116 protein-coding genes, 2 tRNA genes, 2 riboswitches and 1 other annotated feature (1 of these 121 running past the window's edge) are annotated in these 114822 nt (G+C 41.3%); of the genes, 78 read left to right on the top strand and 40 right to left on the bottom strand.

Annotation, left to right across the window (positions count from 1 at the left end; all coding sequences use genetic code 11):
* Positions 1–15: 15 nt before the first annotated feature.
* From ACNO7B_RS02925 to tsaD, 7 genes are all read left to right on the top strand, one after another.
* Positions 16–92, top strand: a tRNA-Met gene (locus tag ACNO7B_RS02925).
* Positions 93–141: 49 nt separating this feature from the next.
* Positions 142–218 (top strand) — tRNA-Asp (locus tag ACNO7B_RS02930).
* Positions 219–496: 278 nt separating this feature from the next.
* Complete coding sequence (gene thiL, locus ACNO7B_RS02935; RefSeq protein WP_148780503.1) at positions 497–1474, top strand: thiamine-phosphate kinase; 978 nt, start codon at positions 497–499, stop codon at positions 1472–1474.
* A 12-nt stretch (positions 1475–1486) separates the two neighbouring features.
* The gene (tsaE, locus tag ACNO7B_RS02940; RefSeq protein ID WP_007496038.1) at positions 1487–1963 is read left to right on the top strand and encodes a tRNA (adenosine(37)-N6)-threonylcarbamoyltransferase complex ATPase subunit type 1 TsaE; all 477 of its coding nucleotides are present in this window, start codon (positions 1487–1489) and stop codon (positions 1961–1963) included.
* A complete protein-coding gene (gene tsaB, locus ACNO7B_RS02945; protein WP_417901142.1) occupies positions 1944–2633 on the top strand; it encodes a tRNA (adenosine(37)-N6)-threonylcarbamoyltransferase complex dimerization subunit type 1 TsaB in 690 nt (229 codons plus the stop codon). The genes tsaE and tsaB overlap by 20 nt, the downstream gene beginning before the upstream one ends.
* A 25-nt stretch (positions 2634–2658) precedes the next feature.
* Positions 2659–3087 (top strand): ribosomal protein S18-alanine N-acetyltransferase, encoded by a 429-nt coding sequence (gene rimI / locus ACNO7B_RS02950; RefSeq protein WP_008344382.1) that lies wholly within the window; start codon positions 2659–2661, stop codon positions 3085–3087.
* Positions 3080–4108: a tRNA (adenosine(37)-N6)-threonylcarbamoyltransferase complex transferase subunit TsaD gene (gene tsaD / locus ACNO7B_RS02955; protein ID WP_417901143.1), complete on the top strand. Its 1029-nt coding sequence runs from the start codon at positions 3080–3082 to the stop codon at positions 4106–4108. The genes rimI and tsaD overlap by 8 nt, the downstream gene beginning before the upstream one ends.
* Before the next feature lie 268 nt (positions 4109–4376).
* On the opposite strand, the gene ACNO7B_RS02960 is transcribed toward tsaD, so the two are convergent.
* A complete protein-coding gene (locus ACNO7B_RS02960; RefSeq protein WP_417901144.1) occupies positions 4377–6299 on the bottom strand; it encodes an ABC-F family ATP-binding cassette domain-containing protein in 1923 nt (640 codons plus the stop codon).
* A 138-nt stretch (positions 6300–6437) separates the two neighbouring features.
* On the opposite strand from ACNO7B_RS02960, the gene moaC reads away from it, so the two are divergent.
* The 4 genes from moaC to tatC are packed head-to-tail and all read left to right on the top strand — an operon-like array spanning position 6438 to position 8576.
* Positions 6438–6929 carry a cyclic pyranopterin monophosphate synthase MoaC gene (gene moaC, locus ACNO7B_RS02965; RefSeq protein ID WP_026050052.1) on the top strand — a complete coding sequence of 164 codons (492 nt, stop codon included), beginning with the start codon at positions 6438–6440 and terminating at the stop codon, positions 6927–6929.
* A gap of 15 nt (positions 6930–6944) precedes the next feature.
* Complete coding sequence (locus ACNO7B_RS02970; RefSeq protein WP_008355687.1) at positions 6945–7598, top strand: redox-sensing transcriptional repressor Rex; 654 nt, start codon at positions 6945–6947, stop codon at positions 7596–7598.
* Between the two features lie 27 nt (positions 7599–7625).
* On the top strand, positions 7626–7805 hold the full coding sequence (locus ACNO7B_RS02975; protein ID WP_012009077.1) for a twin-arginine translocase TatA/TatE family subunit: 180 nt from the start codon (positions 7626–7628) through the stop codon (positions 7803–7805).
* Positions 7806–7811: 6 nt separating this feature from the next.
* Positions 7812–8576 carry a twin-arginine translocase subunit TatC gene (tatC, locus tag ACNO7B_RS02980; RefSeq protein WP_241511764.1) on the top strand — a complete coding sequence of 255 codons (765 nt, stop codon included), beginning with the start codon at positions 7812–7814 and terminating at the stop codon, positions 8574–8576.
* A gap of 39 nt (positions 8577–8615) precedes the next feature.
* On the opposite strand, the gene ACNO7B_RS02985 is transcribed toward tatC, so the two are convergent.
* Genes ACNO7B_RS02985 through ACNO7B_RS02995 form a run of 3 tightly spaced genes read right to left on the bottom strand, consistent with a single transcriptional unit; the run spans position 8616 to position 10225 of the window.
* Entirely contained in the window at positions 8616–9242 is a 627-nt protein-coding gene (locus ACNO7B_RS02985) for an NUDIX hydrolase (RefSeq protein ID WP_144626128.1), read from the bottom strand.
* A 57-nt stretch (positions 9243–9299) separates the two neighbouring features.
* The gene (locus ACNO7B_RS02990) at positions 9300–9494 is read right to left on the bottom strand and encodes a YdiK family protein (protein ID WP_017366710.1); all 195 of its coding nucleotides are present in this window, start codon (positions 9492–9494) and stop codon (positions 9300–9302) included.
* Positions 9491–10225 carry a CPBP family intramembrane glutamic endopeptidase gene (locus tag ACNO7B_RS02995; RefSeq protein ID WP_417901145.1) on the bottom strand — a complete coding sequence of 245 codons (735 nt, stop codon included), beginning with the start codon at positions 10223–10225 and terminating at the stop codon, positions 9491–9493. The genes ACNO7B_RS02990 and ACNO7B_RS02995 overlap by 4 nt, the downstream gene beginning before the upstream one ends.
* A gap of 230 nt (positions 10226–10455) precedes the next feature.
* Here ACNO7B_RS02995 and groES point away from each other — a divergent pair, with 230 nt between their 5' ends.
* The 4 genes from groES (at position 10456) to ACNO7B_RS03015 (ending at position 13901) form a co-directional block, all read left to right on the top strand.
* A complete protein-coding gene (gene groES, locus ACNO7B_RS03000) occupies positions 10456–10740 on the top strand; it encodes a co-chaperone GroES (RefSeq protein ID WP_003214120.1) in 285 nt (94 codons plus the stop codon).
* A gap of 56 nt (positions 10741–10796) precedes the next feature.
* Positions 10797–12440, top strand: a complete 1644-nt coding sequence (gene groL / locus ACNO7B_RS03005; protein ID WP_417901146.1) for a chaperonin GroEL — start codon at positions 10797–10799, stop codon at positions 12438–12440.
* Positions 12441–12814: 374 nt separating this feature from the next.
* Positions 12815–13267 (top strand): MarR family winged helix-turn-helix transcriptional regulator, encoded by a 453-nt coding sequence (locus ACNO7B_RS03010; RefSeq protein WP_417901147.1) that lies wholly within the window; start codon positions 12815–12817, stop codon positions 13265–13267.
* Between the two features lie 22 nt (positions 13268–13289).
* A complete protein-coding gene (locus ACNO7B_RS03015) occupies positions 13290–13901 on the top strand; it encodes an FMN-binding negative transcriptional regulator (RefSeq protein ID WP_417901148.1) in 612 nt (203 codons plus the stop codon).
* Positions 13902–13936: 35 nt separating this feature from the next.
* Here the strand turns inward: ACNO7B_RS03015 and ACNO7B_RS03020 are convergent, their stop codons facing one another.
* Complete coding sequence (locus tag ACNO7B_RS03020) at positions 13937–14815, bottom strand: D-alanyl-D-alanine carboxypeptidase family protein (RefSeq protein ID WP_417901149.1); 879 nt, start codon at positions 14813–14815, stop codon at positions 13937–13939.
* Positions 14816–15020: 205 nt separating this feature from the next.
* On the opposite strand from ACNO7B_RS03020, the gene ACNO7B_RS03025 reads away from it, so the two are divergent.
* Positions 15021–15446 (top strand): hypothetical protein, encoded by a 426-nt coding sequence (locus tag ACNO7B_RS03025; RefSeq protein WP_417901150.1) that lies wholly within the window; start codon positions 15021–15023, stop codon positions 15444–15446.
* A 46-nt stretch (positions 15447–15492) separates the two neighbouring features.
* On the opposite strand, the gene ACNO7B_RS03030 is transcribed toward ACNO7B_RS03025, so the two are convergent.
* The 3 genes from ACNO7B_RS03030 to ACNO7B_RS03040 form a co-directional block, all read right to left on the bottom strand.
* Positions 15493–15843, bottom strand: coding sequence for a DUF4064 domain-containing protein (locus ACNO7B_RS03030; protein ID WP_008344359.1), 351 nt, complete (start codon positions 15841–15843; stop codon positions 15493–15495).
* A 138-nt stretch (positions 15844–15981) separates the two neighbouring features.
* Positions 15982–16449, bottom strand: coding sequence for a hypothetical protein (locus tag ACNO7B_RS03035; RefSeq protein WP_417901151.1), 468 nt, complete (start codon positions 16447–16449; stop codon positions 15982–15984).
* 321 nt (positions 16450–16770) lie between these two features.
* The gene (locus ACNO7B_RS03040; RefSeq protein WP_417901152.1) at positions 16771–17445 is read right to left on the bottom strand and encodes a hypothetical protein; all 675 of its coding nucleotides are present in this window, start codon (positions 17443–17445) and stop codon (positions 16771–16773) included.
* 210 nt (positions 17446–17655) lie between these two features.
* On the opposite strand from ACNO7B_RS03040, the gene ACNO7B_RS03045 reads away from it, so the two are divergent.
* Both ACNO7B_RS03045 and ACNO7B_RS03050 read left to right on the top strand, forming a co-directional pair.
* On the top strand, positions 17656–18024 hold the full coding sequence (locus tag ACNO7B_RS03045) for an RlpA-like double-psi beta-barrel domain-containing protein (RefSeq protein WP_003213878.1): 369 nt from the start codon (positions 17656–17658) through the stop codon (positions 18022–18024).
* Positions 18025–18097: 73 nt separating this feature from the next.
* A complete protein-coding gene (locus ACNO7B_RS03050; protein WP_417901153.1) occupies positions 18098–19147 on the top strand; it encodes a hypothetical protein in 1050 nt (349 codons plus the stop codon).
* Positions 19148–19365: 218 nt separating this feature from the next.
* Here the strand turns inward: ACNO7B_RS03050 and ACNO7B_RS03055 are convergent, their stop codons facing one another.
* The 3 genes from ACNO7B_RS03055 to gabP form a co-directional block, all read right to left on the bottom strand.
* Positions 19366–19740: a carboxymuconolactone decarboxylase family protein gene (locus ACNO7B_RS03055; protein WP_045034410.1), complete on the bottom strand. Its 375-nt coding sequence runs from the start codon at positions 19738–19740 to the stop codon at positions 19366–19368.
* A 267-nt stretch (positions 19741–20007) separates the two neighbouring features.
* Complete coding sequence (locus ACNO7B_RS03060) at positions 20008–21537, bottom strand: multicopper oxidase family protein (RefSeq protein ID WP_417901154.1); 1530 nt, start codon at positions 21535–21537, stop codon at positions 20008–20010.
* A gap of 97 nt (positions 21538–21634) precedes the next feature.
* Positions 21635–23023 (bottom strand): GABA permease, encoded by a 1389-nt coding sequence (gene gabP / locus ACNO7B_RS03065; protein ID WP_366963975.1) that lies wholly within the window; start codon positions 23021–23023, stop codon positions 21635–21637.
* A 482-nt stretch (positions 23024–23505) separates the two neighbouring features.
* Between gabP and ACNO7B_RS03070 the strand changes: the two genes are divergently transcribed.
* The 5 genes from ACNO7B_RS03070 (at position 23506) to guaA (ending at position 30601) form a co-directional block, all read left to right on the top strand.
* Entirely contained in the window at positions 23506–24405 is a 900-nt protein-coding gene (locus ACNO7B_RS03070) for a cation diffusion facilitator family transporter (protein ID WP_008344349.1), read from the top strand.
* 102 nt (positions 24406–24507) lie between these two features.
* Entirely contained in the window at positions 24508–25470 is a 963-nt protein-coding gene (locus ACNO7B_RS03075; RefSeq protein ID WP_017359844.1) for an AAA family ATPase, read from the top strand.
* On the top strand, positions 25467–26657 hold the full coding sequence (locus tag ACNO7B_RS03080) for a DUF58 domain-containing protein (RefSeq protein WP_417901155.1): 1191 nt from the start codon (positions 25467–25469) through the stop codon (positions 26655–26657). The genes ACNO7B_RS03075 and ACNO7B_RS03080 overlap by 4 nt, the downstream gene beginning before the upstream one ends.
* A gap of 9 nt (positions 26658–26666) precedes the next feature.
* Positions 26667–28874, top strand: a complete 2208-nt coding sequence (locus tag ACNO7B_RS03085) for a transglutaminase TgpA family protein (RefSeq protein ID WP_417901156.1) — start codon at positions 26667–26669, stop codon at positions 28872–28874.
* Between the two features lie 185 nt (positions 28875–29059).
* Positions 29060–30601 carry a glutamine-hydrolyzing GMP synthase gene (gene guaA, locus ACNO7B_RS03090; protein WP_025206841.1) on the top strand — a complete coding sequence of 514 codons (1542 nt, stop codon included), beginning with the start codon at positions 29060–29062 and terminating at the stop codon, positions 30599–30601.
* Between the two features lie 79 nt (positions 30602–30680).
* Here the strand turns inward: guaA and ACNO7B_RS03095 are convergent, their stop codons facing one another.
* The 3 genes from ACNO7B_RS03095 to ACNO7B_RS03105 are packed head-to-tail and all read right to left on the bottom strand — an operon-like array spanning position 30681 to position 33926.
* Entirely contained in the window at positions 30681–31166 is a 486-nt protein-coding gene (locus ACNO7B_RS03095) for a YbaK/EbsC family protein (RefSeq protein ID WP_417901157.1), read from the bottom strand.
* A 15-nt stretch (positions 31167–31181) separates the two neighbouring features.
* Positions 31182–32264 carry a helix-turn-helix domain-containing protein gene (locus ACNO7B_RS03100; protein WP_417901158.1) on the bottom strand — a complete coding sequence of 361 codons (1083 nt, stop codon included), beginning with the start codon at positions 32262–32264 and terminating at the stop codon, positions 31182–31184.
* Positions 32265–33926: a 2-isopropylmalate synthase gene (locus ACNO7B_RS03105; RefSeq protein WP_417901159.1), complete on the bottom strand. Its 1662-nt coding sequence runs from the start codon at positions 33924–33926 to the stop codon at positions 32265–32267. It lies immediately after the preceding gene.
* 55 nt (positions 33927–33981) lie between these two features.
* Positions 33982–34246 (bottom strand) — a binding site (T-box leader).
* A 409-nt stretch (positions 34247–34655) separates the two neighbouring features.
* Between ACNO7B_RS03105 and ACNO7B_RS03110 the strand changes: the two genes are divergently transcribed.
* Together ACNO7B_RS03110 and ACNO7B_RS03115 are read left to right on the top strand one after the other, a co-directional pair.
* Positions 34656–35528 (top strand): AraC family transcriptional regulator, encoded by an 873-nt coding sequence (locus ACNO7B_RS03110; RefSeq protein WP_116307554.1) that lies wholly within the window; start codon positions 34656–34658, stop codon positions 35526–35528.
* Positions 35529–35541: 13 nt separating this feature from the next.
* On the top strand, positions 35542–36114 hold the full coding sequence (locus ACNO7B_RS03115) for a GNAT family N-acetyltransferase (protein ID WP_008344332.1): 573 nt from the start codon (positions 35542–35544) through the stop codon (positions 36112–36114).
* Positions 36115–36233: 119 nt separating this feature from the next.
* Here the strand turns inward: ACNO7B_RS03115 and ACNO7B_RS03120 are convergent, their stop codons facing one another.
* The 5 genes from ACNO7B_RS03120 to ACNO7B_RS03140 form a co-directional block, all read right to left on the bottom strand.
* The gene (locus ACNO7B_RS03120; RefSeq protein ID WP_079919684.1) at positions 36234–37061 is read right to left on the bottom strand and encodes a hypothetical protein; all 828 of its coding nucleotides are present in this window, start codon (positions 37059–37061) and stop codon (positions 36234–36236) included.
* 19 nt (positions 37062–37080) lie between these two features.
* On the bottom strand, positions 37081–37809 hold the full coding sequence (locus tag ACNO7B_RS03125) for a CPBP family intramembrane glutamic endopeptidase (protein ID WP_417901160.1): 729 nt from the start codon (positions 37807–37809) through the stop codon (positions 37081–37083).
* Positions 37810–37904: 95 nt separating this feature from the next.
* Positions 37905–38315 carry a hypothetical protein gene (locus ACNO7B_RS03130; RefSeq protein ID WP_008344327.1) on the bottom strand — a complete coding sequence of 137 codons (411 nt, stop codon included), beginning with the start codon at positions 38313–38315 and terminating at the stop codon, positions 37905–37907.
* A 5-nt stretch (positions 38316–38320) separates the two neighbouring features.
* The gene (locus tag ACNO7B_RS03135) at positions 38321–38773 is read right to left on the bottom strand and encodes a LytTR family DNA-binding domain-containing protein (protein ID WP_035391468.1); all 453 of its coding nucleotides are present in this window, start codon (positions 38771–38773) and stop codon (positions 38321–38323) included.
* A gap of 15 nt (positions 38774–38788) precedes the next feature.
* Positions 38789–39364 (bottom strand): GNAT family N-acetyltransferase, encoded by a 576-nt coding sequence (locus tag ACNO7B_RS03140; protein ID WP_417901161.1) that lies wholly within the window; start codon positions 39362–39364, stop codon positions 38789–38791.
* Positions 39365–39498: 134 nt separating this feature from the next.
* Here ACNO7B_RS03140 and ACNO7B_RS03145 point away from each other — a divergent pair, with 134 nt between their 5' ends.
* Entirely contained in the window at positions 39499–40068 is a 570-nt protein-coding gene (locus ACNO7B_RS03145) for a hypothetical protein (protein WP_035391464.1), read from the top strand.
* Positions 40069–40112: 44 nt separating this feature from the next.
* On the opposite strand, the gene ACNO7B_RS03150 is transcribed toward ACNO7B_RS03145, so the two are convergent.
* A complete protein-coding gene (locus ACNO7B_RS03150; RefSeq protein ID WP_017359831.1) occupies positions 40113–40286 on the bottom strand; it encodes a hypothetical protein in 174 nt (57 codons plus the stop codon).
* A gap of 179 nt (positions 40287–40465) precedes the next feature.
* Here ACNO7B_RS03150 and ACNO7B_RS03155 point away from each other — a divergent pair, with 179 nt between their 5' ends.
* Both ACNO7B_RS03155 and ACNO7B_RS03160 read left to right on the top strand, forming a co-directional pair.
* On the top strand, positions 40466–41011 hold the full coding sequence (locus ACNO7B_RS03155; protein WP_041093219.1) for a sigma-70 family RNA polymerase sigma factor: 546 nt from the start codon (positions 40466–40468) through the stop codon (positions 41009–41011).
* Positions 40980–42425, top strand: coding sequence for a DUF4179 domain-containing protein (locus tag ACNO7B_RS03160; RefSeq protein ID WP_417901162.1), 1446 nt, complete (start codon positions 40980–40982; stop codon positions 42423–42425). The genes ACNO7B_RS03155 and ACNO7B_RS03160 overlap by 32 nt, the downstream gene beginning before the upstream one ends.
* Before the next feature lie 18 nt (positions 42426–42443).
* On the opposite strand, the gene ACNO7B_RS03165 is transcribed toward ACNO7B_RS03160, so the two are convergent.
* Positions 42444–43631 (bottom strand): MFS transporter, encoded by a 1188-nt coding sequence (locus tag ACNO7B_RS03165; RefSeq protein ID WP_417901163.1) that lies wholly within the window; start codon positions 43629–43631, stop codon positions 42444–42446.
* Positions 43632–43731: 100 nt separating this feature from the next.
* On the opposite strand from ACNO7B_RS03165, the gene ACNO7B_RS03170 reads away from it, so the two are divergent.
* From ACNO7B_RS03170 to ablB, 22 genes are all read left to right on the top strand, one after another.
* The gene (locus ACNO7B_RS03170; protein WP_417901164.1) at positions 43732–44610 is read left to right on the top strand and encodes a LysR family transcriptional regulator; all 879 of its coding nucleotides are present in this window, start codon (positions 43732–43734) and stop codon (positions 44608–44610) included.
* Positions 44611–44736: 126 nt separating this feature from the next.
* Positions 44737–44838: riboswitch (purine riboswitch) on the top strand.
* Positions 44839–44983: 145 nt separating this feature from the next.
* Positions 44984–46309 carry an NCS2 family permease gene (locus tag ACNO7B_RS03175; protein WP_366963958.1) on the top strand — a complete coding sequence of 442 codons (1326 nt, stop codon included), beginning with the start codon at positions 44984–44986 and terminating at the stop codon, positions 46307–46309.
* Between the two features lie 206 nt (positions 46310–46515).
* Complete coding sequence (locus ACNO7B_RS03180) at positions 46516–46677, top strand: hypothetical protein (protein WP_008344307.1); 162 nt, start codon at positions 46516–46518, stop codon at positions 46675–46677.
* 20 nt (positions 46678–46697) lie between these two features.
* The gene (locus ACNO7B_RS03185; RefSeq protein WP_008344304.1) at positions 46698–46880 is read left to right on the top strand and encodes a YezD family protein; all 183 of its coding nucleotides are present in this window, start codon (positions 46698–46700) and stop codon (positions 46878–46880) included.
* 217 nt (positions 46881–47097) lie between these two features.
* On the top strand, positions 47098–47895 hold the full coding sequence (locus tag ACNO7B_RS03190) for a hypothetical protein (protein WP_417901165.1): 798 nt from the start codon (positions 47098–47100) through the stop codon (positions 47893–47895).
* Positions 47896–48199: 304 nt separating this feature from the next.
* Positions 48200–48754 carry a DUF2179 domain-containing protein gene (locus tag ACNO7B_RS03195; protein ID WP_008344300.1) on the top strand — a complete coding sequence of 185 codons (555 nt, stop codon included), beginning with the start codon at positions 48200–48202 and terminating at the stop codon, positions 48752–48754.
* The gene (locus tag ACNO7B_RS03200) at positions 48751–48951 is read left to right on the top strand and encodes an NETI motif-containing protein (RefSeq protein ID WP_251185431.1); all 201 of its coding nucleotides are present in this window, start codon (positions 48751–48753) and stop codon (positions 48949–48951) included. The genes ACNO7B_RS03195 and ACNO7B_RS03200 overlap by 4 nt, the downstream gene beginning before the upstream one ends.
* 79 nt (positions 48952–49030) lie before the next feature.
* Positions 49031–49132: riboswitch (purine riboswitch) on the top strand.
* A 169-nt stretch (positions 49133–49301) separates the two neighbouring features.
* Positions 49302–49790: a 5-(carboxyamino)imidazole ribonucleotide mutase gene (gene purE / locus ACNO7B_RS03205; RefSeq protein WP_017359824.1), complete on the top strand. Its 489-nt coding sequence runs from the start codon at positions 49302–49304 to the stop codon at positions 49788–49790.
* A complete protein-coding gene (purK, locus tag ACNO7B_RS03210) occupies positions 49783–50925 on the top strand; it encodes a 5-(carboxyamino)imidazole ribonucleotide synthase (RefSeq protein ID WP_417901166.1) in 1143 nt (380 codons plus the stop codon). The genes purE and purK overlap by 8 nt, the downstream gene beginning before the upstream one ends.
* On the top strand, positions 50922–52217 hold the full coding sequence (purB, locus tag ACNO7B_RS03215) for an adenylosuccinate lyase (protein ID WP_417901167.1): 1296 nt from the start codon (positions 50922–50924) through the stop codon (positions 52215–52217). Before purK ends, purB begins: the two co-directional genes overlap by 4 nt.
* Before the next feature lie 72 nt (positions 52218–52289).
* Positions 52290–53012, top strand: a complete 723-nt coding sequence (gene purC, locus ACNO7B_RS03220) for a phosphoribosylaminoimidazolesuccinocarboxamide synthase (RefSeq protein WP_007496901.1) — start codon at positions 52290–52292, stop codon at positions 53010–53012.
* Positions 53005–53259: a phosphoribosylformylglycinamidine synthase subunit PurS gene (purS, locus tag ACNO7B_RS03225; protein ID WP_003214349.1), complete on the top strand. Its 255-nt coding sequence runs from the start codon at positions 53005–53007 to the stop codon at positions 53257–53259. The genes purC and purS overlap by 8 nt, the downstream gene beginning before the upstream one ends.
* Positions 53256–53939: a phosphoribosylformylglycinamidine synthase subunit PurQ gene (gene purQ / locus ACNO7B_RS03230; protein WP_417901168.1), complete on the top strand. Its 684-nt coding sequence runs from the start codon at positions 53256–53258 to the stop codon at positions 53937–53939. The genes purS and purQ overlap by 4 nt, the downstream gene beginning before the upstream one ends.
* Positions 53923–56154 (top strand): phosphoribosylformylglycinamidine synthase subunit PurL, encoded by a 2232-nt coding sequence (gene purL, locus ACNO7B_RS03235; protein WP_008344291.1) that lies wholly within the window; start codon positions 53923–53925, stop codon positions 56152–56154. Before purQ ends, purL begins: the two co-directional genes overlap by 17 nt.
* The gene (gene purF / locus ACNO7B_RS03240; protein ID WP_017359819.1) at positions 56130–57560 is read left to right on the top strand and encodes an amidophosphoribosyltransferase; all 1431 of its coding nucleotides are present in this window, start codon (positions 56130–56132) and stop codon (positions 57558–57560) included. The genes purL and purF overlap by 25 nt, the downstream gene beginning before the upstream one ends.
* Positions 57561–57656: 96 nt before the next feature.
* Positions 57657–58697: a phosphoribosylformylglycinamidine cyclo-ligase gene (gene purM, locus ACNO7B_RS03245; protein ID WP_035391448.1), complete on the top strand. Its 1041-nt coding sequence runs from the start codon at positions 57657–57659 to the stop codon at positions 58695–58697.
* Positions 58694–59263: a phosphoribosylglycinamide formyltransferase gene (gene purN, locus ACNO7B_RS03250; protein ID WP_056705691.1), complete on the top strand. Its 570-nt coding sequence runs from the start codon at positions 58694–58696 to the stop codon at positions 59261–59263. Before purM ends, purN begins: the two co-directional genes overlap by 4 nt.
* Positions 59264–59278: 15 nt before the next feature.
* A complete protein-coding gene (purH, locus tag ACNO7B_RS03255) occupies positions 59279–60817 on the top strand; it encodes a bifunctional phosphoribosylaminoimidazolecarboxamide formyltransferase/IMP cyclohydrolase (RefSeq protein WP_008344287.1) in 1539 nt (512 codons plus the stop codon).
* Positions 60818–60829: 12 nt separating this feature from the next.
* Entirely contained in the window at positions 60830–62104 is a 1275-nt protein-coding gene (purD, locus tag ACNO7B_RS03260; protein WP_417901169.1) for a phosphoribosylamine--glycine ligase, read from the top strand.
* Between the two features lie 151 nt (positions 62105–62255).
* Complete coding sequence (locus tag ACNO7B_RS03265) at positions 62256–62897, top strand: hypothetical protein (protein WP_417901170.1); 642 nt, start codon at positions 62256–62258, stop codon at positions 62895–62897.
* 162 nt (positions 62898–63059) lie between these two features.
* Positions 63060–63254, top strand: a complete 195-nt coding sequence (locus ACNO7B_RS03270) for a hypothetical protein (RefSeq protein ID WP_008344285.1) — start codon at positions 63060–63062, stop codon at positions 63252–63254.
* 15 nt (positions 63255–63269) lie between these two features.
* A complete protein-coding gene (ablB, locus tag ACNO7B_RS03275) occupies positions 63270–64115 on the top strand; it encodes a putative beta-lysine N-acetyltransferase (protein WP_417901171.1) in 846 nt (281 codons plus the stop codon).
* Here the strand turns inward: ablB and ACNO7B_RS03280 are convergent.
* The gene (locus tag ACNO7B_RS03280) at positions 64110–65768 is read right to left on the bottom strand and encodes a PucR family transcriptional regulator (protein ID WP_327862170.1); all 1659 of its coding nucleotides are present in this window, start codon (positions 65766–65768) and stop codon (positions 64110–64112) included. The two genes, ablB and ACNO7B_RS03280, sit on opposite strands and share 6 nt — an antisense overlap.
* A gap of 191 nt (positions 65769–65959) precedes the next feature.
* Between ACNO7B_RS03280 and ACNO7B_RS03285 the strand changes: the two genes are divergently transcribed.
* Genes ACNO7B_RS03285 through ACNO7B_RS03300 form a run of 4 tightly spaced genes read left to right on the top strand, consistent with a single transcriptional unit; the run spans position 65960 to position 69944 of the window.
* On the top strand, positions 65960–67324 hold the full coding sequence (locus ACNO7B_RS03285) for an aspartate aminotransferase family protein (RefSeq protein WP_050827026.1): 1365 nt from the start codon (positions 65960–65962) through the stop codon (positions 67322–67324).
* A gap of 12 nt (positions 67325–67336) precedes the next feature.
* Positions 67337–68023: a CoA transferase subunit A gene (locus ACNO7B_RS03290; protein WP_060832134.1), complete on the top strand. Its 687-nt coding sequence runs from the start codon at positions 67337–67339 to the stop codon at positions 68021–68023.
* A complete protein-coding gene (locus ACNO7B_RS03295) occupies positions 67999–68664 on the top strand; it encodes a 3-oxoacid CoA-transferase subunit B (protein WP_048002160.1) in 666 nt (221 codons plus the stop codon). Before ACNO7B_RS03290 ends, ACNO7B_RS03295 begins: the two co-directional genes overlap by 25 nt.
* Before the next feature lie 14 nt (positions 68665–68678).
* The gene (locus tag ACNO7B_RS03300) at positions 68679–69944 is read left to right on the top strand and encodes a peptidase (protein WP_417901172.1); all 1266 of its coding nucleotides are present in this window, start codon (positions 68679–68681) and stop codon (positions 69942–69944) included.
* 227 nt (positions 69945–70171) lie between these two features.
* On the opposite strand, the gene ACNO7B_RS03305 is transcribed toward ACNO7B_RS03300, so the two are convergent.
* On the bottom strand, positions 70172–70393 hold the full coding sequence (locus ACNO7B_RS03305; protein ID WP_249670361.1) for a YgaP family membrane protein: 222 nt from the start codon (positions 70391–70393) through the stop codon (positions 70172–70174).
* Between the two features lie 125 nt (positions 70394–70518).
* Between ACNO7B_RS03305 and ACNO7B_RS03310 the strand changes: the two genes are divergently transcribed.
* Together ACNO7B_RS03310 and ACNO7B_RS03315 are read left to right on the top strand one after the other, a co-directional pair.
* Entirely contained in the window at positions 70519–72261 is a 1743-nt protein-coding gene (locus ACNO7B_RS03310) for an adenine deaminase C-terminal domain-containing protein (RefSeq protein WP_007496880.1), read from the top strand.
* Positions 72262–72792: 531 nt separating this feature from the next.
* The gene (locus ACNO7B_RS03315; RefSeq protein WP_007496879.1) at positions 72793–73107 is read left to right on the top strand and encodes a YerC/YecD family TrpR-related protein; all 315 of its coding nucleotides are present in this window, start codon (positions 72793–72795) and stop codon (positions 73105–73107) included.
* Positions 73108–73186: 79 nt separating this feature from the next.
* Here the strand turns inward: ACNO7B_RS03315 and ACNO7B_RS03320 are convergent, their stop codons facing one another.
* Positions 73187–73702, bottom strand: coding sequence for a DUF3916 domain-containing protein (locus ACNO7B_RS03320; protein WP_417901173.1), 516 nt, complete (start codon positions 73700–73702; stop codon positions 73187–73189).
* A 93-nt stretch (positions 73703–73795) separates the two neighbouring features.
* The gene (locus ACNO7B_RS03325) at positions 73796–75376 is read right to left on the bottom strand and encodes an FMN-binding glutamate synthase family protein (protein ID WP_098680487.1); all 1581 of its coding nucleotides are present in this window, start codon (positions 75374–75376) and stop codon (positions 73796–73798) included.
* 139 nt (positions 75377–75515) lie between these two features.
* Here ACNO7B_RS03325 and ACNO7B_RS03330 point away from each other — a divergent pair, with 139 nt between their 5' ends.
* Positions 75516–75746 carry a hypothetical protein gene (locus ACNO7B_RS03330; RefSeq protein WP_017366762.1) on the top strand — a complete coding sequence of 77 codons (231 nt, stop codon included), beginning with the start codon at positions 75516–75518 and terminating at the stop codon, positions 75744–75746.
* A gap of 1 nt (position 75747) precedes the next feature.
* Here the strand turns inward: ACNO7B_RS03330 and ACNO7B_RS03335 are convergent, their stop codons facing one another.
* Positions 75748–76146, bottom strand: coding sequence for a DUF2283 domain-containing protein (locus ACNO7B_RS03335; protein ID WP_417901174.1), 399 nt, complete (start codon positions 76144–76146; stop codon positions 75748–75750).
* A gap of 273 nt (positions 76147–76419) precedes the next feature.
* Here ACNO7B_RS03335 and ACNO7B_RS03340 point away from each other — a divergent pair, with 273 nt between their 5' ends.
* From ACNO7B_RS03340 to ACNO7B_RS03360, 5 genes are all read left to right on the top strand, one after another.
* A complete protein-coding gene (locus tag ACNO7B_RS03340; RefSeq protein WP_008344257.1) occupies positions 76420–77112 on the top strand; it encodes a heptaprenylglyceryl phosphate synthase in 693 nt (230 codons plus the stop codon).
* Between the two features lie 57 nt (positions 77113–77169).
* Complete coding sequence (gene pcrA, locus ACNO7B_RS03345) at positions 77170–79392, top strand: DNA helicase PcrA (protein ID WP_017366764.1); 2223 nt, start codon at positions 77170–77172, stop codon at positions 79390–79392.
* A 44-nt stretch (positions 79393–79436) separates the two neighbouring features.
* Positions 79437–81443: an NAD-dependent DNA ligase LigA gene (gene ligA / locus ACNO7B_RS03350; RefSeq protein WP_417901175.1), complete on the top strand. Its 2007-nt coding sequence runs from the start codon at positions 79437–79439 to the stop codon at positions 81441–81443.
* Positions 81444–81458: 15 nt separating this feature from the next.
* Positions 81459–82646 (top strand): CamS family sex pheromone protein, encoded by a 1188-nt coding sequence (locus ACNO7B_RS03355; protein ID WP_008344253.1) that lies wholly within the window; start codon positions 81459–81461, stop codon positions 82644–82646.
* Between the two features lie 360 nt (positions 82647–83006).
* A complete protein-coding gene (locus ACNO7B_RS03360; RefSeq protein ID WP_417901176.1) occupies positions 83007–84014 on the top strand; it encodes a phosphotransferase enzyme family protein in 1008 nt (335 codons plus the stop codon).
* Between the two features lie 44 nt (positions 84015–84058).
* Here the strand turns inward: ACNO7B_RS03360 and ACNO7B_RS03365 are convergent, their stop codons facing one another.
* Both ACNO7B_RS03365 and putP read right to left on the bottom strand, forming a co-directional pair.
* Positions 84059–84751 carry an MgtC/SapB family protein gene (locus tag ACNO7B_RS03365; protein ID WP_008344247.1) on the bottom strand — a complete coding sequence of 231 codons (693 nt, stop codon included), beginning with the start codon at positions 84749–84751 and terminating at the stop codon, positions 84059–84061.
* A gap of 168 nt (positions 84752–84919) precedes the next feature.
* Positions 84920–86401, bottom strand: a complete 1482-nt coding sequence (gene putP / locus ACNO7B_RS03370) for a sodium/proline symporter PutP (protein WP_035703561.1) — start codon at positions 86399–86401, stop codon at positions 84920–84922.
* A gap of 409 nt (positions 86402–86810) precedes the next feature.
* On the opposite strand from putP, the gene gatC reads away from it, so the two are divergent.
* From gatC to gatB, 3 genes are read left to right on the top strand one after another with little or no spacing between them, the layout of a single operon-like run.
* A complete protein-coding gene (gene gatC / locus ACNO7B_RS03375; RefSeq protein ID WP_003213898.1) occupies positions 86811–87101 on the top strand; it encodes an Asp-tRNA(Asn)/Glu-tRNA(Gln) amidotransferase subunit GatC in 291 nt (96 codons plus the stop codon).
* A 14-nt stretch (positions 87102–87115) separates the two neighbouring features.
* Positions 87116–88573 (top strand): Asp-tRNA(Asn)/Glu-tRNA(Gln) amidotransferase subunit GatA, encoded by a 1458-nt coding sequence (gene gatA, locus ACNO7B_RS03380; RefSeq protein WP_007496857.1) that lies wholly within the window; start codon positions 87116–87118, stop codon positions 88571–88573.
* A 13-nt stretch (positions 88574–88586) separates the two neighbouring features.
* Positions 88587–90017, top strand: coding sequence for an Asp-tRNA(Asn)/Glu-tRNA(Gln) amidotransferase subunit GatB (gene gatB, locus ACNO7B_RS03385; RefSeq protein WP_035703565.1), 1431 nt, complete (start codon positions 88587–88589; stop codon positions 90015–90017).
* A gap of 383 nt (positions 90018–90400) precedes the next feature.
* Here gatB and ACNO7B_RS03390 read toward each other — a convergent pair whose 3' ends face one another.
* The gene (locus ACNO7B_RS03390; RefSeq protein WP_417901177.1) at positions 90401–91246 is read right to left on the bottom strand and encodes a TetR/AcrR family transcriptional regulator; all 846 of its coding nucleotides are present in this window, start codon (positions 91244–91246) and stop codon (positions 90401–90403) included.
* Positions 91247–91377: 131 nt separating this feature from the next.
* On the opposite strand from ACNO7B_RS03390, the gene ACNO7B_RS03395 reads away from it, so the two are divergent.
* Entirely contained in the window at positions 91378–94584 is a 3207-nt protein-coding gene (locus ACNO7B_RS03395) for an efflux RND transporter permease subunit (protein WP_411238414.1), read from the top strand.
* Between the two features lie 30 nt (positions 94585–94614).
* Here ACNO7B_RS03395 and ACNO7B_RS03400 read toward each other — a convergent pair whose 3' ends face one another.
* On the bottom strand, positions 94615–95568 hold the full coding sequence (locus ACNO7B_RS03400) for a nucleoside hydrolase (RefSeq protein ID WP_417901178.1): 954 nt from the start codon (positions 95566–95568) through the stop codon (positions 94615–94617).
* 181 nt (positions 95569–95749) lie between these two features.
* Between ACNO7B_RS03400 and ACNO7B_RS03405 the strand changes: the two genes are divergently transcribed.
* From ACNO7B_RS03405 to ACNO7B_RS03415, 3 genes are all read left to right on the top strand, one after another.
* A complete protein-coding gene (locus ACNO7B_RS03405) occupies positions 95750–96658 on the top strand; it encodes a diacylglycerol kinase (protein ID WP_007496845.1) in 909 nt (302 codons plus the stop codon).
* Positions 96659–96719: 61 nt separating this feature from the next.
* On the top strand, positions 96720–98102 hold the full coding sequence (rlmD, locus tag ACNO7B_RS03410) for a 23S rRNA (uracil(1939)-C(5))-methyltransferase RlmD (protein WP_417901179.1): 1383 nt from the start codon (positions 96720–96722) through the stop codon (positions 98100–98102).
* A 458-nt stretch (positions 98103–98560) separates the two neighbouring features.
* On the top strand, positions 98561–99469 hold the full coding sequence (locus tag ACNO7B_RS03415; protein WP_417901180.1) for a putative RNA methyltransferase: 909 nt from the start codon (positions 98561–98563) through the stop codon (positions 99467–99469).
* 98 nt (positions 99470–99567) lie between these two features.
* On the opposite strand, the gene ACNO7B_RS03420 is transcribed toward ACNO7B_RS03415, so the two are convergent.
* A complete protein-coding gene (locus ACNO7B_RS03420) occupies positions 99568–100140 on the bottom strand; it encodes a hypothetical protein (protein WP_417901181.1) in 573 nt (190 codons plus the stop codon).
* Positions 100141–100209: 69 nt separating this feature from the next.
* Here ACNO7B_RS03420 and ACNO7B_RS03425 point away from each other — a divergent pair, with 69 nt between their 5' ends.
* From ACNO7B_RS03425 to ACNO7B_RS03435, 3 genes are all read left to right on the top strand, one after another.
* The gene (locus ACNO7B_RS03425; protein ID WP_417901182.1) at positions 100210–100449 is read left to right on the top strand and encodes a hypothetical protein; all 240 of its coding nucleotides are present in this window, start codon (positions 100210–100212) and stop codon (positions 100447–100449) included.
* A 453-nt stretch (positions 100450–100902) separates the two neighbouring features.
* On the top strand, positions 100903–101877 hold the full coding sequence (locus ACNO7B_RS03430; protein ID WP_017366774.1) for a tRNA dihydrouridine synthase: 975 nt from the start codon (positions 100903–100905) through the stop codon (positions 101875–101877).
* Between the two features lie 106 nt (positions 101878–101983).
* Complete coding sequence (locus ACNO7B_RS03435; protein ID WP_417901183.1) at positions 101984–102841, top strand: SMI1/KNR4 family protein; 858 nt, start codon at positions 101984–101986, stop codon at positions 102839–102841.
* An 89-nt stretch (positions 102842–102930) separates the two neighbouring features.
* Here the strand turns inward: ACNO7B_RS03435 and ACNO7B_RS03440 are convergent, their stop codons facing one another.
* Positions 102931–103302 (bottom strand): hypothetical protein, encoded by a 372-nt coding sequence (locus tag ACNO7B_RS03440; protein ID WP_007496834.1) that lies wholly within the window; start codon positions 103300–103302, stop codon positions 102931–102933.
* A gap of 180 nt (positions 103303–103482) precedes the next feature.
* On the opposite strand from ACNO7B_RS03440, the gene ACNO7B_RS03445 reads away from it, so the two are divergent.
* Together ACNO7B_RS03445 and ACNO7B_RS03450 are read left to right on the top strand one after the other, a co-directional pair.
* Entirely contained in the window at positions 103483–103920 is a 438-nt protein-coding gene (locus ACNO7B_RS03445; protein WP_017366776.1) for an Rrf2 family transcriptional regulator, read from the top strand.
* A gap of 65 nt (positions 103921–103985) precedes the next feature.
* Entirely contained in the window at positions 103986–104900 is a 915-nt protein-coding gene (locus ACNO7B_RS03450) for an NAD(P)/FAD-dependent oxidoreductase (protein ID WP_017366777.1), read from the top strand.
* 10 nt (positions 104901–104910) lie between these two features.
* On the opposite strand, the gene ACNO7B_RS03455 is transcribed toward ACNO7B_RS03450, so the two are convergent.
* Complete coding sequence (locus ACNO7B_RS03455; protein ID WP_217967459.1) at positions 104911–105111, bottom strand: hypothetical protein; 201 nt, start codon at positions 105109–105111, stop codon at positions 104911–104913.
* Between the two features lie 113 nt (positions 105112–105224).
* On the opposite strand from ACNO7B_RS03455, the gene ACNO7B_RS03460 reads away from it, so the two are divergent.
* Positions 105225–105872, top strand: coding sequence for a DUF3885 domain-containing protein (locus ACNO7B_RS03460; protein ID WP_417901184.1), 648 nt, complete (start codon positions 105225–105227; stop codon positions 105870–105872).
* 33 nt (positions 105873–105905) lie between these two features.
* Here ACNO7B_RS03460 and ACNO7B_RS03465 read toward each other — a convergent pair whose 3' ends face one another.
* Positions 105906–107234: a 6-phospho-beta-glucosidase gene (locus ACNO7B_RS03465; protein ID WP_181891127.1), complete on the bottom strand. Its 1329-nt coding sequence runs from the start codon at positions 107232–107234 to the stop codon at positions 105906–105908.
* 204 nt (positions 107235–107438) lie between these two features.
* Here ACNO7B_RS03465 and ACNO7B_RS03470 point away from each other — a divergent pair, with 204 nt between their 5' ends.
* Entirely contained in the window at positions 107439–108170 is a 732-nt protein-coding gene (locus ACNO7B_RS03470; RefSeq protein ID WP_008344210.1) for a MurR/RpiR family transcriptional regulator, read from the top strand.
* A gap of 13 nt (positions 108171–108183) precedes the next feature.
* On the opposite strand, the gene ACNO7B_RS03475 is transcribed toward ACNO7B_RS03470, so the two are convergent.
* Complete coding sequence (locus ACNO7B_RS03475) at positions 108184–109386, bottom strand: MFS transporter (RefSeq protein ID WP_138825327.1); 1203 nt, start codon at positions 109384–109386, stop codon at positions 108184–108186.
* A gap of 146 nt (positions 109387–109532) precedes the next feature.
* Between ACNO7B_RS03475 and ACNO7B_RS03480 the strand changes: the two genes are divergently transcribed.
* On the top strand, positions 109533–110012 hold the full coding sequence (locus ACNO7B_RS03480) for an aminoacyl-tRNA deacylase (protein WP_417901185.1): 480 nt from the start codon (positions 109533–109535) through the stop codon (positions 110010–110012).
* Positions 110013–110044: 32 nt separating this feature from the next.
* Here ACNO7B_RS03480 and ACNO7B_RS03485 read toward each other — a convergent pair whose 3' ends face one another.
* Positions 110045–110953 carry a LysR family transcriptional regulator gene (locus ACNO7B_RS03485; protein ID WP_035703596.1) on the bottom strand — a complete coding sequence of 303 codons (909 nt, stop codon included), beginning with the start codon at positions 110951–110953 and terminating at the stop codon, positions 110045–110047.
* A 104-nt stretch (positions 110954–111057) separates the two neighbouring features.
* On the opposite strand from ACNO7B_RS03485, the gene ACNO7B_RS03490 reads away from it, so the two are divergent.
* Positions 111058–112257, top strand: a complete 1200-nt coding sequence (locus tag ACNO7B_RS03490) for an MFS transporter (protein ID WP_417901186.1) — start codon at positions 111058–111060, stop codon at positions 112255–112257.
* A 63-nt stretch (positions 112258–112320) separates the two neighbouring features.
* On the opposite strand, the gene ACNO7B_RS03495 is transcribed toward ACNO7B_RS03490, so the two are convergent.
* The 4 genes from ACNO7B_RS03495 to ACNO7B_RS03510 form a co-directional block, all read right to left on the bottom strand.
* Entirely contained in the window at positions 112321–113400 is a 1080-nt protein-coding gene (locus ACNO7B_RS03495; protein ID WP_039168562.1) for a DUF3900 domain-containing protein, read from the bottom strand.
* A gap of 200 nt (positions 113401–113600) precedes the next feature.
* Positions 113601–113750, bottom strand: coding sequence for a DUF1540 domain-containing protein (locus tag ACNO7B_RS03500; protein ID WP_191219206.1), 150 nt, complete (start codon positions 113748–113750; stop codon positions 113601–113603).
* 206 nt (positions 113751–113956) lie between these two features.
* A complete protein-coding gene (locus tag ACNO7B_RS03505; protein WP_123766726.1) occupies positions 113957–114406 on the bottom strand; it encodes a hypothetical protein in 450 nt (149 codons plus the stop codon).
* A 68-nt stretch (positions 114407–114474) separates the two neighbouring features.
* On the bottom strand, positions 114475–114822 hold the 3' portion of the coding sequence (locus ACNO7B_RS03510) for a hypothetical protein (RefSeq protein ID WP_052320981.1). It continues 132 nt past the right edge of the window; only the last 348 of its 480 coding nucleotides appear in the window; its start codon lies off the right edge, out of view — the gene reads right to left on this strand; the stop codon is at positions 114475–114477.

Here is a 114822-nt window from a genome sequence, read left to right on the forward strand (position 1 = left end):
GTCATTTTATATCGTCGCGGGGTGGAGCAGTTCGGTAGCTCGTCGGGCTCATAACCCGAAGGTCGCAGGTTCAAATCCTGCCCCCGCAACCAAATTATTTTACCTATTAAATAGGGAGTACTCACTGAGTACAGCCAAAATGGTCCGGTAGTTCAGTTGGTTAGAATGCCTGCCTGTCACGCAGGAGGTCGCGGGTTCGAGTCCCGTCCGGACCGCCATTTTTATGACTTGTAAACGAAAACGTATAGTTTCGTTTTTTTTTATGTCTTTTTCTTTCAATAGGTATCCTAGATGCAATGAAACTCCTTGTGTTTGGCTACACTAAATGTGATAAGAAAAGATCATGACTTCAACAAACAACGCCTGGTTTTTTTATACCAGGCTTTCTTTATATCGTTTTTAGTTGGAACCGAGGCTCATATTCGCTACACTAATACTAACTGTGTCTGACATCATGTTTGCTCAATCAGTTGATTGTATGAAGGGGCTGTCTTTTATGGATGAATTTGATCTTATTCGCCGAATTACACCAAAAGAAACGCATCAGCGTTCTTTGGTCATGGGCATCGGTGATGATGCTAGTGTTTATCAACCTCATTCACATTGTGAAGAGGTCGTTTGTGTTGATACAATGGTAGAGCATGTCCATTTTCGATTTGATTTTTCCACACCCTTTGAGGTTGGATTTAAAGCGCTGGCAGTGAATATCAGTGATATTGCAGCCATGGGAGGAACCCCTAAGTATTATCTTGTATCAATCGCGATCCCGCCTCATGGGGATGAAGCAATTGTCGCAGCTTTTTACGAGGGAATGAAAGCATTGGCTGACAGATATCATATGGATTTAATCGGTGGAGATACAGTAGCCACCCGCAGTGACTTTGTCATCACAGTAACGGTCATTGGTGAGATTCCAAAGGGATCAGCCTGTTACCGTCATAGTGCTCAGACAGGAGACGTTGTCTTTGTCACAGGTGAACTAGGTTCATCAGCTGCTGGGCTATCCCTTTTAATGAATGAAGTAAATGCTGCACATTCGATTGATACTGCTTTTTTTCTAGAGCGACACAAAATGCCGCAGCCGCATATTGCTGCTGGCCTTATTTGTTCAAGCTTCCCCCGAGTGACCTTGAATGATGTGAGTGACGGATTAGCGAGTGAGTTAAACGAAATAGCGGAAGCCAGTCGTGTGACGATTGAAATTGAAGCTGATCAGCTCCCAAAACATCCACATCTACCGTTGTTACATAAAGAGTGGCTTGAATGGGTCTTGTTCGGTGGAGAGGATTTTGTCTTAACTGGTACGATCCCTGAAACGGATTGGAAGCGATTTGAGATGAAATGTAAAAAAGAACACATTCAGATCACGCGTATTGGACAAGTCAAAGATGATCGAGCGTCCAGCGTTATTTTAAAAGACCATGATCAACAAACAATTTTAATGAAAAAAGGATATAATCATTTTAAGAAATGAGGTGACTCCACCATGAAGTTAACGTGGACAACAAAAGGTGCGGATGAGACGAAACGAATTGCTGCTGCCTTGGCTACACTTGTGATGCCCGGCGATGTCTTAACATTAGAAGGAGACTTAGGCGCAGGTAAAACGACTTTTTCAAAAGGTTTTGCAGAAGGCTTAGGTATTACCCGTATCGTCAACAGCCCTACTTTTACAATTATTAAAGAATATACGGATGGCAGACTGCCACTTTATCATATGGATGTGTATCGTATGGAAGATGCGGAAGAAGATATTGGACTGGGCGAATATTTTGAGGGGGAAGGTGTATGTTTGGTTGAATGGGCACATCTCATTGAACCTCAATTGCCTTCATCGTATTTAAAAATTGAAATGCTGAGAACAGAACGTGAAGAAGAACGTCATCTCACGTTTTATGCAAAAGGGGAGCGCTATGAGGCCCTTTGTAAGGAGATGAAAGACATTGACCATACTGGCAATTGATACGTCAAACCATACACTCGGAATAGCTCTTGTCCGTGATGACACTGTGGTTGGGGAAAGTATTACGTACTTAAAGAAGAATCATTCAGTACGTGCAATGCCGACAGTTGAAGCACTGATGAAAGAATGCGGCGTAGCACCGAACGAATTAAGCAAAATTGTTGTAGCCAAAGGACCCGGTTCTTACACTGGCGTTAGAATCGGTGTGACCATTGCAAAAACACTTGCTTGGACGTTGTCTATCCCGATAGCTGCTGTTTCAAGTTTAGAAACGCTGGCGGCAAATGCTCGATATTTTGATGGAATGATTTCTCCTATATTTGATGCAAGAAGAGGACAAGTTTATACAGGGTTATATACATTTGAAGGTGGAGAGATAAAAGAAGCGAAACCTGATCAAAATATCCTGCTCACTGATTGGCTTCAAGAGCTGAAAAAGGAAGGGAACCCTGTTTTATTTCTTGGACATGATGTGCATCTTCATCAAGAGAATGTTCTCTCCATACTTGGAGAAACTGCTGTGATCGCAGACGAGGCATTTCACAACCCAAGACCTTCAGTGCTCGCATTTTTGGGGGCAGACCGCCCTGCTGAAGATGTCCATCAGCTTGTTCCTAATTATATTCGTTTGGCAGAAGCGGAAGTGAAATGGCTTGAAGGACAAAAATAATCTCAACACAGTAGAGATGCGAAGAATGACAGTAGAGGACATCCCAGAGGTATATACGATTGAAGTGCATTCGTTTACAGCGCCTTGGAAAAAAGAGTCGTTTGTCTATGAAATTCTCCATAACCAATACAGCCATTATTTCCTCATTGAAGAAGATGGTCAGCCTGTTGGGTATTGCGGTGTTTGGATTGTCATGGATGATGCACAAATTACGAATATTGCGATTCTCCCTGAGCACCGGGGAAAAGGATACGGGGAAGCGCTGCTTCGATATGTCATGGAATTTTGCAAAGAAAAAAAGACAGATCATCTTTCACTAGAAGTGCGGGTATCAAATACGCCAGCACAATCCCTTTATGAAAAGCTAGGTTTTAAACCAGCTTCTATTCGAAAGAATTATTATACGGATAACGGGGAAGATGCATTAGTCATGTGGGTGAAGATAAATGAGTGAAAAAAAAGATCGATTCATATTAGGTATAGAAACCAGCTGTGACGAAACAGCTGCGTCCATTGTGAAAAATGGGAAAGAGATCGTAGCGAATGTTGTCGCCTCACAAATAGAAAGCCATAAACGATTTGGCGGCGTGGTACCAGAAATCGCTTCAAGGCATCATGTGGAACAAATGACGATCGTATTAGAAGAAGTCATGACGCAGGCCAATATGACCTTTCAGGATGTAGACGCCATTGCTGTGACAGAAGGACCGGGCTTAGTTGGTGCACTTTTGATAGGTGTCAATGCAGCCAAAGCATTGAGTTTTGCACATCAAATTCCGCTTGTTGGTGTTCATCATATTGCTGGACACATTTATGCGAACCAGCTCGTTGGTGAACTGGTGTTTCCTTGTTTAGCTCTAGTCGTCTCTGGTGGGCATACTGAGCTTGTTTTGATGAAAGAGCATGGGTCTTTTGAGGTCATTGGTGAAACGTTGGATGATGCGGCTGGAGAAGCGTATGACAAAGTAGCTCGGACAATGGGTCTGCCATATCCAGGGGGACCTCACATTGATCGATTGGCACATGAAGGGGAGCCAACGATTAAGCTTCCTCGAGCATGGCTTGAAGAAGGGTCTTATCATTTTAGCTTCAGCGGTTTAAAATCAGCGGTCATCAACACACTACACAATGCGTCTCAAAAGGGTGAAACCATTGCGCCAGAGGATTTGGCTGCAAGTTTCCAAGAAAGCGTGATTGAGGTGCTGGTTGGAAAGACCTTAAAAGCGGCTGAAGCGTATGGTGTGAAACAAGTCGTTCTAGCTGGCGGGGTTGCTGCCAATAAAGGTCTTAGAGAAGCCCTTACTTCAGCATTTGCGAAGCTACCTGAAGTGAATGTCATGATTCCGCCATTGTCTCTTTGTACAGACAATGCAGCCATGATTGCTGCTGCGGGAACCATTGCATTTGAGAAGGGAATAAGAGGCGACATGGCAATGAACGGTCAACCTGGCCTGCCGCTTGTCTCCTATGAATAAGAACTCCTGTGGATATACAGGAGTTTTTTCTAATGAAATGAAAGCGATTTATTCACATGTAAACGTTATATATCCACAATTGTTAGAAAATTCGTTTTAAAATGAAGAGAATGTGTATAAATGTGATCTTTTATGTGGATATGTGATTAAAATGCTGTGGATAAAGTGGATAACTTTAAAATATTTAAGAATAATCAAGATGTTATTGTGGGTATCGTTGTGGATAAAGATTCTCTCCTTAAAAAAAGAGCACCCGTTAGGGCACTCTTTATGCATCTGATAGATCTTCCCATTCCGCAAAAAGTGATTCCATCTCTTGATTGAGCGCATCATTTTCTGTTTGAATGGCTTGTACTTTCTCGTGATCTTGGAAAATAGCAGGATCACATAGAAGCTCTTCGTTTTCACCGAGCTTGTCTTCTATGACAGCGATACGCTCTTCAATTTCTTCAATTCGGCGCTGCTTTTGTCTTTCTTTCTTTTTGAGTTCTTTCTCTTCTGCATAGGAAAGTTTTGCTGTTTCTACTGGTTTTTCTGCTTGTTTTTTATGCGACTCCTGAGTTTGGAGTGCTTCAAGCTCTAATTGTTCGTTTTTCTTTTCAAGATAGTAGTCGTAGTCACCGAGGTATTCTTTTGTTTCATCTGGCGAAAGCTCAAGTACTTTTGTTGCCAAGCGATTGATAAAGTAACGGTCATGCGAAACAAACAAGATGGTGCCTGGATAATCAATCAGTGCATTCTCTAAAATTTCCTTACTGTCTAAATCAAGATGGTTCGTCGGTTCATCGAGAATGAGGAAATTGGCTTTTTGGAGCATCAGCTTTGCCAGTGCAAGTCGTGCTTTTTCTCCACCGCTTAATGCATGTACAGGCTTTAAGACGTCATCACCTGAAAAAAGGAAGTTTCCTAAACAAGTCCGAATGTCTTTTTCAGTCATATGGGGATAATCATCCCAAAGTTCATTTAACACTTTTTTGGAGGATGTCAGCTTGGCTTGTTCCTGATCATAGTAGCCAATCGTCACATGAGAACCAAAGCTGATATCGCCTTTTACTGGTTTTAACGTATCCGTTAAGGTTTTTAAAAGAGTTGATTTCCCGATACCGTTAGGACCGATGAGTGCCACGCTATCCTCCCGTTTAATATGAAAAGAGAGGGAGGAGAGGAGCGGCGTTTTTTTATCGTAACTAATATCGAGATCATGCACCTTCAGCACGTCATTTCCGCTTTGCCTCATAATATCGAAATGGAAGTTGGCGGATTTTTCATCTCCTAACGGCTTATCTAAACGATCCATCCGTTCCAGCTGTTTCCGTCTACTTTGAGCACGCTTTGTGGTGGATGCTCTTGCTAAGTTGCGATCCACGAAATCTTGAAGCTTCGAAATTTCTTCTTGTTGTTTTTCATACAGCTTCATATCACGCTCTAGCTGCTCAGCTTTTTGGTCAAGATACTTACTATAGTTCCCTGCGAACTTTTTCATCGCTGTTCTTGACACTTCATATACATGGTTCACGACTTTGTCTAAGAAGTATCGGTCATGGGAAACGATGAGAATGGCTCCTGTATAATTTTGCAAATACTGCTCAAGCCATGATAAGGTATCAATATCTAGATGGTTGGTTGGCTCATCCAAAATCAAGAGTTCTGGTTTCATCAATAATAGCTTTCCAAGCGCTAGACGGGTTTTCTGACCGCCGCTTAAGGATTGGACGGTTGTATGGTCTTCAAAATGACTAAAGCCGAGTCCGTGTAAAATGGAGCGGACATCCGCTTCATATTGGTAGCCGCCTTGATCTTTAAATGCTTGCTGCAGCCTGTCATAGGTTTTCATTAGAGAATCTAATTCTGTTCCTGTGGAAGAAGCCATTTTCTCTTCTATGGTTCTCATCTCTTGTTCCATTTCTTTTAAATGATCGAAAACGGATAGTAGTTCGTCTTTTAGCGTACGTGTAGACGTCACATCTGTATGCTGTGCTAGATATCCAATGGATAGGTCTTTCGGTTTGATGATCTCACCTTGTTCGTAAGACATTTGACCGGCAATGATTTTTAAAAGCGTGGATTTTCCTGCACCGTTACGACCGACAATGGCAATACGATCCCTCGCTTTGACTTCTAATTTTATATTCGTTAAAACGGTATCAGCGCCAAACGATTTGGACAGCTGATTCACTTGTAGAATCATCATGTAACTTCACCTCTGCTATAATATGTTAAGTGTAGCTTATCAGCAGTAAACCGGCAAATCTTACATACGGCTGCCATGGTCAAATGAAAGACAGATAGGAAAAAATAGTGTATGATTTGAGTGAGGGAGCGTTGAAAGATGAGTCAATTTAGCCACTTTAACGAACAAGGAAGAGCAAAGATGGTCGACATTAGTGACAAATCGTCTACAGTGAGAACTGCCGTTGCTGTTTCAAGCGTTCGTATGATAAAAGAAGTATTTCATCAAATACAAAAGCATGACATTGGAAAAGGGGATGTGCTGTCTGTCGCACAGGTAGCTGGCATCATGGCAGCAAAGCAAACGTCCAGCATCATTCCAATGTGTCATCCGCTTGCATTAAAAGGTGTCGATATCTCCTTTGATTGGGAGGAAGACGGAAATGCGTACATTCTGAACATACAAGTACAGGTGAAAACAAAAGGAAGTACGGGTGTGGAGATGGAAGCGCTCACTTCTGCCTCAGTATGTGCACTGACCGTTTATGACATGTGCAAAGCAATAGACAAAGGGATGATCATCGGCCCGACCTATCTAGTAGAAAAAACAGGCGGGAAAAACGGTGATTTTCACAGAGCATCTGATATTTAAGTTGGAGGATCTTATATGAATATAGACCAGTCAAAAATTCCACAAGCGACAGCCAAACGTTTGCCGCTTTACTACCGTTTTTTAAAAAATCTGCATGCATCAGGAAAACAAAGGGTGTCATCGGCAGAGCTTAGTGATGCAGTTAAAGTGGATTCTGCCACCATTCGCCGAGATTTTTCTTACTTTGGTGCACTTGGGAAGAAAGGGTATGGCTATAATGTCGATTACCTCTTGACCTTCTTTAGAAAGACCCTTGACCAAGATGAAATGACGAATGTCATGCTTATCGGTGTCGGGAATTTAGGGACTGCTTTTTTACACTATAATTTCATTAAAAATAATAATACAAAAATTTCAATGGCTTTTGACGTCAATGAGAGTAAAATAGGAAGTGAGATAGGCGGCGTGCCTGTCTATGATTTGGATAAGCTTGAAGAGCATGTGCAAGAGGTAGGAGATATTCCTGTTGCGATTTTGACAGTGCCTGCCGTAGCAGCTCAATCCATTACAGATCGTTTGATTGCCCTTGGCATCAAAGGAATCCTTAACTTTACGCCGGCTCGATTGAATGTGCCGGAACACATTCGAATTCATCATATAGATTTGGCGGTTGAACTTCAGTCTCTTGTGTATTTCTTAAAGCATTACTCTGTTACACAGGAGGACTGACGAAAAGGGGTAAAGGGGGTGGAGCAAATGGGTCCGATTGGTCCTGGAAGTTTGGTTCTGATTGCGATTGTTGCGCTCATTATATTTGGGCCGAAAAAGCTTCCTCAATTAGGAAGAGCAGCAGGAGATACATTACGTGAATTTAAAAATGCCACAAAAGGTTTAGCTGATGATCAGGAAGAAAATAAGAAAAAAGAAGATCAGTAGAATAGGATGAGCTTCATGAATGTCAAAGATATGCCGCTTATGGAGCACATTGTGGAACTGCGAAAACGTTTAGTGATCATTGCGATGTTTTTTGTTGCCTTTATGGTGGCAGGTTTTTTTCTCGCTAAGCCGGTCATTGTGTATTTACAAAATACCGATGAAGCGGCCACACTGACATTGAATGCATTTAAGCTCACAGATCCACTGTACGTGTTTATGCAGTTCGCTTTTGTCATTGCTCTTGTTTTGACGTGTCCCGTAATTTTATATCAGCTTTGGGCGTTTGTGAGTCCTGGCTTATATGAAAAAGAAAGAAAGGTGACACTTGCTTATATTCCGATTGCACTGCTTTTATTTTTGAGCGGTGTGGCTTTCTCTTATTTTATTTTGTTTCCATTTGTCGTCGATTTTATGATACGGATGTCAAATGATTTACATGTGGAGCAAGTGATTGGGATTCATGAGTATTTTACATTTCTGATGCAGTTAACACTTCCATTTGGCTTTTTGTTTCAGATGCCTGTCGTGTTGATGTTTCTCACTAGACTGGGTATCATTACACCGATGTTTTTATCAAAAATACGGAAGTATGCCTATTTTGTCCTCCTTGTCATTGCCGCACTGATTACACCGCCAGAGCTCGTTTCTCACCTCATGGTTACCTTGCCAATGCTCGTTTTGTATGAAGTGAGTATTGTCATTTCAAGAGTGACCTATCGCAAAATGCAGCAAACAGAGACAGAGGAGAAAGAAAATGATGTTGTCTCATAAAAAAGCATCGTGATCCAAATAGGGGTCACGATGCTTTTTCTATTGTGAAAGAAATTGATTAATTGCTTGAAAGAGATGCTCGTAATAGGCAGGTTCATGCGGGACAAAATCATGTATACGGACCTCTCTCTTTTCCTCACGTCGCTTGCCATCTGCATCCACTTCAAAGCCCTCGATGTTCATTTTTTCGCATTCTCTATTTAAAAGCTGCTGTGCATCCATCAGCCTTGCTCTATAAAGTCCAGCAACTTCTTCTTTCTGTAGATGGACATCCATGTGCTCTTTTTGATCCATATAAAGATACACATGGCAAAACTCACGATCGGTAAACGATGGCATATGGATTTCATCTTTAATGACACCAGCAAAGGTAAGGTTCTCAAACGAGATGGAGAGACCAAGCTCTTCTTCGACTTCTCTGATGCCATCAGAAGGCTGTTCATCTGCGAGAAGGTGGCCTGCTGCTGTGATATCAAATAGAGATGGGAAATCCTTTTTGGCGGGACTCCTCAGCTGAAAATAGAGAAACACTGTGTCATCTTCCTTTTTTAAAAGCCAGAAATGAAAGGTTTCATGCCAAAGGCCCTCAGCATGGATATCAGATCGAGCGGCTGTACCAATCGTTTCATGCTGATTGTTCATGATGTTCAGTTTTTCGTGTTCCATGAAAACATGACCTCCATAAAAAAACCATTTTCCGCTGTTTGGAAAATGGTTTTTGGTTTATTTTTGCTGTTGTTTTTTCATTTTGACAGAAAAAGCAAACATTTTTAACGCGATATTAATATTATAGGCCGCAAACACCATCAGCAAAATGCTGTAAAATGACCACATGTCACCTGGATTTTGAATGGCCATATAGGTGAACGCCACACCTACGGCAAAATAAATAATGCCCCATACGACAGGGTTTCTCATGAGAAAAAGCCTCCAATAATCATTTGCATTGTTTGAGATTGTTCTTCAATTATTTTTCTTACTGGCTCAATCTGCACAAGAATGACGAGCGAGTTCATCAGCATGTGTGCGCCGATTGGCACAATGATTCGTTTTGTTTTCGCATATAAAAAGGCGAATGTAAAGCCCATTGCGGTATAGAGCAAGATATGTGGGAAATCATTGTGTACAGCAGCAAAAACCACTGAACTGACAAGTGCGCCAATGAAAAAATTCGTTTTTTCATAAACGACACCAAAAATGATTTTTCGGAAAATGATTTCTTCTAATATCGGTCCAATCAGAGCGATGACGATGACAAGCCATGGAACTGCATCCATAATGGCTAAAATGTTTTGAGTATTTTCGGATTCTCGGCTAATGCCAAATGCATATTGTTCAATCGCCCCCGCAATGGATTGTGCAAAGAGGGAAAGAAAGAAACCGCCAATGATCCAAGCGATTGCCACGCCGACTGAAGCCGGTGCTTCATTTCGAAGTGAAGCTTTTGGTACAGTCCGAAGGATGAGCAGAATAATGATTAGTCCAATACAGAAGCTGATGATTGTCCATGTTCCTGACAATTTGGAGAGCTCTGCTTGTGTCATCGGTGTCTGAATGTAACCTAACCATTTCATAATGAACACATAAGGAATCGCAGAAACCTGCACCAATATATACGTTAAGATGATGTACCAATATTGTTTTTTCAAGTAACGAAAACCCCTTTACTAAAAGAACTAGATTTATTGTAACACAAGTCTTCTTTTTCGTTGAAAAGGAAAGAATCGGTGATAAAAAAAGATCATGAAAGCGTAAAAATTTTTAAAGGTTTTTACTTGAAATTACAGAAGACATTCTTTATTATAATAAATGTGTTAGCACTCACTAGTGATGAGTGCTAAAAAAAGACTACATATAAAAATTGAGGAGGTTGTTTCTTATGTTAAAGCCATTAGGCGATCGCGTAATCATTGAACTCGTTGAATCTGAGGAAAAAACCGCTAGCGGTATTGTCTTACCGGATTCTGCAAAAGAAAAACCGCAAGAAGGTAAAATTGTTGCAGCAGGTTCAGGTCGTGTACTTGAAAGTGGTGAGCGCGTTGCGTTAGAAGTAAACACAGGCGACCGCATTATCTTCTCAAAATATGCAGGTACTGAAGTGAAATATGAAGGAAAAGAATATTTAATCCTTCGTGAAAGCGACATTTTAGCTGTTATTGGTTAATCACATAAACAAAGATTGAGATATATTCCTAAAAAGACTGAGGAGGTTTCGTTATTATGGCAAAAGATATTAAGTTCAGTGAAGAAGCACGTCGTGCGATGTTACGTGGTGTAGATGCACTTGCAGATGCTGTAAAAGTAACTTTAGGACCTAAAGGACGTAACGTGGTTCTTGAGAAAAAATTCGGTTCTCCACTTATCACAAATGATGGTGTAACGATTGCAAAAGAAATCGAATTAGAAGATGCATTTGAAAACATGGGTGCAAAACTTGTGGCTGAAGTTGCAAGCAAAACAAACGATGTAGCTGGTGACGGTACTACTACTGCAACGGTTCTAGCTCAAGCGATGATCCGTGAAGGTCTTAAAAACGTAACAGCTGGTGCAAACCCTGTTGGTGTTCGTAAAGGAATCGAAGAAGCAGTGAAAGTAGCACTTGAAGGCTTGCATGAGATTTCTAAACCAATCGAAGGTAAAGAATCAATTGCTCAAGTTGCGTCTATTTCTGCAGCAGATGAAGAAGTCGGTAGCCTAATTGCTGAAGCGATGGAGCGTGTAGGAAACGACGGCGTCATCACAATTGAAGAATCTAAAGGTTTCACAACTGAGCTTGAAGTGGTTGAAGGAATGCAGTTTGACCGTGGTTATGCTTCACCATACATGGTAACTGATTCTGATAAGATGGAAGCGGTTCTTGAAAATCCTTACATCTTAATCACTGATAAAAAGATCACAAACATTCAAGAAATCCTTCCTGTACTTGAGCAAGTCGTACAACAAGGAAAACCATTATTGATCATTGCTGAAGATGTAGAAGGCGAAGCACTTGCAACACTTGTTGTGAACAAACTTCGTGGAACATTCAACGCAGTGGCAGTAAAAGCACCTGGATTCGGTGACCGTCGTAAAGCAATGCTTGAAGACATCTCTGTTCTAACTGGCGGAGAATTAATCACAGAAGACCTAGGACTTGACCTGAAATCAACTGAAATTGGTCAGCTTGGCCGTGCGTCTAAAGTGGTTGTCACAAAAGAGAACACAACGATCGTAGAAGGCTCAGGAGATTCTGCTCAAATCGCAGCACGCGTGAACCAAATCCGTGCGCAAGTAGAAGAAACAACTTCTGAATTCGATAAAGAAAAATTACAAGAACGTCTTGCAAAACTAGCTGGCGGCGTTGCTGTCATCAAAGTTGGTGCTGCAACTGAAACAGAACTAAAAGAACGTAAACTACGCATCGAGGATGCACTGAACTCAACTCGTGCAGCAGTTGAAGAAGGTATCGTATCCGGTGGTGGTACAGCACTTGTGAATGTATACAACAAAGTCGCTTCCATCGAAGCTGATGGTGACGTTCAAACAGGTGTGAACATCGTTCTACGTTCTCTTGAAGAGCCAATTCGTCAAATCGCTCACAACGCAGGTCTTGAAGGATCAGTCATCGTTGAGCGCTTGAAAAACGAAGAAATTGGCGTAGGCTTTAACGCAGCAACAAACGAATGGGTAAACATGATCGAAAAAGGAATCGTTGACCCAACAAAAGTCACTCGCTCTGCACTTCAAAACGCAGCTTCTGTAGCAGCTATGCTTCTTACAACTGAAGCAGTCGTAGCTGACAAACCAGAAGAAGGCGGCTCAGGCGGCGGAATGCCGGATATGGGCGGAATGGGCGGAATGGGCGGAATGGGTGGCATGATGTAACACCCCCGAAAACCCCTTGAAATATAGGGGTTTTTGTTTTGTCTATTTTTTGGTTAAGAGTGTTAAATGAATTGAAACTTTCACCGTTTTACATCCGTTAACTAAAGAGACAGTGATTTTTTGGTTTTATCTAACATAAAGAGATGAGATGATTTTAAAAAGAAAAGCGGTGATCATATGGGCTTTACGACTTGGGTGGCGATTATTGTTGCACTGGCTGTCGTGTTTGGATTGTTTGGATCGAAGAGTCGTGATAAATAAGAGGTTGAACCCACTTCCAGAGAGGAAGTGGGTTTTTTATTGCATATACAATATTCATGAGCTATACTAATTTTTAAAATTTATGTAAATACAATAAAAAAGAGGCGTGATAAATGAGAGAAATTTTGCGGGAGATCGGCGTGATTGCTCGCGCGCTTGATTCCATTAGTAATATTGAATTTAAAGAGTATGATTTAACGAAGGGGCAGTATTTGTATCTTGTGCATATTTGTGAGGAGCCTGGCATCATTCAGGAAAAACTAGCGGAGATGATCAAGGTAGATCGAACAACGGCTGCCCGGGCTATTCAAAAATTAGAGCTGCATGGTTTTATTCAGAAGAAAGATGACTCAGTGAATAAAAAAATCAAGAAGCTGTTTCCAACTGAGAAAGGGAAAGTCGTCTATCCAATGATCAAACGAGAACATGATCATTCAAATCGGGTAGCGCTGGATGGGTTTTCTGAAGAGGAAGCGGAACAGATTTATCAGTATCTTTTGAGGGTGCGAAAGAATATCGAAAAAGATTGGGAAGATGTGAAAAAAGGCAAAAAGAGAAGCTACTAATTAAATAAGGGGGGAAGGGAACATGCATATACCATCATTTTTTCAAGTGAAAGATATGGAGAAAATCAAATCATTTATTCAATCACATTCATTTGCTACAGTTGTGACGACAACGAATGAAAAGCCCATTGCGACCCATATTCCAGTGAGTTTTCATCAAATTGGCGATTCGTATGTGGTCTCAGGGCATATGGCGATTGGGAATCCTCAGTGGAAAACGTTTGAAGAAAATGAGGAGGTGCTCGTCATTTTTCAAGGGCCGCATGCCTACATATCCTCTTCATGGTATGAGAAAGAAGCCGTACCGACGTGGAATTATCAAGCTGTACATGTATATGGAAAGGCTGCACTGCTCGAAAAATCAGAACTGGTCAAGGAATTAACAGCGATGCTGGAGACATATGAAAGTCATAGAGATCAGCCAGTGCTGTGGGATACGTTGTCTGAGGAACTGCTAGAGAAACAAATGAAAGGGATTGTGGGCTTCAAAATCATCATTGATGAAGTTCAAGCTGCTTTTAAGTTAAGCCAAAATCGCCATGAAAGAGATTATGCTCGTATTATTGAACAGCTTGAAGCAGAGGGTGAAGTGGAAATGGCGGCTGCGATGAAAAAGAGAGAAGAGAATATATGAAAAAAGCACTCTGAAGAAAAAGAGTGCTTTTGTTGTTATCCTTTTATGTTCAAATATTCTTCAAGGGTTTTGCCGCTCTTTTTCACTTTTTTCGCATTTTTTGATCCGAGGTATCTGAGGTGCCATGGTTCATATTGATAGCCTGTCACTTTTTCTTTACCTTTCGGATAGCGGATGATAAAGCCAAATTCATGGGCGTGTTTGGCCAGCCATTTCGCTTCTTTCGTATTGGCAAAAGAATCTTCAGCCCAATGTTTTGAATTGGCACCGCCGATATCAAAAGCAAGGCCGGTTTGATGTTCGGAATAGCCTGGTCTTGCGCTAAATCGATCTGCTTGTTTTTTGCCATGAGAGGCGACGTAATTGTTGTACAAGACACGCTGACGGTCGTATGAACGGAAGGTGCTAAAAGCGGTATGTCGAATGTTTGCTTTTTTGGCTTTTGCTGTCATAGCGTTGACAGCTTTTCTCGCTTGTTTGTTTTCTCCGGGATTGTATGAAGACGGGAGTCTATGTTTCTTATTCACAACCAATATCCCTTTTACATACGTACCTGGCGTTTTAGTGGAAGGAGCAGCATATGAAGCTGGTGAGCTTTTGCCTGCTTTTTTGATATATTGAGAGCTGACGTAACCCGTTTTTCCTTTATACTTTGTTTGAATCCATGAACCATTCTTTTTAAGATAAGGAATCCTTTTCCCTTTTGGAATGGTCAATATCACTGAATATTTTGTTCCAGGTCCCTTGCGAAGATGAACATTCGCTGTTGTCACGTATTTCGGTGTAGCTGCTTTTGCGACTGGTGTCGCATAAGTCATGTGTAAAAAGGGCAGCTGGACAGGAAAGATTCCAAGCCCAAGTACGAGAACCACACTGACAATAATTCCTTTGATCCACGGGTGTTTCATCTTCATTTCTCTCATCCCTTTCAATCTACTAACATACATATATTGAGATAGATTGAAATAAAGTGCAATGGTTTTTTTATGCCAATTGAGATTGAATCATATCATTAGGTTCTTTTTTTTGTTTAAAATTACATAAAAAATCCACTATTTCCATAAAAAATTAGCTGAATTCCTTATAATAAAAGTATCTGAGAACGGGGAGTGAGTCGAGATGGACCAAAACGTACTGCAAATGGATCAAGACAGATCAGAGAATGAATTCGCGGTTCTTAATATATCTTCTAAAGAGATTGGTGCTCTATCAAAGGGAGTAGCGGAGCAGATTTTACAAACGGGAGATACGGACCGTATTCATCAGCTGATGTACGTTCCGATTGAAAAGAAAGAAGATTTGAATTGGCTGATCCAATGTGTTGGGGAGGCGCTAAAGAATGAAGTTGGTGATGACGTTGCACTAGAAGTAGCTGATTTGCTCTATTTCTTTGTCATTCCGTATTATGGGAAGTATATGTTGAAAGATCGTCATTTGTATGAGGATATCGATCATTTGCTGGTACGATTAGCATCTAGAGCTCACTCGGATATTGACACGCTGATTGATATCATAAGAGAAGATTTTAATGAAAATATACAATAAAAGAAGCTTGTAGAGCGATCCTCTACAAGCTTCTTTTATGTGAACGTTATTCAGCAGGAACTGTTTTGACAGGCTCTTTTCTAAACACACCCATGCATCCTGCGATGAGGATTAATACAGCTGGAAGGATAAAGAACATAGAAATAGAAATAATACCACCAACAGCAGATACTAATAATAAAATCCCGCCAAGCTTTGCTTTTTTCTTCACGATAACAGATGCCACAATCGCAAGAATAGAGAAAAGCATCGCTGCCCAGCCTAATCCTGTGATTTGACTCGTACCTGATTCACTAAATGCGGCATCGAGTCCTCCAAAGGCAATGGCAAACATTGCACCGAAAAATCCAAAAATACCTCCAATTAAGCCTAAAACAAATTCCGTTGTTCTTTTCATGGTACTTTCCTCCGATATGTAAATAAGAATTATTGGTACTTAAGAACCAACACAATCTTACTCATCGGCATTCTTTTCACAATGTTAATAGTTTTGTTAAAAAAAACAAGAAAATCCATAAAGAATTTTCTTGTCCAATTACTGGGCTCTCTCCCAGGTAATCTTTGTTTCATTTGATGTTTTCTTCCCTTTTGCCAGTATTTTTCCATTTTCCTGTTTCACGGTAATGTTTAGGTCATAAAAGGAGTAGAGGGCGCCGAGGCTGTCATTTTCCGGTTTATGCAGGTTGTTTTTCTTTTCAGTGGATGCACCAATAGCTAGTGTTTTGGCATAGTTCAAACCAATGACTTCAGCGTAATCACTATTGGTCTCAGATGAAGCCGTCACGTTTAAGGAAATGACTTTTTTCTTTTGATCAACGGTGATCGCTGTGTCTTTTACGAGCTTAGACTGCTCCATGACCTCTTTCGTTTCATTTTGAATGCGTTCATTAATCGTTGGAAGTGCCGTAGATTCTGTTTTTTCTTCTTTTGCCGTATTTGAGCAAGCTGCTAGGATAGAGAAGGTTGCAACAAGACTCATGAAAACAAGTAGACTTTTTCTCACGTTCTTTCTCCTTTGTTCTTCAAAGTATGTATGCTTATGTTACCACGAATTGATGTTTTGATTAAAAGAGAAGTGTTGATAAGCTGTGAACAATCAAAAGCACCCAAAGTTGGGTGCTCCAGCGTGTAGACAAACCCTCGCATTCGGTGTCAGGCCTGCGCGCCGGTGCTCACGAATGTCAAATTCGCTCCGCGCCGGTGCTCGCCCTTCCTAGACTGCAAAGGTTTTCTTGCACGCTGAAAAGAAGACAAAGAGCTAAAATAAAATTATTTTAGCTCTTTGTCAGCAATTTTGAAGCACCCAAAGTTGGGTGCTCGTGCTTTATTGTGCTGAAAGGGTTGTACTAAGTGGGATAGACGAAATGACCGTGAATTTTGGAGTCGGAGCACCTGATTCTAGATTTTTGCGTAAAAGAGATGATTTGACGGTGCCGTCCCATTTTTTATAGACACTTCCAGCTGTATTTGCGCGAAGCTGTACATTAGAGAAACTTGCTTGCGAGTAGCTATTTTTTCCATTATCTTGTACGCCATGAACCATTTTGACGACATCGAGGTCTTTCAGACGACTAGGATTGAAAACAGGCTGTTTATAACGCAGTTTTCCGTTGACGTATAGTGACACTGTGCCATCACCGTTGTTGATGAGCTTTAAGTTGACACGTGCACCATCTTTAATACTTGAATCGTATTCGCTGTTCCAATATTGACTGCCGCCTTGGGAGCCGGTGCCCAGGAATACCTTATAGCCAGAAGATGTTTTTGAAATCCCGCTTTCAACAACGGCAGAACCGAGACCAAGATACCAGTCGGCATAGCCATTTTTAATAGTGGCTGTTTTTGGCAGCACAATATCAGCCGAGATACCTGACCATTTGGCTTCATCCGTTTGTGTCACGATGGCGCCGTGACGAGGACCAGCCGCAGAGGCAGGAATACTTGAAAGCATCAAAACGAAGATCAAACTTACACTCAAAACGATGAACCACTTTTTCATGAAAATTCCTCCTTATATTTGATTCATTTCTATTATATAAAACGAAAGGGAGGGATCTACTGACAATGTTCTGGCTGTTTTTGGTGAAATTTATGAACAAAATCGGTCATTAAGTGGTCAACTTGTATTCGAATTGTAATGTGACTGTAAAATAACTGGGTGCATCTTCATGTATAATAGGGTCAGAAACCAAATACGGAGGATTTTTTAATGAATAAAAAGCTTATCGCGACAATCGTAACAGTAGCTAGTTTATTTTTAGCGTTTAGTTTCTCACATGGAGCAAGTGCAAAAAAAGTAAGCGGCAATATTACATGGTATAATGGTGTCGGTAAAAAAGGCGCAGATGGAAAAAAACTCGGTCATTGGGATGCAGCAACGAAAATGGGATTTGACGTACCGAAAAAAGGTACAAAACTAAGAGTGACAACAAAAGCGAAACCACATAAAGTGATTACAGTATATAAATATGATGTAGGTAGAATGCCAAACGCAGTATTAGACGTAAGTCCGAAAGCATTCAAAGCACTTGGGTATAAAACAAGTAAAGGTGTCGTCAAAGGGCATTACACTTATTAATACATAGGCATGCAAAGAAGCGGGAAAAGTTCATTTTCTGGCTTCTTTTCTTGTGGAGAGGGTCTGAAAATCAATGAAAAAATCAACATGGTGGATCATCACAGTGATTGGAGTCGCAGTGATTGCGGCCGTCATCTTCTTCATGATGAAGCCGGGGCAAGAGGCAAAACATGCAGGAAAAGTGAAAACAAATCAAGATGCAAAAGACGAATTGCTTGTTTCATTTACGGATCAAAAGTTAAACAATACTTATTACTTGCATGACAAGGCGCTTCATACAGAGAAACTGACAGCATATCCTTCAATTGCTTATGATCAGGCGAAACAGCTTTTATACTACACGTATACAGATGAAGACACACAAAAAGTAAGTATACGGGAATTAAATGTGAAAACGGATAAAGAAAAAACGCTCTTTACGAGTAACGATTCAATCGACAGTATGAGACTTTCTGGTGACGGAAAACAGTTATATTTAAGGTATAACAAGGATTCAGGTGAGCAATTTTATGTAGCATCTTTTGATTTGAAAACACAGAAAGTGAAAGTGTTATATCCAGAAAAAAGTGATGATGATACGGTGAGTTCTTTTGCTTATGATCCAGCATCAAATCTGTTGGCCATTCAGCATTATTCGTTAAAAGAGGATTATAAAAAGACGGATGAGGCAAATGAAAAAGGAATGGATCCTGAACCAACGACCATGAAGATTACCCTACAAACAGGTGAGAAGGGAAAGCGAATTGCACGTATTTCTCAAACCATCAATGATATTTCTTTTTCACCAGATCATAAAAAACTCATTTATACAGAAGTGAAGGTTCGAAATGAAAAAGAAGTATCATCTATTAAGGTGATGGATGTAGATACAGGAAAAACAAAGACACTTGTTAAAAACAGCCAAGATGTGCGTATTTTAAGTGCTGCCCAGCCACAATTTTCTGCGGATGGTACATCTGTTTATTTCTTAGGTGTTGCAAAGAACGCAAAGGAATTAAAGGATGACACAGGACGAAAGGCGAAGGTCAGAACCATTTTTGAATATGATATTAAGAAGAAAACAGTAGAAACCGCTTGGGAGAAAGCAGGCGGGATTGTTAACAATTTCACTGTCAATCGGTAAAAGGTGCGCGTTCAGTTATTTCATATAACTGGACGTTTTTTTATTTGTTCATGGAATGTGTCGGTGAAAAATGCGGATTTGTGAAATGAACATCACTTTTTAAGCAAGGAAATGAGTGGTATTTTGATATTTTGCTACTGTGACAGAATCAGCGTAAGAGTGTAAAGTAAGTGGAAATAAAAAAACGAGAGGACAGAAGACTTCTCGTTTTCTCTTATTTATTTATTGTTTTCATCTAGTAAGTTTTGAAAAATAAACAAGGCATTAATGGAATGAGGGAATCCTGCAACCTTTGTACAGTGCTTAATGATCTCCATAATCTCTATAACAGAGAGCCCGATATGTAATGCTTGTACAAAATGAGCTTTTAACTCTTCATCACAATCACCTTTTGCAATGAGAGCCGATAATGTGCTGATGGTCTTCTGTTTTTCATCTAATATGAAGTGATTGAATTCTTTTTGTTCACCGAGTTCAATTGTTAGTTGTTCAATGTTTGATCGAATGCTCTCGTTTTCATGAATTGAAAGCTTCTCCCTGTTACCTGCCACTGTTTCTTGCTTGACCTGGCAAGTCTCTTTTTCTTCATTCAAATTGAACTCCTCCGTTTTTTATGACGATTTTCTATTTGTTCGTGCTTGGTTTCTTAAGTGCCTTTTGATAGAGGTAATGGGTATATAGTAGTATTATCGGTTTACTTCGTCAACTTTTTAAGTGTGGAATGTTCAAAAAAATGCCATTCATGCGATACATTGTTCGTTTTTTCTCATGGAGATTGAAAAGAAAATAGAGGGCTAATATATAAAAGCTGTTAGCCCTTTTCATATTACGCAATTAAGAGAGAGGAGGTTTCATATTTACTAAATGATATCCATCGGCCGCATCATGTCATAATCCTCGTGTTCTAAAATGTGACAATGCCACACATATCGTCCGCTATATGGGACAAACCGAGCGATGATGCGAATGACTTCACCGGCATGCGCCTGAATTGTATCCTTGTAGCCTTGTTCATGCAAAGGAGGCGCTTCATTTGGTCCTGTATACACGATTTCACCTGTTGATTGATAGATGTCTGTATCGAATGGTCTTCTATCAATCACTCTGAATTGAACAAGATGTAAATGAATAGGGTGTGTGCCCCTTGTTGGGTTTACGATGTTCCATACCTCTACACTGCCAAGTCGAGGATTTTCCGTGACAGGATCATTCCAAAACTGGTTATCTAGTAATAAAATCGGGCGCCCATATTTATCTTGTGTGCCAGTAAGGGTCAGCGTCCGCTCGTTATCAGCTCGGCTCGGCCGGAGCGGTGGCAGTGGTTTGAAGATCGGACGTAATGTTTTAGCTGCTCTTCCTTTGAGTGGACGAGTGACTTTAAATTGCATAATGTTCGCATCTGTTTCTGGATTGACATCCTGACCGCAGCCTGCCGTATTTTTTAAAACAATCGTTTTGTTTTCATAAGCTGAGAAGTCGATGATGACATCAAAACGTTCAGCGGGTGCAATGCTAAAAGATTGGTGATGAACAGGTCTTGGCAAAAAGCCGCCATCAGATCCAATTTGTAAGATTGTGGCGTCGTTATCTAGATGAAGCTCGTAAGTTCTTGTATTGGACGCGTTTAAGATACGAAAACGATATTTTCGCGGCTCTACTTCTAAATATGGCCATACTTTTCCATTGACTAAAATCGTTTCCCCGCAAAAAAATGGCACGATAGAGGGATCTGGAAGGTCACTATCTTCTGGTGTGTTATTTGGTCTACTTGGATAAAACAGTGCGCCATCCTCCTGGAATGTCCGATCCATGATCATTAAAGGGATATCATATTCATCTTTCGGTAATTCGAGTGATTTTTCAAACGCATCTGAGATCAAATAAAATCCAGCTAATCCGGCGTATACATTTAATCGTGTCAATGCCATGGCATGATCGTGATACCACAATGTGCATGCTTGCTGGTGATTAGGGTATTCGTAAACCTCTCGTTCAAAGAAGGGGCCGGTTGCTTCAAAGTCTCGCGAAAACCAAGCCTCGGGATAACCGTCACTGCTTGCAGGTGTCACGCCTCCATGCAGGTGAACGACTGTTTTGACTTCGGGTTCATCATGATGTCCAGCGTGAATGGTATGATCGACAGGCAGGAAGTGTTTCAGCGGCAATTTGTTCATCCATTTCACTTTGACCTTTTCATTTCGATTGGCTTTAATGGTTGGACCCGGCAAACTTCCATTATAGGCCCATAGCTTGGTTGGGGGCAGATCTCTATGAACTTTTAGGAACACCTCCTCCATAGCGATTTCATAATACGTTTGTCTTGGGTTTTTTTTGACGGGCTCTGCGACTTCTGGAATTGGCAGCTCGTCAACAAACTTTTCTAGGTTCATGTTGACTAATCCTCACTTAAAATCAATTTGATACATTATAAGTGCGGACATCAAAATAGGTGAATAAAATAAAAAAAACCGCTTTTCAGCGGGAGAATTAAGGGTGTTTATTTTCAAGCGCTGCACTTGCAGGCACTTTTTTGTTCGGTTTAAAGATGAAGTAGGCGGCTAGTACACTGATGGTAATGATGCTTGTCAGTATGAGCTGAGGTCTCATCGATTCGATAAACAGCATAGAGGCCAAGATGGCGCAGATGACCAAAATGGTAAAGTACGTAAGGTATGGGAACAGCCACATTTTGATTTTGAGTTGTTCTGGATTTTCTTTTTCAATTTTACGACGCATTCTTAATTGTGAAACGGCAATGACCAAGTAGACAAGAAGTGCAATGGCACCAGAGGCATTGACTAGAAATAGAAAGATGGTTTCAGGGTAAAAGTAGTTCATCATGACGGCAATATAGGAAAAGAAGGTACCTGCGACTGTCGCTGCTACAGGGACACCGCGTTTGCTGATTTTCATAAAACGTTTTGGTGCTTCGCCTCTTTCAGCTAATGAATAAAGCATTCTGGACGTTGTGTATAGGCCGGAGTTTAAACAAGAAAGAACGGCTGTTAAAACAATGACGTTCATGACTTGAGCGGCTGATGGGACACCGATGTATTCTAATACTGCAACGAACGGGCTTGTTAAAATATTCGCTGAATTCCATGGGAGTAACGTGACAACGACGGCGATCGACCCGACGTAGAACACAATAATACGCCATACAACTGAACGGGTAGCTGTTGTCACAGATTTGACAGGGTCTGCTGATTCACCTGCGGCAATTGCCACAATCTCGGTTCCCATGAAGGAAAAGATGACAACGACAATCCCGAGGAGTACAGAGCCGAATCCGTTTGGAAGGAAACCGCCATTCCCCGTTAAATTAGCAAGACCTGCAGTATGATGACCGCCAAAACCAAAGATAAATGCAAAACCAATGAGTAGGAAGAGAATAATGCTGACGACTTTAATCAATGAAAACCAATATTCAAATTCGCCAAAAGATTTAACAGAAAAGATATTTGTCAAGGTTAAGAGGATTGTGAGGATAAGACTTGTGAGCCAAACAGGTGCATCTCCATACCAATATTGAATAATGGCAGCACCGGCAATGGCTTCGATGGCAATGACGATGACCCAGAAAAACCAGTAAAGCCAGCCGATTGTAAATCCAGCCCACGGGCCGATGGCGTCGCTCGCATATTGTGAGAAAGAGCCGCTTGTCGGATAGGCACAGGCCATTTCTCCAAGCATTCTCATAATAAAGATGACCAGAAGTCCAGCAAATGAATAGGAAAGAATCGATCCAGGCCCTGCAGAATGAATGACAGCACCACTACCAACAAATAGCCCTGCCCCAATGACCCCGGCAATGGAGATCATTGAAATATGTCTTGTCTTAAGGTTTTTTTGAAGACCGTTTGTCACGTTGGACATTTCTTTACCTCCAAACATTTCTCTTTTATTCGAGAGTTTGTTTTTAGAATATTTTAAATTTTATCATACTGAATTGTCATTCAGCATTGGACAGGTTATCAAACTGACATTTCAAACCTCTTAACATGATGTTAAAAAGTATAAAGGATTTGAGAGATTATGTTCCCTCATTTTTCTCTGCCCATTCTTAAAAATAGCATAAGAAGGAAGAAAGAAAAGTTGTGTTTTGAAATAAAACTATTCTGACAATTAGATAGTAGAGTCATTTTGTTCTTTTTCATTTTTCGGGGTGGTTTTGAAAAACGTTGATGGGAGTAGGTCTTGAGGTCAATTGACCTTATAAAAATAAGTTTGCTTAGGTCAACACATTTCTATGTATCCTATTTTGCTGATTCAAGCGAATCATGTTGCTGTAGACCCACACGGGCTTGGCTTTGTAAGATAAATATAGAAAAGTAATGTGTGAGGAGGCGCTGTTCGGTATGGAGCGCTACAACGAATTAAGACAAGGTGAAACAGGTGCTTGGGTCAGCATTATAGCCTATGTGATCTTATCTGCTGTCAAACTGATCATTGGGTATGTGTTTCATTCAGAAGCCCTTTCCGCAGATGGCTTGAATAATACGACAGATATCATTGCTTCGCTTGCCGTATTAATTGGGCTGCGTATTTCTCAGAAGCCACCTGATGAGGATCATCCATACGGTCATTTTAGAGCTGAAAATATTGCGTCACTTGTGGCTTCCTTTATTATGATGCTTGTCGGGCTTCAGGTTTTGCTGAGTGCAGGCCAGTCGCTTTTCTCATCAGAGCATCAAACGCCTGATATGATTGCAGCTTGGACGGCAGCAGGAAGTGCTGTTGTAATGTATGGCGTGTATATGTATAACCGTAAACTGTCTAAACGAATTAATAGCCAGGCGCTATATGCCGCAGCGGCTGATAATAAATCAGATGCTTATGTGAGTATCGGGACGTTTGTCGGAATTATCGCCTCTCAATTTCAGCTGGCGTGGGTTGATACGCTTGCTGCGTTTGTGATTGGCTTAATTATCTGTAAAACGGCGTGGGAGATTTTCAGAGATGCGTCTCATTCGTTAACGGACGGTTTTCATATAAAAGATATGTCTAAATATAAAGAGACGATTGAAGCGACACCAGGAGTGGGCGATTTGAAAGACATTAAAGCTCGTTATCTTGGAAGCACCGTCCATGTGGATGTGGTCGTTGAAGTAGAACCGCATTTAAACATCGCAGAAAGCCATGATATTGCAGATGAAATTGAACGCAGAATGAAGCAGGAACATGATATTCTACACTCTCATGTTCATATGGAACCAGCAAGTGAGCCTAAAGAGGAGCAGAAGTCTTTTCCGTCGTGAGAAGGCTTCTTTTTTCTACGTGTTGATGTTTCATGCAAATGCGTGTTGTATGGTAAAGTTAGACTATATGAAAATTGACGGAAACGTGATAGGAGGATCAGGATGGCATTTGATGAACCGATGCATTCAGATTTACAAAAAATCGTAGATAACATCAATAAAGTGATGGTAGGGAAAAAAGATATTGCGATATTAAGCCTTGTTGCGATTTTGGCGAAGGGGCATGTGCTATTAGAGGATGTGCCTGGCGTTGGGAAGACCATGATGGTTCGTGCTCTGGCAAAATCCATTGGGTGTGAGTTTAAGCGAATCCAATTTACGCCTGACCTTTTGCCTTCAGATGTAACAGGTGTGTCGATTTATAATAAAAAGACAAATGAGTTTGAATTTAGACAAGGACCGATTATGGGGCAGATTATTTTGGCTGATGAAATCAACCGAACCTCTCCTAAAACACAATCAGCCCTTCTTGAAGCGATGGAAGAAGGCAGTGTCACAGTGGACGGAGAAACGATGCCGCTGGCAGATCCTTTCTTTGTGATGGCAACGCAAAATCCAGTGGAGTATGAGGGAACCTATCCACTTCCAGAAGCGCAAATGGACCGCTTCTTATTTAAGCTGCAGATGGGGTATCCAACCATGCTGGAGGAGCTTGAGGTGCTGAATTTGCAGGAGAAACAATCGCCAATTGACACGCTTCAGGCAGTCATGACAAAAGATCATATCCATGCTTTGCAGCAAGCGGTTCAGACCGTACATGTGGATGCATCGATTAAAGAATATATTGTCGAAATCGTCCAAGCGACGCGAAATCATCCGTCTGTCTATTTAGGCGTGAGCCCAAGGGGTTCAATTGCTTTGATGAAAGCGGCTCAGGCGTATGCGCTGTTGAACAGGCGGGATTATGTGATTCCTGATGATGTACAGTATTTGGCGCCTTACACATTGCCGCATCGTATGATTTTGACATCAGAAGCAACATATGAAGGGAAGAAGGCGGAGACACTGTTGCGACAGATGATTGAGCATATTGGCGTACCAGTTCAAAAGTCGATGACTCAATGAAGTCACGTGACCGTTTCGCTTTTTCACTATGGTTACGGGTGTTTATGCTCCTTCTCCTTACAGCAGCAGCCTTTTGCTATGCCATGTTTCAGGGCGGCTTTGTGAGCTGGTTCCTTTTTTATGCATTTTCACCATATGCTTTGTATGCTTTGCTGTTTGCCCTTGTTCCACTTCGTGCAACAGCCAAAAGGACATTACAGCATACCCGGTTAAAGGCAGGGGATGTGCTGTCTGTTGACCTTGAAATCAAGCGGACGAATTTATTTCCGTACGTGTACGTCATACTTGAGGATGATCCGCCGGATACTTTCCATTTACAGGAACAAATTGAAATGAAGCGAATGATCTTTCCGTGGTTTCGGAAAACGTGGCGATTTTCGTATCAATTCAATGACATCGTGCGGGGAGAGCATCAATTGACGGCGGTTAGAGTCAAAACGGGTGATATGTTTGGGTTTGTGGAAAAAGAAGTGATTCTTCCACTAGAGAAAACATTGCTTGTATATCCGAAAATGTTGGATATTCCGGTTGAATCTGCTGCATCGGTGAATGAAAATGGAGGCAAAGCGGTGCACTCTTGGTTAAATGAACCGACAAATGTGACGACAGGTGTGCGTGAATACCAGCAAGGAGACCGTTTCGCTTGGGTGGACTGGAAGACAACAGCTAGAAGAGGTCAGCTTATGACGAAGGAGTTTGAACAGAATCAGACAAAGGATCTGGTGGTGTTTGCTGATTTTACAGATGAAGCCGCTTTTGAAACGATTGTGTCTATGGCCGCATCGGTTCTGCAAACGGCTATGAAAAAAGGGGTGCCGGTAGGCCTTGTCCCGCTTGGGGATCAGCACTTATTTCGAGTGGATCAAGGAGAGTGGCATTTACAGGACATGCTCTACTATTTAACAAAGGTGCAGTATCAGCCTTCTCGTGCACCTGATTATCAATCATTAACAGCGAGTGAGCACCAGCAGACAGGAAAGTATGTGGTGACAGGTCATCTGCAAGAAGAGCTTGCTGCCATTTTACTTGGGAATCGAAACAGAAGGAACATCACCGTTCTTTTAGTGAAGAGAGCCGTTGATCGATTGACGGCAAAAGAAAAACAGCTTGTGGGCCGGCTTAAAGCTTCTGGGATACACACGACCCTTTTATTTGAGGACCGGCTGCACGAAAGAACTGTGAGGTGACAAACATTTATGCTGAATATGCATCAGCGGCAAAGCCGTTTTGAGTTGTTCATCTATTATGCTGTCGCATTTCTGCTGCTTTGGGAGTGGCTTCGTCCGCTTCAAGATTTTACAGAGACGAGTCATACGTCTTATTTCATCATTTTTATAGGGCTTACGTGTTTGTTTACGTTCTTTCGATTGAAGTGGTATGTGACGTTTCCTATTTGTGCTGGATTGATCTTGCTCGCATTATATTTGATTTTTTATCAATCAGAGCCAAGTTATCTACCTGCGCTGTTTGCTGATATTAAAGATAATATTTCTTTGATGAGCATGGGCATGTGGAGTGACATGTATCCGTCTTTCCGCACATTGTTGTTTTATATTTTGCTTTGGCTGCTTGTTTATTTGCTTCATTATTGGGTTGTGTATCAGCAGCGTATCTTCTTCTTTTTACTGATGACGATTGTATATGTCACGATTCTTGATACGTTTACGCCTTATGATGCGAATTTTGCGATCGTTCGAATTATGGTATTTGGCTTTTGTTTGCTTGGCCTGCTCTATTTCGACAGGCTTCGTTCCGCTGAAGGTGTGCGGGTGTCACAGAAAGCGCGTCTCAATTGGTTCTTACCCATGCTGGCGCTTGTTCTTGTATCAGCATCACTCGGTGCTTCTTTGCCAAAATCTGATCCGAAATGGCCTGACCCTGTCCCGTTTTTTAAAGCGGTCACGAATCAAGATGGTTCCACCGGGCAGAATAAGGTGGGATATAGTGCGGATGATTCGTCGCTTGGGGGACCGTTTAGTGAGGACCGTACACCGGTATTTAAATGGAGCGGAAAAGAGCCGTCTTATTTTCGTGTAGAAACAAAAAGTATTTACACGGGGAAAGGCTGGGAGGATGCTTCAAATGATACGAAACCTACTCGGTTAAAAGGGAATGAAGTGCCGAACCGGTGGTTTACTAATCGCGTGAAAACAGAGGAGCATGAAACGAGAGTCGATATGGAATCAAATTATCGATTTAATCATGCTGTTTATCCGATTGGTACGGTTATGCTGACGCCAATGGAAAACATTCCACTGCAAATGATGGGCAAAACGGAGAAAATTGTGCCTTCTACTCAAAACCCGCCCAAAAATTTAGGGAACTATCGAGTCAGCTTCTTATCACCTACATTTATCCTAGAGGATTTACAGCGGATCAAAGTACCGACCAAGCAGCAAGTGAACCAGCAGGTCGGACGTGAATACTTGCAGCTCCCATCCTCGTTGCCAGAGCGTGTGAAAACATTGGCGAACAGCTTAACGGAAACGAAGGATAATATGTATGATAAAGCAAAAGCGATTGAGGATTATTTAGGATCTGCGAAGTTTTCATATGAAACCCAAAATGTCGCTGTGCCTGGGCGTGACGAAGACTATGTGGATCAGTTCTTATTTGATACGATGATTGGCTATTGTGATAACTTTTCAACCTCGATGATTGTCATGCTTCGCTCAATTGGAATTCCGGCGAGATGGGTGAAAGGATATACGTCTGGTCAGTTATATGAAACACAGATGGATGGAAACAATGTGTATGAAGTGACCAATAACAATGCTCATTCATGGGTAGAGGTGTATTTTCCAAACCGTGGTTGGGTGACTTTTGAACCGACAAAAGGGTTCACGAACCCAGAGACATTTACGAATGAAACCACGGCTAACAACGACCAAACAGATGATCAACAGGATGAAAAAGATCAGCCCGCATCTGATCAAGAAGAAAACGAGCAGACACAACAGCCGCAGCAACAAGAACCAGAACAGGCGGCCAAACAAGAGGAACAAGCAGCTAAAGCAAAGCCAAGTATGGTTCATGTTGGTTCAATCTTGGGCTACGCAGCAGGTGTCATTGTCTTTCTTGGTTTCATAGGCTGGATGCTTTACCGGTTCAGAGCAAGATGGCTACCAATCTTTATTGTGAGAAAGGTAAAACGTTTGCCAGATGAGGAAGCTTTTTTCTACGCATATGCTGCTCTATTAAAGCAGCTAAGGCGCAGAGGGATCGAGAAAAAGCCAGGCATGACGCTAAGAGAATTTGCTTCTTTGATCGATGACAAGGAAGGGAATCATCACATGTCTGAGCTAACGCAGTTCTATGAGCGGGCGCTCTACAGGCGAGAAGATGCGTCGGTGCTTTGGCAGCAGTCGGCGAAGTTATGGGAAAATTTAATAAACAGGAGATAGTCTTGACCCCGTACCTTCCTGTTGTTAGAATAGGTGAATATTAAAACCTTCTAAAATACATGAAATTGAAGCGTTCGGATGTGAGTCTGGGCGCTTCAAAAGCGTGATTTACACTGAGAGCAGGTTTTCTCCTCTCATTTTTTCTGTGCTTTTATAAAAACTATATTGGACATAGAGGTGACACCATGACAAATTTAGTAAATGAAATGATTTTGGTTCTCGATTTCGGTAGTCAGTACAATCAATTGATCACTCGCCGTATTCGTGAATTTGGTGTGTACAGTGAGCTTCATCCGCACACTTTAACTGCTGAAGAAATTAAAGAAATGGCGCCGAAAGGAATCATCCTTTCTGGTGGACCGAACAGTGTATATGATGAAGGATCTTTCCGCTGTGACGAAAAGATTTTTGATCTAGGCATTCCGGTTCTAGGCATTTGCTACGGCATGCAGCTGATGACTCACTATTTAGGTGGGAAAGTAGAAGCGGCAAGCCAGCGTGAATATGGAAAAGCAGACATCCATATTAACGGAACACCTGCTTTATTCAAAGACCTTCCAACGGATCAAGTCGTTTGGATGAGCCATGGTGACCTTGTCGTTGAAGTACCAGAAGGCTTTACAGTTGATGCAACAAGTGCACATTGTCCAAACTCAGCGATGAGCTTAGCTGAGAAGAATTTCTATGGCGTTCAGTTCCACCCAGAGGTACGTCACTCTGAGTATGGAAATGATCTATTGAAGAACTTTGTCTTCGGCGTATGTGAGTGCGATGGCAAATGGTCAATGGAGAACTTCATTGAAATCGAAATGCAGAAAATCCGTGAAACAGTAGGCGACAAACAAGTATTGTGCGCACTAAGCGGCGGTGTAGATTCATCTGTTGTGGCGGTATTGATCCACAAAGCCATCGGCGATCAGCTGACATGTATTTTCGTTGACCACGGTCTTCTTCGCAAAGGCGAAGCAGAAGGGGTTATGAAAACATTTAGCGAAGGTTTCAACATGAACGTGATTAAAGTAGATGCGAAAGATCGCTTCTTAAACAAGCTAAAAGGTGTGTCTGATCCTGAGCAAAAACGTAAAATCATCGGTAACGAATTCATTTATGTATTCGATGACGAATCGGACAAGCTAAAAGGAATTGACTACTTAGCACAAGGAACTCTTTACACTGACATCATTGAGAGTGGAACAGCAACGGCACAAACAATCAAATCTCACCACAACGTTGGCGGTCTTCCAGAAGACATGCAGTTTGAGTTGATTGAGCCACTCAATACACTATTCAAGGATGAAGTTCGTGCTCTAGGGTCAGAGCTAGGTATTCCAGACGACATCGTATGGAGACAGCCATTCCCAGGTCCAGGACTAGGAATCCGTGTACTAGGTGAAATTTCTGAAGAAAAACTAGAAATCGTCCGTGAATCGGATGCGATTCTACGCGAAGAAATTGCCAACTTCGGCCTTGAGCGCGACATCTGGCAATACTTCACTGTCCTCCCAGACATCCGCAGCGTAGGTGTCATGGGTGACGCAAGAACATACGATTACACAATCGGTATCCGTGCTGTTACATCTATTGACGGTATGACGAGTGACTGGGCAAGAATCCCTTGGGATGTACTTGAGAAGATCTCAACTCGTATCGTGAATGAAGTGAAGCATATTAACCGCGTGGTGTATGATATTACGAGTAAGCCGCCTGCTACGATTGAGTGGGAATAGTTATAATAGAGCTAGAAACCTTTGTGTATCAAGGGTTTCTAGCTCTTTTTTATGTTTAATTTCACTTTTACCTTCCGTATTAATGTGTTAATTCATCATTCCATCCCTTACACACATCAATCCATTGTGTATAACCGGAGTGTTTTTCTAATTGTTTGATTGTGAGTTCAATAGCACTGTTACTGCTCCCGCAGGCTGGATAGACTGTCTCAAAACGTTTGAGTGACATATCTAAATAAACAGCAACGCCATTCTTTATAGCAAAAGGACATACTCCGCCAATTTCATGACCGACCAATTCAACGACCTCATGAGGAGGCAGCATTTTCGCTTTTGTTTTAAAATATTCTTTGAATTTTTTGTTATCAACTTTTGCATCGCCAGAGGTCACAACTAAAATAGCTTGTCCATTTACTAGAAAGGAGAGTGTTTTTGCGATTCTTTCAGGTTCGCAGCCCAATGCAGAAGCAGCCAAGTCTACGGTTGCACTAGATACTGAAAATTCCTGAATTCGAGTATCCATCTCATATTGTTTAAAATAATCTTTTACTTTCTTGATTGACATGATGATGTCTCCTTTTTATTCGTATTGATTTGAAGTTTGCTCGACTTTATTATTTAAACGATATTGATGTGGTGTTAGGTGATACTTTTTCTTAAATAAACGAATGAAATGCTCTACATTTTGATAACCAACGGCTCCCGAAATATGATCCACTTGTAAATTACTACCGGTTAGCATTTCGCAGGCTTTTTCCAATCTTATTTCTTGTCGAATCTCACTAAATGATTTGCCGAGTGTACGAGCTATATATTTTGACAGATAAGATTGTGAAAGGTTAAATTTCTCTGCCATCTTCTGGAGTGTTATATGCTCACAACATTGCTGAATATATTGAAGCATTTGAATCATACGTATATCACTATATGGTTTGACCTGAATGACGTTCATATGACTTGGTTTGAATCTTAATAAGAGACATAATAATATCTCAAACAAATTATTCGTAATCAACTGGTATCCAGGAAACCGATTGTGATTTTCTGTAAATAGATGCAGAGAGCAGTCTAGCAAATTTTTATCCATGTGACTATGGAAAATAAGAATATGTTTATTTTCTTTTATATACAATGCATTCAAAAAGAACTCTGAAATGACATGATTTCCTTTTAACATTTTAAAAAACACTTTTTGAAAAGTACTTTTGCGGATCATGATTTGAATTGCGATTGTATTCTCCATTACAATTGGCTTGTGTATTGTGTCAGGTGGAATAAAGGCAATATCTCCTGATTTTAAAGCGATTTTTTTATCTTCCACTTCTACATACATCTCATTTTCCAGAACATAGATCATCTCAAAGAAATCATGGATAGCCGACAATTGAGGCATAAAACGGCTATACTTTCTCACTTCGATATCTTTCTCCTGACCTAACCACATGGTATCCTCTTTTTCAAATTCGTTCTGCCCTCTTAGCAAAAATTCTTCTATATATATTTGCTTTTGCATGAAATTGTTATGATCATAATCCTTCAAAAATAATTGCAATGATTGATTGTCATGCTTTTTCTGTTGGTATTGTTGATAAAAGATTTCTTGTTCGTTATATTCTCTTAAATATTGCATCGCTTCATGTTTCTCAAGTTTATCTGTTTCCATCTACATCCAAACCTCTAGTTTATTTACTGCAACCACCAGGGCTTTCACTGTTGCTTCTATAATATCTTTATCGATTCCAGCACCCCAATGCATTTTTCCTTGATATGAAATACCAATCTGTGCACAGGCTTTTGCTTGAGAATCCTTGCCCAAAGAATTCTGTTCATAGACTTCCAAATCATACTCGAGATGAAAATGTGCTTTTAACGCATTACTGATTGCATCTAAACTTCCAGTGCCAGTTCCTTGTAGGTCTATTTGTTGATGATCTCTCAGCAAAGTTAAGGTGACTTCTTGCTTCTCTCCTTTATGAAATTGATAATCGATCAGCTGGAAATGAGGGTGAAAATCAACATACTGCTCTTTAAAAACATGATATATTTCTTCGACAGACAATTCCCTATTTGTCTGATCAGATACTTTCTTCGCTGCATATCCCATGGCTTCATTCATTTGATAAGGAAGTTGAATGCCATAATTTGTTTCTAATATATAGCCTATGCCGCCTTTTCCAGACTGGCTATTGATTCGAATCACATCCGTTTGATAATTCCTCCCCAAGTCAACTGGATCTACTGGGATATACGGAACGTCCCATTTATCAACATGATGTTCCTTTCTATATTTCATACCTTTAGATATCGCATCTTGATGTGACCCTGAGAATGCGGTGAAAACCATCTCACCAGAATATGGCTGTCTCTCATGAACAGTGATTTTTGTTAGTTTTTCATATTTTTTACGAATCGCTTCTAGGTTATTGAAATTCAATTGTGGATCATAACCTTGTGAGTACATATTCATTGCCAAGGTAATCAAGTCTACGTTCCCTGTACGTTCACCGATACCAAATAATGTCCCTTCGACTCTTTCGGCGCCAGCTAGCACACCAAATTCTGCATCACTCACCCCAGACCCGCGGTCATTATGAGGGTGAACAGATAATGTCACACTGTCTCGGTAAGACAGATTTTTGTGTATATACTCAATCTGACTTGCAAAGATATGAGGCATTGAATATTCAACTGTTGTCGGAATATTGATGATCGCTTTGTGATGTGGTGTCGGTTTCCAAATATCTAAAACACTATTACAAATATCTAACGCGTAATCCACTTCTGTTCCTGGAAAGCTTTCAGGACTATATTGAAAATAAATATCACTTTCTGTTTTTTCGGCCAGTTCTTTTACTAAAATAGCGCCATCAATGGCAATTTGTTTAATTTCATCTTTTGTTTTCTTAAATACTTGTCTGCGCTGCGCTTCTGAAGTTGAATTATATAAATGAACAATCGCTTTCGGTACTCCCTTAATGGCTTCGAAGGTTCGGCGGATAATATGCTCTCTCGCTTGCGTGATCACCATAATCGTGACATCGTCTGGAATCATATGACGATCAATCAGTGTCCGTAATAGCTTAAACTCCGTATCATTAGCAGCTGGAAATGCGATTTCAATTTCTTTAAAACCGATCTCTACTAGTAACTGAAACATGTCCAATTTTTCTTCTAAGTTCATAGGAATAGGTAATGCTTGATTTCCATCCCGTAAGTCCACACTGCACCATATCGGAGCACGTTCTAATGTTTCTTTTTTCACCCAATCATAAGTAAGGTTCGGTGGCAAAAAGTATTTCTTTTCGTATTTTTTGTGGTTAAACATCATCGATTCCTCCTGTAAATGGAAATAAAAAAAGCCTATCATCTCCAAGATTGAACTTGGAGACGAAAGACTTCTTCTTACGCGGTACCACCCCTGTTTCATGATAAACAAACATTATCATGCCCTTATTCGGATATAGATTGTTTGATCTGATATCCTTCCCGTATAACGGCGGGGTGCCGACCTTAACTACATCAATCCTTTTCATTTCACTAAGGCTACTCTAAGGTGAGTTCCCTACCTTTATGTTATTGCTTCTCATCAACCAGCAACTTTCTGAAAACATTTCGGCAAGTACTATTCCTTATCATTGCATTCTCATTTTTCTGATTTTTTCTATTATACCAAGATTACAAAAAAGAGATAGGGATAGGGATATCTTTTTTAATTGATTTTTTTTGTCCTGTGGGTGTCTTGTCTTCATTTTTAATTTTATTTTACTTCTGTTTTAATGGTAGAATAACTAGCGTTTTTTGCTAGAGTTTGAAGCGGTAATTTATCTTTCAGATGTTAATGGTCCTTGAATCGTTTTCTCATATTCTTGATAGGACAATCGAGCACATCTTTACCTTACGAGTTTAATATAACGGAAATCATTTTTAAGAAACTTGACTTTTTGTGCTATGGAAATTGAATGATTATTTTGTGGAAGGTTATTTAAAAATAGCACAAATGATCAAAAAGTAAGAGGAGGGAAGTAATAAAATAAAAGTAGAGGAGGGAGAAACAATGGATTACTATGAGAGAATACAGCTTTCGATTGAGTTTATTGAGGAGAATCTTCAAAACAATATAAGTATAAAGGATATTTCCTCGAAATCCTGCTTTTCAGCGTTTCATTTTCAGCGACTGTTTCAAGCCATTACAGGTTTTTCTGTGCAAGAGTATATCAGAAATAGAAGGCTCTCTGAAGCTGCTAGGTTACTGAAAGAAACAAATCAGAATATTTTACACATAGCGATTGCGTTCCAGTATGGTTCTCAAGAAGCGTTTGCCCGTGCTTTTTTACAATTCTTTGGGGTGACACCAGGCAGGTTTCGAAAAGAGGAAATGGTGTTAAAGAAACAAAACAAAATGGATTTTTTAGCGTATCAATCTAAGTTAGACAGTGAATTCAATATGAATAAACCTGTCATGACTCAATTAAACAAATTTTATATTATTGGTTACGAGTATCAAACGAATCTTCAAAGTGAGGAATATTTCACGGACATTCCTTTGTTTTATATGGATTTTGGAAAAAAGGAGTATTATCAACAGATTCCAAAGAGAAAAGCACCTCATATGGCTTATGGTGTATCTACTTCCTTTCATGATGATGGCCGTTTTTCGTTTGTGGTAGGGGAAGAAGTGGAGGAATCCGATATAGATTTAAATGAAGGGTTTGTAAATATAGTGATTCCTGAGGGGAGATATGCAGAATTTAAAGTGAGTGGCTCTCATGAAATGGTGCAAAACACTAGAAGATATATCTATGGTAGCTGGCTCCCAAATTCTAATTATGAAAGAACGAGTGGACCAGATTTTGAAATAACAGATGTCTTACATTCGAATGGCCCGAACGATATCAAAATGAAAATCTATATTCCTATCGAGGAATAAGGGGGATTAAGAGATGAAAATAGAAAGTCTTTTTGGTACTTTTCCTGTAGTTGCGTCAAAGAATCTATTGTTAAAAAGGGTGGAAGAGCGTCATTTGCCAGAGTTATTTTCAATTTACGACAATGACACAGTCTTTCAGTATTGTGGGATCATTCCCAAACATAATCTCCAAACGGTAAAAAAAATGATTGGACATTTTGAACGAGATTATACGAAGAAAAGCAGAGTGAAATGGGGAATCTTTCAAAAGGATAATCCTCATACGCTAGTTGGTATCATCGAAACAATGGACATCAATCAAAAAGTGAATGCGGTGACGATTGGTTATTTCTTTGCAGAGGAACATTGGGGAAAAGGCATCGCAACAGAAGCTGTCTCTACACTAGTGAAATTTCTGTTTGAAGAGATTGATATCAATAGAATTCAAGCGGAAGTCATGCCAGCAAATGAGGTATCAAAAAAAGTCCTATTGAAAAATGGTTTTATCAAAGAAGGGCTGCTTAGACAAGCTGTTTTATGGTCTGGCAAAGGAGTTGTTGATGTAGAAATATACAGCATGCTGAAAGAGGATTACATGAGTGAATAAGCTTGATAACATGATGCTGATATAGCGTTTAAGATATCAGCTTTTTATGATCTCATTTTTCTTTTATCGGAACCCTTTTAGAAAATAAAAAAGCGAACACTGAGCTCGCTCATTATGGTTTATTTCAATTCGTTGGAAAATCGAATCTGTCTATCTTTTAGTTCGTCATAAAATGTGAAGTGTTGTAACTTCAATTCTTCACAGACTTTTTTGATCATCCATTTGCCCCGTTCTTCAATCCTAATATTGACTTTATGTAGGTACTCACTTAATTCTTGTTCATTTTGAGGTTTTAATTGATTGTAATTTCCTATACCTGCAAAATGACCTTCCCAAAATTCACTCACTGTCCATTCCTCATCATCGTTCACATAAGGTTGAAGGAAATATCGTTCGACGAACTGTTTCCAACAGCCTAATGGTTGAAAGAATTCAAATAGTGAATACATCGTAACATCCCAATAATCTTGAGAAAATTTATAACGGCCCGTATTCATCCAATGTGGTAATACGATGAAGTTCCCAATGCAGTGGGTGGCAGTAGCGAATTTTTCAAACTTATGTTTGATATGAGAAACATAAGTTAGTGTTTTAGAATGATTGAAAGTCGTTATAAACGAATTCATTGTTTCTCCACGGATCAAGTTGTAACGGTCTAAATTAAGCTGTGATTTAGGCTCTGGCTTATAATCAGTACTCCAAAGTAATTGATAAATATAAAAAGGTTCTTTATCACAGTCAGCATCACGACCTCTTCTTTTAGTGACATTGCAAATTCCGATTTCGGTCAGTTTACGACTTTTATAATCTAATATTAACTCAATTGATGATTTATCTTTCGGTATCGGCTCTTTGATATAACTTTGTTTAAAATCCCATTCCCAAGGCTTGATTTCAAGTTCTTCACACTTTTGAAACCAGCCTTCTATCCATGTGTTCCCCTTCATCTCTTTCCTCCTCTTTTCATTATCTATTGAACACTTTTTTCATTCTTAATCTTCTCCACAACACCACCGCAAGAACAAGCAAAATGACACATTGAATCGAAAGCAAAAGCATTTGCATTCCCACAGACGTTTGCCCATTTGTGGTTTGATCCACAATATTATGAACGGCATGCCATAAGATCACCCATTGCAGGCTGTTCGTGAGTGCAACGATTTCGGCTGCGACGAGTCCAAATAAAAAGGCGAATAGGATTTGTGCGACGGTTAAGCTGAGGCTTTTTCCGCTTAGTAGATTCGCAGCATGACCGAGACCGAATAGTACGGCAGAGCCCCATATGGCAGTGCTCAAGTTAATTTGTTTTAAATATTGAAACAGAATGCCTCGAAAGATTCCTTCTTCAAAAAGACCGACACACACCATGAAGAAACAAAGTGCTAGAAAGGAAGAAACAGTTAAATCCTTGTTGAATCCAGCAATAAACGGAATGGCCTCGATGATCAGGATTGGAAATATCCACATACCGAGAGAGCCTTTTCGAAAACCTATTTCTTTCAAGTGAAAACGACTTTTTTGAATAATGAATAGAAGTAAAAGACATCCAGCTAGCATGACGCAGCCATTGATGAGATAGATGGTCACCGGATCGGTTACTTCTTTGATGGATAAATAGACACCTGCACTTGTTGGGATGATTAAAGAAAAGAGCAGTAGAAGTACTGATTTTCGAATGATTGTGATTGGTTTCATGTGTTGATTCCTCCTCTAACGTCAGAGTAGTGGAATCATGCAGAAGTCACAATGAAATCTTCCTAACATGTCAATATTTAGCCCTAAGATGCATATTAAGATGTTGTTCGTTTCTTTCGCTGCTGTAAAAGGTCGTTGATTTCCTCAGCGGTTGCTTGATCTTTTTTATACAATAGGTACTTGATCACAAAGAATAAAGCCATGACTACAAGGAAATTCACGATAAACGAAAGGGGGCTGATTTGACCGCTCACAATAATGATGGTGGTCATAATCATACACATCACAAGGACGATATATAGAATTTGTTGAAAAAGAATCCGTTGATGGCTGTACGTTTGTTTTGGGTATAGCAAGAAGGTCAGGGCGCTTGAAAAAAAGGAATTGAACATGATGGCTTGTAAAATATAGATGGGCATCGTTCCAAACGTGAAACAGTAAATCAATACGAGTGCAGTAAAGATTATACAAAATGTGATCAAAAGATTTGTGATATAACGTTTCATCCTGTTCACTTCCTTCGTAACCCAAGTTTCTCTTTTAATGATTGGATATAAAAACGTGAAATCATCACCTTTTCCTCATTTGTAAGCTTTGCTTCAAAACGACCGCTTGTTTTAGGAGAAATAGCGGCAATAGAATCTATATTTAGAATCATCGATTTTGAAATCCTGACATAATCGTGCGCTTCAAGCTGTTTTTCAAGTTCAAATAACTTTTCCTTTAAGAGAAACACTCCATCTGACGTATACAAGAACGATCTTTTATCAACGCTTTCTATATATAAAATGTCGTGATAATAGACCTTTTTCACTCTTTCTTTCGTGGGTTCTTGTGCTAAGAAATAGGGAGCTGACTGCTCCACTTGCTGGACAAGTTTTTCAATCGCTGGATTGAGTTCATAAATGTGAAAAGAAACATACTCTGGTTGCGGCTTTTGGATGAAATGAATATCCGTTTTCATTTGTTTCTCCTCTGTTTAATAGGATTTTTCGTAATCTCTCTTCAAAATCGAATACATATACACATCATCGAATCCCTTCTGACCTAATTCATACTCTCTTAATAAACCCTCTTGTACAAAATGTATCTTCTCCAATAATTGAACAGAGGACGTATTAGCTGGATCAATGATCGCTTCAATCCGATTCAAGTTCATCTCCTGAAATCCATACCGCAACACCGCAGTAATCGCTTCATTCATGATGCCTTTTCTCCAATGATCATGGTGTAATTCATAGCCAATTTCCGTACGGCGGTGCTGTTTTTCTAGATTGAGAAAGCCGCAGCTGCCGATGATGGTAGGGTTATCTTTTAAAGAAATTCCCCAGCGGATGCCTGTTTGTTTTTTGTAGATATTGTCATACCACTTGATTTCTTCTTTTGTGTCTTCGATGGTTTCATGTGCATCAATGCCCATATAGCGGCACACGGTTTCATTGGATAAGTAGAAGTGCATATCCTCGGCATCTGCGATCGTTGCTTGTTTTAAGATCAGTCTTTCGGTCTGTATCGTTGGAAATGATTGTGGAAATATCAGTTTATGTCTAGTCATATGTATCTCCTATAGTTTATTTTATTTAAATTATACCTGTATTGGCACAATTTGTGGACTGCTCTGATATAATATGAATTTATCATTGGGGTAATCATGTACATTCGAATTTTACAAAAAAGAGGATAAAAAAAATGGGCATTTTTCTGATCATGATTTGTATCATGATGATCACCGTATCTTTAATGATTTATTTATTTAAAAAAGGTGCCATTCGTTCTAAGGTGTTAGTGATAATAGGTTCTGTTTTAGGTGGAGCCATACTAGTTGTCTGGATAGCAATGTTTTTTAATTTTCACTCTATCACTTTAACAGATGAATCGATAGGTCATTTTAAGATCGGTCAAACATTTAAGGGAGATCATCAGTTTGTTGAGAATTCTCAATTCTCTCATCAAAAACAGACGGTCTACATGGAAAAAGAAAATGAAGATTTTGTCGTATCAGTTGATCAGCATCATCGAGTAACATCTATTTACAATCAGTCAAAACAGAAAAATCTTCAAACATCTAAGGGAGTTAAAATAGGAGAAGATTATTCATCTGTGATACAAACATATGGAGAGCAATTCAAGAAGCTCTGGTTTGTCGAAGGGTATAGCAAAGGTATACAATATCAAGATCAATCAAACGGTATCATTCTAGAGTTCTTTTTCAATGACAATAAACTAGCACTCATTGAACTTCGTAGTAAGCGGGAGTGAAATAGTAGAAAGTAAAAACGAGCATTCTATTGAAGTGCTCGTCTTTATGTTGTTTTTTCATAACATGCCTTACAATAAAAAACGCCTTCATTCCTCAGCCAAGCCTTTACCTCTGTCATTCCTTTTCTCTTTGGATAGACCAGCTTGACGTACACTTCTTCGTTTCCTTCTATTTTTTTCTGACAGCTAGCACACGTGGGTTCTTCGAATCGAAACAATCGACATACTCCTTTTTGTAGATATTTCTTCCATTATATCAAAAGTTCAATACGATCTTTGCGGCCTATTCTTCACTTTCTCTGTTTTTGTCCGACATATGCTAAGTAAAAGAAATTTCCGAGTGTTGAAACCGTTTGAGAGAAACCTTGCTCTAACAGGTGTAGGAGGTGTGGATGAGATGAAGCAAGTGCGTCTAATTAAAAAAGCACAAAAAGGGAATGTCCCGGCATTTGAGACATTAATGCTGATGTATCAAGAGCGTTTATATAAAACGGCTTTTCTCTACACAAGAAATAAAGAGGATTCGTTAGATGCTGTTCAGGAGACGGTCATTAAAGCATTTAAGCATCTATCGGGCTTAAAAGAACCAGCCTATTTTTCTACATGGCTGACTAGGATCTTGATTCATACGATTTTTGCGATGAAGAAGAAGCAGCAAGATGTTGTTCCGTTTGAACAGCATCATGAAAGCGTTGAGCGTCATGATTTTTTGGAAGACAAGCTCGATTTAAAAAATGCACTTGATGTGTTAGATGAGCAATATCAGCTCGTGATTCAGCTATTTTATTTTCAAGATTATTCGATTTCAATGATTTCTGAACAGATGGGTGTGCCTGAAGGAACAGTTAAAACTCATTTGTATCGAGCAAGAAAGTTATTAAAGCAAACATTGGAGAAGGAGGAGAGTGTCGATGGAACGAAAAGAAATGAAAAAGCTTTATGAAGAGATTGAAGTACCAAAAGTTGAATTGACCTCTGCAATTCGTCAAGCAATGGGAGATGTGAAAACGGAAAAGAAAAGAAATTGGTTCAAATGGAATTGGAGAATGCCAATCTATTCAGTTATCGCCCTTGTTGTCCTTTACTTTTCATCAGGCTTCCTTTTTCCTTCTCTTAATACAGCGATGGCTCGAGTGCCGTTTGTTGGACAGTTATATATGATGTTTCACGATAAAGTAGGAATGTCTCTTTTTCAGAGTGAGTTGGTGAAGCATGTGAATGAGGGGGCTGAATCAAGAGGGGTTACTGTGAAAGTGAACAGTGTGTACTATGATGCCGGGCGGCTTGTTTATACGTTTACTGTGGAGAATTTTCATACAAAAGAAGATTTTATACCGATCAAGATTGATTCAGATCAAATCAATGAAAATTTTCAACCCAATATAGATAGTCCCGAGTTGAAAAAATTAAAAGATGGTCGATATGCTGGACGAATGGAATTCTTTACAAATGGACAGACGATTAAACAAGGTCAAAAAGCACAACTCGTGATTTCGAAAATTGGAGATATTGTAGGGAATTGGCGCTTTGAGTTGCCTGTGGTTAAGCAAAAAACCACCTTATTAGCAGGACAAAAAGAAGTATCTATTTTAAATGGACGTTATCAAGTGAAAGATATCAAGGTGGAAAATGGAGTGAATTCCTCTGTGATTCAATATGCGATTGATTACAATGGTGTCGCAAAAGATGATAAGATTTTAATAGATAGAATGAGAGATAATTTAGGAAATAAGTACAGACTGGAGACTGGGACAAGATTTGAGGAAAAACAACTTTCAAACAAAAAAACTAGGATAAATCATATGACAATCTTAAATCAGCCAATCGATCCAAAGGCAACAGAACTAACATTTTTCACTGCTTTATGGGTAGAACATGAAGAAAGTAAAATCATTCCCCTCCAGACGAAGCTGCCTATTCAGTTCAAGACAAAGCATTATGGGATTGGGATTAAAATTAATAAAATTGAGCAAAAAGGCCGTTCTGTGATAGTAGATTATCAATTTACTGGAGTAGGCCAGAAAGAATTAGATGAAGGTGTGATGAAGAATGCAGGGGAATGGATAGGATTAGGTGATGTTGAAAAGATGAAATCATGGACAGACCCTGAAGTAAATTATGAAAATGGATATTATTTGAAGGCGAACGATGCAAAGGTGACCAATCTACAGACAGCTTCTTTGCAATCCACCTTTGATCTTGATGTGAAGGAGTTAGAAAAACTATCGTTAAACCATTTTTCATTTAAGGATTATGGGCTGTATCTTGATCTGTCAAATCTGAATATGTTGGCACCACAAAAAGAAATAACGGTAACCATTCCAGTCAAAAAAGAAACATCAAAAGCTAGTCGATAAATAAGCAAGCGAACATGATTACACATGTTCGCTTTTTATCTGTTGGTGCATCCGCCGATTGCGATTGAACGAGTACCGAATCAACATCAACGCAACAAAACTGGCTAGCCCGCCAATCCAACTTAAATTCGTTACATTTGTATATTGAATAATCAGACCACCCATTGACGAGCCAAGCATCATGCCGATATTCATAATCGCTGTATTAAAACTCAGCACGGTTTCCGATGTTTCAGGTTTTAGGGAGATGAGATAAAATTGCTTCGCTGGTGTTGTTGTCCATGTGGCGGTGCCCCAAATGGCGAGCGTGATGAAGACGCCAACTACTGAAAATTGTGTAAAGGATAATGCAAAGAGCATGAGCATCTGAACCGTGATGCTGATTGAAATGGTTCGGTTTGGTCCCCATTGATCGACAGCGTATCCACCAAAGCGCGAGCCAATAAAAGCGGAGATGCCTAAGACAAGCAAGGCAATGCTTGTCAGTTCAAGCGTAAATCCAGATGTTTGCCGCAATAATGGCGAAATGTAAGCAAATACCATCGTGTAACCTAAAATCCAAAAGACTGTCGTGGCTAAGCCGCTTAACACCCTACGGTCTTGAAGAATTTGAATTTGCTGTTTGAATGGCACATGGGAATGTCCCTCCATAGGCGGTAATAATCGATACAGAAGAAACAAGAGACAGGCGGTTCCTATTGCAATGATGAGAAAAATGGCATGCCAATCTACATATCCTGCTAAAAATGTTCCAATCGGTACACCGAGTACTAGTGAAACTGTAAATCCAGTGATTACTGTTGCCATCGCACTCCCCTTTTTTTCTGGCGGGGCGAGCTGCGCTGCATAATTTGTTGCGAGCACAATATATAAGCCGCCACTCATGGCCATGATGACCCGTGAGAGCATGAGCAGCATAAAGTGATGGCTAAAAAAGGCGAGCACATTCCCTGCTATAAACATGGAAATCGCCGATAAAAGAACCTTTTTTCGATTCAATTTCGATGTGGCCATGACTAAAAAGAGGGCACCCACGGCATAAAAAAGAGAATAGATGGTGATGAGCTGTCCCGCAACCGGGATGGAGATGCGCAGATCGTCAGAAATGATGTCCAGTATGCCTGATACGACGAATTCTGAAGTACCTGTGACGAAAGAACCGACGGCTAAAAGAAATATGAGCAATGGATAAGATGTACTTTTCATTTTGAACCCTTCCTTTATGTTGAAACGTTGTATTCATTTTAAATTCCGTGCTAACATAAGTAAAATTGATGTTTTTCATGAAAGGGATGAGTGAATACTCATGAGCTTTGTTCGATTCGAGACGATGGCTAAGGTGGTTGAGCTAGGCAGTTTTACAGCTGCAGCTGAAGCATTAAATATGACACAGTCTGCCGTGAGTCATGCGGTGGCAAGTTTAGAGACGGAGTGGGGCGTGTCTTTATTCGTGCGTGACCGAAAAAAGGGCATTACGCTGACAGACATCGGTGAAACCCTTCTTCCGCATATAAGAGAAGTGCTAAATCGAGTAGAGAAAATTCAGCAGGAAATTGCGCTCACCAAAAATATTGAATCTGGCTTGATTCGGATTGGAACATTTGCCAGTGCATCCGCTTGTTTGTTGCCAAAACTGCTTGTGAGCTATCAGAAAAAGCACCCAAAGATTGAATTTAAATTCTATGAGGGGACATATGAAGAAATATTGGAGTGGCTCGATTCTGGCATTATTGATGTTGGGTTTGTTGTAAAAGGTAAAGCGGATGAAGTGTTTGATCTATTGCCACTTATGAAAGATAAAATGGTGGTTGCCTATCACGAAAATCATCGTTTTAAGCAGCAGCCAATTGTAGACATGGAAGAATTAGCAGATGAACCATTTATTATGCCAACTGGCATGTATCAATCCCATGTAGAGGATATTTTTTCGGAGGCACAAATCAAGCCGTCTATTTTATTTGAAGTGCATGATTGTACGACCATTGCCCGCATGGTTGGGGAAGGACTGGGTGTGACGATAGGTCCTGAGTTATTCCTAAAAACGCAGCAACTTGTGCAGATCAGTCATCTGAATGTATCGCATCATCGTGAGGTGGCGCTTGCCTGTCCATCGCTCACGCAAGCTTCTCCTGCTGTGAAGGCATTTTTCGATGTAGCAGAAACGGTTTTTGCCAGAATTCAGTGATGGGTGTATAAAGAACTAGATGTGATTTTCCAAATTCGTGTAATAAGACGAATGAAGCGGACATTTCTTTGAAAAATGTTCGCTTTTCATATTGTGTTTTAAAAATGAAGTTGGTACAATAGACACAGAAATCAAATAGATAGAAGTCGTATAATCGCGGGGATATGGCCCGCAAGTTTCTACCAAGCTACCGTAAATGGCTTGACTACGTCAATTCACACTCGTTTGATATAAATCATGCATTGTTCTTGTTTGATGTCACGGTCTGAATTCACATTGTAGTCAAGCGTCCCAAAAACTGTTGGGGCGTTTTTTATTTGACTTGTGAATGGGACAGACTAAAGCAAAAGGACATGAAGGGAGTCAGTTGGCTTTGAAACAGTTTTTTCAGTTTGATGAGTTAGGTACGAATTATCGCAGAGAGATCATCGGCGGTTTAACGACATTTTTGTCGATGGCTTACATCTTGTTTGTTAATCCGATCACACTTGCTTTAGTAGCAGTACCGGATTTTCCAGATAAATTAAGAATTGATCAGGGGGCTGTCTTTACAGCTACGGCGTTAGCTTCTGCGGCAGGTTGTTTCCTGATGGGATTGATCGCCAGGTACCCGATTGCGATTGCACCAGGTATGGGACTGAATGCGTTCTTCGCTTTCTCAGTGGTTCTTGGTATGGGGATTTCATGGCAGGCAGCACTTTCCGGTGTGTTTGTTTCAGGATTGATTTTCGTTGCCCTTTCTTTAACAGGTTTCCGTGAAAAAATCATTAATGCCATTCCGGCTGAGCTGAAGCTGGCGGTTGGTGCAGGGATTGGTTTGTTCATTACATTTGTAGGGCTTCAAGGCTCTGGCATTATTGCCAATAACGATAATACGCTCGTTTCGATTGGAAATATTCATAGTGGTCCTGTCCTGTTAACGGTATTTGGGATCATTGTGACTGTCATTTTAATGGTTCTTCGTGTGAATGCAGGTGTCTTCATTGGGATGCTTGTGACAGCTATTGCTGGGATGATCTTTGGTCTCGTTCCAGTTCCATCTCAAATTATAGGAAGCATTCCAAGCTTGTCTCCAACTTTTGGTCAAGCCTTGATTCACTTGCCAGACATCTTCTCCATTCAAATGCTTGTGGTTATTTTAACGTTCCTATTCGTTGGGTTCTTTGATACAGCTGGTACACTTGTGGCTGTGGCGACACAAGCTGGTTTAATGAAAAATAATGAGCTGCCGCGTGCAGGAAGAGCGCTTCTGGCGGATTCTTCTTCTATCGTCGTCGGTTCTGTTCTTGGTACATCAACGACGACGTCTTATGTTGAATCTAGTTCAGGTGTTGCTGCGGGTGCCCGCTCTGGTTTTGCAGCCGTCGTGACAGGTATTTTCTTCTTACTTGCGATGTTCTTCTCGCCGCTATTATCTGTTGTGACATCAAATGTAACGGCACCTGCTTTAATCATTGTCGGTGCACTGATGGTAGCACCTCTTGCGAAGATCGCATGGGATCGTTTTGAAATTGCGGTACCGGCTTTCTTAACCATGATTATGATGCCACTCACATATAGTATTGCGACAGGGATTGCAATTGGTTTCATTTTCTACCCGATCACCATGATCTTTAAAGGAAAAGCAAAAGAAGTGCATCCAATTATGTACGGACTGTTTGTCATCTTTATTCTATATTTTGCTTTCTTAAATCATTAATCGTTTGTCTGAAACAGCAGCTCATGGAGGCTGCTGTTTTTTGTAGGGAAATTATTAAAACACAGTTGACTTATAGGAATTATGTGTTTATGATGAAAAGACATAATACGCTGATTGGATCACCAAAGGCGCTTTGATTTCCTTTTTTCTATAGAAGGGTTCAGAGTGCCTTTTTTCTTGCATTCATTATAACGGGAGGGGATGACTTGTCACGCTGGCTTAGGCAGGTGATTGAGCGGAAAAAGCAGGTATTGATTGAGCAGCTCCTTTTATGGGGGCATGAAGAAAAACATGAAGCGCTCATGCATTATACGATTCATGAGCTGGAAAATGAGGTTCTCTATTTAAAAGAGCGAAAGCAAAATTAGTGGGATGGGGGGGATGAGCGATGGATGAACAAAAGCTGAATTTTATTTTATCTGCCTTAAAAGGGATTGAATACGGGTCGGTGGTGATCACCATTCATAATGGACAAATTACACAAGTCGATACGACAGAAAAGACTCGTTTCCCCGCACACCAAGAGAATCTTCGGATTCAGAAAGCAAAGCAGGGGCGCTATCGTTCATGAAAAGTGATGAAAGATGATGAAAAGCTGATCCACTCATCAGCTTTTTTGTTTTGTCTTATTTTCTCTCCATTTAAAACCTCTTCATTCTTTTATCCGTCTATTCGTATGAACGTCAAGGAATCTTGACTGAATAGAGAGACTCCGCTACTTTAATAGGAGTCATCTGGACAGGTCACCTGAGCCTGTGCGGATTGTCTGAGATAGGAGTTGATATAGAATGTTAGAGAAAGATCAAGAGCAGGTTACATCTGAAACAAAAAACGAAAACGAAGAGCCATCAATAGATCAAGAAACGAGGCAGTCCCGCCTCAGCCGCAGTGCTGCAAAACGAGGAAGAACGGCTAAGCCAGCTGATGAAGAGGGTTCAGCCATTCAGCGCATCGCAAGAGGTGTTGGAGGTGCGTTTAAGCGCTACGGCTCATATGGGTTTGCGATGTTAAAATCACCGAGTCGTGCGATCCATCAAGCGGACACTTTACGCATGAAGTATGCCTGGATTTCAATTGTGTTATTCAGTGTGTTTTTTGCTTTAGGCAACTATGTTCAATTAAAGGCGTCAAAGACCCGTTTATTAGGTTTTGGTATTCATTATTCTTTTGGTGACGCCTTTTTGAAGGTAGCGGTCTTTACACTCATTTTGTTGACACTGATGATGCTGACGGTTTGGGTGCTCGGTAAGTACATGCTGAAAGGGAACATATCGCTGAAAGAAGTGATCATGAAGTTCGGTGCCGTGCTTGTGCCGGTTTTGGTTTTATCTATCCTTTGGCTTGTATTTGCCATGCTGAATATTCCATATGTAACGGTGATTTTATCCGTCATGATGTTTTTCGGTCTTCAGCTGATTGCCATTGTGCTCTTCCGCTCCATTCAATCAGAGCAAGGTGCTGTGCGGGGAGACTTGATGTATGCCGGCTGGGTCTTTTTGTTGATTGAGCTCGTCATCATTGCCCTTTTATGGGGCATTGTCGGAGAGTATTTGATCCCATCACTTGTTCCAGTTCGGTTTGGATAAAACACGTTTCAGCGTGTACTCGGTCTTTTTAAAATTCAAAGGCCTTCTATCACGCTGAAAAAAGACAAAGGGTTAAAATAAAGTATATTTTAGCCCTTTATCAACCATCTAAAGCCTCCTTTTGAAAAAGGAGGTTTTTCATGTTGAGAAGAGGAAAAAACGGGTAAACTCTTGGTAACAAAGACCACCCCTTGTTGTCGAAAGATATATGTGTTTTTCTCGCGCAAATTTGATTGTATCAAGGTTTGTTCTCTAGTAGAATATGGGGTGCTTTATTTGATTTTTAGTGCAGGGGGTTCGAATCGTGCTTCAACAACTTTTATCCAATGCGTTCACCATGGTTTTGATTATTTTAGTGATTAACATTGTTTATGTCTCTTTTTCCACTATGCGTTTAATTTTAACAATGAAAGGCAGAAGGTATGCAGCCGCTTTTGCTGGTACTGTCGAGATGCTGATTTATGTCATTGGTTTGAGTATCGTATTAGATAACTTAGATCAAGTACAAAATGTTATTGCGTATGCGCTAGGTTATGGAATTGGAATCATTGTCGGGATGAAAATTGAAGAGAAGCTGGCACTTGGCTACATTACTGTGAACGTGATTACAAAAGAAATCGATCTAGATCTCCCAAAACAATTGAGAGAAAAAGGATATGGCGTCACCAACTGGGTAGTAGGAGGTCTTGAAGGAGATCGGTCAGCGATGCAAATTTTAACACCGAGAAAATATGAACTGCAATTATATGAAACGATTAAAACGCTTGATTCAAAGGCGTTTATCATTTCGTATGAGCCCAAAACGATTCATGGCGGCTTCTGGGTGAAGGCTGTGAAGAAAAGGAGAATTAAAGAATGACCGCAAAACCAAAGAAAAAGAAATTCTATGTGGAAGACAACATGACGATTGATCAAGTGTTGTCCCAGATGGCGAAGGAAGGCTACTCACCTGTCCGTCGAATGGAGGAACCGATCTTTCAGGAAAAGAAGGAAAATGGGTCGATTCAGATCATTCCGATTGGGAAAAAAATCGTATTTGAGGGAAAAATACTCTAAATCCGAACATTAAAACGACGACTTCATAGATTGTTCGATAAATCCGTTGACATCATGAACATCCGTTGTTAAGATAAACATGAAATCAAAACACGAGCCTCATATAATCTTGGGAATATGGCCCATAAGTTTCTACCCAGTTACCGTAAATGACTGGACTATGCAGGATAGTGAACAAAACTGACATGGCGTTTTAAAAGCGAACAGCGCTTACCATGGCCCGGTTTGTGTTGCTTCCTAACAATGCAATACAAACCGGGCCTTTTTGTTCGGCGTTTGACAAGCTACTTAGGTTTGGGAAGCGTGTCAAACGATACAAAATCGAATAATAGCTTAAAGGTGGGGACAAAATGAAGCCGCTTGTAGGTGTCATCATGGGAAGTACATCTGATTGGGAAACAATGAAACATGCGTGCGATATCTTAGAGGAATTGAACATTCCGTATGAAAAACAGGTTGTATCCGCACATCGGACACCTGATTTGATGTTTGAATATGCGACTGAAGCAAGAGGTAAAGGACTCAAGGTCATTATTGCCGGTGCTGGAGGCGCAGCACATTTACCGGGGATGGTCGCAGCAAAAACGACACTGCCGGTCATTGGTGTGCCCGTACAATCAAAAGCATTAAACGGGCTGGATTCCTTATTATCCATTGTTCAAATGCCAGGCGGTGTACCTGTTGCCACAGTGGCAATCGGCAAAGCCGGTGCAACAAATGCAGGCCTTTTAGCTGCACAAATGATTTCAGCATTCGATGAAGCCGTTGCAGCACGCCTTGAAGAAAGAAGAGAGCAAACAAAACAAACTGTATTAGAAAGCAGTGATCAGCTTGGCTAAGCAGACCATTTTTCCAAACGCAACCATTGGTATCATCGGCGGCGGACAGCTTGGCAGATACATGGCCGTCAGTGCAAAGCAAATGGGCTACCGGGCAGCAGTTCTTGACCCAGTCACACATTCTCCTTGTGGACAGGTTGCTGATACAGAAATTACAGCCGCATACAGTGACCTTGAAGCGATCAGGCAGCTGGCGGACATCAGTGATGTGGTCACATATGAATTTGAAAACATTGATTATGATGCACTCAATCAACTGAAGGAAGAGGCGTATTTACCGCAAGGAAGCGAACTCCTTCTTTTAACCCAAAACCGTGAAACCGAGAAAAAAGGGATTGTAGATGCAGGCTGTGAAGTCGCCCCTTATCGCATCGTTCATGATGAGAAGGAGCTGAAAGGTGCAGTAAATGCGCTTGGTTTACCAGCTGTGCTGAAAACATGCAGAGGCGGTTACGACGGTAAAGGACAGTACGTGATCAAAGAGAAGGATCAGCTTCATGAAGCGGCTGCACTTCTCACTCATGGGACATGTATTTTAGAAAGCTGGGTTCCTTTCCAAATGGAACTGTCTGTGATTGTGACGCGGTCTGTTCATGGGGAAATTGCGACATTCCCAGTCGCTGAGAACATTCATAAGCACAATATTTTATTCCAAAGCATCGTGCCTGCACGGGTAGATGGCAGCATTCAGGAGAAAGCAAAAGAGCTGGCAACAACGCTTGCTGAAAAGCTAGGGCTAGTCGGTACGCTTGCTGTTGAACTGTTCTTGACAAATGAAGGGAAGCTGCTCGTCAATGAACTGGCACCGCGCCCGCATAACTCTGGACATTACACATTGGATTTATGTGAGACGAGTCAGTTTGAACAGCACATTCGCGCCATATGCGGTTTGCCTCTTGGCGGAACAGCTCTTTTATCAGAGGGCATGATGGTGAATTTGCTGGGCGATGAAGTGGACATCCCAAAAGAACATCCTGAGCTTCTAAAGGAAGCGAAGCTTTATCTATATGGCAAACATGAAGTAAAAGCCGGCCGTAAAATGGGGCATATGACATTTATGAAACAGCTTGATGATGAATGGATGGCAAACATCACAAAGATATGGACTGAAAGAGATGGAGGAAACGGGAAATGATCGAACGTTACGCACGACCAGAAATGTCAGCAATCTGGACAGAGGAAAACAAATTTAATGCATGGCTTGAAGTAGAAATTCTCGCTTGTGAAGCTTGGGCAGAACTTGGCATCATTCCGAAAGAAGACGTTGTGACTATGCGTAAGAATGCAAGCTTTGATATTGATCGTATTCTAGAGATTGAACAAGACACGCGCCACGACGTGGTTGCCTTTACGCGTGCTGTATCTGAATCTCTAGGAGAAGAAAGAAAGTGGGTTCATTACGGGTTAACATCGACAGACGTAGTGGATACGGCGCTTTCATATCTATTAAAACAGGCGAACGATATTTTGCTCAAGGACATTGAGAGATTTGTTGACATACTAAAAGAAAAAGCAAAAGAGCACAAATATACCGTCATGATGGGCCGTACACACGGTGTACACGCTGAACCGACAACATTTGGCCTAAAGCTTGGTCTTTGGTACGAGGAAATGAAGCGTAACTTAGAACGTTTTAAACAAGCAAAAGCCGGCATCGAATACGGCAAAATCTCTGGTGCTGTTGGCACATATGCGAACATTGACCCGTTTGTTGAGCAATATGTATGTGAGAAACTTGGCATCAAAGCTGCACCAATTTCAACCCAAACCTTGCAGCGTGATCGTCATGCAGATTACATGGCAACCCTTGCTTTAGTGGCAACAAGCATTGAGAAATTTGCTGTTGAAATTCGTGGTCTTCAAAAGAGTGAAACACGTGAAGTAGAAGAGTTCTTTGCAAAAGGACAAAAAGGATCATCAGCGATGCCTCATAAACGAAACCCGATCGGTTCTGAAAATATGACGGGGATTGCCCGTGTCATCCGTGGTTATATGCTGACTGCTTATGAAAATGTACCGCTTTGGCATGAGCGTGATATTTCTCATTCATCTGCTGAACGCATCATTTTACCAGATGCAACGATTGCACTGAACTATATGCTGACCCGTTTCTCTAACATCGTGAAAAACTTAACGGTTTTCCCTGAAAACATGAAACGCAACATGGACCGCACACTTGGCTTAATTTACTCACAGCGTGTTCTTCTTGCATTAATTGATACAGGTATGGCACGTGAAGAAGCATATGACACGGTTCAGCCAAAGGCGATGGAAGCTTGGGAGAAACAAGTACCATTCCGTTCATTAGTAGAAGCAGAAGAGAAAATCACTTCACGCTTAACACCTGAACAAATCGCTGACTGCTTCGATTACAACTATCACTTGAAAAATGTCGATATGATTTTCGAACGTCTAGGTCTTGCGTAAGAAATGGGCCGCCTGCTAGTCAGGCGCCTAATCCTGAAAATTGCCAACATTCAAATTAGGAGGCCAATCTGAATGACTGTGAAACAAGAACTTCTCTACGAAGGCAAAGCGAAAAGAATCTATCAGACCGATGACGAGCATATTTTATATGTCGAATATAAAGACTCAGCTACAGCATTTAACGGTGAAAAGAAAGCGGAAATTGAAGGCAAAGGCAGACTGAATAATGAAATTTCTAGCTTGATTTTTCAAATGCTACATGAGAAAGGGATCAACAATCACTTTGTGAAACGCCTATCTGAAACAGAACAGCTCATTCAAAAGGTAGACATCGTACCGCTTGAAGTCGTTGTGCGAAACGTGGTGGCAGGCAGTATGTCAAAACGTCTTGGGATTCCAGAGGGAACGAAACTGGACACACCTTTGATCGAGTTTTACTACAAAGATGATGCACTCGGCGATCCGCTCATTACAGAAGATCATATTCGCATTTTACATGCAGCGACACCTGAACAGGTGGAGGAAATGAAACAAATCACAAGACAAGTGAATGAAGAATTGAAGCAAATCTTCTCAGATTGCCATGTGAATTTAATTGATTTCAAGCTTGAATTCGGAATAGATCACGAGAATCGTATTTTGCTAGCTGATGAGATTTCACCTGATACGTGCAGGCTTTGGGACAAAGACACAAACGAAAAGCTTGATAAAGACGTGTTCAGACGAAACCTGGGCGGCTTAACAAATGCATACGAAGAAATTTTCAAAAGACTTGGAGGCCATAAACATGTATAAAGTGAAAATTTTTGTCAGCTTAAAAGAGAGCGTTCTTGATCCACAAGGAAGTGCCGTGCAGCACGCTTTGCACAGCATGTCTTATCAGGAAGTAAAGGATGTCCGTATCGGGAAATATATGGAGTTAGTCATTGAGAAATCAGATCGTGACTTAGACACAGTGGTCAAAGAAATGTGTGAAAAATTGCTTGCCAACACGGTGATTGAAGATTACCGCTATGAGGTGGAGGAGGTTGTCGCACAGTGAAGTTTGCAGTGATCGTCTTGCCTGGCTCTAACTGTGATATCGATATGTACCATGCGATTCAAGATGAGTTAGGTGAACAAGTTGAATATGTATGGCACGACGAAACGAGTCTTGATGGTTTTGACGGTGTACTCGTACCAGGCGGTTTTTCTTATGGGGATTACTTAAGATGCGGTGCGATTGCTCGTTTTTCTAACATCATGCCGGCTGTGAAAAAAGCAGCTGCGGAAGGAAAACCTGTTCTTGGTGTTTGTAACGGGTTCCAAATTCTTCAAGAGCTTGGCATTCTGCCAGGCGCAATGAGACGGAATAAAGATCTAAAATTTATCTGTCGTCCAGTTGAACTCATTGTAGAGAACAACGAAACGCAATTTACAAGCGGTTATCAAAAAGGTGAATCGATTACGATTCCTGTAGCACACGGAGAAGGCAACTTCTACTGTGACGAAGACATTTTAGCGAAGCTGATTGAACGAGGCCAAATCGCTTTCACTTACGGTGACGATATTAACGGCAGTGTCAATCGAATTGCAGGTGTAACGAATGAACAGGGCAATGTACTCGGCATGATGCCGCACCCTGAGCGCGCGGTTGACTCATTACTAGGCAGCGCAGACGGACTTAAATTGTTTCAATCTATCGTGAAAAATTGGAGGGACACTCATGTCACTACTGCTTGAACCAAGTCACAAGCAAATTAAAGAAGAGAAATTGTATCAGCAAATGGGATTGAGTGATGAAGAATTCGCTTTAATCGAATCCATTATTGGCAGGCTGCCAAACTACACAGAAACGGGTATCTTTTCTGTCATGTGGTCAGAGCATTGCAGTTATAAAAACTCAAAGCCTGTTTTAAGCAAATTCCCGACAAAAGGAGAGCATGTTCTGCAAGGTCCTGGGGAAGGCGCTGGAATCGTTGATATTGGAGACAACCAAGCGGTTGTATTTAAAATCGAATCACATAACCATCCATCTGCAATTGAACCGTATCAAGGAGCGGCGACAGGTGTCGGCGGAATTATCCGTGATGTATTCTCCATGGGTGCGCGTCCAATTGCGGTATTAAACTCTCTTCGTTTTGGTGAACTGACTTCACCGCGCGTGAAGTACTTGTTTGAAGAAGTAGTGGCAGGGATTGCAGGCTATGGAAACTGTATCGGTATTCCAACAGTCGGCGGAGAAGTTCATTTTGATCAAAGTTATGAAGGCAATCCGCTCGTTAACGCGATGTGTGTAGGGTTAATCAACCATGAAGACATCAAGAAAGGGCAGGCAAAAGGTGTTGGCAATACGGTCATGTACGTTGGTGCTAAAACGGGACGTGACGGGATTCACGGTGCAACATTTGCGTCTGAAGAATTTTCTGATGAATCAGAAGAAAAACGTTCAGCGGTTCAAGTCGGCGATCCGTTCATGGAAAAGCTTTTGCTTGAAGCATGTCTTGAAGTCATCAAAAATGATGCGCTTGTGGGCATTCAAGATATGGGAGCGGCTGGCTTAACTAGCTCAAGTGCAGAGATGGCAAGTAAAGCCGGTTCAGGTATCGAAATGAACCTAGACCTGATCCCTCAGCGTGAAACAGGCATGTCAGCGTATGAAATGATGCTGTCTGAATCCCAAGAGAGAATGCTGTTGGTCATTGAAAAAGGCCGTGAGCAAGAAATCATTGATATTTTTGAAAAATATGATCTTGAAGCAGTCTCAGTCGGTCATGTGACAGACGATAAAATGCTTCGTTTACTCCATCAAGGAGAAGTAGTGTGTGAGCTTCCAGTTGATGCACTTGCAGAAGAAGCACCGGTTTATCACAAGCCGTCAAGTGAGCCTGCATACTATCGCGAGTTTTTAGAAACAAAAGTGGAAGCTCCAGCGATCACAGATGCAGCAGATACATTGAAACAGCTGTTAAAGCAGCCAACGATTGCGAGTAAAGAATGGGTTTACGATCAATACGACTATATGGTTCGTACAAACACAGTCGTTGCACCTGGCTCTGATGCGGGCGTGCTCAGAATCCGTGGGACGAAAAAAGCTCTTGCGATGACAACAGATTGTAACGCACGTTATCTCTACCTTGATCCAGAGGTTGGCGGTAAGATTGCCGTTGCAGAAGCCGCACGTAACATTGTCTGCTCAGGCGCTCGTCCGCTTGCAGTAACAGATAACTTGAACTTCGGTAACCCGGAGAAACCAGAAATCTTCTGGCAGATTGAAAAGTCTGCTGACGGCATTAGCGAAGCTTGCCGTACATTAAGCACACCGGTCATCGGCGGTAACGTCTCTTTATATAACGAATCAAATGGAACAGCCATTTACCCAACGCCAGTCATTGGTATGGTTGGTTTGATTGAAGATACAGCTCATATTACGACTCAATCGTTCCAACAGGCAGGCGATGTGATTTTCGTCATTGGTGAAACGAAGGAAGAATTTGCAGGCAGTGAGCTTCAAAAAATGACAGAAGGTCGTATCTACGGAAAAGCACCAGAAATTGATTTGGATGTAGAGCTGGCTCGTCAAGAAGCCCTATTAGCAGCGATTCAAAACGGACTTGTTCAGTCAGCACATGATGTGTCTGAAGGCGGTCTTGGTGTAGCACTAGCTGAAAGTACATTTGGAACAGATGGTCTTGGCGCTGATATCCAGATCGATCTAAACAGCGCAGCATCACTATTCAGTGAATCACAGTCACGTTTTGTCGTCACAGTGAAACCAGAAAATCGCGAAGCGTTTGCTGCGGCTGTGCAAGATGCAAAAGAAGTCGGAACGGTCACAAATGATGGTGTATTCACTGTCAAAAATCAAGAAGGACAACAATGGATTCATGCGGCAGTCAACGAGCTTGAACGCGCATGGAAAGGAGCGATCCCATGCTTGCTGAAATCAGAGGCTTAAACGAAGAATGTGGCGTCTTTGGGGTTTGGGGACACGAAGAAGCCCCGCAAATCACATATTACGGATTGCATAGCCTTCAGCACCGAGGACAAGAAGGTGCGGGAATTATTGCAACAGACGGTGAAAACCTGACGTCACACAAAGGCCTTGGACTGATTACGGAAGTGTTCCAAAACGGTGAGCTTAAGGATTTAAAGGGAAAAGGTGCGATCGGACACGTTCGGTATGCGACAGCAGGTGGAGGCGGCTTTGAGAATGTGCAGCCTCTCTTCTTCCGCTCGCAAAACAATGGCAGTCTTGCCCTTGCTCATAATGGAAACTTGGTCAATGCAACGCAATTAAAGCAACAGCTAGAGAACCAAGGAAGTATTTTTCAAACGTCTTCTGATACCGAAGTGCTTGCTCACTTAATTAAGCGCAGCGGATATATGGATTTGAAGGATCAAATCAAAAATGCTCTGTCCATGTTAAAAGGAGCATATGCTTTCTTAATCATGACGGAAACAGAAATGATCGTAGCCCTTGATCCGAACGGGTTACGCCCACTTTCACTTGGTATGCTTGGAGATGCTTATGTTGTCGCTTCTGAAACATGTGCCTTTGATGTCGTTGGTGCTACGTATTTACGTGATGTAGAGCCTGGCGAAATGCTGATCATTAATGATGAAGGCTTAAAATCTGAGCGCTTCTCAATGAACATTAACCGCAGCATGTGCAGCATGGAATACATTTATTTCTCAAGACCGGACAGCAATATCAATGGCATCAACGTGCATAGTGCGAGAAAGAATCTTGGCAAGAAGCTTGCAGAAGAAGCACATGTCGAAGCAGATGTCGTGACAGGTGTACCAGACTCCAGTATTTCTGCAGCGATTGGCTATGCCGAAGCAACAGGTATTCCATATGAGCTAGGTTTAATTAAAAACCGTTATGTCGGCCGGACATTTATTCAGCCGTCTCAAGCATTGCGTGAGCAGGGCGTGCGAATGAAGCTGTCTGCTGTGCGTGGGGTGGTCGAAGGCAAACGTGTCGTCATGGTGGATGATTCCATCGTACGAGGAACAACAAGTCGCCGAATTGTGACGATGCTAAGAGAAGCGGGTGCGACGGAAGTGCATGTACGCATCAGTTCACCGCCAATTGCTCATCCGTGTTTTTATGGAATTGATACGTCTACACACGAAGAGCTGATTGCGTCATCTCATTCAGTGGAAGAAATTAGACAGGAAATCGGTGCAGACACCATTGCATTTTTATCTGTAGACGGTTTAATGGACGGGATTGGCAGAAAGTATGATGATCCGCAGCGCGGTCAGTGTTTAGCATGCTTTACTGGAAAATACCCGACCGAAATTTATGAAGATACTGTCCTTCCTCATGTGAAGGAAACAGTCCTGACGAAATAATCGAATAATGGAGCAGCAGTCAACGTGATTTGATATGCTGCTCTTTCATTCTGCCGAAAATACATGGAAGACAAGCAGATAAAAGGAGTGAATGGGATGTCAGAAGCATATAAAAACGCCGGTGTCGACATCGAAGCAGGATACGAAGCCGTCAAACGAATGAAAACACATGTAGAACGTACAAAAAGAGCAGGTGTCATGGGGGCTCTAGGCGGGTTTGGCGGGATGTTTGATTTATCTGAACTGCCATACAAAAAGCCCGTTCTTGTCTCAGGAACAGATGGTGTTGGTACGAAATTAAAACTAGCATTTTTAATGGATAAACACGATACGATCGGTGTAGATGCTGTCGCTATGTGTGTGAACGATGTACTTGCACAAGGGGCAGAGCCGCTCTTTTTCTTAGATTACTTAGCAGTTGGAAAAGCAGATCCTTTGAAAATTGAATCCATTGTCAAAGGTGTAGCTGACGGATGCGAGCAGTCTGGTTCAGCGCTTGTCGGCGGAGAGACAGCAGAAATGCCGGGTCTTTACACAGAAGAAGAATATGATATTGCTGGATTTTCTGTAGGTGTCGTTGAAAAGGATGAAATCGTCACAGGGGAGAATATCAAGGAAGGGCATTTGCTGATTGGACTCAGCTCTAGCGGAATTCATAGCAATGGCTATTCTCTTGTAAGAAAAGTATTGCTTGAAGATGCGGGTCTAGATCTTCACCAAACGTATGAACCTTTTACAAGACCACTTGGAGAAGAGCTGCTTGAACCGACGAAGATTTATGTCAAGCCTGTTCTTAAACAAGTGAAAGCTGGCAAAGTTGATGGTATGGCACATGTGACAGGCGGCGGCTTTATTGAGAATTTACCACGTATGCTGCCTGAAGGACTTGGTGTGGAGATTGATAACGGTTCATGGCCAGTTCCGCCTATTTTCTCCTTTATTCAAGAAAAAGGGCAATTGAAAGCAGAAGAGATGTTCAATGTATTTAATATGGGTATCGGCTTTGTCCTAGCCGTCAAAGAGGATGATCTCGTCGATGTGATCAGCGGACTTGAACAAGACGGAGAGAAAGCCTTCCTTATCGGACGAGTTCAAAAAGGAGAAGGCGTCACTTTCGGTGGTGGAAGCCTCTCATGAAAAAGTTTGCGATCTTCGCCTCTGGAAGCGGGACAAATTTTCAAGCCATTATTGATACGTTAAAAGAAGAACAGTGGCAGGCAAAAGCCGCCATTGTGATCTGTGATAAACCGGGTGCGAAGGTGCTGGAGCGGGCAGAGAAAGAGGGCATTCCGTCCTTTTCTTTTACGCCGAAGGCTTTCCCGAGTAAAGCCGCTTTTGAGCAAACCATCATTGAACAGCTGAAGCTGCATGAAGTGGAATGGATTTTCCTCGCTGGGTATATGCGACTGATCGGTCCGACATTGCTTGATGCATTTAGAGGGAAAATCGTGAATATCCACCCTTCTTTACTGCCAGCATTTCCTGGACTCGATGCGATTGGACAAGCCTATCAAGCAGGAGTCAAAGTGGCTGGTATCACGGTTCATTATGTCGACGAAGGCATGGATACCGGCCCGATTATTGATCAAGCAGCCATTCATATTGAACAAGGGGAAGACCTTGAATCCATTGAAAAAAGAATGCATGAATTAGAACACACACTATATCCAAAAGTGATCAAATCACTTTTAGAATTATCTTAATGAGGTGACAAAGGCATGACGATCAAACGCGCATTAATCAGTGTTTCCGATAAAACAAATCTTGTACCTTTTGTGAAAGAACTAACAGAACTTGGCGTTGAAGTGATTTCAACTGGTGGTACACACAAACTTCTTCAAGAGAACGGCATTGATGTCATTGGTATTTCTGAAGTGACTGGCTTCCCAGAAATCATGGACGGACGACTCAAAACGCTTCATCCGAACATTCACGGTGGACTGTTAGCAGTGAGAGAAAACGATGAGCATATGGCACAGATCGAAAAGCACGGCATTCAGCCGATTGATCTTGTCGTTGTGAATCTATATCCATTCAAAGAGACCATTTCCAAAGACGATGTCACGTATGAAGAAGCGATTGAAAACATTGATATTGGCGGACCGGGTATGCTTCGTGCTGCTTCTAAAAACCATCAGGACGTCACTGTGATTGTAGACCCGCGTGATTATGATTCTGTCGTTCAACAAATCAAAGAAGGCGGCGTCTCACTAGAGAAAAAACGTGAGCTTGCAGCAAAAGTATTCCGTCATACGGCTGCTTACGATGCCCTGATTGCGGATTATTTAACGAACTTTGTTGGCGAAACAGAGCCAGAACAGTTCACAGTCACATTTGAGAAAAAGCAATCTCTTCGTTATGGAGAAAACCCGCACCAAGCGGCGACGTTCTATGAAAATGCGCTTCCAAGCAAAGGCTCTTTAGCTACTGCAACGCAATTACATGGAAAAGAACTTTCCTACAACAACATCAAAGATGCAGATGCTGCTCTTCAAATTGTACGTGAATTTACGGAGCCAGCGGCTGTGGCTGTAAAGCATATGAACCCATGTGGTGTTGGGACAGGGGAAACGATTGCAGAAGCATTTGATCGTGCATTTAAAGCAGATGAAACATCTATTTTCGGCGGCATTGTGGCGCTTAATCGTGAAGTAGACAAGCAAACGGCTGAGGTGCTCCATACGATTTTCTTAGAAATCGTCATCGCACCATCGTTCAGCCAAGAAGCACTTGACGTGTTAACAGCGAAAAAGAACCTTCGTCTACTAACATTAGATGTAGAAGCAGATCTTGGGAAAAAAGAAAAGCAGCTCACAAGTGTTCATGGTGGATTACTCGTTCAGGATATCGACACATACGGCTTAGAGGAAGCAACGATCTCTATTCCAACGAAAAGAGAGCCGACTGAAGACGAATGGAAAGACTTAAAGCTCGCTTGGAAAGTCGTCAAGCATGTGAAATCAAATGCCATCGTTCTAGCGAAGGATCAAATGACAGCAGGCATCGGCGCTGGTCAAATGAACCGTGTTGGCTCGGCTAACATTGCGATTGAGCAAGCAGGTGAAAAGGCAAAAGGCAGTGCACTAGGTTCTGATGCATTTTTCCCAATGGGCGATACAGTGGAAGCTGCTGCAAAGGCAGGCGTTACAGCGATCATCCAGCCAGGTGGTTCCATTCGTGATGAAGAATCAATCCAAAAAGCAGATGAATACGGCATCGCCATGGTCTTCACTGGCGTTAGACATTTTAAACATTAAGGGGATGACAGTGTGAACGTATTAATTATCGGCAGAGGCGGAAGAGAGCATACCATCGCATGGAAAGTGAATCAAAGCGAACTTGTCAGCCAAGTATTTGTCGCACCCGGCAATGATGGAATGACAGACGCTGCGAAGCTTGTACCGATCGACGAGGGCGATCATGAGGCGTTAATTCGTTTTGCAAAAGACAATAACATCAGTTTAACAATTGTCGGTCCAGAGGTTCCTTTAATTGCAGGTGTCGTCGATGCATTTGAAGAAGCAGGTCTAAAGGTATTTGGACCGAATGCAAAAGCCGCAGTCATTGAAGGCTCAAAAGAATTTGCAAAAGACTTAATGAAAAATTATGATATCCCGACAGCCGCTTACGCCACTTTTACATCGTTTGAAGAAGCGAAGGCATATGTGGAAGAAAAGGGTGCCCCAATTGTCATTAAAGCAGATGGGCTTGCTGCCGGAAAAGGCGTGACAGTGGCAATGACGCTTGAAGAGGCAATCAACTGCCTGCATGACTTTTTAGAGGATGAAAAGTTTGGCGATGCGAGTGCATCGGTTGTCATTGAAGAATTTTTAACAGGTGAAGAGTTTTCTCTGATGGCCTTTGTCAATGGAGAAAAGGTGTATCCGATGGTGATCGCACAGGATCATAAACGGGCATTTGAAGATGACAAAGGACCAAACACCGGCGGGATGGGTGCTTATTCACCGGTTCCACAAATTTCTGATGAAGTCGTACAAAAAGCGGTGGAAGACGTCGTCAAACCAGCAGCTCGCGCCATGGTGCAGGAAGAGCGTTCGTTTACAGGCATTTTATATGCAGGCTTAATGCTGACACCAGAAGGCTCTAAGGTCATTGAGTTCAATGCACGCTTTGGCGACCCTGAAACGCAAGTAGTGCTTCCTCGTCTTGAATCAGATCTAGTCCAAGTCTTCCTTGACATTCTAGATGGAAAAGATGTGGACTTGCAGTGGAAAGACACAGCCGCTGTCAGTGTCGTTCTTGCATCAGAAGGATACCCGGAAGACTATGCAAAAGGCACGCCAATCGGTGCTTTGCAAACAACGGTCTCTGATGTCGTCACCTTCCATGCAGGAACGAAAAAGGAAAACGATCAATTCGTCACAAATGGCGGCCGTGTAGCAAATGTGACCGCATTTGACGACACATTTGAAGCAGCAAGATCAAGAGTGTATGAAGCGGTTGAAGAAATCATTCAGCCAGGTTTATTCTATCGCCGTGACATTGGCGCCCGTGCGCTGAAGGCTGCGGGGAAAACTACATGATTATACTAGACTCTCTCACTATGTGAGTGGGTCTTTTTTTATATTATAAAACTCACAGATAAACCTTAAAATTACTTTAAATGTATAAAAAAACCTTTTTATTTTCATTTTAATGTTATAAATTTAATATATTACAAAGGGAGGTATAATAATGAAAAAAGTGATTTCATCAGTTCTTCTAGTTCTTGTATTAGTAAGCTTAGCTTTTGCTATTCCTGCACCAACTTCTGCTAAAGAATTTGGTTCTATCAATCTTAATAAGGTTCATAATTTAGGTAAAACAGGAAATACCAAAATTGAAAAAATTTCATATGATCAATATGTTAAGGAAGTATCCAAATCAAGGGGTATCTCTAAGAAAGAAGTTCAAAAATCTTCTACAAATTTATCAAAGAAACAATTTAGTACAGCTGCAACAAAATACAGTATGCATAAAATGACAATTGTTCAGGATGTAGGTTTTTTATATCAACCTAAAGTTCAAATTTATGCTTGGACATATGCGAGTGGATCATTTGTACAATTTAAATATATTGAAGATATAGACTTAGACAGATATTCTAGCCTTGGTTCAAAACATTTTGCTGGTAAAGTTAAAGCAAAAATAACTTCTCCAACTGCTATTTGGTGGTATGTAAATGGAGACTTCTATAATAATGGAACCACTAATGTATCAATAAGTGGAAGTGGTTCTGCAGCAGTAAAAGGGGTAACAGTAACTGGTAGTTTCTCAGTTTCTAAATCTTCAAATCATTATAAATATTGGAATAATAGTGGTACTAAACATCGTTAATTATAGAAATTATTTTCTGAAATTTTCGAGAAAATTGGTTTAATCAAAACACCTTTCTATCTGACGAGATGGAAAGGTGTTTTTTCTTCTTCTGTTCATAGAGGGATGCGGGCAGATGATGAAGAAGTAGTATGGGATTACGAATAGATTTAGGGAGGAAACATGGAAATCAAAGCATTTATCATCTTTGCAAACGTCATGCTTGTTTTATATCTCATAACTATAAATAACATCATGGTGACTGCCATTAAGCAGAATAAATTGAAAAAAGGCTTTGCCATTAGTTATATGATCCTATCCATTTTTTCTGGCATTGCTATTTCTTCATTTTTAATTTGGAAGTTTTTCATTAGCTAAGAGGGGAATGAGTGTATGGTGCAATTGAAGAAGCTTGCAAACGATCGTTTTTCTGCTTTGATCTGTATGGATCCATTTAACGAGCGAATTCGTTTGGATGATTATAGCGGCAGGGTGCGTGATGTGATTCAGTCCGTGCTTCAGGAAGCGGCGGACTGCAAGGCGTCTAAGGTCATTGTAAAAGTAAGGCGTGAGCATATGCCTCTTTTTTTAGAAAAAGGCTTTCGGCTTGAAGGGGTGTTTTCTCATTATTTTCTCGGAAGTGATGCATGCGGCATGTCGCTCTTTCTGACCGAAGATCGAATGAACAGCCCATTTTGGCTGAAGGAAGATGAAATCGTTGCGTCTATTCAAGAAAAGCCAATTAAAAAAGACCAAGGCGTGTGGCAGGATGAGTATGTGATGAGGAAAGCCGGTCCAGAGGATGTGCACAAGCTGGCAGCGCTCTATGATACGGTCTTTGAAACATACCCCACGCCAATGAATGAGCCAGATTACATCCGAAAGGTAATGGAGGAAGGGACGGTTTTTTATGCCGTTGAACATGACGGTCAAATTGTAAGTGCCGCTTCTGCTGAAATCAATGTACCGTATGGTCATGCAGAACTAACAGATTGTGCAACCCTTCCCACATACAGAAAACTAGGATTCATGCATCATTTGATTCTAGCCCTCGAACAAGAGCTTCAATCCATGCACATTTATGTCTTTTATTCTCTTGCCCGTGCACTGTCCTATGGAATGAATCAAGTATTTTATCAGCTCGGGTATACATACACCGGACGCTTTCAAAACAACTGCTATATTTTTGACAAAATTGAAGATATGAATCTATGGGTCAAAACGCCAAATGAATCATGAAATGGTTCTCATCTGATCAAGCAGACCAGATAGGCGGTACGCCATGATACTCAGCTGCAGCTTCATCCGATCATCAGTGGATTTGAGGCTGCAGCCTGTTCTCGTTTCAATTTGTTTCAACCGGTAGCTTAACGTATGCCGGTGAATAAACAATTCCCCCGCTGACTTTTGAATATTTTCATTGTGTGCCAAATACACTTCGAGTGTATGAATCAGGTCAGCCCCTTGTTTTTTTGTATAAAGCAGCGGGCTTAACAGCTCCACGTAAAAGTCATGCAAATTCATTCCGGCTTCGTTCATTTCAAGCAGCATCCCATATAGACCAAGCTTCTGATAATGAATGATGCTGTCATCTGTTTTCAAAAGAGGAAGAAGCCTTGCTGCATACTGGGCTTCTTTTGCACTTTTGGCAAAGAGACTGATCTGGTCGTAGGCTCTTCCAATGCCAATCACAATGGGATGGACGGGGAAAAAATAAGACCAAGTACTGCGACATTCTTCTGATGCGCGATACCAATTTGTTTCTTGATACGTGCTTTTCCCTGCGGGTGTCAAGACGAAAATGGAATCAAGCCTTGCCTTTAATAAAAAAGGAATTTGTCTGCGTTCAAAAATGGATGTGAGCAATTGGGATAGGCGCTGCACCATTTGATGGTCGAGCTGTGTGTGCTGATGCTGAAATTGAAAGTAGATGACGACTTGTTCTTCGCTCATATCATATTGCAGCTTTCTTGCTTGTTCGATGACATAACTTTCTTCTGTGTATTGCTGCTGCAGCATATCATCCAATAAATGCCCCTGCATTTGGTTTTCTGTATCTTGAATGGCTTTTTGTTTCAACCATTCAATCGCATACACCGCACCGGCATGCTCAATGGCGATGGCATCGAGATGATGCCACGTCTCTTTTTTCTTTAACGCCACAATGAACCCGAAAATATCGCCCATTGCAATCACAGGGCATGCTGCTAGAACAAACGCACCATATGTGTCATAGACGAGCCGCCCTTTTTCCTCTGCCTGCTTGAGCAGAGAAGAGGTTTCAATCGGTTCGTCATCTGTTAGAAAGCCAAAAGCAGGGGAATAGGTCACTTCATCTGTTTCGAGATGAGCTGCTGTTTGGTGCAAAAACACATCCAGTACGACGATATTTGCTGCTGTGAGATGTGCCAGTTCATCCGTAATTTGCGTGACATTTTTATTGCTCACATTTAAATGGGTCAGTCTTTGATGAATCGCGGAAGAATATTTGAGCTGATGGAGCTGACTGCTGACGATTTGTTCTAGAACGGCTTTTGTGATGTCTGAAAAATTGACGTGGGGCGGAATCTCGATGAGCGGAATACCGCTATTTTCGGCGGCTTCAATGAGTGATGCGGGAATTTCCGTTAAGTACACGCCTTTATAAATGGCAATGGCTGAAAGACGATGAGATTGAATCAATTGTTCAAGCCGGATGCGTCTTTCTTTATTTTCTGTCAGCCCAAATCCAGTTGTAACAAGTAATTCTCCTTCGGAAAGTCTAGACGTGTCCTCAATAATTTCCACAATGGTCACCCACTGGATAAGACGATCCAGTCCATTTTCTCCAGCAAGCAGTTTGGTTTCTTTCATCATATCGAGCGAGAGTGCATCTTTGACGAGAATCGCCATAGACTCATGACCTCCTTTTGAACACTCTTATACACCATGTATAAAAAACACATGTGAAATTCGGGCATATGGCGAATGGAGGATGACTGCCCTCTTGATTAAGCTAATCTTATACCAAGTATACAAAATTTTCTTGCGATTCATGTAAAAAGAAAAGTGCAGCTGCTGACAAGAGAGGGAGGAATGACAAAGTGGAGACCCGGGATTACTTAATCAAACCGATGTTAAATCAGCAATATCCTGTGGCTGTGAGAGGAGAGGGGATTTATTTATATGATCGGGACGGAAAAAAATATATAGATGGCTCATCAGGGGCAGTCACGGCAAGTATTGGACATGGCATACAAGAGATTATTGATGCGATGACGGAGCAAGCGAAAAAGGTGAGCTTTACGTACAGGTCACAATTTACGAATGAACCAGCGGAAGAACTAGCGTATGAATTGAGTACACTTTGCCCAGGTGATCTGAACTGGTCTTTTTTTGTAGGGAGCGGTTCAGAGGCAACGGAAACTGCTATGAAAATGGCGATACAGCATTGGCAGGAGCAGGGGAAGACGGAAAAAAATCATATCATCTCAAGATGGATGAGTTACCACGGCATTACACTAGGGGCGCTGTCGATGTCCGGTCATATTGCAAGGAGAGAGCGTTTTGAACCACTGCTTGAAAAGCACCCAGTGCTGTCTCCGCCCTATAGCTACCGGTCATGGCTGCCAAAGGAAGACAGCAAGCAGGTCGAGTGGTATGTCCAGGAATTTAAAACCGTCATCCAGCGTATAGGAAAAGAGAGGATCGCCGCATTGATTGCTGAACCGATTGTTGGCGCAGCGGGAGCGGCGCTCCTGCCGCCAGACGGATATTACGAAGCGATGAAGCGTGTCTGTGAAGAAAACGACATTTTAATGATCGCAGATGAAGTCATGACGGGCTTTGGACGAACTGGGAAAATGTTTGCGATGGAACACTGGGGCACGGTACCAGATATCATGGTTCTTGGAAAGGGCATGAGCGCAGGTTATTCTCCAATCGCAGCAGTTGTCTCAACGGATCGTGTGATGGCACCGATTATCAGCGGCTCCGGCTCTGTCATGGCAGGGCACACATATAGTGCCAATCCGCTTTCAGCAGCCGTTTCATTAGCGGTCATTCGATATATGAAAAAACATCAGCTTCCCGACCGGGCTGACCTTTCTGGGCGATATCTGATGAATGCTTTAAAAGATCTGCAAGTCAATCATTCCATCATAGGAGATGTGAGAGGGAAGGGATTGCTGATTGGCATTGAGTTTGTCGCAGATCGTTTATCCAAAACACCATTTCCTGCACATGCTCAGATAACCAATCTCGTCGTTGAAACGGCAAAACAAAAGGGACTGCTGGTGTATCCAGCAAGCGCTGGAGAGGATGGAGTCGGAGGCGCAGCGGTTATGATCGCACCGCCGCTTTCCATCACACAGCAGGAAATGGATGAACTCATTGATTTATTCGGGCAGACCATCACACAAGTCGAACAAGAAGTAATCAATCGAGGGTTTTTCCCATCTGCTATGTAAGGAGGAACGAACATGAACAAAACTGTGGGGTTGGATGACGTGATGACGCGATTAAAAGATGGCATGACCATCATGTTTGGCGGATTTGGCGGCGTGGGTTCACCACCATCGTTGATTGATGCCATTTTGGAAGCGAATATTCAAGATCTGACATTGATCGGAAATGATGCAGGTTTCCCACAAATTGGTGTGGGCAGGCTCATCACAGAAGGAAGAGTGAAAAAAATCATCGCCTCTCATATCGGCTCAAATCCCATTGCCGGACAGAAAATGCAGGCTGGTACATTAGACGTTCATTTTTATCCGCAGGGCATTCTTGCAGAAAAAATCAGAGCAGGCGGAATGGGGCTGGCGGGCATTGTGACAGATGTTGGGATGGATAGCCTGAATCTCGATGAGAAACAATTGGTTGAGCTGAATGGGAAGAATTATATGTTAGAGCCTGCGCTCACAGCGGATATTGCCATCGTCAATGCCTACAAAGCAGATGAAGTGGGAAACCTCATTTTTGATAAAAGCGCACGGAATACAAACCCGATTGTGGCGATGGCAGGAGACTGGACCATTGCGGAGGCAGAAGAAATTGTGGCAGCGGGGCAGCTCGATCCAGAAGAAATCGTGACGCCAGGCGTATTTGTGAATCAAATCGTGCAATCAAAAGGAGTGAACTGGACATGGGCATGGGAGACATCGATTTAAGACACCGCATTGCCAAAAGAGCAGCACAAGAAATTGAAGATGGCATGATTGTGAATCTTGGGATCGGCATTCCGACTCTAGCAGCAGATTACATTCCATCACATTACGAGGTGTGGCTGCATGCAGAAAACGGCATTATGGGGGCAGGAGCCTCGCCTCTGCAAGGGGAAGAAGATTCGAATTTGTGCAATGCCGGTGGTTTTCCCATTACGTTGACAAAGGGCGGCTCGTACATGGACAGTACGACTGCTTTTGGCATCATCCGAAAAGGAATGCTGGATATGACGATTTTGGGTGCACTTGAAGTAAGCAGCCAAGGGGATCTTGCCAATTGGATTGTACCGGGGAAAAGAGTACCAGGTATGGGCGGAGCGATTGAGCTGGCGCAAAAAGCGAAAAAAGTGGTGGTGGTGATGAGCCATCTTGATAAACACGGTCGATCTAAAGTGAAAACGGTTTGTACATTGCCATTAACCGCTAAAGCGTGTGTCGATTTGATTATTACGGATATGGCGGTCATTGAGGTCAAGTCTCAGCTGCTCATTTTACGTGAAGTCATGCCGCCATTTCAGCCGGAAGATGTCATAAGGGCGACTGAAGCGCCATTAATTTTAGCGCCTGATGTCAAATCTGTTGTGTAGAAAGGATGAACGACTTGCAGCCAATGACACGTATCAGAAACTGGATGAAAGAGCATCAGGATGAAGCCATTACGCTTCTTCAGCAAATGGTGCAATGTGACAGCACCCAAGGAAATGAAGAAGAGGTTCAGCAGATCGTGGCCAATAAACTGTCCGCCATTGGCTTTGATGTAGACGTTTGGGAAATTGGCGGCGATGAATTACTAGAGCATCCTTATTTTTATTCCCCGCGCCGATCTTTTCAAGGGAGTCCCAACGTTGCTGGGCGATTGAAAGGAAAAGGTGGCGGCAAATCGATTTTATTAAACGGGCACGTAGATGTGGTTCCGGCAGGAGATACGAATCAATGGACATATCCGCCTTACAGCGGGCATATCATAAACGGGAGACTTTATGGACGCGGGGCAACAGATATGAAAGGTGGAAACGTTTCTTTACTCTTTGCGCTTGAGGCACTGCATGCGCTTCAGATTCCCCTGAAAGGAGATGTGGTGTTTCATAGTGTCGTCGAAGAGGAAAGCGGCGGAGCAGGCACACTTGCAGCAATATTGAAAGGGTACACAGCGGATGCTGCCATCATTCCAGAGCCAAGTCATATGAACATTTTTCCGATTCAGCAAGGATCAAAGTGGTTCAGGCTGCATATTAAAGGAAGGGCAGCTCATGGCGGAACAAGGTATCACGGTGTTTCTGCTATTGAAAAGAGCACGGTGGTCCTTTCTCATATAGCGGCACTAGAAAAAGAAAGAAATCAGCGAGTGACGGAGCCTCTGTTTCAGCATATCCCGATTCCAATTCCAATCAACATTGGGAAAATTCAAGGCGGTGATTGGCCGTCCTCTGTCGCAGATCTTGTCACAATGGAAGGTAGGCTTGGTGTGATGCCAGGTGAGACAGTTGAGCAGGCAGAGAAGGAATTAGAAAATTGGATGAATGGACTCGCTGAAAAGGATGATTGGTTTCAAGAACATCCTGTGGAGGTGGAGTGGTTTGGTGCTAGATGGCTTCCAGGGTCAATCGACTCTGATCACCCGCTTTTAGGTCTATTGAAGGAACAATATGAAGAGGTCATGCAGCACCCGCCAAAGGTAGAAGCCGCCCCTTGGGGGACAGACGGCGGATTACTGTCACAAGCAGCGGATATCCCAATCATTGTGTTTGGACCTGGAACGACAGAGCTTGCCCATTTCCCGAATGAATCCATTGAGATCAAACATGTCATTGAAGCAGCAGAAATCATTGCTGGTACGTTGGTCAAATGGTGCGAAGCAGCGGAGTGATTCACACACAAAAAAAGAAGGCTGTCTACTCAGCCTTCTCCAGCGTGCAGATAAACCCTCGCATTCGTTGTCAGGTCTGTGCGCCGGTGCTCACGAATGTAACATTCGCTCCGCTCCGGTGCTCGCCCTTCCTAGACTTCAAAGGTTTTCATGTCACGCTGAAAGGAAGACAAAGAGTTAAAATAAAATTCATTTTAGCTCTTTGTCAACAATCTGAAGAAGGCTGTCTACTCAGCCTTCTCTTTATGTGTATTCTGCTGTTCACACATATAGGTCACTGGACAAAAACGAAGAATACCAGAACCCAATTTTAATCCGCCGAGCATGATGCCAAAAAGCAGCATTTTACTCCATGGTTTTCGAGCATATAAGGATCCAGCTACAGTACATATCGTCATTCCGCAGGCAATTCTCATGAGCGCTTCCATTAAGCCAATATTAGGTTTCATTGCAAGTGATTCTCCTTTTTTAAATTATTTTAAGTGTGATTTCAAGAAATTGTAACGTTTCATTAATGCGTAACGTGGTTCGTTATGTTACGATAGGGCTAATACAAATGAAGGAGAGTATGTGAATGTCCGAACGTACTTTTAATTGGAGAAACAATGACATCCGCACACAAATCGATGTAGTCGACTCAAAAATAGTTCCAACACTCCTTTTAACGAATGGACTCGTGCTAAACCCGTTTTTGAAGCAATGGGTGAAGGCAAATATTTGGATACATGATGATCGAATTGTTTATGTCGGAGCAGAGCTTCCTCAAAATAAATCAGCTAAACGTGTGATTGATTGTGAAGGTAAATACATTGTGCCGGGGTATATTGAACCTCACGCGCATCCGTTCCATATTTATAATCCCCAATCACTTGCAGAATATGTGTCTCAATTTGGCACAACAACGATGGTCAGCGATAACTTATTTCTTCTTTTGCAAAGCAATGAAAAGAAAGCGCTTTCCACTCTATGCGAATTAAAAAAGCAGCCATTTCAGTATTTCTGGTGGTCCAGATACGATCTTCAAACCGAGGTCAGGTATGAAGATGAGATGCTTCCTATTAACTATCGGAAAGAATGGATTGATCATCCCGACGTCCTTCAAGGCGGCGAATTAACGAGCTGGCCAAGATTAATGGACGGTGATGATCTCATTTTATATTGCATGCAAGAAACGAAGAAGCAGAGAAAACGAATTGAAGGGCATTTCCCTGGGGCTTCTGAGAAAACGCTAACAAAAATGAAGCTGTTTGGAGCGGACAGTGATCATGAAGCAATGAATGCAGACGATGTGCTCAAACGCTTGTCTCTTGGCTATCATGTGTCCTTGCGTCATTCTTCCATCCGCCCAGATTTAGTGAACATTTTAAGAGAGTTGCATGAGCGTGACTTTAGGCACTACGATCACTTTTTCTATACAACAGATGGATCAGCGCCTCACTTTTATGAAGAAGGCATGATCAATCGTCTCATTTCCATTGCCCTTGAAGAAGGCGTGCCTACTATTGATGCGTACAATATGGCGACCTTTAACATTGCGAAATACTATCAAATTGATGACTTATTAGGCGTGGTCGGTCCTGGTCGATTGGCTTCTTTGAATATTTTAGATGATCCGATGAATCCAAATCCAGAAACGGTGATTTCTAAAGGGGTAATCCTTAAATTAGAGGGGGAGAACCAGCATCAATTCCAAGAGACAAAATGGGAAAATGGCGGGCTCGAACCATTAGATTTAAGCTATGACCTGACGATGAGTGACTTGCAATTCTCAATGCCGCTCGGTGTCAAAATGCGAAATGCTGTTATTATGGAGCCTTATACAGTGGAGATTGATAACTCTGTCAACCAGCTGTCCTGTGACCATGATCAAAGCTTCTTCAGTCTGATTGATCGAAAAGGCGAGTGGCGCGTGAACACAATGTTAAAAGGATTTGCAAACAAGGTGCAAGGATTTGTCAGCTCATTTTCAACCACTGGTGACATTTTAGTGATTGGGAAAAATAAAGATGATATGATGCTTGCTCATAAGCGAATGAAAGAAATTGGCGGGGGAATTGTGCTCGCAGAAAACGGAAAGATTTTGCATGAAATCCCGTTGCAATTATCAGGCTGTGCATCAGCTGAATCGTTTGAAACGGTTCTTCAGCAGGAGCAAACGTTACGCGAGCTACTCATTGAGCGCGGGTATCCATTTGACTGCCCAATTGATACACTTGTCTTTTTCCAAAGCACACACTTGCCGTATATTCGAGTGACACCAAGAGGAATATTTGATGTCATGAAAAAAACTGTACTCTTTCCGTCTATAATGCGTTAAAATATAACAGAGTGGAGCTGTATCATATTTGCTAGATTTCTGACCGCTGTTATAGGGCAGGAGTGAGCAATGGATCTCTTCGCTGCTAGATATGGTGACAAAGCATAGGGCTTTGACATGACGAATGAAGTGCCCAATTGTAAAATGAATCTGTCGGTTACGCTGGCCGACCAACATATTTTGAATAATTAAGCAAGGCGGGGCGCAGGTTTGTCGTCTCGCCAAGCTTTCTACACATACTGTTTTTTAGGGAAAGACTTAACAGAGCAGAAGTGTTCTAGATATCGGAGGCAAACAAGTTTGTCAGATTGTCGCACAAGGAATATGACAAAACTTGTCGAATTTGTTTACGATAAAGAAGCTTCGGCTTACGAAAGAACCTGATGGCATTTTCAGCGTAGAACCAAACCTGTCATGATTCGTTCAAAGCTCATTGCTGAGGTTGAAAAAAATGAGTCAGGAAAGATACCGCTTTCTCGGAAAAGTCAGTGCGGAGCGGTGTGCCAATAGTAAAGGAGAAGATGTATAAAGATGCAAATTGATAAATTAAGGGGCAAAAGCTTAGATCAGCTATTCAACTCCATCTTATCCCTTAAAGACCTGGAAGAATGTTATCGATTTTTTGATGATTTGTGCACCATCAATGAAATCCAATCTTTATCACAGCGTCTTGAAGTAGCGCGTATGCTTCGCGAGGGAAATACGTATCATAAAATTGAGACGGAGACAGGTGCAAGCACTGCAACCATCTCACGAGTCAAACGCTGCTTGAACTACGGAAATGATGCCTATACGATGGCACTTGACCGCGTAGCAGAGCAACAAGCAACGGACGAAACAAAATAAAGCAGCTTTCACTGCAAACATTCTTTATGATTTGTCGTTTTGAAGTTGAACAAGTAGAGCCATTTCATTTGAAATGGCTCTATTTGTTCTCATCAAGTTCCCCCATAAACCATCGTTCACCTTCATAGGACACTTCATCGTCATCAGTGATTACTTCCTTAAAACCGATGGTTCGCATATTTTGTGCAACAGATAAATCCCATTCTTTTTGAATATTTCTCTGATCAGAAAGGGGAAGCCATGTCTGATACTCATCTTGTCTGTTGAAGAAATCTTTCACATAAGAATCCCCTTTAAACACAATGATTTGTGAATGCCATAATCCAGGCAGATCGACTGCGACCACGACACGATATATGTCCCCGTCGTTTGGTTTCAAATCAATGAGATGCTCAGCTCTATTCAATAGAGTTTGAATGCATAGACGTTTGATCTTTTTCGGTGTTCTGTTGGACGTCATAAAATCATAAGCCGCTGGTAAAGGCAGGTGCCAGTAGTCAGAAATATTCGCCGGAAACGACTGCGTATTTGCGTTCATTTCTTTTATGATCTGTTGAGTCTTTCGTTTCATACCGCGGACCTTTTTTTCACGCATACTCTTTCTCCTTATCAAAGATCTATTAAGTCTTTTATACGTGATTGCGCAAGAATGTCAACGAAAAAAGGTGCGGAAACGCACCTTTTTAAGCTAGACAGACTGCTCTGTGCCTGAGAACATAGGGACTTCACTTGTCTGACCGTTTTCTTGTCTAAAAATAATATGTTTTTCGTTAAAATGAATAGGTGATTCGATTCCAGCTGCTGCGCATAAATTAAACAAACCTTCTCTAAGGGACAGGATATAATTGCAGACGCGGTATTTCTTTTCCTCAATGGATAAACCCTTTTGCAGCTTTGGATCTGTGGTGGCAACCCCAACAGGGCATTTATTCGTGTGGCATACTTGCGCCCGAATACAGCCAACCGAGAACATCAATCCTCGTGCGATATTCACAAAATCTGCACCCATAGAAAGGGCAATCGCAATTTTATCAGGGGAAAGAAGTTTACCAGAAGCAAACAGCTTGAGTTGATCTCGAACCCCATATTTTTTCAAAATTTGATGGACCATCGGCAGTGCGGTGAAAATGGGCAGGCCTGCGGAATCAGCCAGTTCATGAAAGGAAGCACCTGTGCCACCTTCTCCGCCATCCACTGTAATGAAATCAGGATGTTTTCCGCTTTTTTTCATATAGAGAGCAAGCTCCTCGATATCTTCTTTATGTCCAACAACTAGCTTGATTCCAACTGGTTTTCCGCCGATGTTTCGCAGTTGTTCAATAAAATCAAGCATGTCAGGAATGGAGTGAAACATCTCGAACCGGTTCGGACTGTCAATGGATTGGTGTGGCGGCAGTTTACGGATTTGGGCAATTTCCTCTGTGACTTTTTCACCATCAATGTGTCCCCCGCGTGTTTTCGCCCCTTGTGCCAGCTTGAGTTCAAAGGCTTTTACCTCATCATGTTCACTTTTTTTCTTAAACTCTTCAAACGAAAATGCGCCATCCTCCGTTCGAACCCCAAATAAACCAGGTCCAATCTGGCAAATGATATCGGCGCCCCCTTTGAGATGGTAAGGCGAAAGCCCGCCTTCACCTGTGTTCATCCATGTGCCGCCAGCCATTTTTAAACCGGAGGATAGAGCCGTAATCGCCCGATCGCCTAAGGAGCCGTAGCTCATGGCTGATTGACCAATCAATCCTTTGACGCGGAAGGGTTTTTGGCACGTATGTTCACCAATGATTTGTACATCTTCTTCATGGAGATAATAAGGTTTTGCTTCGACTTCTTTGGTATGTTCACTTCTTCTCAGTAAATTGTCTTGATCGATCTGATACACTTTTGTTGGGATTTTTTCAGATTGATCGATGCGTAACTCATCTCGCTGCTTTGGAAATAGGACGTTGCGAATATAGTAACCAGGCTTGTCAAAATCACGTTTTGATCCAAAGCCCATTGTCCGGCTTTTGTACTTCCCAGACATGACAGCTTGCTCGTATTCTCTTCTTGAGAAAGGAAGCTCCTCTCGATCATTGAGAAACAGATATTGACGAAGCTCAGGTCCTATTTTTTCGAAAATAAACCGCAATTTTCCAATGACCGGATAATTTCGTAGGACAGAATGCTCTTCCTGTTTTTCATCTCGCATCCAAATCCAGATGAATAAAATGATTGGTATGATGAAAAAAATCACTAATAATGCGCCAATGACAATGAAAGTTGTTGTCACGAAAATCCCCTCTTTTCTCTATCATTACTGTTGTTATTCCACTTTTCATTGAAAGAGAAACCACTTCAACAGATTGTGACGTTTAGAAATGAAAAGGCGGGGTAACTTACAAATAAGATCATAAGGGGAGGGAACATACATGAATAAGCGTCCGAATGCGTATGTACTTGCAGGATTAGGGGTTGGTGGTGCAGTGTTATTAGCAGTGAAAAATAAACAGCATCTCAAAAAATGGGCAAGCATGTTCCGATCAGATGAAAAGGTTCCTGAAAAAGCTGGACACCCTGATCCGTTAGATATTCAAGACAACAAGATGGTCGATGAAGGGGCCATGACATCTGTTCATTATTTTAATGAAGTGAGACAATAGTTTAGAAAAACCGTTTTGACCATTCAAAACGGTTTTTTCTTGTCTTTTTTTTGATGTGATATCGAAGAGGATCGACAATCGTAAAACCGATCAACCCTTCGTGATCAGGCGTCGAGAAAAGAAATTCAATGCCCGATAAATGATAGGTTGAGAGAACCTGATCCGTAAAACGTAACGAAAGCTCGTCTTCATAAACGGGTGTGTGATTCAACACCTCTGCTTCTTCTGCAAATAACTCCAGCCCAGCCACTCGGCCCTCTTTGTCGATGTCTACGTTCACACATTCATTCACGTCTAATTCAATGGTTTCTTTGATTGTCCCGATTCGAGGCGGGATGAGATAGATGTATCCGATGTCGATCGTTTGATCATATGTGATGGTTCTTTTCAAATCATTCACCTGCTTGATCGATAGTAAAATGTTCCTTTCATGTATAATATCATGTGATGAGATGAAGTAGATCTCATTTCAGTTCAGTATCCATCTATTGATCTCCCTCAGCTCCTCTTGAAGTGGAGTTTTTCATATAATCTCCTTTCACCTCGCCTAAAGTGAAAATCGACTATTTTCAAAAGAATGAAACTTTTAGCTGAAGGAGGTTACCCATTTTTTGCGGTGTCTGATTTTGTTATAATATTTAAATGGAATGAAACGAATGGAGGAACGTTTTTCATGTATGATGTTACCGAGTGGAAGCATGTCTTTAAACTCGATCCAAATAAAGAGATTTCCGATGAACAACTTGAAGCGATTTGTGAATCCGGTACGGATGCCATTTTAATTGGCGGCAGTGACAACGTGACAGAAGACAACGTGCTGCAACTGATGTCAAAGGTGCGCCGCTTTCTTGTGCCATGTGTCCTTGAAATCTCGACACATGAGATGATTGTGCCTGGCTTTGACCTGTATTTTATCCCCACTGTGTTAAACAGCGCTCATCCTGATTGGATTGTTGGTCTGCATAAGGATGCGATGAAGGAATACGGTGATTTGATGTCAATGGAAGAGATTGTACCGGAAGGATATGTCATCTTAAACGAAGAGTGTAAAGCGGCTAAGCTGACAGAGGCAAATACGGCACTGGATATAGATGACGTAAGGGCATATGCGAGAGTGGCAGAGCACTTGATGAAACTGCCCATCTTTTACTTAGAATACAGCGGGACGCTTGGAGACATAGAGCTTGTGAAAGAAACCAAAGCAGTGCTACATGAAACGGTTCTATTTTATGGCGGCGGTATTGAAAGCGAAGAGCAGGCGAAAGACTTTGCACAGCATGCAGACGTTGTCGTCGTGGGGAACGTCATTTATGACAATTTTAAAGAAGCGTTAAAGACAGTCGACGCAGTGAAAAAGTCATCATAGTCAAACAAGACGAAACGGGTTAAAATAGAACATAAGTTCGAATTGGCGGTGAATGAAATGAATGAAATATCGAATCATCTATTAGAAGGGCTGAATGACGCGCAGAAAGAAGCGGTCAAAGCAACAGACGGGCCGCTGCTACTGATGGCAGGAGCAGGTAGTGGAAAAACACGAGTGCTCACGCATCGAATTGCGTATTTAATGGCAGAAAAGCATGTGGCACCGTGGAATATTTTAGCGATTACCTTTACAAATAAAGCAGCAAGAGAAATGCGTGAGCGTGTACAAGCCATTTTAGGGCCTGGTGCGGATGACATTTGGATTTCTACGTTCCACAGCATGTGTGTACGCATTTTACGACGCGATATTGACCGTATTGGTGTGAATCGCAACTTTTCTATATTAGACACATCTGATCAGCTTTCAGTCATTAAAAACATTTTAAAAGAACGAAATATCGATCCTAAAAAGTTTGATCCACGTAGCATTTTAGGTTCAATCAGTAGTGCAAAAAACGAACTCATTGACGCAGAGGAATACGCTAAAACTGCTGGTGATTTCTATGATCAAGTGGTCAGCGACGTCTACACAGATTATCAAAAACGATTACTCAAGAACCAATCACTCGATTTTGATGATCTTATTATGATGACGATTCGTCTGTTTGAGCGGATCCCTGAAGTATTAGAACACTATCAGCGAAAATTCCAATACATTCATGTCGATGAGTATCAGGATACGAACAGAGCGCAGTACATGCTTGTGAAATTGCTCGCGCAGCGTTTTCAAAATATATGTGTGGTCGGTGACTCGGATCAGTCCATCTACCGCTGGCGTGGAGCGGATATTACAAACATTCTTTCCTTTGAAAAAGATTATCCGTCCAGTGAAGTGATTTTGCTTGAGCAAAATTACAGATCGACTAAACGTATTTTGAATGCCGCAAACACGGTCATTCAAAACAATTCAAACCGCAAGCCAAAAAACCTTTGGACAGAAAATGACGAAGGAGCGAAGATTGCCTATTACCGTGCGGATAATGAATTCGGTGAAGGTCAATTTGTCGCTGGAAAGATTCGTCAGCTTCATCAGAGCGGCAAGCGTAAATTATCTGATTTTGCGATCCTCTATCGAACGAACGCTCAGTCACGTGTCATAGAGGAAACGTTAATGAAGGCGAACATTCAATACAACATCGTCGGCGGCACGAAGTTCTATGACAGAAAAGAGATCAAGGACATTTTGGCATACTTACGCCTTGTGGCAAATCCAGATGACGATATTAGTTTTGCACGCATTGTCAACGTACCAAAGCGTGGAATTGGGGCGACTTCTGTTGATAAAATTGCTGCATATGCAGAAATGAATGATCTTTCTATGTTTGAAGCACTTGGTCAGGTGGATTTCATTGGACTCAGTGCAAGAGCTGCCAATGCACTTGATGAGTTCAAACAGCTCATTGATCAAATGACAAATATGCAGGATTATTTATCTGTCACAGAATTAACGGAAGAGATTCTAGAGAAAACAGGTTACCGTGAAGCGCTGAAGATCGAAAAAACGATTGAAGCACAAAGTCGTTTAGAAAATATTGACGAGTTTCTATCGGTCACTAAAAACTTTGAAGAACAAAATGAAGATAAATCACTTGTCACCTTCCTGACAGACCTCGCCCTTGTCGCAGACATTGATAAGCTGGATGAGGCTGAGGAAGAAGATCAGGATGCGGTCATTTTAATGACGCTTCACGCAGCAAAAGGACTTGAATTCCCCGTTGTGTTCTTAATGGGAATGGAGGAAGGTGTCTTCCCGCACAGTCGTTCATTAATGGAAGATGCCGAGATGGAAGAAGAGCGCCGTCTCGCTTATGTAGGGATCACACGGGCCGAAGAAGAGCTTTATTTATCAAGTGCGAAGATGAGAACGTTATTCGGCCGGACGAACATGAATCTGGAATCACGATTTATCAGAGAAATACCAGCTGATTTATTGGACAACCTAAATGAGAAAAAAGAAACGAAAACACCGTTTGGCCAAACGAGAGAAAGACCGCAAAGACGAGGGCCTGTCTCACGTCCACAAACGCAAACCATTCAAAACACAGGCGGCGGCAGCATTGGCTGGGCTGTCGGTGATAAAGCCGCTCATAAAAAATGGGGCGTTGGCACGGTTGTGAGTGTAAAAGGTAGTGGAGATAGTACAGAGCTTGATATTGCCTTCCCAAGCCCTACAGGCATTAAGCGTCTCCTTGCCGCCTTTGCGCCAATCGAAAAGCAATAAACTGATAGGACTGACAAAACGGATGAAGTGAAAGGAAGAAGCAGATGGATAAAGAAGCAGCGAAACGCCGGATCGAGGAACTACACCAGATTTTGAATCAATACAACTACGAATATCACACACTGGATCGTCCAAGTGTTCCTGACGCTGAATATGATGCGCGGATGCGTGAGCTGATCTCTCTGGAGGAAGAATACCCTGATTTAAAAGCAGCGGATTCACCCTCGCAAAGAGTAGGAGGTGCTGTTTTAGACGCCTTCCAAAAAGTACGTCACGGCACACCGATGCTCAGTCTCGGCAATGCGTTTCATGAACAGGACCTTCTTGATTTTGACCGCCGGGTTCGTCAAGCAGTCGGTGACGACGTCGCTTACAATGTCGAGCTGAAAATTGACGGACTCGCTGTTTCTCTCCGTTATGAAAATGGCGTGTTTGTCCGGGGTGCCACGCGGGGTGATGGGACAACAGGTGAGGATATAACCGAGAACCTCAAAACCATTCGTTCCATCCCGCTCAAAATCAATCGGCCTCTGTCGATTGAAGTGAGAGGCGAGGCATTTATGCCAAAACCTTCTTTTGAAGCCCTTAACGAAAAAAGATTACAAAACGAAGAAGAGCCGTTTGCGAACCCGCGTAATGCGGCTGCTGGCTCACTTCGTCAGCTCGATACGAAAATTGCAGCGAAACGAAACCTTGATATCTTCGTCTACAGTATAGCGGAGCTTGATGAAATTGGTGTTAATACGCAAAGCGCAGGACTTGATCTTCTCGATGAGCTTGGCTTTAAAACGAACAAAGAAAGACGGATGTGCCAAACCATTGAAGAAGTGATCGACCTCATTGAAACACTGAAAACAAAGCGTGCTGATTTCTCATACGAAATCGATGGCATTGTCATTAAAGTCAATTCATTGGCACAGCAAGAAGAACTAGGCTTCACAGCAAAAAGTCCACGCTGGGCTGTTGCGTACAAATTTCCGGCCGAAGAAGTCGTGACGAAGCTGATTGATATTGAACTAAGTGTGGGGCGTACTGGCGTCATCACCCCAACAGCGATTCTTGAGCCTGTAAAAGTGGCAGGGACGACAGTACAGCGTGCTTCTCTTCATAATGAAGATTTGATCAAAGAGAAGGATATCCGCCTTTTTGATCAAGTGATTGTCAAAAAAGCGGGCGATATTATCCCAGAGGTTGCAGGGGTTCTTGTTGATCAGCGAACAGGAGAAGAAAAGCCGTTTCACATGCCGACTGAATGTCCAGAGTGTCATAGTGAGCTGGTCAGAATTGAAGGAGAAGTGGCGCTTCGGTGCATCAATCCACAATGCCCTGCCCAAATACGTGAAGGACTCATTCATTTTGTGTCTCGTAATGCGATGAATATTGATGGGCTAGGAGAACGAGTCATTACACAACTTTTCAAAGAACAGCTTGTCTCTCGTGTATCAGACCTTTACCGTTTAACAAAAGAAGAGTTGATTCAGCTAGAACGAATGGGCGAAAAGTCAGTCGATAATTTACTGCGTTCGATCGAGCAATCGAAAGAAAACTCTCTTGAACGGTTATTATTTGGACTTGGTATTCGATTTATTGGTTCTAAAGCAGCGAAGACGTTGGCCATGCACTTTGAGGATATCGATCAGTTAAAACAAGCAACGAAAGAACAATTACTTGAAGTAGATGAAATTGGTGAAAAAATGGCCGATGCAGTTGTCACGTACTTTGAGAAAGAAGAAATACTAGATCTGCTAAATGAACTAAAAGAACTTGGGGTCAATATGACCTACACAGGGTCAAAACCGGTGAAAGTAGAAGAAAGTGATTCCTACTTTGCAGGAAAAACGATTGTGCTGACGGGGAAATTAGAAGAAATGTCTCGAAATGATGCAAAGGCAGCGATTGAAGCATTAGGTGGCAAGTTAGCAGGTAGCGTAAGTAAAAAAACAGACTTAGTCATTGCCGGCGAAGCAGCTGGAAGTAAGCTGACAAAGGCAGAAGAACTCAATATTGAAATTTGGGACGAAGCCAAAATGCTCGAGGAGCTAAAGAAATAAGAGGAGTGTTTTCTATTGAAAAAGTTGCTATTGCTGCTGACAATGCTCACACTGGTATTGTCAGCGTGTGCACCTTTTGGGGGAAAGGATGAGGAAGAGGTCACACAAAAAACGGATGAAACGAAAGAAACAGCGATCATCCCAATGTACAACATCTCTGATTCCTATTACAAAATGGTGCTGCCGTTTAAACAAGGAGCGGCAAGAGGACTAACAGCAGAGCGTCTCAATACACGCTTAGACATTGATGAATTTGAAACAGGACTCATGCGCCTGGCAACAGAATCATTCAATACAAACGATTATCTGTTCCAAGAAGGACAGCATTTAGATGAAGATACTGTTCTCAGCTGGCTTGCCCGCAAAAAAACAGGCAGTGATCTGAAAAAAGCTGAAAAAGAAGACAAAGACTTTAAGAACTTAGGCTTAAACCCTGCTCTTCCAAACTCAGGTTCAACAAAGTCAAAAAATGAAAATAGTCCAATCTACTTAGCTTCCATGCTAGAACATAATTACTTAATCAGAAAAGATAAAAATAGCTTACAGCTTGGCGGGGTTGTCATCGGTCTTGCGCTTAACTCTGTCTATTATTATCGCGAAAATATCGGGGATCCTCAGCAAGAGGTGACCATCGATTCATCGAAAAATTCAAAGAAACTTTTAGCAGAGGGCGAAAAAATTGCGGAACAAGTCATTAAACGACTTCGTCAAATGGACGGACTGCAAAAAGTCCCAGTCATGATTGCTCTTTATAAACAAGCACCAAAATCATCTATTGTTCCAGGAAACTTCATCGCTAAAACTGATGTAAAAGCAGGATCAGCTGATATTGGCAGTTGGGATACGATTAAAGAAGAGAATGTCTTCTTCCCTTCAGATAATGCCAAGAGCAGCTACAAAGATGATTCAGAGCGATTTGACCGCTTCAAGACAAAGGTAGAAGACTACTTCCCGAATTACACAGGTGTGGTAGGCAAAGGTTTCTATAAAAACGGGAACTTGCAAAAAATGAAAGTAGAAATTCCAATGCAATTCTACGGAAAAACAGAAGTCGTGGCATTCACGCAATACTTAACAGGTGAAGTCATGGATTACTATAAGAGCACCAATATAGAAATCAACATCACCTCTTCTGATCAGCAAGAAGCCCTCATCACAAAAAATGCTGAAGATAAAGAACCAACGGTCCATATATATGACTAAATAAAAACCGCCTTTTGGCGGTTTTTAGCGTGTAGACAAACCCTCGCATTCTTTGTCAGTCCTGCGTGCTGGTGCTCACGAATGTGAAATTCGCTCCGCGCCAGTACTCGTCCTTCCTAGACTGCAAAGGTTTTCTATCACGCTGAAAAGAAGACAAAGGGCTAAAATAAAGTTCATTTTAGCCCTTTGTCAACAATCTGAAAACCGCCTTTTGGCGGTTTTTTATTTCTAATTAGAGGAATCTTTCAACTTTTGTCAAAGTATGTGAAGAAACCAAAAGGAAAGGCAGGTATGTTGATGCTCGTATAAATGCTGATTACCGTCATGTATAAGTAAAAAGACGATAAAAGGAGAATCAGCATGCATAAAGAAGTAAAAGCACGATACGATGAACAAATGGTCTTAAAGAAAGCGGCTCTACTCTATCATTTTCAGCCAGAACAGGTCACATTTCTAGCCGATGCAGAAAATTATGTGTATGAATATACAGATGAAAAAGGGTCGAGTTATATATTGAAAATTACCCATACCATTCGCCGCTCCCGCACATATATTTTAGGAGAAATGGACTGGATTCGGTATTTATCTCAACATGGAATCTCAGTAGCTAAACCGGTTTTATCCGCAAGAGGAAAAGATGTTGAAGCGATTCCCGATCAAGCAGGAGGCGCTTTTTTGCTGAGAGTGTACGAAAAGGCGCCTGGCAGAAAAGTGACCGAAGCAGATTGGAATGGACAGTTGTTTCAAGCGTTAGGAGCCTATACAGGGCGTATGCATCAAACGACTAAACAATATCAAGTGAAAGATCCTCGCTATAAGCGTCAAGAGTGGTATGAGGAGGAGCAATTAAAGCTTGAAACGTATATTCCTTCTGATCAAACGGTTGTGTTGCAGAGAAAAGATGAACTGATGCAAAAGCTTCACCAGCTCCGAATATCCAAGGATGTCTATGGACTGGTGCATGCGGATTTACATCATGGGAACTTCCATTATCATCAGGGAGAAATCATTGCATTTGATTTTGATGATTGTGGGTATCACTGGTTTATCAACGATATGAGCATTTTGCTATACAACGTTCTTTGGTATCCGGTGATTCCGTACAAGGATAAAGCTGAATTTACGGGTGAATTTATGAGCCATTTTCTCAAAGGCTATCGACAGGAGAATGAGCTTGATGACGCATGGCTGGCGACAATACCAGATTTCCTTATGCTGCGTCATATGCTTATTTATGGGCTTTTACATCAAGCATTTGATCTCCGAACACTAAGCGCTGACGAAAGTGCCATACTGGCACGTTTTCGAAAGGAGATTGAGGACAAAACCCCAATTACGCCTTTTGACTTTCATCAGCTAACAACATAAATCAAAAGCCCCTTGCTGTTTCACATAGCAAGGGGCTTTTTACCCTAAACCGTATCACACTTCACACCAACAACGCCTTCTAAATCTTTAATATCAAAGTACACATCGGTTGTATAGCGGTCTTTATGTACGCGAACACGTACTTCCATGATCGGATAGTCCTTTTCCTTTAAATCATCAATACGTACAGAATGAATCCGAATATTGAGTGCTTTCATTTCTTTTAAAATCTCTGTCATGCGGTTTCGATCAGAAAGTGACATTCTGATGCGGATTTCTTTTTCCTGTAAGCGAATGGGTCCAATCCGCTGGAAGAGCCAAGGTAAAAATTCCACACTGACAAGAATAAAGAAAAGACTGAGGAAGGCTTCTTTATAAAAACCTGCACCTGTTGCAACCCCAAGTCCTGCTGCTCCCCAAATCATCGCAGATGTCGTAAGACCTGAGATGACGTCATTGCTTTTGCGAAGAATCACACCTGCTCCAATAAAACCAACACCAGATATAATTTGCGCCGGTAACCTGAGTGGGTCCATTTGAAGCTTAGAGACTCGAGGGAAATTGTAGGCTGCATCAATGCTGATGATGGTTAATACGCAGGAGCTGACAGCAATGACAATACACGTTTTCAGCCCAAGCGGCTTTTTCTTAAGTTCGCGTTCAAGACCGATGATCAAACCGATTAAGGTGGCAACGGCTAATTTTAAGACCGTATCCCATTCAATTGTCCAAAACATGCGTATCGCTCCTTTCACTTCATGTACGTTTCACATCATGTATATGATCTTCTCACAGCCCATATGGCTGCACAACTTCTATTTTATTCAGAAACGGGAGAAAGAAAAGCATTTTATTTAAAAATAAAGAGAGTCATCCGCATAATGCAGATGACTCCTCATGTCTAGTTATTTTGTTTCTTCTTCGAGATGGTCTTCCATTTTGCTAAATAGCTTTTTAGAAGCTTTAGACGGTTTATTTGTTAAGAGGCTGACAATAATAGCAGTCAAACCACTTAAAATAAATCCAGGAACCATTTCATACAATCCAGTCGTGTTGTTTAAGCCTGTTGAAATCCAAACGAGAACGACAACAGCCCCAACAACCATTCCAGCTAAAGCACCGTGATGATTCATTCGCTTCCAGTATAGACATAACAAGATGACTGGACCGAATGAAGATCCAAATCCAGCCCAAGCATATCCGACAAGGTCAAGAATCGTATCACTTGGGTTTAGCGAGAGACAAAGAGCAATAATGGCAACGACTAGTACAGACATACGTCCAATCATGACAAGCTCTTTGTCAGAGGCTTTTCTTCTAAAGAACGTACGGTATAAATCCTCTGTCATCGCACTTGCAGTAACAAGCAGCTGAGAAGAAATTGAACTCATAATCGCAGCTAAAATGGCAGAAAGTAAAAATCCAGTAATATATGGATGGAATAACACTTTAGAAAACACAATAAAGATGGTTTCTGGGTCTGCCAAAGTGGTGCTTGTTTCATGAACATACGCCACGCCGACTAAACCGACAGATAGTGAACCAATGACAGACACAATCATCCAGCTCATACCGATACGACGTGCTGGCTTTAAATCTTTTACAGTCGTAATCGCCATAAAGCGAACAATAATGTGCGGCTGTCCAAAGTAACCGAGTCCCCAAGCGAGGAAGGAAATAATGCCAATGACGCTCGTTCCTCTAAAAATATCAAGCAATTTAGGGTCAATCTGTTGAATATCATTGAATGTGGCAACAGGTCCACCTAATTGAGTAAAGGCAACGATCGGCACGAGCACTAATGCTAAAAACATAATAGCTCCTTGAACAAAATCAGTTAAACTAACTGCCAAAAAGCCGCCGAATAGTGTGTACAAAATCACGATACTAGAAGTTAAGATTAAACCAAACATATAATCAGCACCAAACGCTGATTCAAATAAGCGTCCGCCTGATACCATACCTGATGAGGTGTAAAGTGTAAAGAAAATCATAATGATGACAGCTGAGACAGCTTTCAATAAAGTAGATGAGTCTTTAAACCGTTTGTCAAAAAAGTCTGGAATGGTAATCGCATCATCAGCAACTTCTGTATACGATCTCAATCGTGGCGCAAGGAATAAATAGTTTAAGTAAGCCCCACTAATTAAACCAACAGCAAGCCATCCAGATGAAAGACCAGTTGTATACATAGCGCCTGGAAGCCCCATCAGCATCCATCCACTCATATCGGATGCACCAGCAGAGAGAGCCGTTACATAAGGACCTAATCCGCGTCCGCCTAACATATAGTCATTCAAGTCATTTGTTTTTCTAAATGCATACCAGCCAATAGCCAGCATCCCAATAAAATAAATAGATAAAGAAATTCCAATTTCAATACTCATGTTTCCATATCACCTTTTTCGTATTAATTTGACATCACCTCAATCAAAATATACAAAGAACAGCCTATTGATTGTCTGCTCACTGCTATGGTTACTTAACCTATCAGAGTATTCCCGAGTGATCAACCTTCTTAAACCTCCTAATGATTAAAGAAAATGCGTGTATCAGTGATAAGAATCTATATGGAAGCGCTTACAAAATTAATTCAAAGAAAAAATTTTCTGAAAAATGAAAGTTACCTTAATGAATATGTTGGACACTGGATGCATCACAATGACATATTAGTGGACAAAGCCTTTCTAGGCGTCCTCGTAAAGTTGCTTTAGAACAGTAAAATTTGATATGATAAAGTGTATATGACTTATGATCATGACCACGAACACGTATCATTTTTGGAGGTGAACCTGCATGTCAAGAATTTCAATAGAAGAAGTAAAGCATGTTGCGCATTTGGCACGGCTTGCAATTACAGAAGAAGAAGCTGAGATGTTTACAGAACAGCTTGATAGCATCATTTCATTTGCAGAGCAGTTAAACGAGGTAGATACGGAAAACGTTGAACCAACAACACACGTATTAAAAATGAAAAACGTCATGAGAGAAGATGTTCCGAATAAAGGTCTTTCCATTGAGGCAGTCATCAAAAACGCGCCTGATCATAAAGACGGCTATATTCGTGTGCCATCAATTTTGGACTAAAGGAGGCCTGAGGCATGTCACTGTTTGACCACAAAATTTCTGAATTAAAAGAGCTTTTACATAAAAAGGAACTGTCTGTTTCTGATTTAGTGGACGAGTCTTATAAACGAATCCATGAAGTAGACGGGAAAGTACAAGCATTCCTAGCGCTGGACGAAGAGAAAGCACGTGCGTACGCAAAGGAATTGGACGAGGCCGTTGGTGAAAAGGACGAGCTTGGTCTATTGTTCGGTATGCCGATCGGTGTCAAAGATAACATCGTGACGAAAGATTTACGTACAACGGCATCAAGTAAAATCTTGCAAAACTTCGATCCTATTTACGATGCAACCGTTGTGAACCGCTTAAGAGAAGCGGAAGCTGTCACAATCGGTAAATTAAACATGGACGAATTTGCGATGGGATCTTCTACGGAGAACTCTGGCTTCAAAGCAACGAAAAACCCGTGGAATTTAAACACAGTTCCAGGTGGATCAAGTGGTGGCTCAGCAGCATCAGTTGCAGCTGGAGAAGTACCATTCTCTCTAGGATCAGATACAGGCGGTTCCATTCGCCAGCCGGCATCATTCTGTGGTGTTGTTGGTCTTAAACCAACGTATGGCCGTGTATCTAGATACGGTTTAATCGCATTTGCTTCATCATTAGATCAAATTGGGCCAATTACGCGTAATGTTGAGGACAATGCATATGTTCTTCAAGCGATTTCTGGTGTTGATCAAATGGACGCAACGAGTGCAAATGTCGATGTCCCAGATTTTCTTTCTTCATTAACTGGCGACATCAAAGGCTTGAAAATCGCTGTGCCAAAAGAATATCTTGGCGAAGGTGTTGGCGAAGAAGCAAAAGAGTCTGTTCTTCAAGCGTTGAAAGTATTAGAAGGACTTGGTGCCACATGGGAAGAAGTGTCTCTTCCGCATTCTAAATATGCGCTTGCGACTTACTACTTGCTTTCATCTTCAGAAGCATCTGCAAACCTTGCTCGTTTTGACGGTATTCGATATGGCTACCGTACAGACAATGCAGACAACCTGATTGATTTATATAAAAATACCCGTTCTGAAGGCTTTGGAGACGAAGTCAAACGCCGCATCATGCTTGGCACATTCGCTCTAAGCTCAGGGTATTACGATGCATACTATAAAAAGGCACAAAAAGTCCGTACGCTGATCAAAAAAGACTTTGAAGATGTTTTCGAAAAGTATGATGTCATTGTAGGACCAACAACACCAACTCCGGCATTTAACATTGGTGAAAAGACAAGCGATCCACTCACGATGTATGCAAACGACATTTTAACGATCCCTGTTAACCTTGCAGGCGTCCCAGGAATCAGTGTGCCTTGTGGATTTGCAAATGGTCTTCCGTTAGGACTGCAAATCATCGGTAAACACTTTGATGAAGGAACCGTTTACCGCGTGGCTCACGCTTTCGAACAAGCAACAGATCATCATAAAGCAAAACCTGAACTGTAAGGGGTGAATCAGAATGAACTTTGAAACGGTAATTGGACTTGAAGTCCACGTAGAGCTCAAAACACAATCAAAAATTTTCTCAAGCTCACCGACGCCTTTTGGTGCGGCTGCCAATACGCAAACAAGTGTCATCGATCTTGGTTATCCTGGCGTACTGCCTGTGCTGAACAAAGAAGCGGTGAACTTTGCGATGAAAGCAGCAATGGCACTGAACTGTGAGATTGCAACTGATACAAAATTTGACCGTAAAAACTATTTCTATCCTGATAACCCAAAGGCGTATCAAATTTCTCAATTTGATAAACCGATCGGTGAAAACGGCTGGATTGAAATTGAAGTAGACGGCAAAACAAAACGAATTGGTATTACACGTCTTCATTTGGAAGAGGATGCAGGAAAACTGACGCACACAGGCGACGGTTATTCACTCGTCGATTTCAACCGTCAAGGTACACCACTTGTTGAAATCGTATCTGAACCTGACATTCGTACGCCAGAAGAAGCGTATGCTTACTTAGAAAAATTAAAATCCATTATTCAATATACAGGCGTTTCTGACTGTAAGATGGAAGAAGGCTCACTACGTTGTGATGCCAACATTTCTCTTCGTCCGATCGGCCGTGAAGAGTTTGGAACGAAAACAGAGCTCAAGAACTTAAACTCATTCGCTTTCGTCCAAAAAGGTCTTGAGTTCGAAGAAAAACGTCAAGAGCAAGTATTGCTTTCTGGCGGCTTGATCGAACAAGAAACTCGCCGCTATGACGAAGCGTCTAAAAAGACGATCCTCATGCGTGTCAAAGAAGGTTCTGATGATTACCGCTACTTCCCGGAACCAGATTTGGTGGAGCTATACATTGATGACGAGTGGAAAGAACGCGTAAGAGCATCCATTCCAGAGCTTCCAGACGAGCGCCGCAAACGCTACATTGATGAACTTGGACTTCCTGCATATGACGCAATGGTACTGACGCTGACAAAAGAAATGTCTGATTTCTTTGAAGCGACCATTTCAGAAGGTGCTGAAGCGAAGCAAGCATCAAACTGGCTCATGGGTGAAGTATCTGCGTACTTAAACTCGGCTCAAAAAGAGCTGGAAGATACGAAGCTAACGCCGCAAGGACTGGCTGGTATGATCAAACTTATCGAAAAAGGAACGATTTCATCTAAGATTGCCAAAAAGGTATTCAAAGAACTTATCGAAAATGGGGGCGACGCAGAAAAAATCGTCAAAGAAAAAGGACTTGTCCAAATTTCTGACGAAGGTGCACTGCTCAAACTTGTCACAGAAGCTCTTGATAACAACCCGCAATCCATTGAAGACTTCAAAAATGGAAAAGACCGCGCAATTGGTTTCTTAGTCGGACAAATCATGAAAGCATCGAAGGGACAAGCAAACCCACCGATGGTCAACAAGATTCTTCTCGAAGAAATCAAAAAACGCTAAATCGCAAAAACCGCCTCATGGAAGAGGCGGTTTTTAAATTGTCGACAAAGGGCTGAAATGAACTTTATTTTAGCCCTTTGTCTTCTTTTCAGCGTGATAGAAAACCTTTGAAGTCTAGGAAGGCCGAGTACTGGCGGGAGCGAATTTGACATTCGTGAGCACCAGCACGCAGGACTGACACCGAATGCGAGGGTCTGTCTACACGCTGAAACCGCCTCAAGGAAGAGGCGGTTTTTTTGTTGATGGACATGACAGGGTCTTATCACAGATTCAGACCACCGCCGTATATCAATTCATTGGTTCTTTTTTTATAATGAAGCATAAGCTTTAGCACATATTCGAAGGGGATAAAGGTGAACTAAAGTGAACATCGCCACGTATTGTCATTGGAGGAATAGCTTCAATTGTTCCACAGCTCTTTGGACAGCGGAGTCTTCACACGTTTCTAAATTTGTCAGCATCCCTTGAATGACCGGCTTGCGAGGCTCATCTTTGGCCAATTCTTCTTCAATAACTTCAATGGATACAAGGGTATCATCCGAAAGCAGATGCTCAGATATTAACAATCGAAGCTCTTCTTGAAGAGTAGCGGCATTTGGCGCTTCATCATCCCAAATGTTTTGCTTCAGAATCGGCTTCGCATGAGAACGAAGAAGCCCATGAACCAAATCATCAAATCGATCGAGAATAAAGGATGAGAGCTCATCACATGATAATTGCATCTGATCTTGCAAAAGCAGTACCTGCACATAAGATTGGATGATTCCTTGAATCATGACTGACAGGTCAGTTATGTATGGTTCGATCTCTTGTCCATACGTGGTCAAAATAGAAATTTGGATTTCATCATTCATCTGCTTTTTAACCGTTTTGGAATACTTTTTAATTTGCTGGTTTTCCGGAATAATGTTCTCGCTGAGGATCAAAATGATAAAATCCTTGTTCTCAGTAAAGTGCTGGAACTGTTCAGCGATTTGTTTCTGAAAGATATCTCTAGGCGCAAGATGTTGATTTTCTTTTCGAATCTTTTCAATACTTTGCATAGACGTGTCGATATAATATTCAAACGCTCTGTTGAAAAGCTGTTCTTTTGATTTGAAATGCAAATAAAATGCACCTTTAGAAATTCCGCATTCATCTGCAATTTCCTGAATGGTCGTAGAAGAAAAACCTTTTTTCGCAAACAACTGAATGCTTGCTTTAATGATTTTTTCTTTTTTTTCGTTCATGAAATAAGGCCCCTTCAGCTTTAGAATGTTACGTCAAACGCAAGTGAAATGGTTGACGGCATTGTATATCACCGTTTATTATGATATAGAATGACCAGTCAGTCAATACATAAAGGAAAATGGAGGACATAATGAATTCGATCATCAATTTTGTATTAAAGAACAAGTTCGCTGTATGGCTCATGACGATTATCGTAACAGTTGCTGGTCTATATGCCGGATTGAATATGAAACAAGAATCAATCCCGAATATCAACACTCCAGTCATTACGGTTTCTACAACGTATCCTGGCGCAACGCCGGACGAAGTATCAGATAAGGTGACAGACCCAATTGAGAAGTCGATACAAAATCTCAATGGGGTGAATGTGGTCACTTCTAATTCTTTTGAAAATGCCTCATCGATTCAAATCGAGTACGATTACAATAAAGATATGGATGAAGCAAAGAAGGAAATTGAAGATGCTATTAGCAATATCGATTTTCCAGAAAATGCAGAAAAACCAAAAATCACACGTTTTAGCATCAATGCGATTCCAATCTTAGCTCTAAGTGTCTCCGGTGATAAAGAATCATTACAAGACCTGACACAAAAAGTGGAAAATGATCTTATTCCTTCTCTTCAAAGCTTAGAGGGTGTCTCGTCTGTCGAAGCTTCTGGACAACAAATCAAAGAAGTAGAATTTTCTTTCAAACAAAAGAAATTGAAGGAATATGGTTTAGATGAAGAAACTGTCCAAAACATGATCAAAGGTTCTGATGTCAATGTACCTTTAGGGTTATACACATTTGGCAACAAGCAAAAATCAGTCGTAGTGGATGGCAATATTTTAAGTGTTAAAGATTTGAAAAACATGCGAATTCCTGTCACACCAAGTGCAAGCGCAGGAGCTGGTGCATCTTCTAGCGGCTCAGGAAATGCAGGTGCCCAAGGTACCGAGCAGGAGGCTGGAAGTGCAAGTCAGCAGCAAGCAGCAGCAGCTCAGCAACAAACTGGTGCAGCAAGCGGTCAATCTGTAGAACTGCCGACGATCAAACTTTCTGAGATTGCAGATATTAAAGTCGTGAAAGATGCAGAATCGATTTCTAGAACGAACGGAAAAGACAGTATCGGTCTGCAAATTGTCAAAGGCTCTGATGCCAACACAGTGAGTGTAGCAGAAGCAGTCACAAAAGAACTTGATACATTCAAGAAAGACAATAAAGGAATCAAAGTCAGCACGACATATGATCAAGCAGAGCCGATTAAAGAATCTGTCAGCACAATGCTGAACAAGGCGATCATCGGAGCAATCTTTGCGATCATTATCATCATGTTGTTCCTTCGAGATATCAAATCAACATTAATTTCGGTCATCTCCATTCCGTTATCCCTGTTGATTGCTGTTTTATTATTAAATCAGCTGGATATCACATTAAATATCATGACACTTGGTGCCATGACAGTCGCCATTGGGCGTGTTGTCGATGACTCGATTGTTGTCATAGAAAACATCTATCGACGAATGGCGTTAAAAGATGAACCGTTAAAAGGAAAAGCACTCGTTAGAGAAGCCACAAAAGAAATGTTTATTCCGATTATGTCTTCGACGATTGTCACAATTGCGGTATTCTTGCCATTAGCGCTAGTGGGTGGAATGATTGGTGAACTATTCATCCCATTTGCATTAACCATTGTGTTTGCTCTAATGGCTTCACTACTTGTCGCCATTACAATCGTTCCAATGATGGCTCACAGCCTATTTAAAAAGAACCTGTATGGCAAAGCGAAAAAGGTGAAAGAACACAAACCAAGCAAACTTGCTGGTGGTTATAGACGTGTACTCAATTGGACATTGAACCATAAATGGATCACGTCAGGAATTGCGATTCTGATGCTGGTCGGAAGCTTATTCCTCGCACCACTTGTCGGTGTCAGCTTCTTACCACAGGAAGCAGAAAAAACGGCAATGGTGACATACACGCCAGAGCCTGGACAAACAAGAGAACAAGCCATTGCTGAAACGAAAAAGGCAGAAGATTACTTAATGAAACGTGATCATGTCAATACGGTTCAATATTCATTAGGCTCTTCAAATGCAATGACAGCAAGTGTTGGCGGAAACTCTAACGGTGCATTATTCTTCGTACAATACGACGAGGACACACCGAACTTTGATAAAGAAAAAGATCGTATGGTTAAAGCCCTTCAAGACAAAACGTCTAAAGGGGAATGGAAATCACAAGACTTCTCATCTGCTGGCGCAAGCAACACAGTGACGTACTATGTGTACGGTGACAAAGCAAGTGATATTGAAGGCACAGTCAAAGATGTCGAGAACATTTTAAAAGATGAAAAGAACTTGAAAAACGTCAGCACAAGCTTATCTGAGAAATATGACGAATATACGTTTAATGCAGATCAAGAAAAACTGGCGAAACTAGGCTTAACCGCTTCACAAATCGCACAGGCGATCGCTCCTCAAAGTAATGAAACAACGTTGACGAAAGTAACAGAGGACGGCAAAGAACTAGATGTGAAGCTTCAAACGGAAAAAGATGAATACAAGAGTAAAAAAGATCTAGAGAATAAAAAGATCACAACACCAACAGGACAACAAGTCCGAATTGGCGATGTGGTGAAAGTGAAAGATGGCACAACAGCAAACACTGTGACAAAGCGTGATGGGAAGATTTACGCTGAAGTATCTGGTGACATGACAACAGACGACGTATCAAGTGTGACACAAGATGTCCAGAAGAAAGTTGACAAGCTTGATTTAAAATCTGGCGTTACGATTGATACAGGCGGTGTAAGTGCGGATATTGAGGAATCCTTTACACAGCTAGGACTCGCAATGCTTGCAGCGATTGCGATTGTATACCTCGTTCTCGTCATTACATTTGGCGGAGGTCTTGCACCATTTGCGATTCTGTTCTCACTTCCATTTACGGTTATTGGTGCACTCGTTGGATTGTTTGTAGCGAAAGAAACCATCAGTTTAAATGCCATGATTGGATTGCTGATGCTAATCGGAATCGTTGTAACAAATGCCATTGTCTTGATTGACCGAGTGATTCATAAAGAAAAAGAAGGTCTTTCAACAAGAGAAGCTTTACTTGAAGCAGGTACAACAAGATTACGCCCAATCTTAATGACGGCACTTGCGACAATTGGTGCATTGCTGCCACTCGCATTAGGTTTTGAAGGCGGAAGTCAGATCGTATCAAAAGGACTTGGCGTCACCGTTATTGGCGGTTTAACAAGTTCTACACTTCTCACATTGGTCATCGTGCCAATCGTGTATGAAATCTTAAGCAAGTTTAGACGTAAGAAAAAGTACGCTGAAGAAGAGTAAGAGGAAGCCCCGCTCATTAGCGGGGCTTTTTTATGATGAAATCTGACAAACCGCTTTTCTCATAAGCTCTTCAAAGGCCTCGAAAAAGGCATCCCGATCGACATGGTCAATCACTTGAATTGATTTTCCATCTGGATGCTCTTCTGTCCGTCCTTGCTTTGGCGTCTCGGTATAAACGATCGCATTCATTTCTTTTGAACGGGTAAATGAGGCGGATGCAAGAGTGATCGTTGTCAGCACATCCCATAAGTAGTAAGTCGAGTTCGTTTCGTGATGAATGAGAGGCGGACAAAAGGCATAACATTGTCCGATAAAGTCAATCCCGATGTGAGAGCGAAGGGAAGCCCAGCGTTGACGGACATCGAGTGTGAGCGGGACTTGATTCGTGCTTTCCAGTGCGACCATTTCAATTGGAAAACGCTCTTGAAATACGGTGCTCACAGCATAAGGGTCCCAAAAAGCATTCCATTCTGCTGTTCCATCATGCTCTGGTTCTTCGACATTGCCTTTTTCAAGGAATGTGCCGCCCATCCACACCAGTTTCTCAATTTTATTTGAGATGGAAGGATCTTCTTCTAACGCGCGTGCAAGGTCTGTGAGCGGTCCTGTAAAGAGCAGCGTAACAGGTTCGATTGACTTTTTCACCGTTTCAATCAGATGAAGATGTGCAGGAAGCTTAGATACTTTTGTATCAACAGCGCCTTTTTCATTTAAAATCGGCAAAGCATCTACATAAAAAGCATGCATACGCCATTCCTTTGGAAATGGATTCACACCTCTAGAATTGGAAGCGGCTACTTCAATCTCATATGGGCTAAATCGATCAATAATTTTCTGAGAAGCGCTCAGCGCAGGCTCTAAATAACAATCAGCAGGAACCACAGACGTCCCGATCACTTTCAGGTGTTCCATTTGAAGAAGCAGAAATAAGGACACGAGATCATCAACACCGCCGTCATGGTTGAAATAGACAGGCTTTTTCATGGCATACCATCCTTTTCATCGTTTTCTTTTATCTTATCAGAATGGTGATCTGCTGAGGGAAACGTACCGTGAGATTTCAAATATTAGGGGGTTGTTCTGTTGCCATTTTCAAATCTCATAGTATAATTAAAGGTTGTTAGTGGTGAAAATAGATTGCATAATGATAATAGGATGATGATGAATGAAACGTGCTCGAATTATATACAATCCGACATCTGGACGTGAACTCTTTAAGAAGAATTTACCGCAGGTTTTGCAAAAATTTGAACAGGCTGGCTATGAAACATCTTGTCATGCGACGACATGTGCAGGAGATGCAACACAAGCAGCCGAAAAAGCCGCACAGAGAGACTTTGATTTAATTGTAGCAGCTGGTGGAGACGGCACGATTAATGAAGTCGTCAACGGATTAGCGCCGCTTGAAAAAAGACCAAAATTAGGAATCATTCCAGTTGGAACGACCAATGACTTCGCAAGAGCACTTGGCATTCCAAGAGAAGATATTTTAAAAGCGACAGATGCCATCATTGATGGTGTAGCAAAGCCGCTTGATATTGGTAAAGTGAATGGACAGTATTTCATTAATATTGCGGGAGGCGGCCGATTAACAGAGCTGACCTATGAAGTGCCTAGTAAGCTGAAAACCATGCTAGGACAACTTGCGTATTATTTGAAAGGCATGGAGATGCTTCCTTCCATTCGCCCGACAGAAGTCGAAATTGAATATGACGGCAAATTGTTTCATGGAGAAATCATGCTGTTTCTTGTTTCACTAACAAACTCAGTAGGCGGCTTTGAAAAGCTCGCACCAGATTCCATTCTAGATGATGGGATGTTTGACCTGATCATTCTAAAGAAGGTCAATCTAGCAGAAGCCATTCGAGTGGTCAGCCTTGCACTCAGAGGCGAGCATATTCATGATAACAATGTCATCTACGCAAAAGCGAATCGCGTGAAGGTAGATGTAAAAGATAAAATGCAATTGAATTTAGATGGTGAGTACGGCGGCATGCTGCCAGGTGAATTTGAAAACCTGTATCGCCATATTGAATTTATTGTGCCAAAAGCAACAGCTGAAAAAATAGGGTGAAGACTGAACTTGGTTCCTTATGGCGACCAAGTTTTTCTTTGCAAATGAGGTGATAAAATTGGTGAAAATGAAACCGCCTGTTCAAAAAAATGAATACTACAATGTAACCTTCGAAGATTTAACGCACGAAGGTGCAGGTGTAGCGAAAGTTGAGGGTTTCCCTGTGTTTGTACCGAATGCCCTTCCTGACGAACAAGGGAAAATCAAAGTCACACGTGTCAAAAAAGGATTTGCTTTTGGACGACTCATGGAGCTGACAAAGGAAAGTCAGCACAGGCAAGATGCGCCATGTCCTATCTATAAGCAGTGCGGCGGCTGTCAAATCCAGCACATGAGCTATGAAGGCCAGCTGCTTTTTAAACAGAAACAAGTAAAGGACGTATTGGAGCGGATCGGCAAGCTTGATATGAGCCGTGTAAAAGTTCATCCTGTACTCGGCATGGAAGACCCTTGGAATTACAGAAACAAAGCACAAGTACCAGTTGGCGAACGGGAAGGCGGACTTGTTGCAGGATTTTATCAGCAGCGTACCCATGAAATCATTGATATGGAAAAATGCTTAATCCAGCAATCAGAAAACGACGAAGTGGTACAGGCAGTAAAAGACATCTGCAATGCGTTTGGCATCAAAGCATATAACGAAGAGCGGCATAAAGGCTGGCTGCGTCATGTGATGGTTCGCTACGGCATGGCAACAGGTGAAATGATGGTTGTGTTTGTCACAAGAACGGCTGATTTTCCGCAAAAGCAACAGGTGATTGAGCAGATTATAGCACGCTTCCCACACGTTCGGTCAATTGTGCAAAACGTGAATTCAAAGAAGACAAATGTCATTTTCGGAGACGAAACGACCGTTTTATGGGGAGAAGAATACATTTATGACACGATTGGCGACATCAAATTTGCTATTTCAGCCCGCTCGTTTTATCAAGTGAATCCAACTCAAACAAAGGTGCTTTACGACAAAGCCCTTGAATATGCCGAGCTGCAAGGAGAAGAAACCGTGATCGATGCGTATTGCGGAATCGGTACGATTTCCTTATTTCTCGCACAAAAAGCAGGCAGAGTCTATGGCGTAGAAATTGTGCCAGAAGCAATTGAAGATGCAAAACGCAACGCTGCCTTAAACGGAATCAATAATGTTGAATTTGCAGTCGGTGAAGCAGAAACGGTCATCCCAAACTGGTACAAAGAAGGCATCAAAGCAGACACCCTCGTCGTCGATCCGCCAAGAAAAGGCTGTGACGAAGCACTGCTTGATACGATTTTAAAGATGAAACCAAACCGTGTTGTGTATGTGTCCTGTAATCCAGGGACGCTAGCTCGTGATTTGCGTATTCTTGAAGATGGTGGGTATGTGACGGAGGAAGTGCAGCCAGTGGATATGTTTCCGCATACGAGTCATGTGGAGTGCTGTGCATTGTTAGTTAGAAGTAAAGAATAAGCAGAAGGGTCCGAGAGTCTGTAAAAGATTCTAGGACTCCCATCTGATTTAATATAAATGTTATCAATTAGTCTGTGAAGGAATCCGTTTTAGAGATTTTGGATGTAAAAATAAACAGCATCGGTGTTGAAGGTATGATCGCCTAAAAATTTAACTTAGGAACTAACCTTACCTTGCGGTTGACGGTGGTCGTGTTTGCCTTGAAAGTTCGGTAGTTGAAAGCATTGCGATGTATACAAATCTGTTCATCATGATTTATACTAATAGATGGGACGGTATCGTTCTTCTTTAATCATTTTTATTAGGAGATGTTTTTCTTGATCATCAAATTCATTCGTTTACGTTAATGGAAGGTACAGTCTATGTATACTCACGTCAATTTTAAAAAACTATGACCTGGGTTTATTTAACTGTGCCTTTTTCATTTACTAAATACGAATGAATGAGGTGTTTTTATTTTGTCTAAAAACAATCGGAAAATGACAAACGCACGTCTTCTCTCTGAGTATGAAGACATTTTTAGATGTCCAATATGTTCAAATCCAATTGAGGTAGTAAATTTAAGGAGTTTAATTTGTTACAATCATCATTGTTTTGATATATCTAAGCAAGGATATGTTAACTTATTGTCCCATCCTCCTAAAACAAAATACGATAAAAAACTGTTTAAGTCTCGAAAGATGTTTAGTCAAAGCGGCTTTTTTGATCCGTTGATTGCTCAGGTTTGTGAGAATATGTTAGAAGATTTGAAACCAACGAGTGATACCATAAAAATATTAGATGCTGGATGCGGTGAAGGTTCACATTTGTCCAAGATACAGCAAAGGATAATTGAACAATCGCAATGTAACTTGTTGGGAATAGGTGTTGATATCTCGAAAGAGGGAATCAATGTTGCTTCAATGAGTCCTTCTAAAACAATCTGGTGCGTAGCCGATCTCGCAAAGTGTCCATTAAATGATAAACAATTCAATTTCTTATTGAATATATTATCTCCATCTAACTATTCTGAGTTCCATAGAATACTTGCAGATGATGGAATGGTTATAAAAGTTATACCTGAAAGTAAGTACCTACAAGAATTAAGAGGGATATTTTACAATCAAACAGATAGAACTGAATATTCAAATGAAAATACATTAGAGCTTTTCAATCGTAATTTTGATCTTGTTGACATCCAGCGTGTTCAGTACGTTGTAACAATGGAAAGTAAATACATTAAACAATTGGTCCATATGACCCCCTTGTCTTGGGGAGCATCGGAAGAGCTTATACAACAAGTTCTGAGCAAAAATAAATTGGAAATCACTTTTGACTTTTCAGTCTTGCTTGGGAAGAAAATGAAGGCTCATAGATCAATTAATTAAAAATTTATGATTAAAGAAGCTTATAAGGCATATAGGGTTCAAAGACTAAAAACAGCTTGATGTTCGAAATATCTATTATTAAAGAACCCCCTTCTCCATTAATGGATAGGGGGTTCTTCTTCTATGTTCTGATTCTTTTGATCAAGCGCAGAGGATATGATATCAAGTCCAATGTATAAAAAACTAACAAAGAAAGATAAAATCAATTCACCATTCCCCCATATAGAAACTTCAATTATCTTTAAATTGAGTACATATTTAATCGTGAAGTAAATAAGGGCCCACGAAGCAAAAAATTCTAAAATATAGGTTATCCATTTTGGGACCTTCAACAAAAAAGTGATTCCTTTCCCTATAAATAAAACTATAAATGACCAAAAAACTACGATTATGCTAACTAACAACGAAAAGGTAAATAAAGAAAAAAATGAATCATAAGTTATGTATTCGCCGAAAAGAAAATTCACTCCCAATGATACTAGGTAAAGCATGAAAGCTGGAAGAGCAATAGCGAAACTTAAAGAAAAAAGTAATAGTAAAATAAAAAGAATGGCAGCAATAGCGCCAGGAGGTTTATCTACAACATTTTTCTTCCTTAAAAAAGTATAAATTATGATAGATACTAAAAGGAGTATTAAAAAAGTCAGTGAAATCACATAAGAAAAAGACATGCACACCCTCCACAAAAAAGTGCTATTAGAAACTAATAGCACTTTTTTTATATTTAGATAAGAGCAATAATGAACTTTGCCAATGTTTTAGCAACATCTTTAGGCGCACCAATTTTAGTAAAAGCTTTTGTGAATTGTTTTTCAGTCCATTTTTCACCTTTATCCATTATCTTTGCGACTTTAGCAGAATGCTTTCTGACCCAAGCAGCCGCCTTTGGACTTAAGGGTTTCAATGCTCTTGATAGTAACCACCCACCAGAACGACAAGCAGCTCTGAATGCTTTATATGTCCATGAAACAGCTCCTTGAGTAGAAACTTCCCCGTTTACAGCTGTTTGAGTTGATAGTGCATCTTTTATATAATAAAATCACTCCTTTTTATAAAATACATAAAATTGTAACAAAAACCATATTAAGGATAAATGGTAATTTTGTTCTATATTTTTGTGGTGTGATATATTCGTGTAGCTATTAAATAATAATTGATTTTTATGGAAAGATTGCGGTTTGTTTTCAGCGTGGAGAAACTTCTTTCTTCTCAAGTTGGTATCTTGATAAATGATTACTTGCTGTCCATCGCGTGACATTTTTCCTGGTTGGAACCGCATTTACGTCTCTTCAAATTTTTGATATTTTATTAAGTACGATAGCATTTATTAATGTTCATTTTATGGTCCTTTTGCGTATAATGTATATAAATGATATTTTACAGAAGGACATGCCCTTAAAGGGCGCTATGTCATGAGAGGAATTGGATGAAAGATGAGTAAAAATTTCTGGCGTGATTTACCACGGCCATTCTTTATATTAGCACCAATGGAAGAAGTGACAGATGTTGTGTTTCGTCATGTTGTGAGTGAGGCGGCGAGACCGGATGTGTTTTTTACAGAGTTTACGAACAGTGAGAGCTACTGCCACCCTGATGGCATTCAAAGTGTGAAAGGCCGTTTAACATTTACAGAGGATGAGCAGCCGATTGTTGCTCATATATGGGGAGACAAGCCTGAGAACTTTAGACAAATGAGTATTGGAATGGCGGAGTTAGGATTTCAGGGGCTTGATATTAATATGGGTTGTCCTGTCCCAAATGTCACGCAAAACGGGAAGGGTAGTGGATTGATTCTTCGTCCAGACGTTGCGGCAGAGCTGATTCAAGCGGCAAAAGCAGGGGGATTACCTGTTAGTGTGAAAACAAGACTAGGGTTTACAGAGGTCGATGAATGGCGTGGCTGGCTCAGACACATTTTGGAGCAAGACATTGTGAATTTATCGATTCACCTTCGCACAAGAAAGGAAATGAGTCAGGTGGATGCGCATTGGGAGCTCATTCCTGAGATTAAGAAATTGCGTGATGAAGTAGCACCTGATACGCTTTTGACGATCAATGGTGATATTCCTGACCGTCAAACTGGCTTAAAGCTTGCTGAACAGTATGGAGTGGACGGAGTGATGATTGGACGTGGGATTTTTCATAACCCATTTGCCTTCGAAAAAGAGCCGAAAGAGCATACGAGTGACGAACTGTTAGGTCTTTTAAGATTGCATCTTGATCTTCATGATCAATATTCCTCATTAGGCTTGCGTCCATTCAAGGCACTGCATCGTTTCTTTAAGATTTATGTAAAAGGATTCAGAGGAGCGAGCTTCCTAAGAAACCAATTAATGAACACATCATCAACAGATGAAGTGCGTGCAATGCTAGATGAATTTGAAGCGAGAAATCAAGAACAATCATGATCAACAAGAGGAGGGAGAACCCTTCTCTTTTTTTATGAATAGGACTATTAAACTAGGTTTCTTAAATGGTAAAATGAGATAGAAATAACAATTGGAGGTATTTTATTTGAAACCATTTTGGGACACAGACAGAGAAAGTGAAGAGACATTTAAGAAAATCAATGAAAAAGGCATTGCAAAAGCGGAAAAGAAACTAGGCATCATCTTGCCTGATACATATAAGAAACTGATTCTCGAACAAAATGGCGGTTATACCCTGCATAATGCTTTTCCAACGGACCAGCCGAATGGATGGGCAGAAGGTCATGTGTCATTTGATCATTTAAGAGGAATTGCCAAAGGCGAAGGTATTATGGATAGTGATTATTTAATAGAAGAATGGGAATTGCCTGAGAGGCTTGTGCTGATTTGTGGGGATGGTCATACATGGATCGCATTGGATTATAGAGAAACAAAGGAACATCCGCCGGTTCATTACTTTGATCTAGAATATGAAACAGATTTCAAATTAGCGGATTCGTTTGATGAATTGATTGCGGGGCATTATACCGCAGAGGATAGCGAAGAAGATGGGATGTCAGATGAAGAGTGGCAGGCTGAATATGAAAAGCAGAATCCGCCATTATCAAAAGAAGAAGTGAAAGACATATTGAAGACTCGAGACCCTGAGGCACTTCATAAAATTGTATTTTTTCATTTAGACCAAATTGATGATATCAAGTGGTTTTTTTCAGAAGTAGAAACTTTTATGAATTCCATTCAAGACGAAAATATGTTAGTAACTGCTGGCTGGGCGCTCAGCACAATCCTTACACTGAATGATGTGGTGGTTAAGCAGAATGACGATATTTTTCAAAGGGCACGTCGTTTTGCGGAGCAATTGAATCAATCAAAAATAGAAGAAATGCATGAAATCGCTTTTAATATATCATTATGGTTGGAATTTGATTTAGAAGAGCAATAAGAATATCTATTTCATGTGAAAAATATCTGAAATAGAAATCTTTTAAATTATTAAATAGACCCCCTCACCAAAAGGGGGTCACCATATCCTTACTCCGCACTCTCCTCAACATCACGGCTATCTTCTGTTTCACCAATATAAATAGGACCGTTTGCATGGTCGATTCGGATTGGCCATTCGTATGGGACTTGCAGGCGTCGTGCGATGGCTCTCCAAAACTTTGCAGAATCAAATTCTAGTTCTTGAAAGTCTTTAAGCAATTCTTTATAAGAAGATCCATCAAATTGAATGTACGAGTCTTGCAGACGCATAAAGGCGTAATGTCTCACTTCTAATGCTGCCGCAGCTTCCATTTCTTCTTCTGTTGCTTCGCCAATGATTGTTCCTGCGGGTGGAAGCATGTCGTATACGTTAAATTCCTCTTCTTCTTCGTGTGCTGCATTGTGCTGTTGATCTGACATTTTTTTCACTCCTTCTAGTCTTCATCAAGCTTTATTCGTGCTTACTTCTATTATCGGAAGGAAATGCGAAATGTGGAATGAAAAAAGAAGCAGATCCACAATACTTGCTTTTTCTTCTTGAATCTTTTATGATCAATTACAGATATAAAAGGTCTACAATAGATAGAAAGGAATGTTTCTATGAAATATTCTAAAGCGACCAACTATGCGCTTCATACGATGGTATTTTTAACCCTTGCACCAAAGGGGAAAGCAATAGGCGTTGAGCCTCTCGCCAAGATGCAAGATCTTTCACCTACCTATTTATCTAAAATTTTAACAAAGCTTGTGAAGGCGGGGTTGATTGAATCAACACCTGGCGCAAAAGGTGGTTACACCATTCTGAAAAAGAAAGAGGACATTTCGTTTTTAGACGTCATTCAGGCGGTAGAAGGACAAACCCATTTATTTCGTTGTTCTTTAGAACATGATTCTTTCATGCCTCACGATGGCTGTTTGATTGAACAAGTCATGCAGGATGTTGAAATGAAAATGCAGGAGACGTTAAGTCAAAAGCGGTTAGTTGATATTGCAAGCCAAATAGAGCAGACAGAAAAAAATCCATTTTTCAAGATGTGATTTTTTTTGAGTAAATTATAGATATTAGGAGTCTTTAAAGTCCTTAATAAAAAGGAGAGATTGACATGTTATTAGATTGTGCCATTATCGGAGGCGGACCAGCCGGATTAAATGCAGCACTTGTTGTGGGGCGGGGTAGAAAACAGGTCATAATATTCGATGACGAGATGCCAAGAAATCGAGTGACTCAGGAATCACATGGATTTATTACAAACGATGGAATGACACCGTTTGAGATCAGACAAGCAGGAGAAGCGGATCTCCAAAACTACCCCAATATCCAAATCAAACGAAGCACAATTGTGGAGATACAAAATCATGAGGACAACTTCGCGTTACTGACACAAGAAGGAGAAAGATTCGAAGCGAAAAAAATCATTTTGGCAACTGGACTTCAGGATATATTGCCAAAGATCAACGGGATTCATGATGTGTATGGAAAGACGTTGTTTAGCTGTCCTTTCTGCGATGGCTGGGAGCTGAAGGACAAGCCACTTGCCCTGATTGCAGAGAACCAGCGTGCTTTGCATATGGCGAAACTTCTTTCCAATTGGACAAAGGATTTGATTGTGTTTACAAATGGACAGCAAGTGTTAGCTGAAGAGGAGAAAGCACTGTTATCAGCACATTCTATTCAAGTTATTGATGTGCCAATTGTAGCGATCCATCATGACAATGGTCAGCTACGCTCTCTTCAGCTTGCAAATGGAGAGATAGTGATAAGAGAAGGCGGATTTGTCGCAAGTGATTTCAAGCAGTCAACCCCTTTTGCTGAAAAACTAGGCTGTCAAATGACGAAAAATGGGGGCATTGAAGCAGATATTCTTGGGCGTACAACCGTCAGCGGTATTTTTGCATGTGGTGATAATTTAGGCGGGCCTGCTCAGCTTGTTCTTGCAGCAGCAGCCGGAAGTCAGGCAGGAATGGGCGTGATTCATGAACTTGTGCAGGAAGAGTTTCAACAAAAAACATCTCTGTAAAAAGAGATGTTCAGCGATGAGCGATTTTCCGTTTTGCTAAGACGTGAGCAGTCCATTCAAAAAGTGCGTAGATGACAAAGAAGATTAGGATCCAGCTACTGACATCGACCCATACATTGTTGATATGAATGATGTTCGCCTGATCAAGTCCAGTCTGTATCCACATCGTGATCAATGCGGTGAGGAACACCTGTAAAAACCATTTTTTCAATTGGTCACACCTCCATCTCTTTCTATCATATAAGAAATGACAGTTTATTTCCAATTGAATTTCCATTAGTTTCAACGGTAAAATAAGAAATAAAACCAATGGAAGGACATGAGATGAGCGATCAAACCAATCGTTTTTTAAAAAGTCATTTTCCTGAACTTGTCCTCACACCGCCTCTTTTTTATAAGTGGCCTTTTGGTCTTCGCTTTGAAGTGGCAGATTGGTCATTAGGAGAAGAATCGGTTGTATTAGAAAAAGCAGGCGATCGGGCTTTAAAAATTGTCAGATATGCTTTTGATCCAGAAGACGATATTCTACTTGTCACGGATGTCTATACGCAGCATGAACATGAATTAACGAAGCAAAAGCTCCTTGTTTATCAAAAATATGCCGACCGGCAAGTGCGTCACCGATTACGTCACGAGCGTTTGACTTATGTACAATCAAAACTAGATGAAACAATGGAAATAGAGAGATTTACACTCAAGTGTCAGCTGCAAGATATTCGATTGCGCCCGCTTCTACAAGCCATATGCCAAGAGGATTTCTACAAACCGAATCAACTCATGAAAGGAAAGCTTGGTTATGACATTTATCTCATCAATCTCTCAAAACAGATGATTTTCCACTTATATGATGATCGAGGCTGTGATCTTATTGCGGCAGATCCAGAACATCTGCATCCAGTTTATGAAGGTTTACAGCACTGGCTCTTAGACTATGACCGTGCTCAGATGGATCAGTTGTTTGCCGGGAAATAAGAAAACCGCACTTTTGACAAGTGCGGCTTCTTTTTATGCTTCTACTTTATTGAAAAACTGTGGCAGATATTCTTTATGTGCTTCTAGCATTTCATCTAGGATGCTTTTTGCAATGGCATCTGATGGGACGAGCGGATTGATGGTCATGGCGACAAGTGCTGTGTTGTAGTCGCCTGTCACGGCTGCTTCAGCGGCTACACGTTCAAAGGATTTAATTTGAGAAATAAGTCCTTTGACAGCGACCGGCATTTCACCAACAGCGATTGGTTTTGGGCCGTCTTTTGTGATGACACAGTTCAGTTCAACGGCAGAATCATTTGGAATGTCACTGATGGCACCATTGTTGATGGTGTTTACAGGCTGAATGTCATGTTTGTCGTTGTAAATGGATGCGATCAAGTTACATGCTGCATCACTGTAGTAAGCACCGCCGCGTTTTTCAAGCTGTGGCGGCTTAATATCAAGATCAGGATCTTTGTAAAGCTCGAACAGGTCATTTTCTAGTGCACGGACGACTTCTGCACGAGTTCCCTCATTCGCTGCTGCTTTTTTCTCTTCAGCCAACATATCACTTGTTTTGTAATAGTAGCGGTGGTACGGACAAGGAATCACACCAAGCCCTTTTAAGAAATCTGCATCCCACGGAATCGCTTGAATGTTGTTCATGGACATGGTGGAGTTTGGATCTGCCATGTCTTCGATCACTTGATCCATGATGCTTTTGCCATCTAAGAACACGTTCAGTCCAAAGACCATATGGTTTAATCCAGCAAAGCTGACTTCGACTCTGCTTGCATCGACATCAAGTCCTTTGGCGATGCCCATGCGAATACCGATTGGTACGTTACATAAGCCAACGACTTTGCGATGGTTTGAATAGCGAAGTACGGCTTCTGTGACCATACCAGCTGGGTTGGTGAAATTCACAAGCCAAGCATCTGGGCATAATTCTTCAATATCTTTCACAATATCAAGAATGACAGGGATGGTGCGCAGCCCCTTGAATAGACCGCCTGGACCGTTTGTTTCTTGACCAATGACATCATATTTTAAAGGAATGCGTTCATCCTTCATACGTGCTTCCAGTAATCCGACGCGGAATTGTGTTGTGACGAAATCAGCGTCTACCAGTGCTTTCCGGCGATCTAAAGTTAAATGAACCTCGATTGGAAGTCCCGCTTTTTTCACCATGCGTTTTGCAAGATTTCCGACGATCTCAAGTTTTTCTTTACCTGCTTCGATATCGACGAGCCAAAGTTCGCTAATTGGAAATTCATCGTACCGTTTAATAAATCCTTCGACTAGCTCCGGTGTATAGCTTGATCCTCCGCCGATTGTGACAACCTTTAATCCTTTTGCCATGTTCTGCACCTCCGAATAATGTAACGCACAATGTTATAATAGAGTGAATCAATCTTTTATCATTTGTTTGTACATCTATAGCTTATCGTGAGAGTACCTTGTGCGTAAACGGTTTCAGCGTCTTTAGGCAAGGGTGCCCTATTTAGAGATTTGTTACATAAAAGAAACGTGTTGTGTCATGTTGTTGGAGAAAGGGGAAGTCAGATGTTTTCAAGTGAGGTCATTTCCAGCTTTAATGAACTAGAAAGCGCTTTATACCGATACATTATGGAAAACAGTGAAAAAGTCGTCTATATGAGAATTCGTGATTTGGCAGATGCCGCACATATATCGACCTCATCTGTCCTTCGCTTTTGTCGAAAAGTGAATTGTGAAGGCTTTTCAGAATTTAAGGTGAAGCTCAAAATGTATTTAGAAGCAGAACAAACACCTTCTTTGAAAAGCACGCAGCATTTCTTGTATGAATTTATCGAACGGACACTTAAAGGAGATTTTGAGGGGAAGATCAAAGAGGCAGCAAAGCTGATTGCGGGTGCAAAGAATGTGCTGTTTATTGGGACGGGCAGTTCTGGTATTTTGGCGCAGTATGGGGCAAGGTACTTTTCAAGTCTTGAGAAATTTTCATTCTACATCAATGATCCGTTTTTCCCGATGAATATGCAGTATTTAGACAATAGTGTCACCATTGTGCTGTCGGTATCAGGAGAGAACAGTATTACGATTGATCATATTTCGAAACTTAAAAGAGAAGGCAGCACGATCATTAGTATTACAAACAATCAGCACTGTACAATTTCTCGTATTTCTGACTTAAATATTGCTTATTACGTCACAGATGAACGAGTCCATAGAGCCAACATCACTACACAGACACCCGTTGTGTATATCCTAGAAGCAATGGCGCGTGACATGTTTGCGATGTTAAAAGAAAAGTAAAAGAGCCGCTGCCTTAAACAGCTGCTCTTTTTTTCTGCATCATGAAAGTGGTGATGGCAATCCCGGAACAGATGAGAACAAACAGTCCGCCTAACAAATACACAAATCTCGCTCCGAATGTATCCGCAATTAATCCAACAAAGAAAATAGATAAACTGACAGACATAGAAGAGAGAACGTATTGAGCCGAATATACCTTTGATAACTCATGGACTGGCGTTTCCGTTTGAAGAATGGTTTGCTGAGAGACATCCCGAATTTGATAGGCAGGCCCCATTAAAATACAGAGCAGCAATGCAAGCCATGGCAGGCTGTTTAGCGAAAATAGGATCGTCAGCACTGCATAAATAAAAGAGCCCGCTGCCATAAAGAGGAGAAGTTGTTTTTGAATAAACTGACTTAGCCATGCAGCCATGAGTCCGCCTATAATGGCACCTATATAATATGCGGCATTGATATATCCCCACCATTCCGCACCTTCATTTAAAACAAGTGTGACAAAGGCAAGCGTAACTGGTCCGACCCACAAAGCACCTGCAATATTTTCACTAACATCCATGAAAGTCAGGATGCGAACCGTTTTGTTTGTCCAAATGATCTTCCAGCCATCTTTGAACCCGTTCATCTTATTTTCTTTTTGAACCGTGTCTTCTTGCTTGAGTAGAGAAAAAACAGGGATGATCAATAGATAGGACAACACAATCATGAAACAAGAGGCCCACATTAAATAAGATGGACCAATCAACAGGACGAGCATTCCAGTAAACGAATAGCCGGCGATTTGAACAGATTGATAAAAAACGGAGGCTGTACTGTTCGCTTTCACAAGCTGATTTTCTGGCACAATCATCGGCATGATGGCTTGCAATAAAGGACTAATGAACCCGCCTGTGATGGAAATCAAAACGAACGCACTAAACAGCCAGATCAGGTGCTGCTGAAAGAAATCAAATTGGGTCGTGAAAACGACGAGCATTCCAATACGTAAAAGAGGGACCCATTTCAATAGACGCTTGGCTTGAAAGAGTTCTGTCAAAACAGGAGAGAGGAGCCCAGCCAATAGCTGACATAGTGTTCTTATGAGCGGAAATACAGCCGCATAGGCGACAGATTGTGTATCTTGATAAATAACCAATGTGACTGTCATCAAAAATAGAATATCACTTAGCATGAGAAGGCTTTTACTGCCTGTATAACACCAAAACTTATTTCCCATATCCAACCGACTCCTTTTCAAAAACAAGTTCAGTATAGCATGTTGGCGAAGTGTGCAGAGGTTTTCCATTGAAAAATACATCTTAAGGATGAGAGGATTGTGATAAGCTAAATGAAAGAACATCATAAGGAAAGGGGTTCAATTCATTGAAAAAATTACCAGCACATGACTTTTTGGACAAGCATGGCATCCCGTATGACATCAAAACATTTTCTGCCGACACAGAGAAGGGCGCAGCGAATGTAGCGGCAGCTCTTGGTTTTAGAGAAAGACAAATGATCAAAACATTGATCTTTGAAACAGGGGAAGGGGAGCAGCTGCTTGTGATGGTTGGTGCTGACCAGCACATCAAATCAGGGAAACTAAAGAAAGCCGCTGGCTCTCGTAATATCAAAATGGCTTCACCTGACACGGTGCTTGAAGTGACGGGCTATCGGATTGGCTCGATTCCGCCATTTTGCTGGCAGCCTGAAGGGTTCCGCACGATTATCGAAGCATCGCTATTAGAAGAAGAGATATTAGGCGTTGGAGCAGGAGAATGGGGAAATGAAATCCTCATCACACCAGAACAATTAGTGATAGCCTCAAAAGCGGTCCCATTTGATCTTGTTCAGCCAACCGAATAGAAAAAGTGCCTGTTGCTGAAGCAGGCACTTTTTTAATTGGAGGCAGGTGGTGTAAAGGGTCCGATGTCTTTCATTTGCAGAAAAGCATTCACCGTCCTATTTTCCTCAAGGTCATTCGCCCGTTTGCAGACCACAACAGGTCTGATAATGTCTATTCCTTCGATATACACGCGCCCAAGTTCTCCGCGTTCTAAGCTTCGCTGAACGGCGTCACGAGGAACAAGGGTAATGCCATAGCCAGCTTTGATCATTTGAATGGCTTCGTGGACACCACTGAATTGCAAATCAACGGTCGGTTTTTTAATTCCTTTAGCGGTAAAAAGGGAAAAAAGCTTGTCTCTCGTTGAACTGCCTTCTTCTCGCATTAAAAAAGGTTCATGGCTTAGGCGTTCTAGGGGGACGGTTTGTCCATTTAACGGGTGATCCATAGGCACGATAAAGTCATAACTTAAATCAGTTAAGTGAGAGGTGTGAAGATCTTCGTGGTGCAGATCCTCTATTACGGCGATCGCCACATCTGATTGATATTGAAGCAGGCTTTCGATCACTTGAGCGGAGTTTCCACTTTTTAATTCAATGTCTGTCTGTGGCGATGATGTTTTAAAAGAGGCAAGCCAATCAGGCAGCAAAAAGTTAAGTGGTACGTAGGTAGAAGCAATTCTGAGTCTTCCTTTTTTTCCGTTTTGCAGAAGGGTAATCTGATATTCTACTTCTTTTTCCGCCTCGAATACTTGCCGGGCATATGGATACAGGATCTTTCCCATCTCAGTCAGTGTAATCCCCCGGCCGTTTCGTTTGAAAAGACGAAAGCCGATCTCTCGTTCAATGCTTCGTAATTGTGCCGTCACAGCCGGCTGCGTCAAAGACAGCACGTCTGCCGTTTGTGTGACACTTTTTGTTTCGGCTACCTTTGCAAAAATACGGAGGGCATGTAAATTCATTTTTGCACCGCCTATCAATTATTTTGATGATTCAATCAAAAACATTCATTAGATTTATTATAAGGTATCCCTTATCGTAAAGGTAGCGAAGGGGGAAGAAAAAAATGGATCGTCGTCAAAAGCAAGTGGTGTCAATTGCGCTCATCACAGCATTTGCCCTTATTGGGGATTCAATGCTCTATATTGTTCTCCCGGTCTATTGGAAAGAGATTGGTTTATCATCCATTTGGGAGGTGGGGTTACTGCTGTCTATCAACCGATTCATTCGTATCCCGCTAGCACCTGTCGTATGGTGGCTTTATCGATATATTCCAATGAAGACCGGTGTACTGATCGCAATTATGATCGCGTCAGTGACCACAATATTATATGGTATGAGTGGGTTTTGGCTGCTATTGATTTGCCGCTGTGCATGGGGTCTCGCTTGGACGTTACTCCGTATGAGTGGGATGAGGGTCTTGGCTGAAATGGACGAAGGCTCACAAGGACATTTGACGGGTCTTTATAATGGGCTTTACCGGCTTGGCAGTTTATTTGGCATGTTATTTGGTGGAATCCTTGCCAGCTTGATCGGTTTTCAGACCATGACGCTTGTCTTTGGCTTACTCACATTGATGGGCTGCATTTTTTATGTATCATTGGATGAAATTGAAAAGAGAGAAGGCACGCAGGTGTATCATGGTATCAAACAGAAGTGGTTTACACGAGATGTGGTAAAAGTACTGATAACAGGCATGCTGATCGCACTGATCATCCAAGGTTTATTCGCATCCACGCTGAGTCATGTCATTGAAGCAAAGATCGACCAAGATGAATTGACTCTGTTTGGCTTTGTCATCGGAGCTTCGGCTTTAAGCGGTGTTATTCAAGCACTCAGGTGGGGATGGGAACCATTTCTCGCACCGAGAACGGGCAAATGGTTTGATCGTCTTGTGATGAAGGAACGAATGTTATGCTGGATGTTTCTTTCATTTGGAGGGCTCAGTTTTCTTGGGGTCATGCTGAAGGTAAGCAGCTGGTTCCTATTGATGCTGCTTTTGATTCAACTAATGGCAACAATTGTCACAACGTTCACCGATACACTTGCCTTTCAAAAAGCTTCTGCTCAAACAGATAAGAACCGCTTTCTCGCCAGCTATTCTTTTGTTCAAGATATGGGGGCTGCTTTAGGACCTTTGTGTGGGTATACGTTGATCCAGTTTTTCGGAACAAACAGCGTCTTTTGGCTGATGCTTATCATAAGCTTAATGCTCGTCAGCATGTGGATAAGAAGCAGGCAGCATGTTTCTTCTAGTGCAGTGTAAAAAATAAAGCGTTATATAAAAAACTGCCTCATGCAGCTGATCGCAGGAGGCAGTCATATTCTCTTATTCTAAGTCTGAATCATAGGCTTTTTGCGTAAGTTGGCTGACGACCTCTTTCAAGCCATTGGGTTTATGGAATTCAACAGGTGTGCTTCCTTTTTCAAATACAATTTGATCTGCTTCAACGAGCACGACATATCGATTGTTGACCTTTGCAATATGAATCGAGTGGCCGAAGTCGGCTAAAAGTCCTTTAATTTCTGTTTCGCCTAGACGCATCTTCATTGTGATATCAGGGGTTTGTTCAACAATATGTGAAGCCGCTAGCGTGACCTGTTCTGTATCGAGTGTTTCCCGAATCTCCCGTTTTTCACTTGCTTCCCATATTTCAAGGTCCTCTTCAAATTGTTTTAATTCTTCACTTTCATCCTGAAATGTTTCAAATACATGTTCCTGCACCATATTCATGACCTGTGATTTCATGATTTCAGGCATCGATTCCCCGTATTCGACGAATTTTAGAAAGTCTTCAAAATAACGAGCGTGTGAGGATTGGTGAATTTTCACTTCAGCTTCCTCTGTCATACCTTCTTCTGGCATAAACGGGTATTGAATCGATTTCATGTTTTTTGTTGTAATTGCCATTTCTACTTTCTTGATCAAGGTAGATGTATCAGCAATAGAAGCAACTTTCTGTTCAAAATCGCATTTCATGATAAAGACAAAAGAGTCATCGAAATATTTTTTAGGAACCGCAGATGCAACCAAAAACACGCCGCCTCTGACAGCACTTGTATCTAAATAGGTGCGAACAAATTGTTCACTGCATTCGTTAAATACTTCTTTTGTATCTGCAAATCTCGTCTGATGAAATAAATTGTAGTTTGGATTTGAATCGAGTTCATGCCCTGGTTCTACAATAAATCGGCCAATTTTAGTCGGTACTTGCTCAGACTTAGGGTGTCTGTCCACTTTTCGTTTGACGATTTTTTTAAGCTCACCGTCTAGAAAGTCCTTCAGCTCACTTTGTTCAAATTCCTCTTGGTTTAATGTTTGGTAATGTTTAAACCGTTTATTTGCTTGTTCCTCTTTACCTTCTATTTCAACCACATAGAATGATAGGAAACGTATCGTAAAATCCACTGATTGGTCACCACTTTTTCTTCTTTGGATATGTTGAGTATAGAAAAAGGAGTGAAAATCGTCAACGAATGGAGAAATTTCGTGTCATTATTTCCCGAGAAATGTTTCGTGAAAAACGCTTGATAATAATTATCATTCTTGATAGAATGATAAAAGAAAAGAAGGAACCTGCCAGTTCCTTCATCTCATAAAATCATGTATTATTTTGTTTCAAATGTTTCGCAATCCGTTTCAGCATTGCGAGTCACGTCAGTCATTGTGCTTTTACCAATTTTAATTGTAGAGGCTGTACAGCTGTTGTCAGCCCAATAACGGCAAGAGTTCACTTCACAAAGTACATTTTGTGCCATGGGAATTCACCTCCGTGATTCATATTAAGAATGAAGCAAGCTGCCACTTGAGTTCATTCAATCTAGTAGTCTCTTTATCGAAAGAGGCTGTTTGTGCTGTATATGCACATGTTTATCATACCATCTACCCTGAAAATATACAATTTAAACTTTGAGTAAGAATACAAAAAATCCATCTGTTTTTAAGATGGATTTTTTGTATTCTATCACTTAGATGATTCATATAAAAGTTCAATATCATCAAAAAAATGAATTGGTCTTTTTTCATGATTTAGAATGTAAAAGCTGTAACCTTCTTTATTTGTCTTAATCTCTTGTTGTTCTTTAATTGATAACATACGAGATGTTTGCAAATTAAAGGTGATGTTATAATTTAATTGATTAAAACTAAAAGTCCTCTGTCCTGGAATCAAATCTGTTTCTTGCTCTTTAATAATAGCAGATATTTTTTCAGGTATGTTTATTAAAAAGTAATATTCGCTATTGTGCACATTTAGAACAAAATGCAATTTGCTTCGTAAAGTATAGTCAATTGAATATTCTACTCCTAATGGACTTGTTTTAATTTTGAATTTATTTATTTCAAAATTGGGAGGTGTAAAGTTTTCTTCTAAAGGAAGTGCAATTGCATCACTATCTTCTTTTTGAGTTTTCATATTATGACAACCTGATAGACTAACTATCAACATCAAAAGAAAAAAAGTGATCCATTTTTTTTCTAAATTCATTTTTTAACTTTCTTACTCCATGTTCCATAAGACCACTTCGCTGATACCGATTTAGAGCTTAAAATTTTTCCTGCATTCCATTTTCTTATGACGCCTGATTCTTTTACAAACTTAGTGCCAGCAGTCAGTTTATATGTGCTTTTAGGTGGTATGGACCAAGTCATTGTGATTTTTTCTGTTTTTGATAGTCCTAAGCCGATTTGGGTTTTTATTCCGACCTCGTGAACCATAAGCTTTAAAGTATAAGAAGCACTGAAGTCAGCATTCGTAGATTTTGTAGTACTTACCGAATAACTAACTCTATCAGTTTTATTACTTGGATTTGTGGCAGTATGTGTAAAAGA

It is taken from the genome of Bacillus sp. AK25, from assembly GCF_048270685.1.
Classification (GTDB): domain Bacteria; phylum Bacillota; class Bacilli; order Bacillales; family Bacillaceae; genus Bacillus; species Bacillus altitudinis.

What these genes read in the sequence shown, in the direction of transcription:
- ACNO7B_RS03155 (WP_041093219.1), top strand. Translation starts at nt 40,466, where the DNA reads ATGAAGCAAGTGCGTCTAATTAAAAAAGCACAAAAAGGGAATGTCCCG.
- ACNO7B_RS03050 (WP_417901153.1), top strand. Translation starts at nt 18,098, where the DNA reads ATGAAAAAATCAACATGGTGGATCATCACAGTGATTGGAGTCGCAGTG.
- ACNO7B_RS03165 (WP_417901163.1), bottom strand. Translation starts at nt 43,631, where the DNA reads ATGAAAAGTACATCTTATCCATTGCTCATATTTCTTTTAGCCGTCGGT.
- ACNO7B_RS03200 (WP_251185431.1), top strand. Translation starts at nt 48,751, where the DNA reads ATGACCGCAAAACCAAAGAAAAAGAAATTCTATGTGGAAGACAACATG.
- ACNO7B_RS03310 (WP_007496880.1), top strand. Translation starts at nt 70,519, where the DNA reads ATGTCCGAACGTACTTTTAATTGGAGAAACAATGACATCCGCACACAA.
- ACNO7B_RS03125 (WP_417901160.1), bottom strand. Translation starts at nt 37,809, where the DNA reads ATGAAACCAATCACAATCATTCGAAAATCAGTACTTCTACTGCTCTTT.
- ACNO7B_RS03460 (WP_417901184.1), top strand. Translation starts at nt 105,225, where the DNA reads ATGAGCGATCAAACCAATCGTTTTTTAAAAAGTCATTTTCCTGAACTT.
- ACNO7B_RS03015 (WP_417901148.1), top strand. Translation starts at nt 13,290, where the DNA reads ATGCATATACCATCATTTTTTCAAGTGAAAGATATGGAGAAAATCAAA.
- ACNO7B_RS03470 (WP_008344210.1), top strand. Translation starts at nt 107,439, where the DNA reads ATGTTTTCAAGTGAGGTCATTTCCAGCTTTAATGAACTAGAAAGCGCT.
- groES (WP_003214120.1), top strand. Translation starts at nt 10,456, where the DNA reads ATGTTAAAGCCATTAGGCGATCGCGTAATCATTGAACTCGTTGAATCT.
- ACNO7B_RS03500 (WP_191219206.1), bottom strand. Translation starts at nt 113,750, where the DNA reads ATGGCACAAAATGTACTTTGTGAAGTGAACTCTTGCCGTTATTGGGCT.
- ACNO7B_RS03060 (WP_417901154.1), bottom strand. Translation starts at nt 21,537, where the DNA reads ATGAACCTAGAAAAGTTTGTTGACGAGCTGCCAATTCCAGAAGTCGCA.
- ACNO7B_RS02975 (WP_012009077.1), top strand. Translation starts at nt 7,626, where the DNA reads ATGGGTCCGATTGGTCCTGGAAGTTTGGTTCTGATTGCGATTGTTGCG.
- ACNO7B_RS03185 (WP_008344304.1), top strand. Translation starts at nt 46,698, where the DNA reads ATGGATGAACAAAAGCTGAATTTTATTTTATCTGCCTTAAAAGGGATT.
- ACNO7B_RS03145 (WP_035391464.1), top strand. Translation starts at nt 39,499, where the DNA reads ATGGGCATTTTTCTGATCATGATTTGTATCATGATGATCACCGTATCT.
- rimI (WP_008344382.1), top strand. Translation starts at nt 2,659, where the DNA reads ATGACAGTAGAGGACATCCCAGAGGTATATACGATTGAAGTGCATTCG.
- ACNO7B_RS03330 (WP_017366762.1), top strand. Translation starts at nt 75,516, where the DNA reads ATGAATAAGCGTCCGAATGCGTATGTACTTGCAGGATTAGGGGTTGGT.
- ACNO7B_RS03280 (WP_327862170.1), bottom strand. Translation starts at nt 65,768, where the DNA reads ATGGCGATTCTCGTCAAAGATGCACTCTCGCTCGATATGATGAAAGAA.
- ACNO7B_RS03170 (WP_417901164.1), top strand. Translation starts at nt 43,732, where the DNA reads ATGAGCTTTGTTCGATTCGAGACGATGGCTAAGGTGGTTGAGCTAGGC.
- moaC (WP_026050052.1), top strand. Translation starts at nt 6,438, where the DNA reads ATGAGTCAATTTAGCCACTTTAACGAACAAGGAAGAGCAAAGATGGTC.
- putP (WP_035703561.1), bottom strand. Translation starts at nt 86,401, where the DNA reads ATGAGTATTGAAATTGGAATTTCTTTATCTATTTATTTTATTGGGATG.
- ACNO7B_RS03045 (WP_003213878.1), top strand. Translation starts at nt 17,656, where the DNA reads ATGAATAAAAAGCTTATCGCGACAATCGTAACAGTAGCTAGTTTATTT.
- ACNO7B_RS03135 (WP_035391468.1), bottom strand. Translation starts at nt 38,773, where the DNA reads ATGAAAACGGATATTCATTTCATCCAAAAGCCGCAACCAGAGTATGTT.
- ACNO7B_RS03100 (WP_417901158.1), bottom strand. Translation starts at nt 32,264, where the DNA reads ATGGAAACAGATAAACTTGAGAAACATGAAGCGATGCAATATTTAAGA.
- ACNO7B_RS03490 (WP_417901186.1), top strand. Translation starts at nt 111,058, where the DNA reads ATGGATCGTCGTCAAAAGCAAGTGGTGTCAATTGCGCTCATCACAGCA.
- guaA (WP_025206841.1), top strand. Translation starts at nt 29,060, where the DNA reads ATGACAAATTTAGTAAATGAAATGATTTTGGTTCTCGATTTCGGTAGT.
- purN (WP_056705691.1), top strand. Translation starts at nt 58,694, where the DNA reads ATGAAAAAGTTTGCGATCTTCGCCTCTGGAAGCGGGACAAATTTTCAA.
- ACNO7B_RS03120 (WP_079919684.1), bottom strand. Translation starts at nt 37,061, where the DNA reads ATGAAGGGGAACACATGGATAGAAGGCTGGTTTCAAAAGTGTGAAGAA.
- ACNO7B_RS03265 (WP_417901170.1), top strand. Translation starts at nt 62,256, where the DNA reads ATGAAAAAAGTGATTTCATCAGTTCTTCTAGTTCTTGTATTAGTAAGC.
- groL (WP_417901146.1), top strand. Translation starts at nt 10,797, where the DNA reads ATGGCAAAAGATATTAAGTTCAGTGAAGAAGCACGTCGTGCGATGTTA.
- purH (WP_008344287.1), top strand. Translation starts at nt 59,279, where the DNA reads ATGACGATCAAACGCGCATTAATCAGTGTTTCCGATAAAACAAATCTT.
- purC (WP_007496901.1), top strand. Translation starts at nt 52,290, where the DNA reads ATGACTGTGAAACAAGAACTTCTCTACGAAGGCAAAGCGAAAAGAATC.
- ACNO7B_RS03360 (WP_417901176.1), top strand. Translation starts at nt 83,007, where the DNA reads ATGCATAAAGAAGTAAAAGCACGATACGATGAACAAATGGTCTTAAAG.
- ACNO7B_RS03395 (WP_411238414.1), top strand. Translation starts at nt 91,378, where the DNA reads ATGAATTCGATCATCAATTTTGTATTAAAGAACAAGTTCGCTGTATGG.
- ACNO7B_RS03080 (WP_417901155.1), top strand. Translation starts at nt 25,467, where the DNA reads ATGAAGTCACGTGACCGTTTCGCTTTTTCACTATGGTTACGGGTGTTT.
- tsaE (WP_007496038.1), top strand. Translation starts at nt 1,487, where the DNA reads ATGAAGTTAACGTGGACAACAAAAGGTGCGGATGAGACGAAACGAATT.
- gatB (WP_035703565.1), top strand. Translation starts at nt 88,587, where the DNA reads ATGAACTTTGAAACGGTAATTGGACTTGAAGTCCACGTAGAGCTCAAA.
- ACNO7B_RS03445 (WP_017366776.1), top strand. Translation starts at nt 103,483, where the DNA reads ATGAAATATTCTAAAGCGACCAACTATGCGCTTCATACGATGGTATTT.
- ACNO7B_RS03190 (WP_417901165.1), top strand. Translation starts at nt 47,098, where the DNA reads ATGTTAGAGAAAGATCAAGAGCAGGTTACATCTGAAACAAAAAACGAA.
- tatC (WP_241511764.1), top strand. Translation starts at nt 7,812, where the DNA reads ATGAGCTTCATGAATGTCAAAGATATGCCGCTTATGGAGCACATTGTG.
- ACNO7B_RS03440 (WP_007496834.1), bottom strand. Translation starts at nt 103,302, where the DNA reads ATGTCAGATCAACAGCACAATGCAGCACACGAAGAAGAAGAGGAATTT.
- purL (WP_008344291.1), top strand. Translation starts at nt 53,923, where the DNA reads ATGTCACTACTGCTTGAACCAAGTCACAAGCAAATTAAAGAAGAGAAA.
- ACNO7B_RS03450 (WP_017366777.1), top strand. Translation starts at nt 103,986, where the DNA reads ATGTTATTAGATTGTGCCATTATCGGAGGCGGACCAGCCGGATTAAAT.
- ligA (WP_417901175.1), top strand. Translation starts at nt 79,437, where the DNA reads ATGGATAAAGAAGCAGCGAAACGCCGGATCGAGGAACTACACCAGATT.
- ACNO7B_RS03290 (WP_060832134.1), top strand. Translation starts at nt 67,337, where the DNA reads ATGAACAAAACTGTGGGGTTGGATGACGTGATGACGCGATTAAAAGAT.
- gatC (WP_003213898.1), top strand. Translation starts at nt 86,811, where the DNA reads ATGTCAAGAATTTCAATAGAAGAAGTAAAGCATGTTGCGCATTTGGCA.
- ACNO7B_RS03075 (WP_017359844.1), top strand. Translation starts at nt 24,508, where the DNA reads ATGGCATTTGATGAACCGATGCATTCAGATTTACAAAAAATCGTAGAT.
- ACNO7B_RS02960 (WP_417901144.1), bottom strand. Translation starts at nt 6,299, where the DNA reads ATGATGATTCTACAAGTGAATCAGCTGTCCAAATCGTTTGGCGCTGAT.
- ACNO7B_RS03340 (WP_008344257.1), top strand. Translation starts at nt 76,420, where the DNA reads ATGTATGATGTTACCGAGTGGAAGCATGTCTTTAAACTCGATCCAAAT.
- ACNO7B_RS03295 (WP_048002160.1), top strand. Translation starts at nt 67,999, where the DNA reads ATGGGCATGGGAGACATCGATTTAAGACACCGCATTGCCAAAAGAGCA.
- ACNO7B_RS02990 (WP_017366710.1), bottom strand. Translation starts at nt 9,494, where the DNA reads ATGAGAAACCCTGTCGTATGGGGCATTATTTATTTTGCCGTAGGTGTG.
- ACNO7B_RS03020 (WP_417901149.1), bottom strand. Translation starts at nt 14,815, where the DNA reads ATGAAGATGAAACACCCGTGGATCAAAGGAATTATTGTCAGTGTGGTT.
- ACNO7B_RS03110 (WP_116307554.1), top strand. Translation starts at nt 34,656, where the DNA reads ATGGATTACTATGAGAGAATACAGCTTTCGATTGAGTTTATTGAGGAG.
- ACNO7B_RS03475 (WP_138825327.1), bottom strand. Translation starts at nt 109,386, where the DNA reads ATGGGAAATAAGTTTTGGTGTTATACAGGCAGTAAAAGCCTTCTCATG.
- ACNO7B_RS03320 (WP_417901173.1), bottom strand. Translation starts at nt 73,702, where the DNA reads ATGCGTGAAAAAAAGGTCCGCGGTATGAAACGAAAGACTCAACAGATC.
- ACNO7B_RS03505 (WP_123766726.1), bottom strand. Translation starts at nt 114,406, where the DNA reads ATGAAAACTCAAAAAGAAGATAGTGATGCAATTGCACTTCCTTTAGAA.
- ACNO7B_RS03425 (WP_417901182.1), top strand. Translation starts at nt 100,210, where the DNA reads ATGAACTTTGCCAATGTTTTAGCAACATCTTTAGGCGCACCAATTTTA.
- tsaD (WP_417901143.1), top strand. Translation starts at nt 3,080, where the DNA reads ATGAGTGAAAAAAAAGATCGATTCATATTAGGTATAGAAACCAGCTGT.
- pcrA (WP_017366764.1), top strand. Translation starts at nt 77,170, where the DNA reads ATGAATGAAATATCGAATCATCTATTAGAAGGGCTGAATGACGCGCAG.
- ACNO7B_RS03025 (WP_417901150.1), top strand. Translation starts at nt 15,021, where the DNA reads ATGGACCAAAACGTACTGCAAATGGATCAAGACAGATCAGAGAATGAA.
- ACNO7B_RS03070 (WP_008344349.1), top strand. Translation starts at nt 23,506, where the DNA reads ATGGAGCGCTACAACGAATTAAGACAAGGTGAAACAGGTGCTTGGGTC.
- ACNO7B_RS02970 (WP_008355687.1), top strand. Translation starts at nt 6,945, where the DNA reads ATGAATATAGACCAGTCAAAAATTCCACAAGCGACAGCCAAACGTTTG.
- ACNO7B_RS03105 (WP_417901159.1), bottom strand. Translation starts at nt 33,926, where the DNA reads ATGTTTAACCACAAAAAATACGAAAAGAAATACTTTTTGCCACCGAAC.
- ACNO7B_RS03420 (WP_417901181.1), bottom strand. Translation starts at nt 100,140, where the DNA reads ATGTCTTTTTCTTATGTGATTTCACTGACTTTTTTAATACTCCTTTTA.
- ACNO7B_RS03365 (WP_008344247.1), bottom strand. Translation starts at nt 84,751, where the DNA reads ATGTTTTGGACAATTGAATGGGATACGGTCTTAAAATTAGCCGTTGCC.
- ACNO7B_RS03095 (WP_417901157.1), bottom strand. Translation starts at nt 31,166, where the DNA reads ATGTCAATCAAGAAAGTAAAAGATTATTTTAAACAATATGAGATGGAT.
- ACNO7B_RS03400 (WP_417901178.1), bottom strand. Translation starts at nt 95,568, where the DNA reads ATGAAAAAGCCTGTCTATTTCAACCATGACGGCGGTGTTGATGATCTC.
- ACNO7B_RS03270 (WP_008344285.1), top strand. Translation starts at nt 63,060, where the DNA reads ATGGAAATCAAAGCATTTATCATCTTTGCAAACGTCATGCTTGTTTTA.
- purF (WP_017359819.1), top strand. Translation starts at nt 56,130, where the DNA reads ATGCTTGCTGAAATCAGAGGCTTAAACGAAGAATGTGGCGTCTTTGGG.
- gatA (WP_007496857.1), top strand. Translation starts at nt 87,116, where the DNA reads ATGTCACTGTTTGACCACAAAATTTCTGAATTAAAAGAGCTTTTACAT.
- ACNO7B_RS03115 (WP_008344332.1), top strand. Translation starts at nt 35,542, where the DNA reads ATGAAAATAGAAAGTCTTTTTGGTACTTTTCCTGTAGTTGCGTCAAAG.
- gabP (WP_366963975.1), bottom strand. Translation starts at nt 23,023, where the DNA reads ATGTCCAACGTGACAAACGGTCTTCAAAAAAACCTTAAGACAAGACAT.
- ACNO7B_RS03085 (WP_417901156.1), top strand. Translation starts at nt 26,667, where the DNA reads ATGCTGAATATGCATCAGCGGCAAAGCCGTTTTGAGTTGTTCATCTAT.
- ACNO7B_RS03305 (WP_249670361.1), bottom strand. Translation starts at nt 70,393, where the DNA reads ATGAAACCTAATATTGGCTTAATGGAAGCGCTCATGAGAATTGCCTGC.
- ablB (WP_417901171.1), top strand. Translation starts at nt 63,270, where the DNA reads ATGGTGCAATTGAAGAAGCTTGCAAACGATCGTTTTTCTGCTTTGATC.
- ACNO7B_RS03040 (WP_417901152.1), bottom strand. Translation starts at nt 17,445, where the DNA reads ATGAAAAAGTGGTTCATCGTTTTGAGTGTAAGTTTGATCTTCGTTTTG.
- ACNO7B_RS03030 (WP_008344359.1), bottom strand. Translation starts at nt 15,843, where the DNA reads ATGAAAAGAACAACGGAATTTGTTTTAGGCTTAATTGGAGGTATTTTT.
- ACNO7B_RS03130 (WP_008344327.1), bottom strand. Translation starts at nt 38,315, where the DNA reads ATGAAACGTTATATCACAAATCTTTTGATCACATTTTGTATAATCTTT.
- ACNO7B_RS03390 (WP_417901177.1), bottom strand. Translation starts at nt 91,246, where the DNA reads ATGAACGAAAAAAAAGAAAAAATCATTAAAGCAAGCATTCAGTTGTTT.
- thiL (WP_148780503.1), top strand. Translation starts at nt 497, where the DNA reads ATGGATGAATTTGATCTTATTCGCCGAATTACACCAAAAGAAACGCAT.
- ACNO7B_RS03430 (WP_017366774.1), top strand. Translation starts at nt 100,903, where the DNA reads ATGAGTAAAAATTTCTGGCGTGATTTACCACGGCCATTCTTTATATTA.
- purE (WP_017359824.1), top strand. Translation starts at nt 49,302, where the DNA reads ATGAAGCCGCTTGTAGGTGTCATCATGGGAAGTACATCTGATTGGGAA.
- ACNO7B_RS03140 (WP_417901161.1), bottom strand. Translation starts at nt 39,364, where the DNA reads ATGACTAGACATAAACTGATATTTCCACAATCATTTCCAACGATACAG.
- purB (WP_417901167.1), top strand. Translation starts at nt 50,922, where the DNA reads ATGATCGAACGTTACGCACGACCAGAAATGTCAGCAATCTGGACAGAG.
- ACNO7B_RS03485 (WP_035703596.1), bottom strand. Translation starts at nt 110,953, where the DNA reads ATGAATTTACATGCCCTCCGTATTTTTGCAAAGGTAGCCGAAACAAAA.
- ACNO7B_RS03010 (WP_417901147.1), top strand. Translation starts at nt 12,815, where the DNA reads ATGAGAGAAATTTTGCGGGAGATCGGCGTGATTGCTCGCGCGCTTGAT.
- purS (WP_003214349.1), top strand. Translation starts at nt 53,005, where the DNA reads ATGTATAAAGTGAAAATTTTTGTCAGCTTAAAAGAGAGCGTTCTTGAT.
- ACNO7B_RS03405 (WP_007496845.1), top strand. Translation starts at nt 95,750, where the DNA reads ATGAAACGTGCTCGAATTATATACAATCCGACATCTGGACGTGAACTC.
- ACNO7B_RS02985 (WP_144626128.1), bottom strand. Translation starts at nt 9,242, where the DNA reads ATGGAACACGAAAAACTGAACATCATGAACAATCAGCATGAAACGATT.
- ACNO7B_RS03160 (WP_417901162.1), top strand. Translation starts at nt 40,980, where the DNA reads ATGGAACGAAAAGAAATGAAAAAGCTTTATGAAGAGATTGAAGTACCA.
- ACNO7B_RS03465 (WP_181891127.1), bottom strand. Translation starts at nt 107,234, where the DNA reads ATGGCAAAAGGATTAAAGGTTGTCACAATCGGCGGAGGATCAAGCTAT.
- ACNO7B_RS03315 (WP_007496879.1), top strand. Translation starts at nt 72,793, where the DNA reads ATGCAAATTGATAAATTAAGGGGCAAAAGCTTAGATCAGCTATTCAAC.
- purM (WP_035391448.1), top strand. Translation starts at nt 57,657, where the DNA reads ATGTCAGAAGCATATAAAAACGCCGGTGTCGACATCGAAGCAGGATAC.